The sequence below is a fragment of the Vibrio sp. 2-1-2a genome (assembly GCF_032648565.1).
Classification (GTDB): Bacteria; Pseudomonadota; Gammaproteobacteria; order Enterobacterales; family Vibrionaceae; genus Vibrio; species Vibrio diabolicus.
This window is the reverse complement of sequence record NZ_WBOH01000007.1, coordinates 57,672-153,938: the sequence shown is the minus strand read 5'-3', so window position 1 is coordinate 153,938 and position 96,267 is coordinate 57,672. Positions and strand designations below refer to the sequence as shown.

Sequence of the window (96,267 nt, the reverse complement as noted above, 5' to 3'; positions counted from 1 at the left end):
GATGTCAGTTGTCAGGGCAGCAAAAGTTTCCAAAATACCCATGGCGATTTCTAACGCCCAATCATCACCCTGAGCAACTGCCGCGTCCATCGCGGCCACCAGTTTATCAGGATAGTCCGATGTGCGATTATGAAACGACTGGATGACATCTACTAACATGTAAGACAGCTCACCCGCTTTAGTAGCGCTCTGTCTCATCAAAGAAATCGGAAAGTTCGCCAATGCGTCTAAACTTGGCCTGTCACGCACAATTGCCGATATAAAATACATATCAATCCATCTATTAGGATTTATGCACCCCGTTTTTAAAATACCTTCCCCGTCCCACTTTACTTCAGGATAGTCGAGAATCTTGATAGTTAATTCATCATTGGGATTCCTAGCAAGTCGATGATAACAAGCGCCCATTAGAGAAGTTTCGTAAAGACGTAATGTACAAATTTGTTCGTCTTCATGCGAGGTTTGAAACCAGGTATACCAGCGAACCTGGTCAATGGCGAAATCACCAAGACTGACCAGGTTTTCCCGCCGGATTTTAAGGCCTTCTTTTCTTTTATCTAATATTTTATTGATAAATTCTTTCTCAGAAGAAACCCCACTTTCACTCAACTCAGGGTTTGCTTTGCGTTCTACAACTTTACTTTGCATTTTAAATTAGTCCTTTAGAATTAATTTTAAACTCTGCCACTTTTAGTTTTACATCCTATGCATCCCCGTTCTCTGGAATGCATGCTTGAGTATGTATATCGAATAGGTACGCCGGATAAAGCTGCATCTTAGATTTGCTTGCTGTTATTTTTCAGTCCTTCTTTTTTCAGACATTAGGTTGGTGATTTCTGCAATGTATTCCGTTGTCCCTTACTGATATACCATATTTCCAATCTTACGGCTGCCCAGCGGGCCGCTATCCCCTTTGGCCTCAACAATTATAATTTCACCTGGTGGAGACTCTTCCACATCGTAAACCATATCAAACTCGCCCGGCTTCGAAATTGAGGTTCCAATATCTTTGGGATAAAGCAGCTTAGCATTAGGACGCTTACTCCGGACAAAGTCATCTGCGGCCAACTCACCAATTTCTGCAGATTGCCGATTAATCTTGGCGATTTGAACGTTATTATACTGAATTGCTAACTAAAGGGGTTTATCGAGTGATCTTCCCTGCTTTTACTTCTTCTAGCCAACGTCCTTCGACGAGATAGGGAGGAAGCCAACCAGTTTCAACTGATAAACGGTTGCCTTTGTCGTACCACATGCAAGCCATGCCAAGAAGAGGGAAGTTAATAAAAGTGCGGATGCCTGTCCTATCTGGTCCTAATTCTCGAAGATGATATTTTTCTTGGAATTGTAGGTTTTTGACTAGCACTTCCTCAAAGTCATAACCAATGTTAGTAGTGAGCGCTGCGAAGGTCTCTAGGATCCCCATCGCAATTTCCGACGCCCAGTTATCCCCTTGAGCTACCGCTGCGTCCATTGCTGCGACGAGTTTATCAGGATAATCCGATGTGCGATTGTGGAACGACTGAATGACGTCTACTAGCATATAAGACAGCTCACCCGCTTTGGTAGAGCTCTGTCTCATCAAAGAAATCGGAAAGTTCGCCAATACATCCATGCTGGGTTTATCACGCACAATCACCGAAGTAAAATAAGCATCTAGCCACATTGAAGGACAAATGAAGCCTGTTTTTAAAATACCTTCACCATCCCATGTTACTTCTGGACAATCGGGTAATTTTAAACGTTGAGGCTCATTTGGATTCAGCACTAACTGATGATAAAAAGATCTCATCACAGATGCTTCGTAGAGACAAAGAGTTCCGATTTGCTCATTTGGTATAGATTGAGGTAACCATGTATACCACCTTACTATCTCTTCATAGGAATCGACCATATCCACAAGGTTTTCTCTTCTAATCAAGAGTCTTCGTTTTCTTTTATCTAAATCATCGTTTATCTCTTCCACCAATTCTAATTCATGCTCCTGATTTAATTTAGGGTTAGCCTTTCGCTCAATTTGCATAATCACGTTGCAAGACCTCGCTTCCATTTTCCTTGGTTAATTGAGAACTCCTTGACTCGCACTTTAGCAACCTTTTTGTTGATTGGAGTTTGCACATGTAAATATCTGATCGGGATACCATCGTACATTGCCTTTTTAATTTGATTTCCTGCTCGTCTTTCCTTCGTCCCCATTGCATTAACTTTGTTATTGCTGCCGCATACTCAGTTTTCCCTTGTTGATATGCTTCGTTTCCTATTTTTCTGCTACCTAACTGACTTCCACCACCCTTAGCCTCAACAATGATAGTTTCACCTGGTGGTGGCTCTTCCACCTAGTAAACCATATCAAAATCGCCCGGCTTCGAAATTGAGGTTCCAATATCTTTGGGACGAAGCAGCTTAGCATTAGGACGTTTACTCCGAACAAAGTCATCCGCGACCAACTCACCAATTTTTGCAGACTGCTGGTTAATATTACCAATTCGAGCGTTATATCCCTCTTCGCCATATCGGGCGTCCAATGCCTCTGGACGCTCTTTCAAGCATTCATCAATTTTTGCTTTGTTTCTTTCTGTTAGCTCATCATCACTCGTATTGAGTTCAGACTTTTTTATACTATGCCAGCATTGGCTACCCCAAACCTGTTGGGTCAATCCACTGGATATGGTGGACTGCATATTGGTAATGCCACCAATGATGGAGCGTTCAACAAACAACAAGCTCCCCACCTCAAACATAAAAGCCACCCCATAAGAGATGGCTTATATATTGATTTGCTAAAGGAGTTTATCGAGTGTTCTTCCCTGCTTTTACATCTTCTAGCCAACGCCCCTCGACGAGATAAGGAGGAAGCCAACCGGTTTTAATAGATAAACGGTTGCCTTTGTCGTACCACATACAGGCCATGCCAAGAAGAGGGAAAGATATGAAAGTTTCTATAGAAATCAAGTCCTCTGGTTTATCAAGCCTCATTTGGTATTGCTCTTGGAACTGTAGGTTCTTAACTAATACCTCTTCAAAGTCATAACCGATGTCAGTTGTCAGGGCAGCAAAAGTTTCCAAAATACCCATGGCGATTTCTAACGCCCAATCATCACCCTGAGCAACTGCCGCGTCCATCGCGGCCACCAGTTTATCAGGATAGTCCGATGTGCGATTATGAAACGACTGGATGACATCTACTAACATGTAAGACAGCTCACCCGCTTTAGTAGCGCTCTGTCTCATCAAAGAAATCGGAAAGTTCGCCAATGCGTCTAAACTTGGCCTGTCACGCACAATTGCCGATATAAAATACATATCAATCCATCTATTAGGATTTATGCACCCCGTTTTTAAAATACCTTCCCCGTCCCACTTTACTTCAGGATAGTCGAGAATCTTGATAGTTAATTCATCATTGGGATTCCTAGCAAGTCGATGATAACAAGCGCCCATTAGAGAAGTTTCGTAAAGACGTAATGTACAAATTTGTTCGTCTTCATGCGAGGTTTGAAACCAGGTATACCAGCGAACCTGGTCAATGGCGAAATCACCAAGACTGACCAGGTTTTCCCGCCGGATTTTAAGGCCTTCTTTTCTTTTATCTAATATTTTATTGATAAATTCTTTCTCAGAAGAAACCCCACTTTGACTCAACTCAGGGGTTGCTTTGCGTTCTACAACTTTACTTTGCATTTTAAATTAGCCCTTTAGAATTAATTTTAAACTCTGCCACTTTTAGTTTTACATCCGATGCATCCCCGTTCTCTTGAATGCTTGCTTGAGTATGTATATATCGAATAGGTATGCCGGATAAAGCTGCATCTTGGATTTGTCTTGCTGTTATTTTTCAGTCGTCCCTTCCTTTTTTCAGACATTAGGTTGGTGATTTCTGCAGTGTATTCCGTTGTCCCTTGCTGATATGCCATATTTCCAATTTTTCTGCTACCCAGCGGGCTGCTACCCCCTTTAGCCTCAACAATGATAATTTCACCTGGTGGTGGCTCTTCCACCTCGTAGACCATATCAAAGTCGCCCGGCTTCGAAATTGAGGTTCCAATATCTTTGGGATGAAGCAGCTTAGCATTAGGACGTTTACTCCGGACAAAGTCATCCGCGGCCAACTCACCTATCTTTGCAGACTGTTGGTTAATATTACCAATTTGAGCGTTTTATCCCTCTTCGCCATATCGAGCGTCCATTGCCTCTTGACGCTCTTTCAAGCATTCATCAATTTTTGCTTTGTTTTTTTCTGTTAGCTCATAATCACTCGTATTGAGTTCAGAGTTTTTTATACTATGCCAGCATTGGCAGCCCCAAACCTGTTGGGTCAATCCACTGGATATGGTGGATTGCATATTGGTAATGCCACCAATGATGGAGCGTTCAACAAACAACAAGCTCCCCACCTCAAACATATAAGCCACCTCATGAGAGGTGGCTTATATACTGAATGGCTAACTAAAGGAGTTTATCGAGTGATCTTCCCTGCTTTTACATCTTCTAGCCAACGCCCCTCGACGAGATAAGGAGGAAGCCAACCGGTTTCAATAGATAAACGGTTGCCTTTGTCGTACCACATACAGGCCATGCCAAGAAGAGGGAAGTTAATAAAAGTTCGGATGCCTATCCTGTCGGGTCCTAATTCTCGAAGATGATATTTCTCTTGAAACTGTAGGTTTTTAACGAGCACTTCCTCAAAATCATAACCAATATTAGTAGTGAGCGCTGCGAAGGTTTCTAGGATCCCCATCGCAATTTCCAACGCCCAGTTATCTCCTTGAGCTACCGCTGCGTCCATTGCTGCAACCAGCTTATCAGGATAGTCCGATGTGCGGTTGTGGAACGACTGAATGACGTCTACTAGCATATAAGACAGCTCACCCGCTTTGGTAGAGCTCTGTCTCATCAAAGAAATCGGAAAGTTCGCCAATATGTCCATACTAGGTTTATCACGCACAATCACCGAAGTAAAATAAGCATCCAACCATCGATTAGGGTGTAAACATCCAGTTTTCAAAATACCTTCGCCTTTCCATGTCACTTCTGGATAATCAGGTAATTTAACGCTTTGAGGTTCGCTTGGTTTAATGGCAAGTTGATGGTAAAAAGCACGCATCAATGACGCCTCATAAAGGCAAAGTGTTCCGATTTGTTCAGTTTCTATTGAAGATGGAAAGCAAGTATACCACCTCACTTGTTCTGAAACGTCGTCGCTAAGAGCGACTAAGTTCTCTCTACGGATTGCTATTAGCTCTTTGCGCTCATCTAAATCTTCATTGATATACATTTGGTATTCAGCGACATCATTTGGTGTCAATTGAGGTTCCGCCTTTCTCTCTATGCTAACTTTCTTTTTATTATCAGACATCTAATCAAATCCTAACTCTACGTTAAATTCTTTTACATTAACTGAAGAAACCTCTCCAGCATCAGAAATAGCTGCTGTGGTGTGAATATATCTAACAGGAATTTTTTTTCTCAATGCTTTATTTATACTTCTGGCCGCTTTCCATTCGGTTGTATCTTTGTCCTTTTGAGCCATTAAATCAGTAATTGCAGTTGCATATTCAGTTGTCCCTTGCTGATATGCCATATTTCCGAGCTTACGGCTACCCAGCGGGCTGCTCCCCCCTTTGGCCTCAACAATGATAATTTCACCTGGTGGTGGCTCCTCCACCTCATAAACCATGTCAAAGTCGCCCGGCTTCGAGATTGAGGTTCCAATATCTTTAGGATGAAGCAACTTAGCATTAGGACGTTTACTTCGAACAAAGTCATCCGCAGCCAACTCACCGATTTTTGCAGATTGCTGATTAATCTTGGCGATTTGCGCGTTATATCCTTCTTCGTCAGTTCGAGCCTCCATAGCCTCTTGACGCTCTTTCAAATATTCATCAATTTTTGCTTTGTTTTTTTCTGTTAGCTCATAATCACTCATATTGAGTTCTGAGTTTTCTTTATACTCTGCTTTATTCAGCACAAGATCTTCAGTGAAGATCGTGCAACCTTTCTCCCCACCAACTTTCTCAGAGTCAAAAACATGCGCATTGACAAACTCCTCAATCCCAACAACATACTGCACTTCGTGTCTGGTGCCATCTGAATGATTAATATGACGATAAAAAGTAATCTCGTTTCTCTCGCAATCGATATGGTCTAAATCGTATTCATATCGGATATGATTTTTAGCTTTTGGGGAACGTTATTTGCGCCTGATACTCTGCCAGCATTTGCTGTAAGCATTTTAACCCTTCTTCACAGAGGAAACCTGTTGGGTCAATCCACTAGGTGGGGTTGATTGAATATCGGTAAACATATAAGCCACCTCGTGAAAGGTGGCTTATATACTGAATTTCTAACTAAATGATAATTTATCGAGTGATCTTCCCTGCTTTTACTTCTTCTAGCCAACGCCCCTCGACGAGATAAGGAGGAAGCCAACCGGTTTCAATAGATAAACGGTTGCCTTTGTCGTACCACATACAAGCCATGCCAAGCAGAGGGAAGTTAATAAAAGTTCGGATGCCTATCCTATCTGGTCCTAATTCTCTAAGATGATATTTCTCTTGAAACTGTAGGTTTTTAACGAGCACTTCCTCAAAATCATAACCAATGTCAGTAGTGAGCGCTGCGAAGGTTTCTAGGAGCCCCATCGCAATTTCCAACGCCCAGTTATCCCCTTGAGCTACCGCTGCGTCCATTGCTGCAACCAGCTTATCAGGGTAATCCGATGTGCGGTTGTGGAATGACTGAATTACATCCACTAACATGTAAGAAAGCTCACCTGCCTTAGTGGCGCTTTGCTTCATTAGAGAAATCGGAAAGTTCGCCAACAGGTCCATACTGGGTTTGTCACGCACAATCACCGAAGTGAAATAAGCATCAAGCCATCGGTTAGGGTGTAAACACCCCGTTTTTAAAATACCTTCACCTTTCCAGATTACTTCCGGGTATCCAGGTAATTGAATACTTTGAGGCTCGTCAGGTCTCATGGCGAGCTGATGATAAAAGGCACGCATTAATGATGCTTCATATAGACATAGTGTGCCGATTCTCTCATCATCATCTAATGGAGGTAACCATGTATACAAACGGAGTTGATAAGAAATACCATCGCTCAAGTAAACCAAGTTTTCTCGTTTTATAGATATGCGCCTTTTCCTTTTGTCTAAGCTCTCTTTTATCTCTTCTCGATAAGCTTCTCTTTCAAAATCACTTAGTTCAACATGAGCTACTCGTTCAACCTTTTTTACCTTTGAGTTATCAACCATTTCTGAACTCTCCTATATCTATATCAAACTCTTTTGCTATGAACTTGGAAACCTTACCACTAGAAGATATTTCTGCTTGCGTATGTACATAACGTATTGGTATACCATCTTGAATAGCAGAGTTAATGCTATTAGCAACTGCCTTTTCTGTAGTCCCATATTTCTTACTGTCCATCAAAGATACTATTTCTGTCGCATATTCAGTGGTCCCTTGCTGATATGCCATATTTCCGATCTTACGGCTACCCAGCGAACTGCTGCCACCTTTAGCCTCAACAATTATAATTTCACCAGGTGGTGGCTCTTCCACCTTGTAAACCATATCAAAGTCGCCCGGCTTCGAAATTGAAGTTCCAATATCTTTGGGATGAATTAGCTTAGCATTAGGACATTTACTCCGAACAAAATCATCCGCCGCCAATTCACCAATTTTTGCCGATTGTTTATTGATTTTACCTATTTGCGCGTTATATCCATCTTGACCAGTCCGAGCGTCCATTGCCTTTTGACGTTCCACTAAACACTCTTCAATCTTCTCTTTACACTCTTCAGAGAGTTTGTATTTATCATTATCGTTGAATTTTGAGTTCTCTTTGTAATCCGCTTCATTAAGCACTAGCTCCTCGGTTAAGATAGTACAACTTTCATCTCCACCGACTTTCTCTGAGTCAAAAACATGCGCATTGACAAACTCCTCAATCCCAACAACATACTGCACTTCGTGCCTGCTGCCATCTGAATGATTAATATGACGATAAAAAGTAATCTCGTTTCTTTCGCAATCAATATGGTCTAAATCGTATTCATATCGAATATGATTTTTACCATTGGGTTTTCGGATTTTGACTTGAGAGCGAACGCCATCTTCTCCGACAGATGACTCTTTTGCTGCCTCTAAAATCTGATCGCAAACCTCTTGGGGAACGTTGTTTTGCGCCTGATACTCAGCCAGCATTTGTTGCAAGCGTTTTAGCCCTTCTTCACACAAGAAGCCTGTTGGGTCAATCCACTGGATAGGATTGACTGCATATTGGTAATGATTAATGCCACCAGCAATAGATATCGGATCTTGTTGGATAAAACGTCCTAGCTTAGGGTCGTAATACCGAGCGAGGTTGTAATGTAAGTTGGTTTCTCGATCGAAGTACTGCCCTTGAAAACGCAATGGATTTGCTACATTTTCAATATGTACATGAGCAAAACCGTGAGCATCGTAACTTGCACTCCATACAACATTCCCTTCGCAATCGATTAGTCGCTCTGGTTTACCAACTTGATCGCACTGGTACCAATAAATAACGTCATTTTCTAGCAGTGCCACTGGCGTGTAGGTTTCAGGTTGATATAGGTACCAGCGGAAAGCACCTGAAGAGCGTTCACCAATTAAACGTTCACCTTCCCACAGGAACTCCGTAACGCCTTGTTGTGTAATTTTCTTCGTTCTGCGCCCTAATGCATCATATTCATATTGACTGATGCCATCGTCGGTGTGAACTTCAATGAGCTGATTTAACGCATCAAATACGCGAGTCTGAACGTGTCCTTGCCCCTCACGTTTTGTCTGATTTCCTTGCGCGTCATATTTGAACCGGACATCATCGTGCACTTCAATACGATCAGCGAATACCTCTGAAGATGGCAAAGTAGGATTGCCAAAACTATCGTATTCAAACTTAGTCACTTCTCCGGAAGCATTGACTCGTTTCAGTTGCCCTAAGGTATCGTACTGATAGTGCGTTGCTCCTGCCGTATTATCAATGATTGATGAAATGCGGTTTTGTGCGTTGTAAACGTACTTTTTCTCTCTATCTGGCCAATGTTGTTCAACCAAACGACCAACACCATCATAAATGATGCGCTCATTAAAATGTGCCGTTTTAATTTGGGAAACTCGTCCCATTTCATCGTAATGAAATTTGATTTGAGGTAAATCTAGGTTTCCAAACCGAATCGCTGAAAAACGCCCATATCGATCATAGGAGAAGTTCAGCTCCGTATTATCCGGCAGTACCTGAGATACGCGTTGGCCAACTATGTTAAACTCCTGCGCTATCTCAAACTGACCTTGAATGCGCTTTGTTAAATGCCCGAATGAAGAGTATTGGTATTGCAATGTGTGATGGCGATTGGATCCGAAAGTAAGTCGCCCACCAAGCGTATAATTGAAGTGGTTCTCTACAATACTGCTACCATTTCCTGCTTTGACGTGCTTGAGATAACCCGCAGCGTCATAGCGATACAGCACCGTCCTATCGGCGACTTGCTTACGATGGATCCGCCCCATATGATCATAATCAAATTGGCTTTGTAGATTATCAAACCCGACAGTTCCTGACAGCTGGCCTTCATCGTCATACAGGAATTCGAACTCTAAGCCGTCACTCCGAACTAATTTAGTCAGGTTACGTTGTTGATCGTATTCGTAAGAAATATGGCTGCCATCGGGAAAGATGACTGCTTCTTGTTGCGCGAGTGCTCCCCACTGATAAGAGGTAATGCCTGCCGGCGTTCGAATCTGAGCAACACGGCTGTGCTCATCGTAAGAATATTCTTCGCTATAACCGACTTTGTCTTCGTCGTTAAAATAACGAACTGATGTACGCCTGCCAAATTGATCATAAGCGAGTTGAGCAATACACCCATCGGGATAAGCGACGCCATTCACTAGATCTTCTTCGTTGTAGCTGTAACGAAGTAATGTACCGTCTATTTCATTCGCGATAAGTCTTTGTTGTTCATCCCACCACCACTGACTTTTATTACCATCTTCAGACTCTTTTTTGACGACTTGACCGTGTTTATCGTAATCATATTCCGTGACACAGCCAAACTGATCGGTATCCCAAACTCTTTGACCGAGGCTATTGTAGTAAGCCTTCTCGATATCCCCATCAGGTGAAACCGTTTTAACTAACTTACCTAAGCCGTCATAACCATATTGAATTTCTTTTCCAGAGGAATGAAACTTAGAGACTAATTGACCATGCTGATTATATTGATAATTGACCGTTGACTGATCAGGATAGATAGCTTGTGCTTTTCGTCCTAGTTCATCATATTGCCATCGCCAAGTTTTACCTGTGGGGCTTATTTTCTCGAGTAAGTTACCCTGCTCATCATGCAAGAAAGACCATTGATGATCTAAAGAGTCAGAATAAGAAGAGTGATTTCCTTGATAATGGAAGCGATAGTCATAAATTCCTGCGTCCCCAACGTTTCTGATGCATTTCGCTTTTGCACCTTCGCCATCCCATTCAAAATAATGAGTAAAGCCAGTTGGTCGTACACGCTTAACAATTAAATGGCCGCGGTATTGATACTGTTCCTTTAAGCCCAAATGATTAGTTGCACTGACCAAATCATCGTGCTCATCATAGGTATAAGTTGTCAGAACTTTTTGGGACTTTGCATTAAGCAGTTCAACAAGGCGTCCTTGCTTATCATATTGACATTCAAGAACCGGACGCTTGTTATATGCGATCTCGATCAATCGATGGTTTCGAGAATACTGCAATTGAAACGTTGAAAACGTGCCATTTCTAACTTGTTTAACAAGCCAGCGATCATCTTTTTGCTCAAACCGATATTGATGCCCATTCGCGAGCGTCACGATCCGAGTTGCTGAATTTAGGAAATAACAGCTCGCACCAGCGTATATCTGGTAACTTGTTGCTCCAATATCTACTGGCTCAAATTCTGTGATATCTGCCTTATCGTCAACAAACTCCCAAGCGATAACGTTGTCTTTCTCGTCCGTCTTCTCGTGCAATTCAAACTGAAATGCATGTCGCCAACCAAAGCCCATTCCATGATTTACATCCGACTGCGATGAGCGGTAAGTACGCTGCCAAGTAGTACCTTGTTGTAGCTCGATATCATAGAGTTCGAGAATTTCTTCACCCGTCACAAGTGATACAGGATCACCGGCTTTCTCATGTTTTTCGCTGCTTTGTTGCTGAGGCTTGGCGGATGCGGAACTTCTGCCACTCTTTTTATTCGACTTCCCCTTTCCCTTCGATGGTTTTGCATTGACCGTATTTTGAGTCGGTGGAGGCGTAACCGCTGACGAGAGTGCGTAGTTTTCTCCGGTCGGTACAATTCGAGCGACATGCAAGTCACCGTTCACCAAAGCATTGGCAAACGTTGAATTATAGTGTTGGGAAGTAAGCTCACCGTCAGGTATGTTTGGCTTGAATTGACCAATCGAATAGAACAAGTCTTCGACAGAGCGAAGGTCAAGCTCACCAAAGCTCTCAAGAAACTCTATTGCCTCTTGTTTGGTCACGAATGTTTTAGGTTCGCCGCTAGTAAGTAACTGACCAGAGAAGTGATAGCTTTCGCCAAAGCGATTCGTGATAGGAATGACGAATTGAGGGATCATAGCCGTAACGTGTTTGTCCTTTTCTTTCCTTGCCGCATCATTTAATGCTCGTTTCGCTCTTTTTATTTGTGAGAGCAAGATGCCTTAATCAAACATCCTCCGATAGAGATTCCTCTGTATGCGTAGACTGAATGTATTGATGGCAATTTTCACGTATGCAACTCTTTGAATTTCTGAGCGCAGCGTACTTTAACGGGACGATGAATCCTGAGTAAATGAACAATAGCGTGAGTGAGACTAATGTCTCATCGCGACGCGATTTTTTTACATGTTTCTTACTTAACTATGATTTTCTGCCCAGTTACGTAAATTCACTCAATAAGTTGCATCAAGTATCACCTGTGGGACTCAGCGCTTCATATTTGAGACATGACAGCAACAAAAAAACCGCCTATTACGGCGGTTTTGCTTAAAGAATACTGATTAAAGGTTTGGACCTGTCGATGGTCTGTGTGGTTGGTTATTGCGCAGTTGCTGCATCCCTTGAAACATTCGCATAAACCACACCAAGATGGCTAATGCAGCAAACACCATCCCTATCCAAGGAATAAAGTAAGCGATGGTTTCAAGCAAAGTACTATGCAACCAATAATCACTCACGCCAACGAGTACACCGTTAGAAGTCGCGACGGTGACGATCAACACAACAAAAAACGTCAGGTAGAGAAAGAAGGTACGAATTAAACCGTAGTAATGAGAAATCACTACGTCGCTGTCTTCTCCCTTATCTAATCGGTAACCCGCATAGATAATTGCGATAACGCCTGAGATCAGAAACGTAAACGGGGTCAGACAGCTCAGGATGTACGCAACCCAAATCCCGTTATGAGGTTTGTTCATTCGCTTTCGCTCCTTTTGCTTCCGTTTGTGCCGTATCTGTTTCGCCCATCGCTTCTTTGGATTTCACTTCTTCATACCAAAGATCGTGATGCTCTTTCGCCCATGTTTCATCAACTTCACCTGTAACCATGCCTTCTAGCGCACCTTCCATACCGAATAGACCAATATAGATGTGGAAGATAAAGCCACAGATTAGAATCAGTGCCGAAATCGCGTGAACTAAGTTAGAAAGCTCCATGTCACGGCGAGTTTGGCCAAAGATAGGAAAATCTAGAACTAAGCCACTCACTGCCGCGATAGCACCAAAGAAGATCAATAACCAATAGATTGCCTTCTCGCCACCGTTTGAGAAACCAGCTGACGGATGTGTGCCTTTGTGTTTACCAACCATACCGCCCATTTTCATGAACCAACGAACATCAGTCATGTTTGGAATCGACTTGCGCCACCATTTAAAGAGCACGAGCATCAGCAAAATGAAGAACAATGGTCCCATGTAATTGTGGTACTGCTTCGCCAACATCACGATAAAGCCCCAGAACTCAGTAGGAACGTACGGTTTTAAGAAGTGCTTACCGTAAACCAGCATCAAACCACTGAATGCCAACGTTAAGAATGTAAACGCCATACTCCAGTGAAGCGCGCGGTCTAAACGAGACCAACGCTTCATCTTTTTACCAGTACGCGGCTTGCTAAGCATTAAAGGGCCAACGAGTACGTAAGCCATGATTACCATTGCAATACTGCCGAAAATCGCGACAGCACCAGCTGGAGACATCCACTTCTCTTTTAGAATGTACCAAGTCTCACCAGGTTTACTGATCAATACGCCATGTTCTGGCGATTGAGACGTGGTGTAGCCTTCTTGCCCCTCTCTGACTTCGCGCCAATAGTCTGCCCCGGCGAGTTGCGTGATCTCCTGTTGAATAACTTTAGAAGATTGTTCCTCTGCTGAAGCAGGCATTGCGAAAGTCAGCAGCAATGTCGTCATCATTGACAGCATTGCTAGAGACGCACGTTTAAGCGTGTTTAACATGTGCCTCTCCTTACTTAGCTTTTCGTCGCATCGTAAGAAAGATCGTTTCCGTCTGTCCAACCTGCGTTTTTCGCGCCGCGTTCTACCACACGTTGACGGAAAATGTCAGAGACTTTCTCTGCGTCACCCGCAAGCAGCGCTTTGGTTGAACAAAGCGATGCACACATTGGTAACTTGCCTTCTGCGATACGGTTCGCACCGTATTTTTGGCGCTCTTCCTCAGAGCCAGGCTCTGTTTCTGGGCCGCCCGCACAGAAAGTACATTTATCCATTTTGCCACGTTCACCAAACGCTTCTTGTTTAGGGAACTGAGGTGCGCCAAACGGACAAGCAAACAAACAGTAACCACAACCGATACACAGATCTTTATTGTGAAGAACGATCCCGTCTTCGGTATGTTCAAAACAGTCTGCTGGACAAACTGCCATACAAGGCGCATCGGTACAGTGCATACAAGCAACAGAGATGGAGTTTTCACCAGCTTCACCGTCGTTCAGTGTTACCACGCGGCGACGTTGAATGCCCCATTCAAGAGCATCGTCGTTTTCGTTCTTACATGCAGTAACACAGCCGTTACACTCGATACAGCGTTTGGTGTCACATAGAAATTTCATTCGTGCCATTGTCAGACTCCTTACGCTTTACGAATGTTACATAGGGTTACTTTGGTTTCCTGCATCAAGGTAACCGGGTCGTAACCGTAAGTGGTTGCCGTGTTGGCCGATTCGCCAACAACGTAAGGCTGTGTACCTTCTGGGTATTTAGGACGTAGGTCTTCACCTTCGAACTTACCGCCAAAGTGGAACGGAATGAACGCCAAGCCAGGTTTCACACGGCGTGTTACCATCGCTTTCACCTTGATTCGTCCCTTCTCTGCACCTTCAACCCAAACATCATCACCATCTCTGAAACCAAGGTCGTTCGCGTCTTTCGGGTTCACTTCGACAAACATTTCTTGTTGAAGCTCGGCAAGCCATGGATTTGAACGCGTCTCTTCACCGCCACCTTCGTATTCAACCAGACGACCAGAAGTCAGAACGATTGGGTACTCGCCAGATTTGTCTTGCTCTTGAATGGATTTATACAACGTAGGAACACGGAAGATCGCATCTTTGTCGTCCCAAGTTGGGTAGTCCGTTACAAGGTCACGACGTGGTGTGTACAGTGGTTCACGATGCAGTGGTACGCGGTCTGGGAACGTCCAAACAATCGCACGCGCTTTCGCGTTACCAAATGGGATACAACCGTGCTTGATCGCGACACGCTGAATACCGCCAGAAAGGTCAGTCTTCCAGTTTTTACCCTCTGCTGCCGCTTTCTCTTCAGCCGTTAGGTCGTCCCACCAACCAAGTTGTTTCAACAACTTGTCAGTGAATTCTGGGTAACCGTCTTTGATTTCACAGCCTTTCGAGTAACTGTCTTCTGCAAGAAGGCTCTTGCCTTCAAATTCCACACCAAAGCGCGTACGGAAGTTACCACCACCTTCTGCAACCGTCTTAGACGTATCGTACAGAATGTGTGTACCTGGGTGTTTCATTTCCGGTGTACCCCAACATGGCCAAGGTAGACCGTAGGTTTCACCGTTTACAGGGCCACCTTCCGCTTCCAATGTGGTTTTGTGGAACGTATGCCAGTTTTGTTGGTGCGCTTTCAAACGCTCTGGGCTTTGGCCTGTGTAACCAATCGTCCACATGCCTTTGTTGAATTCACGCGTTAGGTCTTCAATCACCGGCTGGTTGTTTTCAACACGGATGTTTTTGAACAGAAGATCGGAATAGCCCAGTTTCTTCGAAAGCAAGTACATGATTTCATGGTCTGGTTTTGATTCGAACAAAGGTTCAATCACCTGATCACGCCATTGTAGAGAGCGGTTAGAAGCGGTAACACTGCCGTATGTTTCAAACTGTGTTGTTGCAGGAAGCAGGTAAACGCCGTCGGTACGGTCGTTCATTACCGCAGCAACCGTTGGGTATGGGTCCACAATCACCATCATGTCCAACTTCTGCATCGCTTTTTTCATCTCAACACCACGTGTTTGAGAGTTCACTGCGTGTCCCCAGTAGAACATTGCACGGATGTTTTCGCGTTGACGAATGTTGTCTTTGTTTTCCAATACACCATCAACCCAACGAGATACTGGGATACCTGCACTGTGCATTGGTTTCTGACCGCTATAAGCGTTGTCATCGAAACGACCTTTAATCCATTCGTAATCGATTTCCCACACTTTTGACCAGTGACGCCAAGCACCTTCAGAAAGGCCGTAGTAGCCCGGTAGCGTGTCAGAAAGTACGCCAAGGTCGGTTGCGCCTTGTACGTTATCGTGACCACGGAAGATGTTTGCGCCGCCGCCTGATTTACCAATGTTACCAAGCGCTAGCTCAAGCACACAGTAAGCACGTGTGTTGTTGTTACCAGTAGTATGCTGAGTACCACCCATACACCAAACAATACAGCCTGGGCGATTTTCAGAAAGCAGTTTTGCTGTTTGGTAAACGTCTTCTTCGCCTACGCCTGTTACACGCTCAACTTCTGCTGGCGTCCACTTCGCCACTTCAGCACGGATTTCATCCATACCGAATACACGTTGACGGATGAACTCTTTATCTTCCCATTGGTTTTCGAAGATGTGCCACAACACACCCCAAATGAATGCAACGTCAGAACCAGGACGAAGTGATACATAGTGATCCGATTTTGCTGCCGTACGTGTACGACGAGGATCCGCTACGACGATCTTACAGTTGTTCTTCTCTTTTGCGATCAGAATGTGCTGCATCGCTACTGGGTGTGCTTCAGCTGGGTTTGAACCAATGAACAGCATCGACTTACAGTTGTGCATGTCATTGAAAGAGTTGGTCATCGCACCGTAACCCCAAGTGTTTGCTACGCCCGCCACGGTTGTTGAGTGACAAATACGCGCTTGGTGGTCAACGTTGTTAGTGCCCCAAAGTGATGCCATTTTGCGGAACAAGTACGCTTGTTCGTTGCTGTGCTTTGCGCTTCCCAAGAAGTAAACCGAATCAGGGCCAGACTCTTTGCGGATGTCCATCACCTTGTTACCGATTTCTTCGATCGCTTGATCCCAAGAAAGCTTTTTCCACTTACCGTTTTCAAGCTTCATTGGGTATTTAAGACGGCGCTCTCCGTGACCATGTTCACGCAGTGCTGCGCCTTTTGCACAGTGACCACCGGCGTTAAATGGGTGGTCGAATGCAGGCTCTTGACCCGTCCAAACACCATTTTGAACTTCTGCGTAAATACCACAACCCACTGAACAGTGAGAACAGATAGTACGTTTTACTTCTGTTTTCGCTTCTGGATCGACTGATTTTGCTTGCGCTTTTTTCATCATTCCCGGTGCGAATAGACTAGCACCAACCACTGCGCCACCAGCGGCAAGCGAAGTGTTTTTCATGAATGCACGACGAGATACGCCAAGCTGGTTCGTTTCTTTGCTCACACTGTCGGAGCGTTTGACAAGTTTCATCCGTTATCTCCTAAAGTGTATTGTAGTAATCGCGAATGTGTTGAGTTTCACGATACCCTTTCTTCTTCACGTCTTTTTCAGAAGGCTCAACCGTTTCTGAAGCAACGGCCACTTTCGTGGTTCCCGCAACAACAGCACCAGCAACGGCAGCGGTTGTGAAGCCTTTTAGGAGATCCCTACGGCTTGTGTTTATTTCTTTATTATCTTTCATCATTGCTTCCTTACCTTACGGTAGATCTTTGGAGACTCATGCCTCTCTATCGATATGACCAAGTACTGCTCGATTACTCGTAATCAGTGACGTTTTTCACATCAATTTTTAATTTGTTCTTACTGCTTTTGGTGTTCACGCTAAAGCGCACTTGCTCTAACGTTAAAAACGCATCGCAAAGCTGTGCAGCTGGCTTGTAGAAGTTCACGCTTTCTGCGTTCTCTAGTTGGCGCGTAAAAGATTGGAACCAAGGGGCGATGTGTTTGTTAAACACCGCTTGTTGAAGTTCTTCCTCTTCACCCGTCAGCATTGCCATCACTTCGCACAGTGCAGAAATATGGTCTTCAGGCTCTTTCACGTTCTCTTCTCGTTCGATGCCTAAAAGATCCAAATCGCGACGAATTTCCGCTAACGGTTTTTCCATCATCGAGCCAGTGCGATGCCAAGACCCGAATGGCACAACTTCACCACGTCCAATGCCAATAAACAGATCTTGATATTCTTCTTCTAACGCTTCTCGCTGCGCTTCGTTCGCGGCTTGTTGCAGTGCGAGCCAAGCTTTTTGCATCGCGCTCTCAGACGGTTCAATTTCTAGCGATTTCAGGAACGCCAGCATTTCATCACTTGGCGCACTACGAAAAAGTGCGGATAAAACGAGATAAATGTCTGTTCTCAGTGTTTGTTCTTGTTGTGTATCCACTGCGAGCTCCTAGTATTTCAATTGATTCATTGGATCTGCAGCCATCGATTCAAACATGTCGATCACACGACAGTCTTCACACATGGCGATGCGATTAATGGCAGCTTCATCAGAGAAATGAGAATGACCACGAAGCTTGTTTTGCAGCATGTCGATCATCGATTGCGGAGCAAAAGGCTTGTGACAGCGAATGCACTCGGCAGCCTTTTCTTCATGAATCACAACCGCTTTCTGGCGTTCTTCTTTCACCCAGTTCATACGAGGAGTAAGCGTCAGCACTTTCTCTGGACACGCTTTCTCGCACAGCCCACATTGAATGCAGTCTTGCTCGACGAATTTAAGCGACGGAGATTGGCCGTCCGTATGCAATGCACGTGTTGGACACACCGCCACACAGCTCATGCACAACGTGCAATCTTTATTTTCACAAGAGACTGTGCCGTAAGGTGCGTTCGCTGGAAGCTCAACAATGTTCTCAACTGGAATACGCGATGCTGACAACGCATCCAACGCCGTAAATAGACGCTGACGTTTGTTACCTTGCAAATCACCTAATGCCAAATCAAAAGACTCGGTACAAAGTGTCGGAGCACCTTCACGTAGTGACTCTAGATACAGAATGTCGATGGTTTCTTTGGCGATACCAAGTTGGTCGAGCAGCTCTTGAGCAATACCTACTTCGCTATTAAGCACACGAATAATGGTTTGAGGCATAAAACGCGAAGCAGCAAACAGCACCTGAGTGGCACCGTTCACAAGCGCGGCAAACCAAGTATCTATACCAACCGAAGGCAGTTCTTCCACCACAATTGGAATCACATTATCTGGCAATGCTTTTAGTGCCATCACGTTGTAGCTCTCGTGGCGAGAACTACAAATCAATACGATAGGATCTAAACCACCCGCTTGCTCATAGTTGGCTAGCGTACGTTCAATAAACTTTTGTGTATCTTCGGGGTTTGGCAATGCGTAATGAATCGCTTCTGTCGGACACGCTGTAGCACAAGTACCCACGCCTTGGCACAGGTATGGGTTGATCTCGATTCGATGGCCCGTTTTGTCGCTGCCTTCACTTGATAGTGCCCCTGCCGGACAAGCATCCACACAACGTTCGCAACCTTTTACGCCACGAGAGCTGTGTGCACATAGATCGGTATCTAAACGGAAGAATTTCGGTTTATCGAATGTCCCCATCAAGGTTGGAATTTCTTCCAACGCCTCAGCCAGTTTCGGATAGCCACGACCAACTGGGTAGTAGCCCGGTACTGGTACTTCTTCCGACATGCAGCTGTTTAGGCAAAGATCGAGTACGATATCGAAACAATCGCTATTGATCGCGACCTTGGCAAGATTGTTGGTCGAACCATGATTTTCAATCAGAACTTCAAACGTACCTAAGAACCCTGAAACCTGAACCGAATTGGCGTAGTAAAGCTCGGGATTTGTTCCCTTTTCGCCATCGGTAGAAAGCAGCGTTAGGCTGTTCATTTGCGACAATTGCGCTGCCGCACTTTCGATGATTGCCGTTGGACCCACAATCAAAGTATTACCGCCGCTTTCATAGCTTACGGTTGGTGGAATAAGATTGGTCAACTCTACGGTATTTTCGAAAGCGTACAGCCTCGCTTTACCGTTATTGGAAGTTGCTTGTTCTAATAATTGTTTCAGCATTGCTCAATTCCATTTATGAACATGGATAGTCTTTTCCATCTCTTAGTGTAGTTAGCGCCGGAGATTCTGCTGATTAACTTATCAATGAGCATTCTTATTCCGCCATCTATAGGCGATGAATACTACGCAGTGGGTCCGTACTAACTTCAACCAGATTGGTATTGAGCAACAAATAGCAAATGTCATGCCAATAAAATATAAATTAAAATTCAATCACTTAGATATTTTGCCGACAAATAGTAGGGATAAAAAAACCGGTTGAGACATTTTGTCCCAGCCGGTTCATTGAGTGTTTAGTCAAAATGTACCTATTCTTTGTGTGGTATATTTTGTCTCACCTCGTTAGGCGGTGATTCCTCAGCAAAAGTATCACTTTCACCGGACACTGTATTTATATACAGTTCATTTTCATCTTGGGTAATTCCGGCACTTTTTTCGGCGTTTGGTTCTGTGTCTTCAACCACTTCAGATGCGATATCGTCAGCGTTAAGTTCAGATCCTTGCGTCGTTTCAACGTCTGGTTCTTCTTCCACTTTTTCTTTAACCCAATCACGCAGCGTCTCTGCGACGTCTTTAGAAAGTGACTTTAAGTTACTGTAATCATCATCGTAATCGTCTAGGCCATCACGCACGTTAAATTCTTCGGACAAGAACATTTTGCGCAGCGCGGCTTTCTTAACGCTTTCTGAAGCTTCAGAAACCAGCAGTTGCGCCACAGACATTTCTTCGGGCTTTTCAGTCTCTACACTCGCGGTAATGTCTGGAGCCTGACTAACCTCATTGACGTTCAAAGCGTCTGAGCTTTCGTCAGCGTTTGAAAGCGCTGTGACACTATCTTCGGATTGCTCCGTCTCTGCTATCGGCGTTATCTCTTCATCATGTTGGGAAGATTCTTCTAATTTACGTTTCGACCAACGGCTTAAAAAACTAGTTGCCATTTGCTCTGCCCGCTCCTTTGCGTTTCTTACGTCTTACTTCTAACAGCTCACCGTGGCGACCGATAAAGGCTTCCATCCAAGCCTGAACGGCTAACGGCATATCGTTGGATAGTACAAGGTTGTCGCCATCCATATATTGCGCCGCGACAGATTGTGAAGCCGTTAGTAGCTGTATCGCTGGTTTTTCACCAGACTCGACGTTATCCATCACTAAAAAAAGTTTAGGTTGCTGAGAGCTTAAGTTAAAGCGGTAGTCTGTACGCTCGTCTTTGTGCAATTGCAACAGACAAACATCTGGAGTCTCTTCCGTCGGATTTAGCGCAAATCCCGTCAACTGCCATTGGGTTGTCACCCAAATCCCTGTACTGATCTCATGCTCAACAAGCTCTACGCCAATTGGCCATGCGTCTTCAGTCTTCTCGTAATTGTTCTCGAAATCTTTCTTATCCGACATAACTCACCCAGTTTTTCTATTTTGGTCTGAAAACTCACAGGACATTTTGACCTTGGCTTTCATCCATTTCATCGCTACAAAGCAATAACCGCGCCAAATCAATCCTATACACAGCGCTATACTCAAGTACCAAAGTAGTTGAAACTCAAATTTATTGATGTGTCATTACTGCGATATCGCAGTTTTAATGCATTGTTGACATAAAACCTCGCAATTTTTATGGGAACCGCTATTTTGGAACGAGATTTGCTTTGCTAACCACTTAGCAAGCTAAATGCGTAGCAACCTAACGCTCTTAATCACTAGGACACGACTGTGCTGAAACCAAATATTATTAAAACCAGTGAAAATCCCCTGCAAACCATTGAAGTCGATGTGTACGACGAGTACGGCGAAAAGCTCACAAAGCAAATCGCTTGCGAGCGTCCTCTTACGGTCATGCTGAACTGGAAAGAAGTGGTCACGCTCATGACGCTAGGTTCGCGTCCAGAAGCGCTAGTATTGGGTTATTTAAAAAACCAAAGCTTCCTGTCCGATCCAGCCGCAATTGAATCCGTCATTATTGACTGGGAAACGCATTCCGCAGCGGTGATTACTAAAGAAAATACCGAACATTTAGAAGGCGCTCTGAAAAGGAAAACCGTCACATCTGGCTGTGGTCAAGGCACCATGTATGGCAATGTGATGAAACAACTTGAGAACTACCAAGTGCCTCAAGTTCCGCTTAAACAATCAGAAATTTATTCTGCGCTGGAAGCGTTAACTCATTACAACGACACCTACAAAAAAGCGGGCGCAGTACACGGCTGTGCGGTTTGCAAAGGGAATGAGGTGTTGTCATTTGTGGAAGATGTCGGCCGCCACAATGCTGTGGATACGCTTGCAGGTGAGATGTGGCTCAAAGAAGAAACAGGTGAAGATAAAATTTTCTACACAACTGGTCGCCTTACTTCAGAGATGGTGATTAAAGTGGCTCAAATGGGCATTCCTGTTCTGCTTTCTCGCTCTGGCGTTACTCAAATGGGGTTAGATCTTGCGAAACAATTTGGTATTACGACCATTGCGCGTGCGAAAGGTTTACGCTTCCAAGTATTTACCGGAGCCGACAAAATTGAGTTTGATGTGAAAGGCGAAAGTGCATCTCGTTAACGAGAAAATAATACAAAACCGTCGATTCGTGTAAACTTATAACAATTGGGATAAGTAAATCATCACGTTATGAAGGCTTAATTAAACGATATAAGTCAGAAATAGCAACATGTGTTGTAGCAATGCAACGCTTGCTTTAATTGATGCTAACTACAGCTCATTCACAAAGGATGTGAACTATGGACAATGACCAACTGTGGAATTTTTTGCTCACGCCCAGTGGCATCATGCTCTCAATGATCATTACATTTGGTGTCGTCGGCATATATGCGTATATAACCGGTCAGTTTAAGGATTAAGACCAATATAAAAAGCCTCGCTAAATAGCGAGGCTTTTGCTTTTTAAACACTTCGCGAGTAATTACGCGTCAACGCCACGAGATTTTAGGAACTCAGAGTACGTGCCTTTGAAGTCCGTGATCTTGCCATCGCGAATTTCGATAATACGAGTTGCTAGCGAGTCTACGAATACACGGTCGTGAGATACGAAGAACAACGTGCCTTTGTATTGCTCAAGCGCGGTGTTCAAAGATTCAATCGATTCCATGTCCATGTGGTTGGTTGGTTCGTCCATTAGCAGCATGTTTGGCTTGTGCATCATCAGCTTACCAAGCAACATACGACCTTGCTCACCACCAGACAGTACTTTTACTGACTTCTTAATGTCGTCTTGACCAAACAGCATACGACCAAGGAAACCACGAACGACTTGCTCGTCATCACCTTCTTGACGCCATTGACCCATCCAATCCGTTAGGTTCATGTCTTCTGCAAAGTCATGCGCGTGGTCTTGCGCGTAGTAACCGATATTTGAGTTTTCAGACCATTTGTACTCACCTGCACGCGGTTCAAGCACACCAGCAAGCGTGTTTAGAAGTGTTGTTTTACCCACACCGTTCTCACCGATGATCGCAACGCGCTCACCCACTTCAAAAATTGCATTGAAGTCTGAGAACAAGTCCTCTTCGAAACCTTGGCTTAGGTTTTCAACAATCAGAGCGTTACGGAACAGCTCTTTCGACTGTTCGAAACGAATGAATGGGTTTTGACGGCTAGACGCTTTAACTTCATCCAGTTTGATCTTGTCGATTTGCTTCGCACGAGATGTCGCTTGTTTTGCTTTCGATGCGTTTGCTGAGAAACGTGCAACGAACGTTTGTAGCTCAGCAATTTGTGCTTTCTTCTTCGCGTTGTCGTTTAATAGACGTTCACGAGCTTGAGAAGCTGCTGTCATGTACTCATCATAGTTACCTGGGTAAATGCGCAGTTCACCGTAATCCAAGTCAGCCATGTGCGTACATACTGAGTTTAGGAAGTGGCGGTCGTGCGAGATGATGATCATGGTGCAGTTACGCGCATTTAGCGTGTCTTCCAACCAACGAATCGTATCCATGTCCAAGTTGTTGGTAGGTTCGTCAAGCAGCATAACGTCTGGGTCTGCGAATAGAACTTGCGCTAGAAGCACACGAAGTTTCCAGCCCGGCGCCACTTCGCTCATTAGGCCGAAGTGCTGCTCCATTGGAATACCCACCGCAAGAAGAAGCTCGCCCGCTTTGGCTTCTGCCATGTAGCCGTCCATTTCCGCAAACTGAACTTCTAGATCAGCCACTTTCATGCCGTCTTCTTCACTCATTTCAGCAAGTGAGTAGATGCGGTCACGCTCTTTCTTCACTTCCCATAGCTCTTTATGACCCATGATAACGGTATCGATCACCGTAAATTCTTCGTAAGCGAACTGGTCCTGGTTCAGTTTTGCAACGCGCTCGTTTGGATCGTAACTCACGTTACCGCTGGTTTGCTCAAGCTCGCCGCTGAGGATCTTCATAAAGGTTGATTTACCACAACCGTTAGCTCCAATTAAGCCGTAGCGATTACCTTCGCCGAACTTAACTGAAATGTTTTCGAATAGCGGCTTAGCGCCGAATTGTTGAGTAATATTCGCTGTGGAGATCAAAACCTTTACCTTAGCAATTGGGGTGTATTTAGAAAAACCGGGCAACGGTACTTGTTCATGCTACATACTGCAAGTGTTGTTTTTATTAATTCATCGCTAGTGAAACCATCGCAGTGCTTCTTCAAAGCAAAAAGCTCAAGTACAAATGCGTCATTGAATACAAAAAAGAGCCAGTATTATAACTGGCTCTTTCTTCCGTAATGCTTACAACAAGTGACTAAGCGATATTCGTCACCTCTAGGATCAGCTCGGCTTTTTTAGGTAAATAAATACTGAATTTACTGCCCTTTCCCCATTCCGACTCGGCTTTTAGCTCACCACCCGTTTGGCTGAGGATACTTTGAGAGACCGACAGCCCTAACCCTGTGCCTTCTCGCTTCGTCGTGTAAAATGGTGAGAAGATTCGATTCAAGTTTTCTGGCTTAATACCGCAGCCCTCGTCAATAACATGAATCGCGGCTCCTTTCACTTCTCCCTCTTCAATCCAGTCTTCACTGACTACTGTTAAAGTGCCTTTGCCGTTCATTGCGTGAATGGCGTTCATTTGCAGGTTAACTAAGATTTGTAGCAAATGATGGCGGTTTATCTCAACTGACGTATGTGCTTGTAGATCAGTCACAAACTCGACGTCGCGTTTCTTGGTGCCCGTTTTAACCAAGGTGATGCTTTCATCAATTATAGGATTGACATGTTGCCAAGTGATTTCATCTTGAACACCGCCCTGGCGACTGTATTGCAATAAACTGCGCGTGATATTGCGAATACGATCGATTTGCGCGTGAATAGCATCAATCTCTTCTTGTACTCGACTTGCATCGTCACCCAACTCAAAGTGGATCAACTCCACGTTGCCAAGGATCACGGCGGTTGGGTTATTAATTTCGTGAGCAATCCCCGCGGTGAGTTCTCCCAGTGCTGCCAGTTTTTCATGAACAACGAGTTTGTCGCGAGTTTGGTTGAGCAGTTGAATATGCAGCTCTAAATCTTGGGTTTTTTCTCTAAGGCTTGCTGTGCGCTCTTGAACTTTGCATTCAAGTTGTGCTGCGGAGTTCTTCAGTTCAATTTTGCGCTCTTCTAGCGCGTCTAACATATCATCAAACTGTCTGGCTAACTGCGCAAGTTCATGATCTGCATCTAAGCCCAATGGACCAATCCGTTTTTCTTTTCCTTGTTGGACCTGCTTAACTACTTTATGAATGCGTTCGATCGGCCGAAACAGATCATAAGAACCGCGATATACCATCACGCCGGAAACCAGCAATAACATAATGGTAATCAAGCTAATTTCGGCAATGTTGGTCATGTAGGCTTTTACGAATGGCCACATTAGGTAACCGGTATAAAGCATACCAATGACGTTGTCGTATTGGTCTTTGATCGGTTGATACGCCGTAATATACCAAGCGTCATACACATAGGCTCGGTCAACCCACTGCTCACCTTTTGAAAGTACTTGGTTATACACTTCTGCGCTCACGCGAGTGCCTATGGCGCGCCCTAGCCTATGCTCGCTGTCTAGAGGAACGTTGGTGCTTACACGCAAATCATCAAGAAATACGGTCAATGTGCCAACCGGACGAAGGCGATCATTATCGCTGAGATAGATTAAGTCGCGAATTTGATCTACCAATACAGTGCTGTTATTGAGAAGCAAACCACCATCAAGAAAGCCGATCAAATCATTCGTTTGGCTATGTACAGGAATCACGGTTCGACTGACTAACCCACGCGCTTCCATGCCACCATCGGCAAGAATAGGCACTTCCGCTCGTTTAGCAAGTTCAGGATCGAGGCGTTCGAGTTCTTCTTTATTGAGTACATCAAAAAACGATTCTCGCTTAGTGAGATCCATAAAGCGGAATTTGTTTTCCATCGAGTTGACGCGTTGGAAAGAGAGAAAATCTAAAGCATATCTTTTCTTCTGCTCAGTGACCCACTTTTGCAGCTCATCTTGCGGTATCCCTTGATTGATGCGAATACGAAAATCGTATGAGTCAGCAAACGCACGTACGTAATTCGATTGCTTTTGCTGTAACAACGTTACGCTGTTATTCGCAACACCAAGACGTTCAGAAACATCCAGCAGTGCATTTTGCCACGTATAATGGATGGACCAATAAATGGTAATCCCGATCAGGGCTATCAAAGTCAGAAAGATAGGTGCGGAGGTTAAAAATAATAAGCGATAACGCACCATGGTTTTAAAACGGTGCGTCCATTTCGACAATCCTTTGTGCTGCGGGCCGTTAGTCGGCATATTCCTCATCCTCAGAATCCCATTCTTTATACTTACGTTCTAAGGTCTTACGCGCAACGCCTAAGTCACGAGCAGCGGCTGATTTGTTGCCTTCGTGCAAATTAACGACCTGTTTTATATGCGCTTTTTCGACTTCTTTCAGAGTCCAGTTGTTTGGATACCCCTCACCGGTGAACTCTCTACCTTCTTTAAATGTCGGTAGTTCAGCAGAGTGAGAAACAGTAATCGACACATTAGGCAATGAGTGTCCACCGTTTAGCTCCCGCCAATAATGCGCAGGCGGTTTGCCAAGCAAAATGCATCGCTCAATCAAGTTTTTCAGTTCACGAATATTGCCTGGCCAATCGTACTCACTCATGGCTTCCATGTCCTCGTGCGCCCATTTTGGCGCAGGCATACCAAGCTCCCGCGTCAGCATATTGCTGAAAAATGGCACGAGCTCAAACAAATCGGTTTTACGCTCTCGCAGCGGACACACTTCGATTTTGAGCACATTCAAACGGTAATACAGGTCACTGCGGAAGTTTCCTTGGTTGACCTCTTCTTGCAGATTACGGTTAGTTGCCGCCACGATACGGACATCAATGCTGATTTCTTTTTCTGAACCAACAGGACGGATAGTTCGCTGTTCCAAAACTCGTAACAGCGACGCTTGCATTGCAAGTGGCATTTCCCCAATTTCGTCAAGAAATAAGGTGCCACCGTTCGCAACACGGAACAAACCTTCACGAGATTTTTTCGCACCGGTAAACGCCCCCGATGTATGACCAAATAACTCACTTTCAAGTAGCTCTGGCGCAATGGCGCCACAGTTGATTGGCACAAATGGGCCCGTTCGCCCACTCGCTTGGTGAATACCTCGCGCAACCAGCTCTTTACCCGTACCCGACTCACCTTCCACCAAAACAGAAGCACGCGACGGTGCAAACTGGTTAATAAGCTGCTTAAGCTGACGCGTTTTTTCTGAACCACCGATGATCTCGGAGGTATTGTGACGTTGGTAATCGCGCTTCATGGCGTACTGCATGCGCTCGTTCAAGCGACGATCCATGCAGCGGCTGACCGCTTTTAGCATTTGTTCTAGGTTGAAGGGCTTGAGGATAAAGTCGGAAGCACCAAGTTGAAGTGCGCGAATAGCAATCTCTAAATCCGCATAGCCCGTCATGAAGATCACATCGGCACGTTTGTCGTCATCTTCAAACGCTTCTTCCCACTCAATCCCAGAGCGCCCCGGCAGATTAATATCCAGTAAAATCAGATCATAATGTCGAGAATTACGCAGTTGCTCTGCTTCTTCGATGCTGCCAGCAGTGTCGACATGTGAGAAAAGCTTCCCCAATGCCTTTTTCAAAATGGCTTGCATGCCCAATTCATCATCAACGACCAGTACGGAAAAGGCGTTATATTGTTGGTTTGTACTAATATGGGATTGAGTAGACATATTTACCCCAGATGGCTTCGGATGGGACAGAGTGTACCAAGTTTAAACAGAGATACCCTACAAAAAGTGCGACATTTTGTACCAACGCAAACTTTTGTGCAAATAACCCCATGATTTAGTGCATAAATCGAGCACTTTTCGCTTGTAAAAGGTTGGCATCTTGTTTGCTATAAGGTGGCTACAGGGCGTATTCAAGTGATCTCAGGATGTTGGTGTTTGTCATTCCAACACCCTAAGACAACTTGCACTTTGAACTAATCGCTCTCGCCCAAGAGGCCTCTCCCAATACATCGGGAGAAAAGCCAAAGAATCATTGGAAAGGAACACATAAAAATGAAAAAAATTGCGCTAACTCTGGCTGCGACGTCAATCACGCTTGTAAGTTACTCTGCGTTTTCCGCTCAAGATGGCGAGCACGTTCGCCTAGCAACCACTACCAGTACTTACCATTCAGGGTTACTTGATTACCTGCTTCCACAATTTGAGAAAGACACGGGCTACAAAGTCGATGTTATCGCTGCGGGTACTGGCAAGGCCTTAAAAATGGGCGAAAACGGTGACGTAGATTTGGTGATGACACACGCACCAAAAGCCGAAGGCACATTCGTTGAGAAAGGCTACGGCGTTCTACCTCGTAAACTGATGTATAACGACTTTGTAATTGTTGGCCCGAAAGCTGACCCAGCAAAAATCAAAAATGACGAAGGCGTGTTAGATGTATTCAAAGAGATCGCGAACAAAAACGCAACGTTCATCTCTCGCGGCGATGATTCTGGTACGCACAAAAAAGAAATGGGCTTTTGGGCTCAAACTAAAATCGAACCGAACTTTGGTGGCTACCGTAGCGTAGGTCAAGGTATGGGCCCAACTCTAAACATGGCGTCTGAAATGCAAGGCTACACCATGACGGACCGCGGCACATGGCTGGCTTACCAAAACAAATTGGATCTAGAAATTCTGTTCCAAGGCGATGAAAAACTGTTTAACCCGTACCAAGTTATTCTTGTTAATCCTGAGCGTTACCCAACAATCAACTACCAAGGCGCGAAAGCATTCAGTGATTGGTTGGTGAACCCTCGCGGACAGGAACTTATCAATGGTTTCCGCCTAAACGGTAAACAACTGTTTGTTGCGAATGCTGAGAGCAAATAACGCAATATGAATCTTGCTGATACAACACTGGAAGCGCTTCGCTTACTGGTGAATTTTGATGCAGACCTATGGGAGATCGTTGCGGTCTCCTTTAGTGTTTCTATCACGGCAATATCTTTAGTGGTATTGCCGGCTATTTTGATGTCCTTTGTACTGGCGTATACCGACTTTCGCGGTAAATGGTTTTTGCTGTCGATCGTGAATACGCTGCAAGCGGTTCCTACCGTCGTGATTGGCCTGTTGCTGTATATGTTGCTATCACGCGCTGGCCCTTGGGGAGACTGGCAAATGCTGTTCACTCAGAAGGCGATGATTTTCGGCCAAATGGTGATCTGCTTCCCTGTTTTGGTATCGATGATGCATGGTGCACTGCAATCTAGCGACCGTCGCGCTGTGGAAACTGCCATCACGCTAGGCGTCTCCATTCCGCGCGTGGCAGCTACGATGATTTGGGAAACCCGCTTTCCTCTACTCGCAGCTATCATTGCAGGGTTCTCACGTATCGTGACCGAGGTGGGCTGCTCAATGATGGTAGGCGGAAACATTATGGGCGTAACGCGCAATATTCCGACCGCTATCGCAATGGAAAGCAGCAAAGGTGCTTTTGCGCAAGGAGTTGCATTAGGAATTGTATTACTATCTTTAGCGTTGGCACTAAACTTCTTCTTATCAAGTATGAGAGGCAAAGGCTACCTCAGAACATAGAACATGAAGCAAACAAACGACTCACCATTAACCCCATGTAGAGGCGCATTATGACTATAAAAATCACCGCCGAACAGTTATCCATGCGCTTTAAAGAGCGTGTGCTTTTCCACATCCCTGAGTTAGCCATCGGCCCAAATGATGCCATTTATCTCAAGGGTGACAATGGTGTGGGCAAAACTACCCTACTCAAAATCCTTGCTGGCTTGCTCAAACCCTCTACTGGCGATGTTGTTGCGCCAAAAGATACGTGGCTGAAAAGACTGACGCGTCGCAATGGTCGTGTCGATGTGATTTATCTCCATCAATCCCCTTACCTTTTTGACGGCACTGTATATGAAAACGTAGTCTATGGAGTGAAATATCAACAAGACACGCAAAAAGATAAGCGAGCTCAAGTTATTCACGCGCTGCGCATGGTAGGTTTAGAAACCTTAGCGGACGAACATATTTCCGTGTTGTCCGGCGGTGAAAAACAGCGCGTTGCCATGGCAAGGGCTTGGATCTTAAAACCGTCGATTTTATTGATGGATGAGCCAAGTGCGTCTTTAGACCAAGAATCCATTGAACGATTGGTGGTGATGGCGAAAGATCTTTTGGATCGTGGTTCCAGTATTGTGGTGACAAGCCATCAAACCAACGCACTGACCGACTTATGTAAAAAACAGTGGTGGATTAAAGACAAGACTTTGATAGAGTCTCCTCTGTTGTATGTCATACCAAAAGAAACATCCCAAGAGAATGCATATGCTTCAACCAACACAAACTAGTTGGGTCATTTTGGCTGGTGGCCAAGCCAGCCGTATGGGTGGAAAAGATAAAGGTCTGATTGAATTAAATCAGAAGCCACTCATCGAACACGTTATTGAACGTTTATCTCCACAAACACCACGCATTTTAATTAATGCCAACCGAAACCAAGATGCGTACAGCAAATTTGGTTTCGTATTTAGTGATCAATTCAAAGATTTCCCTGGACCTATGGGCGGTATTCACGCGGGTTTGATGCATGCTGAAACTGACTGGGTTGGATTTGTACCTTGCGATAGCCCACAAATTAACACCGACCTTGTCGAGCGTTTCTGCCAAGCCGCCAAAGAAGACAGCGATATTTTGGTCGCTCATGATGGTGACCATCAGCAACCTGTTTTCACGCTCTACCACAAGCGCGTACTGCCAAAACTCACCGCATTTTTAGAACGTGGCGACCGCAAAATCATTCTGCTCTACAAAGAGTGCAACACCAGTTACGTTGACTTTAGCGACTCACCAAACTGTTTCGTCAACTTGAACACTCCGGAAGAACTGGCGCAATTTGGACAATTAGAATCATGAAACACACGCTAAATATTCCTATTCTTGGTTTTGCAGCTTATTCAGGCACAGGCAAAACCACGCTACTTGAAGCGCTATTGCCAAAGCTGACTGAAGCAGGTTTACGCATTGGCATGCTAAAACATGCTCATCACAACTTCGATGTCGATAAACCAGGTAAAGACAGCTACCGTTTACGCAAAGCTGGCGCGTCTCAAATGCTGATTGCTTCTCGCAACCGTTTTGCGTTAATGACAGAAACGCCAGAGGCCGAAGCAGAGTTTGAATACCTCTTGACACGTTTTGATGAAGACAAGCTTGATGTGGTTTTAGTTGAAGGCTGTAAAAACATCGCGTTTCCTAAAATTGAATTGCATCGTGAAGAAGTGGGTAAACCTTGGCTTTATCCAAACGATGAAAACATCATTGCTATCGCTTCCGACAGTGCTGAGTTAGATTCTGAACTGCCACAAATGAACATCAATGATCTTGAAGCGATTGCTCAGTTCGTTATTCAGTATGTTCAAGAAGCGAAAGCGCCAAAAAACAAAGAGAAAGAAGCCGCATGTTGCGACACTCTTTCTCCGGCTTTCCTTTCTGTGGTTCAAGGCCAAGAAAAAATCCTTTCTTTGGTGAACACGGTTTCGGAAATAGAAGCATGCAAGATTGAAAACGCCTATGGCCGCGTTCTCGCGGAACATATCATTTCACCAGTAAACGTGCCGCAGTACACCAACTCTGCGATGGACGGTTATGCCATCCGCAGTGATGATGTAGACCGCGATAGCTACCAAGTGATTGCTGAAGTGATGGCGGGCCATGCTTACGATCAGCCTCTGGAAGTTGGTCAAGCGGTGAAGATCATGACTGGCGCACCAACACCACGTAACGGCGACACAGTGGTCATGCGTGAGCAAGCCTCTCAAAGAGGTGACAAGGTCACCTTTAACGGTGCGAATATCAAAGCAGGCCAAAACGTTCGTCAAGCAGGTGAAGATCTCGCTATCGGCAGTGACGTCTTTACCGCTGGCACTCGCCTAGCGTCTCCAGAAATGGGCATGATCGCTTCGCTTGGTTTTGGTGAAGCGAATGTGTTCCGCAAATTGAAAGTTGCCGTGTTCTCCACCGGTGACGAAGTACAAGCGCCGGGAACAGAGCAAAAAGCGAATTCTATCTACGATTCCAACCGTTTTACCATCATGGGCATGCTTGAAAAGCTCGGCTGCGAGATCTTGGATTTCGGTATTCTGGAAGACAACGAACAGTTAATGATTGAAGCGTTGGAAAACGCATCGGCGCAAGCGGACGTGGTTATGACTTCTGGTGGCGTATCCGTCGGTGATGCGGATTACATCAAACTTGCCTTGGATAAACTTGGTCAAATCGATTTTTGGCGAATCAATATGCGTCCGGGACGTCCACTCGCGTTTGGTCAAATCAACAACAAGCCGTTCTTTGGTCTGCCGGGCAACCCTGTTGCCGTGATGGTCTCTTTCATTAACTTTGTCGAGCCTGCACTGCGTAAGATGCAAGGCGAACAAGGCTGGAAGCCTCTGAAAGTGAACGCCATCGCGACTGAGAATCTTCGCTCTCGACAAGGTCGTACCGAGTTTAGTCGAGGAATCTATGAACTGGATGACACTGGCCGTTTAACCGTTCGTACAACAGGCAAGCAAGGCTCTGGCATTTTGCGCTCAATGAGTGAGGCGAACTGTTTGATCGAAATCTCCCCAGCTATTGATACAGTAAAAGCGGGAGAAAGCGTGACAATTATCCCACTTCAAGGCAGAATCTAGCCCAAACTAGAAATTCAAAGGTCAGCGAGTCTGGCCTTTTTGTTTAATACAGAAACCTTTTCAGAGAGACAGCTATGGCTCGCACCATTCTTTACACTTACAAAGACCAAGACAAAGAACTGACGTTCTCATACCAGCAGCACCGCAACATTCAAGAAGCGGTTGCAGAAGCAGAAGGTATCGATATCACTGAGTTCCTAAAGATGGAGCAACAAATCGAGGCAGTGTCTGACACTAAAGCGGTGCGCAACTACCGCGATAACTACTTCAGAAAATTAGGCTTTAGTAAAATCACCCTAGCTCAAAAAGAAAACCTAGGCGTAGGCAAAAAGAACAAATAAGCTTAGCTGCAAACAAAAAACTCGCGATTCGTCGCGAGTTTTTTTATACATGCTATTTTTGTTCGTGCTCATACCCGAGCATACCGAAATTACTTGGGTATATGAGTTACTTCGATATATAAGTAAAAAGCCCCGTTTTACCTTGATGGTCTAAACGGGGCTTTAAATTTTTTCTTACTTTATCGAGTAAGGTTTCAGTCACTACTTGATGTTTAGGAACGCAGCGCCACGTACACCACCTGAATCACCGTGTTTTGCTTTGATGATCTTCGGACACTTCGCGACAGAAAGCAGGTACTTAGGAATACGCTTTGGCATCTCTTCGTAAATCAATTCGAAGTTGGAAAGACCACCACCCAGCACAACAACATGTGGGTCAGTCGCTGTAAAGATGTTTGCAAAACAGATAGCCAGCAACTCCATAAAACGCTCAACGTGCTCAACAGCTTTCGCCTCACCTTCTGCGTGCGCTTTAATGATGTCGATCGCTTTCTTCTCTTCACCGTAGTAATGGGCATAAAGAAGTTCGAAGCCTCGGCCAGAAAGGTAACTGTCTAAACAACCTTTTTTGTCACAACCACAGCCCAATAGAGGTGCGTTTTCGCCTAAGTGGAACCAAGCATCGATAGGTAAACGAGTATGGCCCACCTCACCTGCTACGTGGTTACGACCAGAGAAAACTTTACCATCGTAGATAAAACCGCCACCAAAACCAGTACCTAGGATCAAACCAAGTACAGAAGGCTCATCTTGAAGCTCTTCGTCCCATGCTTCTGATAGTGCAAAACAGTTCGCATCGTTTTCAATCTTTACGCTGCGACCGATTTTCGCTTCAAGATCCGCGCGCAGTGGTTTGCCTTTCGCCGCTGGAACGTTAACCGTTAATACCGTTGCATCGTCTGCGTCTTCCATGCCTGGTAGGCCAAGACCAATCGTACCTTCGCAGCCAAACTCTGCATCGTATTTGTTAACCAATTCCGCAATGGTATCAACCAGCAGCTCGTAGTTGTCTGTTGGTGTAGGTACACGTTCCGTCGCTACACGCTCAAGCTTCTCGTTAAATGCACCAAATTCAATTTTAGTGCCACCGACATCAAAGCCGTAATACATGTATTTCTCTCCTAAAAAATGCTTAAACGACTCCAAAAATGGCTGGAGTCAAAAGTATAAACTAGTGGCATTATCCATATCTGTACGCCTGCAAACCGTGACCGAATGCAGATTTATCCCCTCATCGCAGCCAGTTGAACAACATGCCATCAACAAAAGTTCATTCCTTAGAGTCAGCTCTCGGTTTTCACCCACTCTTTGAAACGTTTTAAATGCGGTCGGTTGGGATCGTTTTTGACTCGGGTCTTGGTCAACATGTAGGTTTCTCTAAAGGCTTCAAACCACAACTGAAGGCATTCCGATGCTTTATTCTCACCGGCTTGTTTCAAAACTAACGTCGCGACTTCGGCGGTTGAAAGATGCTGCTCATTCTCGGAGCGGCGCATAATGTATTCAGACAGAGATTCTGGCTCAATAGAAAGCACTGGCAAAGATTTAAGAAAGTCAGAACGACGAAATATCTTTCGTGCCTCACGCCAGCTACCATCAATAAAGATCAGCAACCATTTTTTGTTCTGAGCCTCTTCGTTTACTAATCGCGCAGGCTCCAGATCTTCAATTAAACGAGATGGGTCATCCACATAGTCTGCAGGAAATACAATCACTGGTTGGTAGTTGTCATCATGTAGTAGCTCCAGCATCTCCTCAGACGGTTCTGTTCGGTTCCATTGATACACGTAAGTCTCTTGAATCGTATCCGCAATTAGACGACCGGTATTACTTGGCTTAAATACTTCGTTTTCAGAAACAATCAACATACATGCAATATTAGCCTTGATGTTTGGCTGAAGATCGCACAAACAGTGTTGCTCAGAAACCTGGCAATATTGGCAACGAACCACTTTACATCCACGCGCGTTGAAAGGCTTGGTTGAGATAGATTGTCGGTACTGATATAAACGGTGGAAAGCGTGAATTCTCATGGTAAGTAATGCCAAGTAAAAAGTAGAGCGCGATTCTACTGACATTATGGTTTCGCCTCAAGATAAGCCCTTCAAAGCACCTTACTGTTTGTTGAAATAATTTCACTCTTATCTCGGTCATAGATAAAGTAATAAATAAGGAAATGACAGTGACAGAAACGACGTTTCAAGATCCCTCGTGGATAAGATTAGGCTTTTTTCTCGGCGTATTATTACTTTGTGCCCTTTGGGAAAACAAACTGCCGAGAAAAACACTTACCGCTTCACGTGGGTTTCGCTGGGTCAATAACTTATCACTGGTTGCTGTGAATAGCTTGATTGTTGCGTTAGTCATGCCTATCGCGGCCTTTCAAGCTGCAATTATCGCTCAGGAGCAACAATGGGGACTATTTAATTTGCTCTCCCTGCCCGCTTGGTTAAACATTTTCCTAACCGTCATTTTGCTTGATTTCGTCATTTACGCTCAGCATGTTGTCTTTCATCATGTAAAACCGCTGTGGAAGATTCACCGAATGCATCATGCCGATCTCGACATTGATGTCACTACTGGCGCACGTTTTCATCCCATCGAAATCATCATCTCGATGGGTGTCAAAATTGCCACCGTATTTATCTTAGGCGTTTCTCCTATCGCTATCGTGGTATTCGAAATAGTGCTCAATGCCAGTGCGATGTTTAATCACAGTAATGCAAAACTGGCTTTATCAGCGGATCAGAAACTGCGAAACGTCATAGTGACGCCAGACATGCATCGCGTTCATCATTCCGTGATAGCAAAAGAAACCAACTCGAATTTCGGTTTCTTCCTTTCTGTTTGGGACCGACTTTTTGGGACATATCGAGCTCAGCCTGAACTTGGCCATGATGATGTCGTAATTGGTATACCGGAAATTAGGAATGAAGCAGAACAACGATTAGACAAGCTGTTAACGCAACCTTTTCGCTATAACCGAAGAAGACGCAACAGTTGAAGAAAAGTTTTTGTGGATGAAGTGCGTAAACAAAGCGAATAGACTAAACCTAAACACCAACCAGTTAAACACCACTTCATCCTTACGATGCTAGCTAATGGATTCACTCTCCGTTAGTTGACGTTTTTTGTTTAATTGAGTAATACCAACAAATAAACCAACCACACCAAGCACCGTGCACACCAAAGCATTAGTATTCATTGCTTGTTGTGCTTCTATTGAGCTGTATAGAAAAGCCAGACTGAAGAAAGTGGTACCAAAGCTTAAACCTGTCAGTACGCTGAAACCAGCGAAACTGGCCAAGTCTTTAAAATCGTTCATAACGAATCCCTGTTTACTATCCTTAATTGAGTGATGAAAAGTGAAAGTTAACGAAATATCTGGCGTGATTGTCGATGTTTACGCGCGTTCCATAACCAGATAGATACGCCGAATGAAAAACCTAAAAAGAGTGTTTTCATTTGAAGTGCGGCATTGTTGTCCAATATTTCTAATGCATAGTGAGCGTGCGAGCTAAAAATAACATTGGTCGTCAGAATCAATAGCATAAGTACTAATCCGGAACGACGGTGCTTCACCAACAGATACACCGCTAGTAAGTCTAACAGCCCCAATGCGCTCCAATAAATATTCAACCAGCGTGGCGCAAAATCATAAGGCAAAAAACCGTTAGCAATGTTGTCATAAAGATGAACCACACCGCCAACTGTCATAAAAAGGCATAAGAGAAACACGACGAATTTATCCATTATCGTTTCCTTATCTGAATGAATGCGCAAAGCATATAGAAGTCAGTTAAACATTTGTAATCTCATAGCCATTTTTGAGATCGACAGTGCCTTTAAACAGTACGTGAGGCGTGCGAAAGAAATTTATTCTCTCCTGATAGAAGCATAGTGTTAGCTTTGGCATTTCGCTCAAATACACCAATGTTAGAACAGAAGTCTCATTCAAACCGCTCCTTGGTCTATCAGTTTTCGAACTTTTTCCAGCGCGTTCTGAAAAACGGTATGCGCTTGTGAGGAAATATCGCTCCCTATATGGTGCCAAAAGAACACAAAATCATGTCCGCCATCGTCTTGCGTATGAAACGTCCATGAATCCGCTAGGTCAGCACACTCGCACAAAACAAAGTGCCATACTTGATTTTGAAAGCCACTGTTCCATGAGCATAAATACCGAGCGGAGATAACGTGCGTAATCCCAGATTCTTCAGCAAGCTCCCGCTTTGCAGCCGTGATGTAACTTTCATCAAACGTCTCAATAGTGCCCTTGACGAGCTGAATACCCGCCAATGGATGTTTAAAAAGTAGGAGCTCTTGGTTTTGCTTACGCAGAACGACGGGACAAACTTTATCGATCACAAAACCACTCCTCGTTGTTTAAGCAGAAAGCTTTGGCTTGTTCTGGATATAAAGGAATCGCATGAAGTTGCTCTACACGCACCCACTTTAAATGGTACTGATTAACATCTGATTTTCTGATTTGCTCTGGCCCAGCCCCCAGTTTCACTTTTGAGTTCCCGACATAAGAGAGAAAATAGGTTTCTAAGCGCCCTTGATTTTCGAGTTCAAAAGCCTTCTCAACCCAATTGAGTTTCAATGAGGTTTCTTCCAGCGCTTCTCTTTTCGCGGCTTCAACAGGCTGCTCTCCTACCTCAACACTGCCACCGGGGAAAACCCAATAGTGTCTATCGTTTTGAAAACGCTGAATAAGCAAAAGTTCTTGCTGATGATTAACCAGTATAAGGCTAGCTCTTTGTAATAATTGCATGATTCATTCCTTTGAATTCGGACAAAATTCTAGTCATCTTGTTTCACCGAGATACCATTAACACCACGTAGTGATAACTCAGCCCTTAAGAAATGAGCAAGATGCGATATAACTCACTTTTGCGATTTGAATAGCAATGAGAGGATGAGTAGAAGCAACAAAAAAGCAGAACCGAAGTTCTGCTTTTAGAAGATGAAAACATGTCACTTATGCGGACTGATGTAGCTCGTATTTATGCAACATCGCTTGTTGATGCCCTGCAATTTCTGCCACTTGTTCAGAGCTCTCTACCATGGATTCAAGTTGTAACTTTGTACGCTCTCCAAGCTCGGAAATATTATTGATGGATTGAGACACGTCCGCCGTCGCACGTTCTTGTTCTTCTGTAGCAACTGAGATTTGCTCAACACGTTCTTGAATGTGTTTAACCGCAAGGTTGATATCCGAGAATGTTGATTTCACTTCATTGCTGGACTGCAGCGCATGGGCCATTTCTTCTCTTGAATCACTTACCGCTTGGCGAGAACGCTCTGCTGCGGTAATAAGCTCACTCATCATTGCTCGGATGTTCGTTGTTTGTTGAGAAGTATCACTTGCTAGTTTGCGGACTTCATCCGCGACAACTGCAAACCCACGCCCTTGTTCACCAGCTCGAGCGGCTTCTATTGCTGCGTTGAGAGCAAGCAAGTTTGTGTTGTCAGCAATACCACTGATCATGTCGACCATTTCACGAATCTGCTTAACACGCTGGTCTAGTTCTAACATAGATTGCTCATTCATATCCAAAGAGCTTTCAAGTGATTCCAAACGTTCACGGTTTTGTTCTACAACTTGAACGCCTTTTTCAGTGTGCTGGGTAGCAAGCATCGAGTCCTGTGACGAGGCATTTGTCACTGTTGCTATTTCACGAATGGAGGCTTCAAGTTGCGTAATGGTCGTGATCATGCTCGCCAACGCTTCATTTTGTGTCGTCAACCCATCGCTCGTTTGTTCAGCTGCACTGTGGCTTACTTCAGCCGTCTGATAAAGCATTTCACAATTGCGCGTCACCGTTTGAATGGAATCGTGTGTGGAATCGATCACTTGATTCAACTTTCGTGCTACTTCTTTCAGCTCATAAGGGCCGACCTCATCTGCATTGTAACGAAAGTCATGCTCGGTAAGTGCTGAAAGACGCGTTAGTACATTCCTTAACCCTCGGTTTGTCCATGACTTGAGGCTAAACCAAGTAACCAGAATAATGAAAGAAATCACGCACGCCGCAAACACGAGCACAACGCTCACCGACTCAATGGTCTCATTGACCACCCGCTCTTTTTCATCAATCAACTGACCAGCAGCTTGTGATATTTGATCAAGCAACCGCATGGTTTCATCCGCAAGAATCGAAGCCTGTTTAAACTCTGAACGTTGCAGTTCCCCTTGTTCTAGTTTGGCGAGGATCAAACGCAGCACGCCCTTTTCACTAAAGCCTTGCTTCACCATCTCGTACGGTGCCGTTAGGCTTGCGTATTCGCTTACTTCTGGATGTAAAGACTGGAAATCTTCATAGGCGAGATTAATACCTGCAATACGGTTACGCATTTCTCGGTATTCTTTTTCGGCTTTGCTCAGCTCAGAATGCATCATCATTACTAAGAACGTGCTTTCCATTGAGCTCGCTGAAGCAATAAATCGGTTGGCGGCATCACTCGATTCAGGATTTTCGGCACTAAGAAACGAGCTGATTCGATTCATTTCCGGGCCGATAGAGCTGAGCCCATAGCGGAACCCACCAACTCCTGCATCAATATCCATTTGAATTTTTATCACTGAAGATTGTTTCAGTAAAATGGACTGCGTGATGTTATGTAAACGCGCTAAATTTGTATCTAACTCCTCAGAGAGTTGCTCAGCAACACCGGAAGCTTCTCCAACCAAACTTTTACTTTGAGTCGCAAGTGAATCGATTTGCTCTTTTATTAGAGGCAACTCTTTTGGCTCAGTAATTTGCATACCATGGTTGAGTAGCTTAACCATCTCCAATACATTCCTGGTTAACTTTGCGTTCGCCATCGCGATTGGTAACGCTTTTTGCGACAAGTCTTCAAATTGCTCTCCTACCTGTTCCATTCCTTTGAAACTTGAGACAGAAAGGGCTATAACAAGAGCTATGATAGTTAAAAATGTTGCACTAACAGCCTGAATCAGTGAAAGTGATGTGCGTGAGCGTTTTCGCTTTGCCATAATCAGTTTTTATTCTTTCTTAAGGTTGAATCGGTTTTGCAGTGATTCCGTCACATTTGTGAGACAAAACCGTGATTTGCAGCCCATACTATGGATTGGTTATGACACTAATATTTCAGTTGTGAGTCGTAGAGATGACAGGTGGTGATTTGCGTCGAGTATATTTTCCTTTGATAATCAGTGTGCTACTAAGCGCCTGCTCTTCTGGGCCTGAACCTAGCGAGCAAGTGCAAGTGACAACACCTACAAATCAGTTATTGGACAATAACCCTGACTTGTTCCAGTTTTATACAGAATGGCATGGCACACCTTATCGCTTAGGCGGCACACAAAAATCTGGTATTGATTGCTCGGCATTTGTGCAAAAAGCCTTTGTCGAGGCTTATCAACTATCGTTACCCAGGACAACGAGACAACAATCGAAACAAGGTGTGGAATTAAATTGGACGGACGCCAAACAAGGAGATTTGGTGTTTTTTAAGACAAGACGGACGACCTATCATGTAGGGATTTACTTGGGTAACAAGCAGTTCATGCATGCGTCAACGTCTAAAGGTGTGATCATTTCAAGAATCGACAACCCATACTGGGCATCTAAGTTTTGGCAAGTAAGAAGAGTTACAATGTAACTCTTCTTACTTTTAGAATTGGAGATGACTGGTATCAAACAATATCAATCGTAAGTAGCAACGGCAGTATCGAATAGGTTTTTAACCAAAGCGATGTATTCATCAAGGAACGTGATCTGTTCATTAGTCGCTTTTTTATGCCATACACCAGCCAATATCTCACCAAGATCTTCAACAACCGCATCCGCCTCTTTTAGTAATTTGAAGCGTACGCTTGAGTGAAGCTCTGGGTTTTGCTCAAAGATCGCCATGATGTTTGAAGCCACCATATCGGTGACGACATCTTCGATGCTTTCGGATCCAGTGTCGCCAATTTCAGTCGTGAAAATATCTAGATTTAGCGACAAGTGCTCGATAAGAGCGAGATATCCATCGGTTTCTAAAACCACTGTTTTTCTCCGTTTATTGCAAGCCTTCGAAGCTGAAAGCGGAATAGTTTCAATAGTAAGACATGCCGAGAAAATTTCATTAACTTATTTCATATTAACAAACATTCACGAACCAACTGGATGTTTTTCAAACAATTGCGCTTTGCCTCACTGCGTTCGGATACAGGGTTTCTTCAAACCTTTTTGTATTTCAGTCATTTTCATGCAAACAAGTTTGGTTACGACCGTTTTCTTTTGCACGATACAACGCAGCATCGGCACTCTTTAACCATTGAGTGTGAGTTTCAAAATAAGGTTTATACTCGCAGACACCAATACTTATCGTGTAATTAATCAAAAAATCTTCCACTTTCACGATCTCTTGCTCAATTCTTTTACGTAAACGCTCCGCGAAATAGCAAGCTTGTTCTTGATTCGTATGAGGAAGCAATACCGTAAACTCTTCTCCGCCAAAACGACCGCACACATCACTGCTTCTTGCTGTCTTTCTTAATAACGAGGAAGTACGACGAATGACTTCATCTCCCGTCGGGTGACCATAGGTATCATTCACTTTTTTAAAGTGGTCGATATCAAATATTACTAATGAGCATGGTCCGTCGATAACTTTTAGGTGAGCAAACTCTTCTTTCAACGATTGCTCCCAATAAGCACGATTAAATAAACCTGTTAAACCATCTTTGCGACTGATTTCAGACAAATGTTGATTTGTTTCTTTCAAATGAATGCGATTTCTTGCCGTTTCAGAGACATCATTCACTTGAATAGCAATGTGGCTGACCTCTCCTGAGAGCCCGATTAACGGGGTGATTACGATGTCTTGATACATGAAATCACTGCTGTTTGAAACCGGAGAAAAATTGTTGAATTTAAAAAGGTACGGTCGGTTTTCCCAGCTAGAGAAGGAACGAGTTTCCAGATCGGCGGCGGTTTTTATCTTGGTTTCTAGCCAAGTTTTTGGCAGCTCTTCAAAATGATCAAATAAACATTGGCCAAGGATTTCTTGTGACAGAACGCCACTGTATGACTGCATAAAACTGTTCCACACACAGACCTTATACTCTTGATCCAACACGATAAGCCCTGAATCCATCGTATCGAGAATTTGTGTGACCCAATGAAAGTCTGCTATGTCCAGCGTAATATCGGACATTAGATTAGCTCCATGATTTCATAAATAATTTCTACGGATGGTTTATCAATTAAAAACAGTACCTCACACTCAAAATCAAGCGCTTCTGCCATGTAGGTGTATTCGATAGTAAACAGCTCACCTAATTCACCCTGCTCTTCACAGTAAGGCGTTAACGTATCCACAATGCCTGGCTGACGAAGTGAGAATTGCTTGTCGAGCTGATCCCCTAACGATGTGAGAAATGACGAAACCAGTAAGTTCGAGATATTCAAAATGATTTCATTATGAGGTGTAAACTCAAGCAGGTAGCCTAACTTCTCGCCAATTTGATTGATGTCTCTACCACGTAAACACACCAGAGCTTCACCATGAATACCGCCACCAACAAACCTCTGCGCAACCGCGACGGAGCCATCACGCCCAACAACGTCAACAAGCGTCATATGAAGTTCGCCGTAGGATAACGGACCAACATGTGGAACAGGAAGTTGGATGAACTCGTGTAAGTGGTCTGCCATAATCGCAGCCCCTTTACCAAGGGCAATGTTTGCAATCTCGCGGAATTTGGCTAATGAGGAGAACTCCTCGCAAATCTGGCTTTTAGGATCAATCGAATGGCTAGGCTTGAACGCATAGTGCAGCCCCAATTGTTCATAGAGCGGTATCACCTGCTCTTCTGTCAGAGGCTTAGCGATAAAAGCTTGAGCACCTAGCTCTATGCAGCGCTGTTTTGCCTCTTGTTGAACATCTCCAGAAATAATGACGATTTTAGTCTGGTAGTGACTAACAGGTAATGACTCGAGGACTTCAAAACCGTCCATGATCGGCATCGTTAAATCGAGAAACAAAATATCGATATTTTGCTCCGCAAGAATATTTAGCGCCTCATACCCATCTTGAGCTTCGATCAGGTGCAATGATGTATCTTGTACGATGGAGCGCGCAATGAGCTTTCTTGCAACCGCTGAGTCATCACATATCAGTATTTTCATGCCACCAATGGAACTAACGTCAAAAAAATAATAATACCTGTTGTATACGCTCATCTCCATATGCTATGCCGACAAATCAGAGGCTTATAAGCGATTTGATTCACATTTATACAAATTGACTACACTGAGAGGAAGGTTTCTTTACGAAGTATGCTCAACGTAGCGCCAACACCTTGCTTTTTATCCTAAACTGTTGGTGGTCAAATAGATTCGCGAGGTTTTGTATGTGGCAAGCAATATCGCAACAGCTTTCTGATACTTTATTATTCGAGTACCAGATCACGGAAAAAGTAAGACTGTCTGGTGGGGATATCAGTGAAAGCTACATGATCAATGACGGCGAACAGCGCTATTTCGTGAAAATTAACGATCGCGAGTTTTTGTCTAAGTTTGAAGTTGAGGCAGAAAGTCTGCATCTTTTGCGCGAGACATCTACCCTATTTGTTCCAGAGGTTGTATTGGTTGGTAAAACCAAAAACGCCTCATTCCTAATTCTTAACTACCTTCCAACAAAGCCATTAGAAGATGGCCCAAACAGCTTTAAATTAGGACAGCAATTAGCTCACCTTCATCAATGGGGCGAGCAAAAGGAATTTGGTTTTGATACGGATAACTATCTCGGATCCACTCTACAACCCAATAAGTGGCACAAGAAGTGGTGTGTCTTCTTTGCTGAACAACGCATAGGATGGCAATTACAACTTCTTAAAGAAAAAGGCGTCACTTTAGTTGATATCGACGACTTTATAGATGTCGTAAAACAACTGCTAGCAAACCATGCTCCAGAGCCTTCCTTGCTGCATGGCGATTTATGGAATGGGAATGCGGCTCTCACAGCATGTGGCCCTATCTGTTACGACCCCGCCTGCTACTGGGGTGACAGGGAGTGTGATATTGCGATGACTGAGCTGTTTGGTGGATTTCAGCCGGAATTTTATCAAGGTTATGAATCTGTTATGCCACTTTCTGCTGGTTATCAAGAGCGTAAAGATATCTATAACCTTTACCATGTTCTCAACCATTGCAATTTATTTGGCGGCCATTACTTGGAGCAAGCTCAACAAGTTATTAATAAAATTATTTCTTATTAATTTGGAAGCCACTGCATATTTCAAGATGTAAAAGCTCGAGGCACATCACTACAGAAAATGACCCTAAGCTCAAGGTTGAGTTTGGGGTCAAGTTTTATACTTATTTCGACTCAATTAGCAACAACTCCACCTAATATCAAAGGAGACTTAACTTTGGATTGTGCCTATTTTCCTTGTAGGCAAAGTAAGTGAAGGGCTGTACTTCCTTAAAGAATAGAGTGTTTAAAAGCCCTGCGATATTAGGAGTTGTTGTATGAAAAATTATACCGAAAGGCATGTCAAATGCCCCCATTGTGGACATTCAATCGGCATTACACTAGATGCAAGTAATGGTGACCAAGAGTTTTATGATGATTGCCCAGCTTGTTGCCATGCCATTCACTTAAATATGCGAGTAGATGAGCTGCAAGATAAAGTCGAACTGTTTATCGATGACAATTACGAATAACAACTCGAGCGTGTAAGCGTTGGAAACACAAAGTCACTTGAATTAAAAAGGAGCGCTTGGCTCCTTTTTATCATTCTAAAGCTGTTTTGCTGTGAGAACTCGCTCAACAGTATCAACTATGGCTTGAGTCTGAGGGTCAAACTCAATATTAACGCGGTCCCCTACTTGTCTTACTCCAAAGAGTGTTCGTTGCAAGGTTTCTGGAATTAGGTGTACTGAAAAACGACACGCTTCAACCTCACCAATCGTCAAAGAACAACCATCCAAGCCGATATAACCTTTCGCTAATACATATTTCATTGATTCTTGCGGCAGTTGGAACCAAATCGTGCGGTTATTAGGCGTATCGATGATCTCGACAATGTCAGCCATCAAACTAATATGGCCAGACATGCTGTGTCCGCCAATTTCATCACCAAACTTGGCAGCTCGCTCAATGTTTACGCTGTCACCTTCAACTAGCTCGCCTAAGTTGGTGAGAGCCAATGTCGCTTGCATTAAATCAAAGCTGATAAGGTTGTCATTAATATTGGTCACGGTCAGGCAGCAGCCATTGTGAGCGACAGATGCCCCTATTTCTAATCCTTTACAAAGCTCATCGCTTAACTCGACAACGTGCGTTTGAAAGCGTTCTTTTTTATCAATTTTAACGACCTTCGCCGTACCCTGAACTATTCCTGTAAACATTCTTTTTACCTATTGATTTCATACAAGCTGCAATCGATGACAGAGCCTGAAGCACAGCACTGTGTATCGAGATAAAACCTGTAGATTATAGAGCAACGACCTATTGAAAAATGGAGCCTTGTTCTCATACATGCTTCTTACATTAACATGATTTATTACAGCTCTCAGTATTAGCGTATCCTGAGCTTAGCGAGCATTAAGTTAGTGTTATCCACTATTCGCAACCTAACTATGGAATATAAACATACAATTGTTTATCATTTGCGCGGAGTTTCTCCGAGGCATTTTTTCACCTTATCGTGACTAAAATCAACCATCAGATCAGTTCACCACATCTTTTGTCCTCGAGCGCTCTCATTCTTTCAACTTATTGTTCCGCTCTGGAGTATTTTTCGTGCATCGCTATAAAGAAGAAGCATCAAGTCTCATCAAATTGGCGACCCCGGTATTGATCGCATCTGTTGCTCAAACTGGTATGGGGTTTGTTGATACCGTTATGGCCGGAGGCGTTAGTGCCACCGACATGGCTGCGGTTTCTGTCGCTTCAAGTATTTGGCTTCCATCCATTTTATTTGGTGTGGGTTTGTTAATGGCGTTAGTCCCTGTTGTCGCACAGTTAAATGGCTCTGGTCGTCGAGTAAAAATCCCGTTTGAAATTCAACAAGGCGTCGTTTTGGCATTGTTGATCAGTGTGCCGATTATTGCAGTGCTGCTTCAAACCCAATTTATTCTCGGATTTATGGATGTTGAAACGCTGATGGCAGAAAAAACAGTGGGGTACATTCATGCTGTTATCTTAGCAGTCCCTGCCTTCTTGCTTTTTCAAACGCTTAGAAGCTTTACGGATGGTATGTCATTGACGAAACCAGCAATGGTCATTGGCTTTATCGGTTTACTGCTCAACATTCCCCTAAACTGGATTTTCGTGTATGGCAAGTTTGGAGCACCTGAATTAGGCGGTATTGGCTGTGGTGTCGCAACCACGATTGTTTACTGGGTCATGTTTGCCCTACTATTGCTTTATGTAATGACATCAGATCGACTTAAAAGCATCAACTTATTTGGTGAATGGCATCGACCACAATGGAAAGCGCAAGTTCGTCTGTTTAGGCTCGGCTTTCCTGTTGCAGCAGCGCTGTTTTTTGAAGTGACACTATTTGCTGTCGTTGCACTATTGGTCTCACCACTAGGACCAATCATCGTTGCTGCGCATCAGGTTGCGATTAACTTCTCGTCGCTAGTATTTATGCTTCCAATGAGTATCGGTGCGGCAGTGAGTATTCGTGTCGGACACCGACTTGGCGAAGAAAACGTTGATGGCGCTCGCGTTGCTTCACGAGTGGGCATCATGGTTGGTCTAGGTCTATCTGTTCTTACAGCGATATTAACCGTATTGTCTCGTGAATGGATTGCCGAACTTTACACTAGCAACCCAGAAGTCATCACTCTAGCGATGCAACTGCTCGTATTTGCTGCTGTTTATCAATGTACGGACGCAGTTCAGGTAATCGCGGCAGGTGCACTACGTGGCTATAAAGATATGCGAGCCATCTTCAACCGTACGTTTATCGCCTACTGGATTCTTGGTTTACCAATGGGTTACGTCCTTGGCCGCACAGACTGGATCGTCGAGCCAATGGGAGCGCAAGGTTTCTGGCTAGGCTTTATCATCGGCCTTTCTTCTGCCGCACTTATGTTAGGGGTAAGAATGCGCTGGATGCACCGCCAAGAACCAGAGGTGCAATTGAACTTTTCAGTTCAGTGATAATAAGAAAAAGCCAGCACACGCTGGCTTTTTTGATCGAATAATAACGCTGTTGAGTATACTTATAGCAAGCTTGTGAGCCACTTGAGTCTGCTCTCTGGGTGACGAATACGAAGTTATAAAAAGGATATTTGTGCGGTCTATTTTATTGTTCTTAGTCTTGTTTCTTAACGGTTGCGATAGCTGGTTCAACCCAGAAAACGCCATGTTTGACAAGTATCACCAACGTGTCGCCAATGTGTTGGACGCTCCTACTCTTCCAATCGAATCGCAACCTACTGTGACCATACCTGCAAAACGTGACTTATTCGAGCCACTTCCAAGGCTATCGATTGGTTTACTAGAAAGCTACCAATTACGCCAGTGTGGATTATTCAATCTACTTGCCGAGAAAAACTCGCAACTTGGTAAGGTGCAGGATGCCTTTCATGATTTTGATTACCAAACTTCACTGTTACGAGTCATGAATCGATGTCTATCCGAATTTCAGCTCAGCGATGAAGAACGTACCACATTAACAGAGCTTTATTCGACTAAGTGGCAACATTTAGACATTCATCTCGACAACTTACTACTCGCGAGTGATGCAATGCAAAAGCAGCTAACGGCGTCGGATTGGCTATCTCAAGAAACACCAAATGATGTTGCACGTATTAACGACGTCTATCGCCTTTTCAGTGAAATGTACGGCTTACCTCATCGCGCCATTTCACGTCTGCCCGATATTGAGATTGTGCAGTATCAAGAAGAGTTAGAGAAATCTCGTTTAATCGGACGACTTTACTATTCGATGATAAACGCTTCTCACTGGCTAAAAGCTACGACTCAGTTACTTGAACAACATCAGAATAATGTGTTGTGCGGGCCAAACCGAGACGTGACCCAGTTCCGCTACCTAAGAAATGTCTTCCAATCTATTTACGTTGAAGAAGTGCAACCTTACTTAGCCTATTTAGACAGTACCTATCAGCAACTTCATGATGGTGCCACCTTGATAGAAAATCGTATGCAACTTCATGGTCATCAATATGGCATAAAAGAAGCACACAAAACCTTTAGACAAGAAACCCTAAACCACGTTCAGTTTTGGCAGGGTCTCTTCAAGCGGTGCGGCGTAACCGTTGGCAATTAGTAAGTGCAGAGCGTTCTATTCCTTCAGCCTCTCACGCAAGAATCGGGCAAAACGTGGCTTACCGGTATGAGTAAAACCGTTGTACCTGAACGTGATGGTTGAACCTATTTTCGGAGGCTGACGACGCACTTCATCGGTAAACCCACTACCAATGTAAAACTCTGTACCATCTGGTAAGCGAACTAACATCGCCCCCATCATACCCAATAAACGCCCCGTGCCTGGCTTATAGCCCACGACTAGCGCTTCATCATCCGCGTATCGTTTCAGTTTAAGTAAATCACTACCACGTCCAGCTTGATAACGGCTTGATACCTTACGTAGCATCACCCCTTCACCATCGGATATTGAAATCTTATCCAATTGCGCAAACAGGTGAGCTTCATTTTGGATCGCTCGGTGTTCGACATATTTGATATGAGGTTGGTCTACTTCGAGCACTAAGTCTTTGATGTTGTAATAACGCTTCCGGTAATCACCAGCAGAATACGGCATATCAAAGATCATAAAATCAATGTTTCGCCAAGCTGACTCCACAGGCGTTTTATCCAAAACCGTTTGTTGTACGAGATGAAAATTGCCTCGTCCCGCCCATAGCTCACCATCTAACGGATAGTCAGGTAGTGAATCTATAAACCAATCTGGAGCGTAGATTCGGTTACCATTTCTCGTCACGAGATGTTGTCCTGTCCAATAGGCGCGAATGCCGTCGAGTTTTTCGCTATACCAGTATTCAGATACATCGATACCATCTTGATAGCTTTGCGCAAGAGAAACTGGAGGCGTGAGAGAAGTATCAGCTTGAAGCTGTGAAGACGCTGTCATAACAGCCAGCGCGATTAATGTCATTTTTAATGGCATAAGAAGACCTTGTACAAAAAAGCGCCTTTATTGAACCGTAACTCCTCTCGATGACCTATTTGTTACTAGTCATTCTTCGACTCAGAACAATCAACTTAAGTAATGATTTGCAAGGACAATCATAAACTTTAGACAGATTTTGCATTTAATATTTACACATTGTTCACAATAAGATGGGTGAGTCTCAAATCAAGTCGCAATCTAATCTCGATGAGACTCTTGCTTTAGCACTCGATATTAATTCGACCTCTCTCCTGAACAAGCCGTTTGTCTATGCGTTTTTGATTCTCAAATTGAGAACCTATTCCTTCTCAATTTGAATGACACCACCAAAAAATCATAACTATCTGATTTTATACGCATTTAAATCTGGCACGTTACCTGCTCTATATCCAAGTAGAGAAAACAAACGGAGATAGAGTCATGGAATTACGCAAACTAGAAATTAATCAAGACAAATTAGCCATTGAGTTTTTTGGTGACTTAGACGCAAGTGGCTGTCGACAAGCACAACATCACATTGATGAAGTAATTCACGACAATCATCACAAAGAAGTCGAAATTAACCTACAGCACGTCCAATTTCTTGATTCTTCAGGGATTGGTGCCATTGTTTACTTATATAAGCGTCTAGTTGAACGTGAAAGAAGCATGAGTATTGAAAACGTATCAGGCCAACCTTTAGAAATCATGAGCTTGCTTCGTATTAACCATGCTATTCCCGTTAACTCAAAAGGACACTAAAAATACCGGTTTAAACGGAGGTTGGCATGGTAAATCTTATACGACGATATGTAGTAAGCGGTCTTGTTGTCGGCATGTTTGGTTGTTCGTCGTTTGACTACCCAGACCACGGAAAAGGTGGCTTGGCGGAAAACTATCAAGATATTTCAATTGAAAATTATCAGTTTTCCCCAGTCATGCCCGATGAGCCGTTAGGTCCAGAGCATGGGTTGAGGTTTGATTGGCAACTCACCAAGCTACACCTAGACGCGTTGATTCAAGAAGGCGCACGCTGGTGCTTTCCTGCAGCAGTAGTGCAAGCGCTTGAGAAGCAAAACAGGATCGCACGTGAGCTAGAAGGCGGACTTCTACTCGATGCTGCTAACGATCTGGTGATTCAGCGTCGACGTTTAAACCAACTTGAACAGCAACTCGACTATGTATTAAGCCAAACCACTTGTACGCCACCCGATGATATTGAAGCATTGCGTAGCGATTTGAACGTCGTCGCTGAAATTTATGCACTCCTCAATATTGATAATCAATTTGCTGTCGATTCAGCAGAAATTAATCCAAAGTACATGGGACATTTGGCAGAAGCTGCCTACATTTTACGTGACCACCCTAACCTAACTCTTGTGGTGACTGGGCATGCCGATGTCACTGGCTCACCAGATTACAACCAGAAACTCGCTCAAGCGCGTGCAGAACAAGTGAAGCGTTACCTGACTGTATTCGGCATCACTTCAGAACGCGTAACCACCAAATCTGTGGGAGATAGCCTGCCGCTTTACGAGGGTGAAACACCTGCCGTGCGTTTAACCAATCGCCGCGTAAGCATCGAGGTTATTAGCCCTAATTCAGATAGCGATACCTCAGTAAATCGCAATCTATCTGTAGGAGGTGCGCTATGAACACGATGAAACCATTTATCACCTTCGTTCTTTTGTGCTTGGTCGCTTGGGTACCTACTTCGTCAGCAGATGGAAACAATACTGTTAAGGTTGGCGATTTAATTCAGATTAACCTACCTGGAGAAGCGTCTTTAAATAAAGGGTTTCAAGTCGATCGCCGTGGGCGTATTAACTTACCGGAAGTCGGCCCTGTATTTGTTGCTGGATATAATGAACAACAGCTCCAAGACGTGATTATCGAAACGCTAAAAACCGTGTATCGTGACGTAAACAACGCTCGAGTCTTTATCAAACAACAACAGTTATTAGTGTCAGTCCAAGGCTACGTGGTCAAACCCGGGGAATATACCTTACCTTCAGGTTCCAACATTCAAATGTTTGTATACGAAGCTGGCGGCCTTCGCGCTGGTGCTCAGCTCGATAAAATGATCGTTAAACGCGGCGACAAAAACATCGAGTTTGACTACAAACGTTTCCTTGATACTGGTGATAATAGCCAGCTCCCGAAATTGGAATCGCTGGACGTACTGTTTGTTCCAGCATCTCCACTCGTTGGGAATATTGAGCAAGAATTTGATGCAGCAAAACTCGCGAACTCAGGCGATAGCGCAGACTCCGCTCGTGCCATCAAAGTCTTTGGTGAAGTTAATGCTCCCGGCTCATTCTCTTACAAACCGAACACCACGCTCGTTGATGTCGTGATGAGAGCTGGCGGCGTAACACGATATGCTAGTGTTGAGCAAATTCGCGTGATCACAAATAACAACCCAACCATGTTTAATCTAAAAAAGTATCTGGATACGGGTGATCAAAGCTTACTACCAGAAATCCTACCGGGTGCCACCATCTTTGTTCCAAAACAGGAAGAAGAAATCAAAGCGGGTGCAAATGTGGTTTATGTCATGGGTGAAGTTGCCCACCCTGGCGCGTATGAAGGAAAGCAAGACGCTAGCTTCATGGATATTCTCGCCAATGCAGGCGGGCCTACTCGCTATGCAGAATCTCGCCAAATTCGTGTCATAAAAGCCGATGGTAAGGTCATCAAATTCGACCTAACCGCGCATACAGAGGGGCTGTCTTCGGTTAGACCACCGAATGTCGGACCTGGCGACGCGATTTTCGTCCCTGAGAAAACCGATTTCAACGAGAAGTCATGGCTAAAAGTGGCGCCAAGTCGAGCGGTCGCTGTGATGGGAGAAGTCGTGCGCCCGGGACGTATTGAATGGTCAGACGAAATGGATTTAATTGATCTGCTTGCGCATGTTGGCGGCCCAACACGTAGAGCTGACACCACCAAAATTGAAGTCGCCAATAATGGTCAAATGACACAGTTCGATTTAGATCAATACATTTTAGATGGCTCACCAACATCGAATCTGCCCCGAGTTTCTGCTGGCACGGTAGTAAGAGTCCATGCATTACCTGACGATCCATCAGACAACAAATCGCAATGGGTAAGCCAGAGCTCTGATGCCTCGATATATGTTTTCGGTCAAATCAATGCCCCAGGCCGCTATCGCTTTACCGAAGAGATGCACTTTCTGGATATTTTATCTGCCGCCGATGGACCAACAATGGATGCCGATATTCACAATATTCGTGTGACGCACCGTGGCCTAGGCTATGCCAAAGTGAGTAAATTGAATTTGTCGATGTACTTTGAAACGGGCGATGAGTCTATTCTGCCCCACGTTCGTCCCGGCGATACCATTTACATTCCGGAAAAAAACAAAAACTGGTTGGATCGCTCCAAAGAATCCACCGTGCGTGTATTAGGTGAAGTAAGAGACCCTGGGCGCTATGTATTTAATGACAACATGACGGTACTTGACTTGCTGGCCGAAGCAGGAGGCCCGACAAACAATGCGTATCTTGAAAAAATCAGTGTGGTCAACATGTCTTGCTGTCAGGGCCAAGCTCGAACATTTGATTTGGTGAACTTTAGCAAAACCGCCAACATTTATGATTTACCAGTCATCCGTGCAGGCGACACCATTTATATTCCACATAAAGACGAAAGCTTTGCTGAAAAAGCGAGAGCCGGGTTAAGAGATATTCTACAAATCACCACAACCATCGTGTTAATAGGAGCGTTGTAATGACTATTCCTGCCACTCACGCTGAGATTGAGCAAATTTATCTTCAGAGTGAACAGAAAGGCCACAAAACGATTTGTGTTGTGGGTTGTAAGTCTGAAGACGGCGTCACTTCCGTGGCTTCATCTCTAGCAGAGCGTCTGGTTTTAGCTGGGCACAATACTTTGTATGTGGATCTTAACCTGTTCAAGCCCGCTTATCGCACCATTCACGAGTTTGATGATGCCGAAAAAGTTGGCCACCTGATCACAAGAGAAAATACGCATCAAACCTTAGTCGGTCTCCCTGCTCCATCTCTCGCCAGCACTCAATTGGCGTACCGAGACCCGACAATGCTGAAGCGCAATATTGCAGAGTGGTTAACGCAATACGAGCGCGTCGTGATAGACACATCTCCACTTCTGAGTGTCAACCGAAGCAATATTGCCCCTCAAGTGATTGCGGGCGTATGTGATGCCACCTTATTAGTCGCACATTATGGCTCTACGACGGCAACCCAACTCGAACAAGCCAAAAAACTACTTGATGCTAGCGATGCGAATTTGATTGGTTCCGTGCTGAATATGAAGCATACACCTAGCCTGAAAGATGAGTTGATCCGACAAGTTTCCAAGCTACGCTTTTTACCCAAAAAGTGGAAAGAAAAGATATCTCAACAAATTAAGAAAAGTGAACTGTTTATGTTATAGGGAGCGCCAATATGACTGCAAATAACACACCGACTATCGAACAGGAATTGGTGGATGAACACATTCTCCAGCAAATGATCAAAGATACGTGCGCCGAAATCATCCCTACGCTGATTGAACACTATATTGAAGAGTCACGAGAGCGCATGGAGAAAATAGAGCAAGCATTAAGCGCGAAAGACCTCCAAACATTAGAGTTCGAAGTTCATACACTCGGCAGCTCTGCCCTTGCTTTAGGTAACCGAACGCTTTCCAGACAAGCAAGAATGATTGAGAAATATTGTGTGGAAGGGAAAACACTAGAAGCATTGGCTCTCTGTGAGTCTCTTTCCCAACTGGCAATTGAATCGTTTGACGCGCTAGAAAAGCGAAAAGATCAAGGGTTCGAGTAACCGTTTCAATAATAAATTATCTTATGAATCATCGCACTTATTAAAGTGCGATGCCGATATCATCTAAGACATTTACAATTTAACTTAATCAATTAAAAAGTATGGATTTTTCGCAAATTTCCCACCTTGTGCTAATACTTAGATAACGCTTTTCTCAAATTGAGAATATTCAGCACTAGAGAGCACTAAGCCATATAACTCGCTCATCACGCTAAATACAAATAATAGTGCTGACAAAAATCATAAAAATGAAACGAACTACGTTGGGATAGGACTATGAGACCAAGGGTGTTACTGGTAGAAGACTCTACTTCACTAGCCATACTTTATAAGCAGTATGTCAAAGACGAACCTTATGACATTTTTCATGTCGAAACAGGTCGCGAAGCAATTCAATTTATTGAAAGAAGCAAACCTCAGCTCATCATTCTCGATTTGAAACTGCCCGATATGTCTGGTGAAGACGTGTTGGATTGGATCAACCAGAATGACATTCCTACCTCCGTTATTATTGCTACAGCGCACGGCAGCGTAGACTTAGCCGTTAACCTAATTCAAAAAGGTGCGGAAGATTTCTTAGAAAAACCTATTAACGCCGATCGCCTAAAAACTTCTGTTGCATTACACCTCAAACGCGCCAAATTGGAAGATTTAGTAGAAAACATTCAGTCCAAGTTTGATCGCCATAACTATCACGGATTTATCGGTTCAAGTCTCCCAATGCAGGCGGTATATAAAACTATTGATGCCGTTGCTCCAACATCTGCCAGTGTCTTTATTGTGGGTGAAAGCGGCACAGGTAAAGAAGTCTGTGCTGAAGCCGTGCACCGTCAGAGCGACCGTAAAGACAAGCCTTTTATTGCTATTAACTGCGGGGCTATCCCACGAGATTTAATGGAAAGTGAGATTTTTGGCCACGTTAAAGGCGCATTTACCGGGGCCACAACAGACCGAAAAGGTGCTGCGACGCTGGCTCACGGTGGGACGCTTTTTCTCGATGAACTGTGTGAAATGGAACTTGAGATGCAAAAGAAGTTGCTCCGTTTTCTTCAAACAGGAACCTACACACCGCTTGGTGGCACTCGAGAGATGAAGGTGGATGTCCGAATCATTTGTGCCACCAACCGAGATCCATTAACAGAAGTGGAAGAAGGTCGTTTTCGTGAAGATTTGTATTACCGCGTACACGTAATACCTATCGATATGCCCCCCCTACGTGAGCGAGGAAGTGACATCGTCACGTTGGCCAAGCACTTTTTGACCACTTATGCTAAACAGGACAAAAAGAAATTCTCAACAATCGACAGCGAAGCTCAACATATCATCAAGCACTACGAATGGCCGGGTAATGTAAGGCAATTGCAAAACATCATACGTAACATTGTGGTGCTTAATAATGACGAAAAAGTCACGCTGAATCACCTACCAGCTCAACTGACTAGAAAGTCTAAAACAGCGAGAACATCCACTCCCGCACATGTAACTCAAGAGCCAGCAAACCCTACAACAATAACATCCCAACCTGTGTATGTTGAGGAACAGTTGGCCCCCGCTAGAGAACCGTCAATACCGACACCGGAACCTAACATACAATCCTCAGCGGCTGCCTCTCCGTACTTTAACTCTGATGGAACCATTCGCCCTATGTGGCAAGTGGAACGCGAGGCGATTCAAAACGCAATCGCATACTGTGATGGCAACGTTCTCAATGCCGCCGTAATGCTGGAGCTAAGCCCATCTACGGTTTACCGAAAAAAACAAGCGTGGGAAGCGGATGAAATTAATCTCGAACAATCTTGAGAAACCTGCCGTTGGTGAAATTTGGATTTTTCTTGATAGCCGCCTGTTTGGCGGTATCGAAAGTCACGTCATAGAGCTTGCCCGTGGATTAATGACATTTGGGCACAAAGCACGTGTTGTCTTAACGACTGAGTACTCGCCACCAGCACAGATTGTAGAAAAAGCAGAAGAATCTACCATCCCTGTGAGTTACTTGAACCATTTGTCTGATGAGCCACATAAGGCATTAAAGATCAAACACCTAACAAGCGCAGTCGCCAATCACCAACCATCGGTCATTCACTCCCACGGTTACAAAGCGTCAATCTTAGCGCGCTGTGCCAAGCTACTCACGCGCACATTTCCTCGCTTGATTTCAACTTATCATGCAGGAGAATCATCCTCGGGCAAACTGTGGCTCTATGATTGGCTTGATAGAAGTTCAGGCTACCTCTCTAACCACTGCTTTTCTGTCAGCCCAAGCATTCAGCGTAAAGTCATTTTCCCTTCGGAACTGCTGAATAACTTTGTGTCGATTCCCGATCGTAATCTCAACTATCAAGAAATCGCTTTCGTCGGCCGATTGAGCCAAGAAAAAGGGGCTGACCAATTTATCGAAATAGCTAAGCTCTGCCCAACACTGCATTTTAGTGTTTACGGTGATGGACCAGAAAGAGAATCACTCCCCCACATTGCCCCTTCAAATGTGACATTTTTCGGTCATCAAACTGAAATGGAGACCGTTTGGAAAAACATTGGCGTGCTGGTAATTTCTTCTCGCTATGAAGGCCTGCCTATGGCGGCGCTTGAAGCAATGGCTAGAGGAATAGTCGTGATGAGCCTACGCGTGGGTCGCTTGCCCGATATTATCCAAACTGGCGAAAATGGCTTTATTGTCGATGACGTCCCATCTCTCGCTCAATGCCTTAAACATTGGATGTCTCTTGATGAAGCGCAGCAATCTCTCATTCGTCAAAACGCTCGGCAGACCATTATTGATGATTTCTCGGCGCAAAGCGTTATTCCTGTATTGCTACGAAAATATCAAATTGAAACGGAGCAATAAGCCATATTGGTTCTCAATATGAGAATATTGCTTCTCCCCTTAAGTCCAAGCACAAATATCTAATAATATTCAAACACATAAACTAATGGCATATTTTGGCATCTCTGTTGCAACTCAGCAGTTAACACAAGTTAATGATGAGACAGAGGTGACTTATGATTACTCCAAAACGCATTCTATATGTTCATTATGGTGATAACTGGATTCGCGGCAGTGAAGTGGTACTTCTGGATCTCATCTCAGGGATTGACCGTGATAAGTTTGAGCCATTCGTGTGGTCAAATTGCCAGCCACTAATCGATAAGTGTCAATCGCTCGGAATTGAAGCGGAACATTCTGTTTTCAATCTCGTTGGTGGCTGGAGTGTACCTCGCTGGGATATTAGCGGATGGAATAGCCTTATCAAACAGGGCTCAGCACTGATCGAAAAACACAATATCGACTTGGTACACGTTAATAGCGGTGGTCCTTGTCAATGGATGTGTTTGGCTGCACGCATGAATCACATCCCGCTTGTCACCCAACTTCATTGTCACTATACATTGCGAGATCGCTTCTCTCTTGGGCTACACCTCTCCCCAAAATTGATTTGCGTTAGTAAAGATGTCGGTCGTGAAATTATTCAGGATGGTTACCCAGAAGACCAGCTTTATGTTGTGCACAACGGTGTATCGCTTCTGGACTCTGATACGCCCATTGATATCAAGGCTCACCTCGGAATACCTCCACAAGCGTTTACCTTTCTCTCGGTAGGTTCGTTGATTAAAAGAAAAGGATTCGACCGCCTTATTCACGCTATGCGCATGCACAATTACCATCACGATAATCCTCATCTTGTTATCGTTGGCGATGGCGAGGAAAGAGAAACATTGCAACAACTTGCTTCGGATCTCGGTATCCAAGACAGAGTCCACTTTGTCGGGGAAAAAAGCAATGCTGGTGCATGGATGTCTGGGAATGCAGACGCTTTTATTAGCGGCGCCTATGAAGAGGCCTTTGGTCTCGTGCTCGGGGAAGCGGCTTTAGCTCAACTGCCTATCGTGGCTCCTAAAACAGGAGGCATCCCTGAGTTGTTCGAGCACAATCACTCTGCACTACTGTACCAGAATCGCGGAATGGCAAGCTTATTAAACGCTATCCAACAAGTCATGCAAGATGCAGCGCTAAGAAACAAGCTAGCTGAAAACGCCTATCTTCATGCTAGCCAAAACCTCACGACTGCAGCATCCATAAGCGCCATTGAAGGTATTTATGAAGGTGAGCTTGAGAACAACAGTATTACACCAATGCCAATGACTCACTGCATGAAGCCTCTTTCACGCTGGTTGAGCATCAATTGAGGAGGCCAGTCATGAAACGTGTATTAATGTTCGACGCAATCCCAATGCAAGGTGGTTCTAAAATTGCGAATGCAGAACTCCTCAAACAGTGCGATAAACTGAACGTAATTGGTTATCTGCTGACCACGAATCCAGAGCATTGGGAGTCACTACTTAGCGATACGCCTCGTGTGCAGATTATCAAAATCAAACCATCACCACTGAGCTCCACTCATGGCCTCACTTACTGGTTAATGAACGCGTATTACTTTATCCAACTGATTTTTGCGTGCATGAAACTACCAAAGATAGATAGCTTTTTAGGTTTATCTTGCCCAAGTAATGATATGCCTTTGTACTTACTAAGATTAATCAGCAAAAAGCCTGTGGTACAAATGGTTCATGGTCCAATTGGTCGTTCAAGATCTTCCGGCTACTGCTTGGTAAAAGCATCCGCAATTTATTACTTGGCAAACACCCGAGAATCGATGCTAGAGGCCTTACAGGTTTACCTCAAAACCGAGAAGCCAGCCACTGAACGCTATTGGTGTGGTTTGAATGCTTCTACGTTTGTTAACGGACTATCGAGAGACCGCTGGCCAAAACAAGCAAATCCGATTTCAAACCGCGTCTTCTGGGCGGCCAGCTTACTAAAATGGAAGAACATCGATCTTTTTCTTGATGCTTTAACACTTGATAAGACAAAAGAGATCAAATCTACCGTGTGTTACATCAAACCAAGTGTGGCAGGTGTGGAATATTCAACACCAGACTTCACCACAAAAGGTGTTGAATGGCATGAGTGCCCAGATAACCTAGATGACCTACGCTCTCAGTGTGGTGTGTTTGTTTCCACCAGTGTTAACGAACCTTTTGGGTTATCCATTTTAGAAGCTCTCGCAGCAGGCATGTGCATCGTCATCCCACATGATGATAGCTACTGGGATCGCGTATTAACGCACGGCCGCAATTGCATCAAGTACACACCAAACAATGTGGCGTCGTTACATAACGCAATTCGCCTTTTGAATGAGTCTCCATGGATGAAAGTGACAATGGGTATCGAAGCACTCAACGTTTCTCAACTTTATACGGCCGAACGTTGTTATCTGCCAATCGCTCAGCACCTTGCAGCAGAATCCGCACCGAATGGCGATTGTAAACTCAAAACACCGCGATACATCAAAGGATATGACCATGTCTAAAGCAATGACCAATATGTCGCTGTTCGCTATCGCGTTAGTGATAAACAAAAGCATCAGCTTAATCATGCTGCCTGTATTGCCCCACTTTCTCTCACCAGAACAAATGGGCAAGCTTGAACTGCTTACCACCTTTGGCGTTGTCACAACCTTATTCGTCAGTTTCGCTTTGCATGAAGCGCTGTATCGATTCGTCGGGGTTGAGAAGGATCAAAATACGCGCACAAGCCTACTAAACCAGCTGTACTCACTTGCTTTATTCATCGCTGGCATAGTGGCTTTATGCCTACTCGCTATCATTATGCTCGCGCCTATTCCTGCTCCTTTTACGCGAGTCGAGTTTGCTATTGTTATGTTTGCTATCGTTCTAGAAGGCAGTATCGCAATCGGCACAGCTTGGTTGAGAACACAGGACGACAAAGCAAGAACCCTACTTAACGTCATGGTGACTACCACTGTTTTTCAGGTTATTTTCATCATCACGGCGCTGTCTGTTCACCCACATGTTATTTCTGTTTTATGGGGTGGCTTGTTGGCTGCTATTACTCAGTTTGTCTGGCTGCACATCATTAACCGCTACAGCATGACTCTGCCAAATCTGACAGTGGCGAAACAATACCTAAATTACTGTCTTCCAATGATGATGGCTGGATTGGTTGCGTTTTGTCTCAATGGCGCTGAACGCTGGTTCATCGGCGCGAACGCCTCACTTGCGACCTTAGGGATTTACGCAATAGCCGTAAAATTTGCGGTTGGCATGTGTATTTTAGTTCAGCCATTTGGCATGTGGTGGATGCCACGTCGATTTAATTACCTAGAAGGTCGTAAGAGTACAGAAGCTGTGCGCATCACTCATCTAGGCATGATTTACATTACCGGTTTAAGTGTTGCAGTCGGCACATTAGCAATGGTGATGATCACTTACCTGTTACCAGAAACCTATCATGAGGCGGTACTGTTCAGCTTGTTCTTACTGCCTATCGCTATGCTAAAAGAGTGGAGCGAGCTCATTAATATTTCCATTTTGTACAAGCGTCGTACTCGCTGGTTACTGGGTATTAATGTCGTCTCAGCATGCGTTGCAATTGCTTTGCTGTTTGGCCTATCGTCCCTGGGTATCTATGGAGTTTTCATTGCGCTTTATTACGCTCAACTGTGTAAGCTTGGCCTTACTTATGTGGTAGGCCAACAATGCATGCCGTTGCCTTTTCACCTAAGTCTGATGGTTTTATTGCAGATTATCTCCGGTGTGGCACTGTTCCTGCTTCACTCTTCACAATCAATAGGCATCGCCATCGCAATTTGCATTTTGACATGCACTTTGCTGGCAGGGATAGCCACTCGCTATATGAGTAAAGAGACGCTAAATGCGCTCACTCGATACATGGTGAAATGGCGTGGACAGGTGAAGAGATACTCGTTATGACTGAAACCAAGGTGAGAAGAAAACAGTCCATCGCAGCGCTGACGATTACCGTCTGTATCGGCCTGCTTTGGATTGTTATGCCTCACCCTATTTTGATTGTCGCACTATGTTTCGCCCCGCTGGCTTTACTGTTCGTTCTCAACCAAACGTTTTGGCTTGTCACGCTGTTCGTTATTTTTTCATTCTTTCGTATTCATGAAGCGTTTCCCGTTATCTATAACTTTAAGATCCCATTGCTACTATCATTGGGGGCACTGGCCGCACTTGCTTTCCACCTTTTGATAAGTCGCCAGCTTACGGCTTTTTGGCACCCTTCATTAAAATGGTTGTGCATATTTTGGGGGCTGGTGATCATCGGCATCGTCTTCGCCTCCAGTCGTGACATTGCCATTACAGTTTTCAAAAATACCTATTGGAAAATCATCATTATGACATTGGCGATCACCTGGCTTATTACCAAGCCTGCTCAGTTAGCACAAATGTCGAAAGCGATAATTTTCGCCGGATTGTTGATTGGTTTAGTCGCATTACAAAACGCAGCGAATGGCATTGATTTAGTGGAAGGGACGCGCGTATCGATTGGACGCTCCATAGGTTCAGTACTCGGCGATCCGAACGACTTGGCGCTGGTATTAATGTTTCCCCTCGCCTTTACCGTTAGTCAGTTGATGGAGAAACGTTCACCTAAGCATCTCCGGCTCTTCGCACTTGTTACCTGTTTGGTATTGTTTTTTGCGATTATTGAGACACAAAGCCGCGGGGGCTTGTTAGGCTCTCTATCGGTATTTGCGTACTTTGCCTTTAAGCATATCAAAAGCAAAACGTTAGTCTTAGTACTAGGCGTCGTCGCAGCCATCGTACTCTACGCATTTGCTGGTATCTCAGGGCGAGAATCTGGTGGCGCAGCCGAGGATGGTATAGATGCCTCTGCGATGGGACGACTTTACGCGTGGGAAGCCGCATTTAAAATGGCTCTCCACCATCCGTTAACTGGGGTTGGGCTTGATAATTTCTACTTCAATTACTATTTCTATAGCCCTCACTGGGATGGCATCAATCACGCCGTACACAGTACTTGGTTTGGCGTATTAGCAGAAACGGGGTTTGTTGGACTCGCCGTGTTCATTACATTGATTGTGTCATTGATTCGAACCTCTTTGCATTCTATTTCACTACTGACGCCAACATCAGATTACACCCTCTCTGTTGGAGCAAACGCAGTCTTAAGTGGGCTTATCGGGACCATCGTATCAGGTACTTTCCTCACTCAAGGTTTCACTTGGCCAATTTACATTCTGGCAGCATTAACGGTTGTCGTTAGCCGAATCGTTCAAAGTGATTGTCAAAATGAGAAACCCTAATTTCAAATACCAACAGAAAGTCCAATTACCTGTTTTATAAGAAGTAAATCCTTGGCACGTATTGTGATTACTCTCTAGATTAGTAATCAAATAACGAAGACTCAAGGAGAGCCACATGACAGATATCGTAGTATTTGGAGAAGATTTTGGCGGGCTACCCTCCTCCACTCAACACATTGTCAAACGACTAGCAACGAGCCACCGCATCCTTTGGGTTAACTCAATTGGTCTGCGTCAACCTAGGCTGACTGCTAAAGACATGCAACGTGCGTTAAACAAGCTCGCTCGTGTGTTTAATAACGCTGGATCGCATAAGCCAACGTTAGAGTCTGAAATAAACCCAAATATTCACACCATTAACCTACTCACTATTCCTGCTCCAAGTTCTGCGCTGGCAAGAAAAGTAGCGGCTAAGATGATGAAATACCAGCTCAATAAACAGTTACACGCTCTTGGTTTTGATAAGCCTATATTTTGGACATCGCTCCCGACGGCCGCAGATGTTTGTGCGGAAATGAATTCACGTGGGCTAATTTACTATTGTGGCGATGACTTTAGCGCTTTAGCTGGTGTTGACCACGACACGGTTGCCAAGCATGAACGTACACTGGTTAACGCGGCTGATGTGATTTTTACAGCAAGTGACAAACTCGCCACTCAATTTCCATCTGGTAAAACCGTCACTTTGCCTCACGGTGTCGACTTTAGTCTGTTTTCTGAGCCAGCACCTAAGGCTGAAGATTTTCCTAATGATGGTCGCAAAGTGCTGGGCTTTTATGGCAGTTTGTCTGAATGGTTAGACTACGACTTAATTGCCCAAGTCGCAGACCAAGCGCCTGACTGGGATCTCGTGTTCATCGGCCCTAACGAGTTCAGTGATAATCCGCTTCCACAAAGAAGCAACATATACTACCTGGGCCCGAGATCGCATCACACTCTGCCACGTTACTCTCAACACTGGGATGCCAGTTGGTTGCCCTTTGTTGATAACGCTCAAATCAAGGCATGTAATCCGCTTAAACTTCTTGAGTACTTGGCAACAGGAACCCCTGTTATCAGCACACCCTTTCCCGCATTAATGCCCTACAAACATATGCTCCATGTGGTTCAAGATGTCGAAGACGTGCGTGCCAGTCTCGATCACCTCCTACCGCCACCGACAGATTCAAAGTCATTTGTTCAACAGCAAAGCTGGGAAGCAAGAGCCAACCAAGTTGATAAATTAGTGAGGGCGCTATGAACGATTTAAGAGAAAACCTCAGTGTACTGTTACATGGTGCTTGGAGACGTCGCTACATGATCGTTATTCCTATGCTTGTATTGCCTGTGCTGGGTTTCATCGTAAGTAAACTGGTTCCGACGACTTATGTCGCTCATACAAGTATGCTTATCCAAGAGACAGCCAAAATGAACCCATTCCTTCAAGATCTTGCCGTCTCAACCATGCTGAAAGATCGATTGAGCGCACTCAGTACCTTGCTAAAAAGCCGACATGTTTTGTACTCAGTTGCCAAAGAACAAGCGCTGATTAGTGACGACATGAGTGCTAAAGAGCAAGAGTTCATCATTAAAGATCTCGCGTCGCGTTTGTCTGTTCAGCAGCTTGGTAAGGACTTCATTCAAATCCAACTACGAAGTGGCAAACCGAATGGCATGGAGTCGATGTTACTCTCCGTCAGCGAACATTTTGTCGAACAGCTTTTAGCTCCTGAACGATCTTCAATTAAAGATTCAAGTCACTTTTTAACCATCCATATTAATAAACGCAGAGAAGAGCTGGATAAAGCAGAGCAAGCGTTCGCGGAATACAAGAATACTTACTCTCACGCGACGCCTGAAATGCAAGCACAAAGCCTGACTCGTCTGGCAAGCCTTAAACAAACCTTGGCAGAAAAAGAAGCGGAGCTTGCTGGTGTTACCCGAAGCCTAGGTAGTTTGGACCAACAACTTTCTAAAACCAACCCGGTTATCGGTAAGCTTGAAGAACAAATCATCGACATTCGTAGTGAGCTCACCTTGCTTCGCGCCAAGTACACTGAGGCGCATAGCATGGTTCAAGGCAAGCTACGAGAGTTAAACCGCTTGGAGCAAGAGCGCTCAGTACTATTAAACTCTAAACAACCGGAATTAAACAGCGCCCAACTTTGGGATATCGCAAGCAATACCACCGTAAACAGTCTTGGAGAAGCTCAGCCTCTTCTGGTCTCTCAGCTTCACCAACTGCAAATTATGCGCGGACGCTTTGAAGCCCTCACAGAAGAAACCAATAGCTTACGAACAATGATTCAAGAGTTAGAAAGTAATGCACATCGATTTGGTAGCACAGCAACAGAAATTAACCGCCTAGCTCGTGATGTCGCGGTAAAAAGAGAGATGTATGATGACCTTGTAGAGCGTTATGAAATGGCTCAATTAACTGGTTCACTTGGCGTATTTGAAGAGAATAAACGCGTGAAAATCATTGATGAACCTTTCACACCAACCATTCCGTCTAACTTACCTAGTTTTGTGTTTGTCATTTTAGGGTTTATCGGTGGTGCGGGTTTGGGCATTGGATTAGCGACGATACTTGAGTTAGCAGATAACTCTATCCGCTCTAAAAGAGCATTAGAAAAGCATCTTGGCGTTCCTGTGATCACCACTCTACCTAAAATGGTATACGGAAGCTAACAGCCGTTAACACTCTATTACAAGCACTCGGTCAGCGAGTGCTTTTCTTTTTGTGCTTATTCTAACTCTGCATAAGGTTTCCACTAATATGAATCTCAAATTGAGAATAAACATCGCCCCTCATATGCATTGCCATTAACCTCATGTTTTTAAACACTTATTTTTTTGGCACGCAGTCTGCAATTCCTGAATAAACAAAGAACTCAACGAGGGTTTGAGAATGGAATTCAGACAAAAGCAAAATAGCACTCAACGCAATAAAAAAGTGATATTACACGTCGTGCAGCACTTAGCTCCTGGCGGTTTGGAAACGCTCGTATTAGAGATGCTTCGTTTTGCGCAACCGAATCATTCCGTGTTTGTCGTAAGTTTAGAGGGAAGCAAAGCGCAAGCACTGCAATGCTGGTCAAAACTCTCGGCCTACCAAGGCCAACTGCACTTTCTCAATAAGAAACCTGGATTCAGCGGAAAAACCATCAGTACGCTGACTTCCATGCTCAAAGGACTTAAGCCTGATGTGGTCCACACTCACCATATCGGTCCACTATTATATGGTGGGATTGCGGCACGCTTAGCGCAGGTGCCAGTAATTATCCATACTGAGCACGACGCCTGGCATCTGAATAACAGAAAGTCAGCTCGACTTCAGTCCCTACTGTTAAAAATGATTCGTCCACATGTGGTTGCCGATGCGAACTTTGTCGCCGAACAAATCCAGACAAAACTGAATTACCGCAAAGTCTGCACCATACATAATGGAATCGATTGCCAGAAATTTCAAAGCGGTAATCAAGCAAGCAAGAGAAACTTGTTTGGGCTTCCAGCCAACAAAACCGTAATTGGAGTAGCTGGACGTTTAGAAGCAGTTAAAGGCCATAAAGTGCTTATCGAAGCCTTCTCTCATCTTACGCCAAACACACACCTAGCCATTGCTGGAGATGGTTCTCAGAGAGCTCAATTGGAAGCACAAGTTAGAACGTTAAAACTTGAGGATCGCGTTACCTTTTTAGGCTTGGTCGACGATATGCCCAGCTTTTACCAAAGCCTCGATTTATTTTGTTTACCGTCGCTTCAAGAGGGTTTCCCCCTCTCAACACTAGAAGCTCAAGCATGTGACATTCCTTGTGTCGCAACCGATGTTGGTGGCGTGAAAGAGACGCTCTGCCCGATTAACAGCACATTGGTTGAAGCCAACCGTGTGTTCTCTTTGGCGGAAGCTTTGTCGCTGCAATTGAAATCAACCCATGGTTCTCCTCGAACTTTTATTCTCAAACATTTTGATATCAGAGACATGGTGAGTCGCTACTCACGTTTGGCCAAGGAGGCTAGCTATGAATGATTTACTTTGGATTACAGGTTTTGGTTTATCCGCATTTTTGATTGTCTATCATCATGTTGGTTATCCATTACTACTTAAATGGCTTCCTTTAAAACAGCACAAAATCACAGCACCATTTGTAGAGCGAGCTTACAAAGCCTCTCAAACAGACAGTCAGTTACCATCTATTACTGTCATCGTGCCCGCCTACAATGAAGAACAATGGATAGCAGAAAAAATCCGCAACCTTGCGAGCTTAGATTACCCAAGAGATAAATTGAAAGTGGTGATCGCATGTGATGGCTGCACAGATAACACAGCCGAGATTGCTCAAGCGACGATTCAAGAAGCAATCTGCTCCGACACACTGTTCATCATTAATGACCACCAAGTCAATCGCGGTAAAGTTGCCCTACTCAACGAAGAAATGCGTCATGTTAACTCAGACATTACCGCATTGAGTGATACATCGGCATTGATTTCTTGCGATTCTCTGTTGCTAGCTAGTCAGCATTATCAAAATGAGAAGGTTGGAGTGGTTAACGCGACATATCAAATAATGAGTACCGATAACCAAGGTGAAGCAGCGTACTGGCAATACCAGTCTCGAGTGAAGCACCAAGAATCCTTGCTGGGTTCAACGATTGGTTCTCACGGTGCGTTTTATACATTCAGAACCCACCTATTTGAACCACTTGAAGTCAGCACCATCAATGACGATTTTATTCTCCCTATGAGAATCGTTTTGCGAGGCTATAACGCTATCTACGAACCTAACATGCTAGCTCTTGAACTCGAACAAAGCTCAGACGACGCAGACTTCAAGCGACGCCTAAGAATTTCAGCGGGTAACATGCAGCAGCTCATGCAATTAAAGAAATTACTGCTACCTCGCTATCGTGGCACTGCCTTTGCATTTCTATCGGGAAAGGTTCTGCGCTTAGCAACACCCTATTTGATGATTGTTTGCTTGGTTTGTTCACTACTACTGGCACACAACCCGCTTTTTCAAGTAATGCTGCTCGCTCAAGCCTGTGTTTATGGTATCGCACTTGTCACTTACTTGGTGCCTGCACTTAACACAGTCAAGCCTTTTAAACTGATTAGCTACATCGTCATTGGTCATCTCGCCAATTTCATCGGCGGTATGAAGTATTTGCTAGGAATGGAAAATGGACGTTGGAAACGCGTCAACCAATAAGGAAAGCATCATGAAAAACTCACGCTACGATTCAAATGTATGCCACGCGAAAAGAACGTTTGATGTACTGGTTGCAATGTTTATTTTGCTCGTCACTGCACCACTATTCCCATTTATCGCGCTAGCTATAAAAATCACATCAAAAGGCCCAGTGATCTATCGTCAACTGCGTGTTGGGCGCTGTACACCAGAAAAAATGGATCTTTTTCAAATCATGAAATTTCGCACCATGTATATTGATGCGGAGCAACGCTCCGGTGCAGTTTGGGCAACCGAGAATGATCCTCGAATCACACCAGTAGGACGTTTTTTACGTAAGACGCGTTTGGATGAGTTACCACAGCTGTTTAATGTGTTGAGAGGTGAAATGTCGATGATCGGGCCACGTCCAGAGCGCCCTGCTTTCTACCAAAAGTTGGAAGATGAAATCCCTTATTTTGTAGAACGCACGTATGGCGTATTACCAGGAATTACAGGCTTAGCGCAAGTTAACCAAGGCTATGATGCTTGCATTGAAGATGTACGACGTAAAGTTGGTTTTGACCACAGTTACGCACTAAGCTTAGGTTCGTTCTACTCTTGGATTTCAATGGATCTTTCAATCATGAGCAAAACATTCGTTGTGATGATTGACGGACGAGGCCAGTAGTTTCTCGACTCTGGTAACGGTCACTCTTGCCACTGGCGTCGCATCTTTTCGATGGTCGCTGGTGGCACATCATGAATACTTTGATACGCGCCGCGACACACCTTAACTTCCACCTCAATGCGCTTCTTCACGCAGTAGTCCAAGTAACGCTTCATCTCCCAGTGACGAACAAACGTATTACTCACAATCACGACTTTCCCTTTGTTCAACCACTTTCGAGTTTGCTGAAAACACCATTCATGCGCTTGGGGTAACTCAGTTGGATTAAAGTGATAATCACCTTCATCATTTTCAAAATACATGTCAGCTTCAAAATGCTTAGCACCAAGCTCTATCGCCAATTGCTTTGCTAAGGTTGTTTTACCTGAACCTGGAAGTCCACGAATAAGAATGAGTTTAGCCAGTGACATAATGCTGTTAAATGAGGTGGGAATAAGCCCAAACTGTAACGGAATTATTGAAAAAGAAAAGTAGAAATAAAAAATGCCGAGCGCATTAGGCTCGGCATTTAAATTCAATAGTGGATAGTGTTTATTTGTAAGCTGACAGTTCGGTTCTTAACCCTTTAACCAAGCTTACACACATCAACAACAGAACAAAGGTAAACGGTAATCCCGTTGCAACCACACCGGACTGCAATGCTTGCAAGGCTTCTTTGCCACCAACCCAAAGCATAACGGCTGCAATTGCACCTTCAATACAAGCCCAGAAAATACGCTGTGGAATTGGTGCATCAATCTTACCACCCGCAGTGATACTATCGATAACCAGTGAGCCAGAGTCTGATGATGTAATAAAGAACACCAGAATCAGCACGATAGAAAGCATTGAAATCACTGAGCTATACGGAAGCGCATCGTAAACATGGAACAGAGTCAGTGAAATATCAGTTAGACCATTTGCACCTAGCTCCCCCACTTTATTCACCACTTGGTCAAGCGCGATACCACCGAATACAGACATCCAAATCAAGGTAACGACAGTAGGAATAACGATCACTGCGAACAGGAATTCTCGAACCGTACGACCTTTAGACACACGCGCGATAAACATACCAACAAACGGTGACCAAGATACCCACCAAGCCCAGTAGAATACCGTCCAGCCGTGCATCCAAGTTTCATCTTCACGACCGTGAGGGTTGCTCAACGGAATAATATTTTCAATGTAAGCCATTGTTGTGTCGCGTAGCGAACCCCACGCCGTATCAAACGTGATAAAGGTAATGAAAATAAGCAGGGCAAACGCAACCACCATATTGACGTTACTCAGTAGCTTAACACCACCATCAATACCACGAATTACTGATAGCACCGCGATAAAGGTAACAAAGGTGATCACAATCATTTGTGTACCAATGCCGCCTTCTAGACCAAAGACATGGTTAATACCACTGGTCGCCTGCTGAGCACCGAGACCCAGCGACGTTGCAAGACCAAACAGCGTGGATAAAACGGCAAGAATGTCGATAACATGTCCTAACCAACCCCATGCTCGGTCACCAAAAATTGGATAAAACGCCGCGCGCAATGAAAGCGGTAAACCTTTGTTAAAAGCAAAAAACGCAAGTGCTAGTGCAACGAGTGCGTAAATACTCCAACCATGCACACCCCAGTGGAACATGGTTGCACCCATCGCGAGAGATTTCGCTTCTTCTGTGTATGGCACTGCGTTCAGTGGCATTCCCCACCAATCAGTGAAGTACGCAGTCGGCTCCGCCACACTCCAGAACAGAAGGCCAATACCCATACCAGCTGCAAAGAGCATCGACAACCAAGAAACGGTTGAGTGATCCGGCGTTGCTTCTTTGCCACCTAAGCGGATTTTACCCAGCGGAGAAAAAAGAAGAGCAACAGCGAATAATAAGAAGAAGTTTGTCGACCACATAAAGAACGCATCAAACTGTTCTATAATTCCGTTTTTCAGACCGTTTAATACATCACGAGCAGTGGTTGGCTCAACAAGAAGAAGTGAAATTAGACAGAAAACAACGAGACCCGCACTGATGCCAAAAACGGGGTTATGTATGTCGAATCCCCACTTTTGAACGTTGTCCTGTCCAACCTGATAGTCTGTTGTGTCGATACTATATTTTTTAAATGCATTATCCATAAATACAAATTTAACGTGAATTTGAAACGCCCCTCAGGTGAGAAGAACTCCAATACCGCCCTCCATTAATTTGAACTCTAAAGTTTTAAAGCGGGGCGAAGTTTAGCAGTAATCACATATTTTTGCAAAAAATCGCCATTTATTGCATTTTTGGCTCAGTTAAACGCAGATGAGAACAAAGTAATATCAACACAAAAATTATGAGGTCTAACGATTGATTTTATCGTAATTTGATCGTTCGAAAAGCACTGGAAATACTTGCGCTCTGTGGCTTTATCATTGATGGGCGCGTAAATTGAGATAAGTAACACTGACTTGGTTTCAAAGATAGCGATGAAACCAAGTCAGTAACGTTTTCATAGAGACTGATTATTATAGGAAATGGAAGGTAATATTCCCCGTCACACTACTCACGGTGTCACTATCGCTGTCAATATCCACGCCAAACGCTTGATAGCTTGCCCCAATAGAAACATTATCGAGCAAGAAGTATTCGGCACCGACACCATACATGTAGGAGACACCATCATCTTTATCTAAATTTCTCAGTCCGCCGTCATAATCAACGTTGAATGCATTGATGCCACCTTTGGCATAGACATGAAGCGGCCCAAAGTCGATGCTTGGTTTCGCTGCTAAATAGAATGAATCAAAATCAGCACTACCCCTGCTGCCACTCAGTGATAAATCCACTTTGCCGTGGTTAAAGTAACCTGCCTCAATGCCAATGAATGGCAAAATACCAGTACCTACATGAATACCGTAGGTTGTATCGTTTTCGCTATCGATATCAGACTGACCGATTTGACCGCCAGCGTAAATCCATGAGTCAGCCATTGCTGATGTTGAGCACAACGTTAGAGCTAATAACGAGAGTGTTTTTTTCATACTATCCCTTCCTGAGCGATTCCTAAGCGAAACATTACGCAAATATGCGCATTTAATCGCCACTATATATTGGAAAGCATGAGCATTTTAAGATCCAAAAGTGAATAATTTATGTTCAACTTTTGTTTTGTGACTTCCAGACAAAAAAACACCGACATAAAGTCGGTGTTTTTCATATGGGTGTTAGAAAGCTAGACGCTTATAGGAAATGCAGTGTTGCGTTAACAGAGAACGTGCCGATATCGTCTTTACCCGCCGTGTAGTTCATGTAGCTAGCACCAACAGACATCGGACCAAAAATGAAGTACTCAGCACCTACACCGTACATTAGATCCAAATCGTCATCGTCTTTGCCGCCTTTCACTTCTTTGTCCCACTGGTGGAAGCCACCTTTTGCATACACATGCAGTGGACCAAAGTCGATGCTTGGCTTAAGTGCTGCGTAGTAAGACGTTAGCTTAGTGTCTTGACCATTTACGTTAAATTCACCGTGTTGCGTCACACCTGCTTCAATACCAATGATAGGTAGGATGCCTGTACCAACGTGAACAGAGTATGATGTATCCGTCTCACCTTTGTAGTCAGACTGACCTACTGTTGCACCACCGTAAATCCAAGAATCTGCCATTGCCGCAGAAGATGCGCCAAGTAGCGCCACTGCTAATAGAGTTTTTTTCATCATCTACCTTTACTCTTTATTATTCCCACGTCTGCATAACTCAGTCGTTGGTACTACAAATAAAGGGAGGCGAACCATTGCCTCCCAGAACTAAAAAATTACGCTTATTGAGTTACTAGCAATTAGTGTACCAGTAACCTCATACGCGATAATTACAAATCTGACGCTATTTTACTGGTTGATTAGCAAGCATCAATCGCGTTTTTGACTCGTTTATCAGAAACAGGATAAGGAGTGCCTAATTGTTGAGCAAAGTAACTCACGCGAAGCTCTTCAATCATCCAACGCACTTCCTTTACGTTTTCAGGAATGGCCACACCTTTCGGGATCTTGTTCAGCAACTCTTTATAGTCTTGAGTCACAGATTCAATCTTCAGCATGTGTAAACGATCTTTGTTTGGATCGATTGGCAACTTCTCCATACGACGCTCTATCGCACGCATGTAGCGAAGAATATCCGGCAAGCGTTTCCAGCCACATTCCGTCGCAAAACCTTTGAAGATCAAGCCTTCAATTTGTGCTTTGATATCCGACAGAGCAAACGCCATTGTGAAGTCGATTTTGCCTTTTAGCTTCTTATTGATGCTGAACGCCGTTGTCAGAATAGTCTCAACCTGTTTCGCGATCTCTACGACGGTATCACCCAGTTCAGCACGAACGTGTTCTTTCAACGCTTCGAACTTCTCTGGCTCCCAAACTAAGCCACCCTGCTCTTCAATAAGCTTATCGACACCACAGGCGATACAGTCATCGATCAGATCAAGCACTTTGCCGTAAGGGTTAAAATACAAACCCAACTTCGATTTGTTCGGTAAGTTAGCGTGCAAGTATTTAATTGGCGACGGTACGTTCAATAAAATTAGGCGACGCTGGCCAGCACGCATTGCGGTGATCTGCTCAAATTCGGTTTCGTAGAGTTTGATTTCAACGCTGTCTTTGCTATCAACAAGTGCTGGATACGCTTTTACATCGTAGCCACCACGTTTTTGTTGATACACTTTCGGCAATTCACCGAAGCTCCACGTATGCAGACCTTGCTGTTCAATATCGTCATCCGCCACTTTGGAAAGCGTTTCTTGAACTTTGTCTTTCAAGCTCTCTTTCAATTCGTGAAGGTCTTTATGTTCCTTCAGTTTACGATTTCGATGATCAACCGCTCGGAACGTGACTTTCAAGTGCTCAGGCACTTGTTCCAAGTTCCAGTCTTCACGCAATACTTCTACACCCGTCATGCGGCGCAGTTCTTTTTCTAGCGAGTCTAGCAGCGGTGCTTCCATTGGTGTTACGCGTGCTAAGAATGCATCGGCATAGTTTGGCGCAGGCACAAAGTTCTTACGAATCGTCTTCGGCAGCGATTTAATCAAACTAACAATAAGCTCATGACGCAAACCCGGGATCTGCCAGTCAAAGCTCGCTGGTTCAACTTGGTTTAAAATCGGCAACGGCAAATGCACTGTGACACCGTCACTATCATCGCCCGGTTCAAATTGGTAACTCAACTTGAGCTTCAAACCATTTTGATGCCAGAAGTTCGGGTAATCCAAATCGGTGACATGACTAGCATCGCCCTTGAACAGCATCTCTTTTTCAAAGTTCAGCAGTTCAGGATCTTCTTTCGATGCTTTTTTCCACCACGTATCGAAATGTTTACCAGACACCACTTCGGTACCAACACGTTGGTCATAGAAATCAAACAGCTCATCATCATCCACCAAAATGTCACGACGACGAGATTTGTGTTCAAGCTCTTCCACTTCTTGCAGAAGCTTACGGTTTTGTTTAAAGAACGCGTGTTTGGTTTCCCACTCGCCTTCCACCAGCGCACTACGAATAAAGATTTCGCGGCTAACGGTCGGATCGATACTGCCGTAGTTCACCAAACGTTTCGGTACGATTGGCACGCCGTAAAGCATGACTTTTTCGTGCGCCATCACCGCCGCGCGTTTCTTCGACCAATGCGGTTCGCTGTAACTGCGCTTGATAAGGTGTTTGGCTAATGGCTCAATCCACTCCGGCTGAATCTTGGCAATGATACGGCCCCAAAGTTTCGAGGTTTCCACCAACTCGGCTGACATTATCCACTTAGGTTGTTTCTTAAATAGACCCGATGCAGGGAAGATATGGAAACGAGCATTGCGCGCGCCTTGATATTCATTCTTTTCTTGGTCTTTCATACCGATGTGCGACAGCAAACCAACCAAGATCGCACTGTGTACACCATGGTAAGAAGCAGGCTCATCGTTAAGTTTGAATTCCATTTCACGCATCGACTGATGAATTTGGAAGTACACGTCTTGCCACTCGCGAATGCGCAAGTAGTTCAAATAGTCTTGCTTACACTGTTTGCGGAACTGATTGCTAGACAGAGCTTTTTGCTGCTTTTGGATGTATTCCCACAAATTCACAAATGTCAGGAAGTCCGACTCTTCATGGAAGAAACGACGATGTTTATCGTCTGACGATTGTTGTTTGTCTGAAGGACGCTCGCGTGGATCTTGAATCGACAAGGCCGCTGCAATGATCATCACTTCTTTAAGCGCACCATATTTTGGCGCTTCCAATACCATACGCGCCAAGCGCGGATCGATTGGCAAACGCGCTAATTGGCGGCCAATGGAAGTCAGGCGTTTTTTCGGGTCTTTTACCTCAGAGTTAATCGCACCAAGCTCTTCCAGCAAACGTACGCCGTCTTGGATATTACGTTTATCTGGTGCTTCCACAAATGGGAAAGCTTGAATGTCGCCCAAGCCAAGTGCCGTCATCTGTAAGATAACCGATGCTAGGTTGGTACGCAGGATCTCGGGATCGGTAAACTCTGGGCGCGACTCAAAATCTTCCTCTGAGTACAGACGGATACAGATACCCTCTTCCACACGACCACAACGACCTTTACGTTGGTTCGCACTCGCCTGAGAAACCGGCTCAATTGGAAGACGCTGAACCTTAGTTCGGTAACTGTAGCGGCTAATGCGCGCCGTGCCCGGGTCGATAACATACTTGATGCCCGGAACGGTTAGCGAGGTTTCTGCCACGTTGGTTGCCAGTACAATTCGGCGACCAGCATGAGGTTGGAAAATCTTGTTCTGCTCGCCCGCCGACAAACGCGCGTAAAGCGGCACAATTTCGGTGCTCTTCAGATTGCGTTTAGACAGTGCATCTGCGGTATCACGAATTTCACGCTCACCGTTCATGAAGATCAGGATGTCACCTAAACCTTCATCGCACAATTCGTCTACCGCTTCAAAGATGCCTTCAAGTTGGTCACGATCATTGTCGTCATCACCGCTTAATGGGCGGTAACGAGTTTCTACTGGGTAAGTACGACCTGACACTTCAATAATTGGTGCATTATTGAAGTGTTTTGAGAAGCGCTCTGGGTCGATGGTTGCCGACGTGATAATTACTTTCAAATCAGGACGACGTGGTAGCAACTCCTTTAAGTAACCCAAGATGAAATCGATATTAAGGCTGCGCTCGTGCGCTTCATCAATAATGATGGTGTCGTATTGATTCAAGAAACGGTCGTGCTGAATCTCAGCCAGCAAGATACCGTCCGTCATCAATTTGATTTGGGTATTTTCAGAGATCTGATCGTTGAATCGAACCTTGTAACCAACAAACTCACCCAACTTAGTTTCCATCTCTTCGGCAATACGGTTCGCAACCGAACGCGCCGCAAGACGACGAGGCTGAGTATGGCCAATCAAACCGTACTTACCGCGACCAAGCTCAGCGCAGATTTTTGGCAGCTGAGTGGTTTTACCAGAACCGGTTTCACCCGCGACGATAACCACTTGGTTTTCTTCAATCGCTTTAGCGATGTCGTCACGCTTTTGGCTGACGGGCAGAATTTCTGGGTATTCAATCGTTGGTTTGTAGTTGCTGCGTTGTTCCGCAACCATCATCGATTTAGCAATGTCGAGTGCAATTTCATCAAACACAGCATTACGTGCTGCATCTTTCTTAATTTTGCTCGCACCAGAAATGCGTTTACTTAAACGGAAGCGGTCACGCATCATGCACTGGCTTAACGCTTTGCGTAGAGACGCCGCGCTATTCACTTGAGCCTGAGGTGCTTTATCTTGTTTCGCTGTCGCCTTTTGCACACCATTTGACGGTGTCGCTTGCTCTTTAGCGGGATTCTTTTTTGGGGGCTGTGACGAAGTCAAAGCGTTTCCTATTCTTTTCATTACAAAAACTGCGCGGATTGTATCACACAAGATCTGCAACAAGATAACCGAAACCACATTCAAATTTTTCGAACATGTTCAGCGAATCCCTATACTTTTTAACCAACGTGCCTCGCTTATAATGGCTCCCATAGTCAAAAGCACTTATTTAAGGAATAACCATTATGTCTCGTGTACTAGCTCTAAAATCAAGCATCCTTGGCGATTACTCTCAATCAAACAAACTGGTTGAAGACTTCATCAAAAATGTAGACCAAGACAAGCTAACTGTCCGTGATTTGGCTGCAAACCCATTACCAGTTTTGGACTTCGCCGTTGCCACTGCACTTCGCGCAACGGAAGATCTTTCACAAGAACAACAAGCGGTTGTCGAACTGTCGGATACCCTTATTGAAGAAGTAAAAGCCGCAGACACTTTGGTTATTGCCGCACCAATGTATAACTTTACAATTCCAACTCAGCTTAAAAACTGGATTGATTTGATTGCTCGTGCTGGCGTGACATTCAAATACACTGAAAACGGCGTTCAAGGCCTGATCGAAGGTAAGAAAGCGATTGTCATCACGACTCGCGGTGGTATCCATAAAGATTCACCAACAGACAACGTCACACCATACCTGCGTACCGTGCTAGGTTTCGTTGGTATCACTGATGTGGAATTTGTTTATGCGGAAGCGCTAAACATGGGTGAAGATTTCGCTGCGAAAGGCATTTCTGAAGCGCAGAGCCAACTTGCAGCGATAGCGTAAATTGGCCAAGCTAGATAGAAGAATGTAAATAACAAGGGATTGGTTCGCGCCAATCCCTTGTCGATCAAAATACCCTAATCGTGTTTAGAAATTATCTTATTTCTCCCAGAGCGATTCACTTTCTCTAAGTTGTGTAGCGCTTCGTGATAGAGCTTTTCCAAAGACTGCTCGGCTTCGTTTATCATATTCTCAATCATCGCATCAAACGCGACATCACTCGGAATTTCGAGATCGTCTCCAACGTCAACCTCAAGAGAATTGACGTACAACACTAACCATTCATCACCCTCTAAATGTCCTTCCCCGTGGACGACAAAAAAGCGCTTGGCAAATTCATCGTTGGTACAGTTTATCGCCTCAATTTGAATATTGAATGAGGAGTCGATACTCATGGTGCTCATGCCATCCGATTCATCAGATGCATCACAAACAGCCTTAACTTTGGCACGATACACGAAGGTTCGCGTTGAAAGCAGCATTGTATTATTCATCATTACTCATAATGGGCGATAAAGAAGTCAGTTGCAAATCCGACCTATATGCATCTTACGATACTCTAAAACTCGAACTGGAAGTAAATGGTATTGTAGTTGCTCCCGCCTTTAATGCGCCCAAACTGGGACGCACTTTCGAAAATTGCTGAGCGGTGATGCAATGAATAACCCACCCACATATTTTCCCAGTTTTTTTGGTTGAATAAGTCACCTATATTTACATCAAACGAGAAGTCTAAGTAGTTCAGTAGCTTACTTGGTGTATAACCCTTGTCTTCCATTTCGGTTCCTTCGGTGTAGGTAATGTTGTCGACGTATGACATACCTTCCGCAACACCAAATCGCCAAGTCGTTGGCCAATTAACGGTATAATAAGCCTTAATCGCCATCACGTATTCTGTGCTCGCGGACTGAACACTTGACGACCAGTGATGAACCAAACCTGGCGTTAAATAAATATCAAGAGGAAAACCAAACAACTCGTCCGTTAGCGGGTGCCCATAAAACAGTGAAGTAAGTTGATTGTTGTATGGGTCTTTTTCTCTCTCAAAGCTAAATATTTCACCAATATTTGAAGGCGTCGCCCAACCATGCGCGATACGTAGGTATGGTTTATTGCTCAGTGCTGATTTCGGAGCTTTGCCTTTATCGTTGAAAAAGCCAAAACCGACAAACACTTCACCTTGATATCGGTCTTCTACAAGCTGGCTGTTGTAGGCATTATCATCTAAGCGAGTGACACTCGTTTCCCCCAATAAATACAAGTTGGAAGTCACATGATAACGCGCTTTGATGCCGAGGTTGGCGTCAAGTCCTGCTCCAATTCTTTCCCCAGTAACATCTTTAAACGCATAATATTCACTGTTGAAGTCAGCGTCTTTGTATCGAATCGTGATAGATGGCTCTAACTCCCAATCACCAAACGCATAATTAGCGGCAAGGCGATAATTAGAGTGAAACTGGAGTTCATCGTCCGTCATTAATTCTACTTCTGCGCGCCAGTTGTCGTTAATGCTATAACGAACTTGACCACCGAAGTCGACTCTGTCCCCTTCATTGGCATTTTGTAGCGACATGGGAATATCAACAAATCTCAATCGCATAATCGCACTCGCGCGCCAGTCAGAATCACTCTCGTCATACAGAAAAACGCCGCCTTCAATGCCATTGATATACAAATGCTCGTTTTCAAAGAACATCATTGGTACAAATGTACTCACCGTCGAGTCATTATCGGCGGTATAAAACGGGATCGATGCAGTGCGATACATCGCTGCAATTCCCCACGTTTGCTCTTCTACACCATACGCAGAAGAAGCCATCGCAGCTAAAGGCAAAGTGAGTGTTGTTAGAATTAATCTCTTCATGAGTTCGAAAAATGTTGGTTGAGAAGCAGGCAAACATCAATGATTTGCCATTTAAAGCTTATGTTCTTCTGATGATAGCCGTTACAATGACAAATGTTGTCATCCTCGTGACAGTTTGAGTCCCAAGATTATATTAATATTGCACGACTAGATGAGCTTATTTGTGAATATTTTACTATCGTAACAAGCTCTTAAAACTCTAGCTTAGTTCTAAATCAAACATAATGAAGTAAAAAGTGAAAGCATCAGAACTCATCTCTACCTTGAATCATTTACCCGCAGACACGGACCCAGACATTGTGATGGGAGAAGCATGGCTGCCTGAAAGGTTGATAGGGACTCAACTTGAGGGTGACATGTTATTTTTGCACTTTGATAATGCTCCAGAAGATGGTCAGGGAGACGAAGAGGGACGCGGCTTCGTCGAGCACGAAATAGATCTAATCAGAACGCGACTTCAGCAGATTTTGGATGAAGACAGTGATAACGCGTCAAAAGCCGATGCTATGCTAGGTTTATTCCTTATGGGACATGAACTTAGCAGTTCACAAGTTATCGAAATATTAGAAGAAGAAGCTGACACATAAGGAGCCGTTTTGCCAGCATTGATGAATACGACTGAAACATCTTCACTTCCTCTTATCGTTGCAGGTCCGATTTTGCGCAAAGTGACCGCAACTGAAATCAATATTTGGCTGGTCACCACCCAACGCTTGGAGGGTATGGTGCAAATTACGGATGAAAACGCCTCCGTCCTTCATCAAGCCCCCTTAAGTGAGCAAAAAGAACAGCTTCAAATCGGTCTCAATGCGTGGTGCTGTTTGTTGCAATTAAAGGGCGAGTTTCCGCCCCATCAAACGTTACGCTATCAAATACAAACGCAACACGGCTCCGTAACGGAACTGCTTCCTCATCTGACTTATGAACGAGATAACAGCCCAAATTTGGGCGTTGAGTTCCTAATTAGCGAAAAAGCAGATTATGTTCTGCATGGCTCGTGCCGGAATCCTCACCACTTCAGTAAAGATACATTGGTCGCTGCGGATCATAAAATCGCATCTCAAACCATCGAAGAAAGACCAGATATGCTCATCATGAGTGGTGACCAAATCTACGCAGACCATGTTGCAGGCCCTACTCTGGACGCCATCGAACAAGTCATTGCCCTACTCGGTTTACCGGGCGAAGAATTCAAGCAAGCGCCGATAAAAAATACCAATGCCCTCTACCAGCACTCAGCTTGTTATTATGGTCGGGACAAATTGTTGCCTCATTATGTGAATGATGGCAGTTTACTGAGTACGTTTTTCCCGCGCAGAGGGACGCCAATATTCAGCGCCAAAGAGTGTGAAAACCATCTAATAAGCTTTGCCGAATGCTTTGCAATGTACTTATTGGTTTGGTCTCCGACCTTATGGAAGCTTATTCGGACAGATCGCTTATTAGAAAACGAATTTACTGTCGGCGGAGCAACTCTCGACCCCAAATGGCAACAGCAATGGCGCGAAGAAAAAGCTCAAATAGATAAATTCGTCTCAGGTCTAGATAATGTTCAACGCCTACTTGCTCACATTCCAACCTACATGATCTTTGATGATCACGATGTCACCGACGATTGGAACCTTACCATAGGCTGGGAACAAGCCGCGTACAGCAACGCCTTTGCGAAACGTATTATCGGGAACAGCCTGATTGCCTACTGGCTCTGCCAAGGGTGGGGAAACGCGCCAGAAAAATTCAATGATGAGTTTATGAGTATCGCTCAACGCTTTTTCAACGAGCGTTCCTCACAAACTCAAGATGCATTTATTCAATATTTGTATCGCTTTGAGAATTGGCATTACACCATTCCGACGACGCCAAAAGTTGTCGTGCTAGATACGCGAACCAGACGCTGGCGTTCTGAGTCTAAAATGAACAAGCCCTCTGGGTTAATGGACTGGGAAGCAATGATTGAGTTCCACCAAGAACTTGTTCATCAAGACAAAGTTATCATTGTTTCTGCCGCGCCAATGTTCGGAGTGAAATTTATCGAAGCACTGCAGCGAGTAGTAACGATGCTTGGTAAACCATTAATGGTCGATGCTGAAAACTGGATGGCACACCCCGGAAGTGCGAATACGCTTATTAGTATTTTTACACATACTAAGACGCCGACCAATTTCGTTATTCTCTCTGGCGACGTGCACTACTCTTTTGCATACGACATTAAACTTCGCTACCGAAAAAATAGTCCGAATATCTATCAAATCACCTGTAGCGGGATTAAAAATCAGTTCCCAACCCAATTGCTCAATATTTGTGATGGTCTAGATAGACTGCTATATAGCCCTCGTTCGCCTTTAAACTGGTTTACAAAACGTAAGCGGCTAAAGATCTACAAACGCGCACCAAGTACGCACAATTTTTATCGCTTAGTTAACCACAGCGCCATTGGTGAGCTACGTCTTGATGACGAAGGAAAGCCGAGCCAAATTAGCATTCTAACGAGCGATGGTGAAGAGGTACATTTTCCACCAACTCGTGCAGAAGGCTAAATCTCGCTCCCAAAATGACTTGCCCTTTCTTGAAGGCAAGTCATTTTGACTGAACTTAAAAGTACGAGGGATTTGGGTAGATGAGCAAAACTCTTAACTGTCAACGGCGTGCTAAATTTGATACCACACCTTGAGATCTACCGTATTTATGACCATGTTAACCAAATAAACAATAGCTCGGTGTTCAATATGTTTAACTCTCTTACCTCATTATTTAAACAGCTCATTGAAGGCTCTGATTTAAGTCAAACCAACACACTCTCCCCTAATATGGCTATCGCGTGTTTGCTGTGTGAAGTATCTGGCGCAGACCATAGTGTCGATGATAAAGAGCAAGAAACAAAGCGTTCATTATTGATGAAGCTTCTGTCATTAAATGAAGAAGAATCAAATGCTTTGTTAGATCAAGCGCAACAGAAAATAAAAGACTCCGCGTCTCTGTACGATTTTACTTCTCAACTGAGAGAATTGACTCAAGAAACACGCTACAACTTAATCAAAAGCATGTGGGAAGTGGCGTATGCCGATGGCGAAATTGATCCACTAGAAGATGCAGTGATCCGCAAAACAGCAGAACTACTCTACGTTGATCACAGTGAGTTCATTCGAGCAAAGTTGCAATCTCAGTAAGGAAACAAGGTAAACATGTAAGTCGCGCAAGCTATTTCAAGTCTACCGTGAAATGATGGCGAAGATTGAGTTCTATAGCCACAAAAAAACGCGCATTACGCGCGTTTTTCGATAAGCCAACGACATTGTTATTAAAATACTGGTCAAGATATGAATGTGTTTGACGAACTCAACACTAAACAGATTCCATGACAAAACGACAATGGTTGAATGACGATTTGATTACAAGTTTGCCTATCTATAGCGGACCATTAAAGCATAGTCAGAGCGAGCTTAGCTAAATTGTACGCATCCACATAACCAGAATGTTGGCGCCCTTCCCAATCAATGCCTTTTGCTTCTTGAGCGGCTCGGTGACCAATACGCTTATCCTTAAGACGATTTTGAATGCGATAAAGCGTCGCTAAGTTGATAAACTCCGTAAATGGCGCTTCAATACCTTTTTGCTTACACTCTTCAAGCAGGATGAGGTCATCTCGGCCCCATGATGCATAAATCTTGTTACGACCACCGAAGTTCTTAACCATGGATTTAAGCACTTCTTCTAATGGGCGTCCTTGTTTTTCAATTTTACGTGGCGTAATACCTGTTAGCTCGGCACAAAACAGCGAAACTTCATCATGTTCAGGTTTTACGTAGTATTGAGCTCGCTTGACTATCTCGCCTCTAGACAAATCTATTTCAGCCAACCCAACTTCGATAATTTCACCCGTGCTGCCGACGCCATTTTCGTTCCAGCAACACATTTCTAAATCGAAGCATACAATACGGTTATGGTTCATAGTTTGTCTTGATTCCTAACATAAAATTTTAAAGCGTGGGATTCTACCGTAACACGGTGTAAAACTCGAATTTGCGCGCCCATTTAATCGCCAATCGACACATTGTTACGACCGTTTTTTTTACTCAAATAAAGTTGATTATCCATTTTGTGATACAAGCTTTCAGGATCTTCATCTTTATGGACAGCCGCGCCGATACTTAACGTGCAAATGATTGAAGCATCGCCATAGTCAAAAGCCGTACTTGCCACGATGCTCCGCAACTTTTCCAGATAAGCTTCCAGTGCTTCTTTATCAATGACTTTAGAAATAATACAGAACTCATCACCACCAGCACGATAAAATCGGTCTCCAGGTTTTAGATTCGCACTGACTAGCTTAGTCACATGCTGCAATGCTTCATCTCCCCCTAAATGACCATGCTTGTCATTGATAACTTTGAAGTGGTCGATATCAAAACCAACCAATGCGAAGCTAACACCTTTGTTTATCTGGCTAAGCAAATGATCGTTAAACGCTCGGCGATTGAGTAACTGAGTTAGAGGGTCACGCTCAGCCATCCTTTTTAATTCGACGGTTTTAAGCTCTAACATAACCGCCAAGCGCTCTTTTTCTCGTGACTGTAAATTCACAATCCAACTAATCAAGAAGGCGATTACCAACCCGGCTAATGTCGTGCCCGCTAAAATAGAACGCTCCCAAGCAGAGACGGCATCAGAAAGTTTAAAATCAATCCGCCACTCACGATTAGGCAGTTGAATGGTACGGCTTATAACTGTTCCTCGAATGTTGTCCCAGTTTGAACTTTGGAAGAGAACGGGATCATCTGCTGCGTCAAAGCCTAGGTCTTCTACGCGCACCGACATATCTAGCTCGGTCGCGGTTTTCGTGATCAAATCCTCAAAGTAAACCGTACTTCGAATCACCCCTGTCACTACACCTAATAAATGTTGGTTCTCGAAGTCAAACACGGGATGGAACACTAGCAGCCCAGTTTTAGGAATGGACTTGTCATAGCCATCTTGCAGTAAGCGAACTTTATCCGAGACATTCGCTCGCCCATTTGTGGATATATCATCCAAGATGAGATCGAAGCGTTTACGTGAAAAATAGAAACCTAGTAGAGAAAGGTTTTCTGGTGTTCTTGGATAAATATCCGATGCGATAAAAATTGGCTCTTTGTGTTCAAAAATGTACCCGTAGGTTTTGGGGCCATCTTTAGGAACGGTAAACGGTTGGAAATCAGGAAATGTTTGACGGGTCTTTAAAATATGCTCATCAAGGTCTTCGAATTCGACTTTTTGCATCCATTGAAGTCCAATTAAACTTCGCGAGCTATTGATTACTTGTTCCGCATACATTGGGAACGAAGACCAATAGGTGCGTTCAATCGCATGAAAAAAGTTTGCACCTGCACCAATGAACTTTAAATCATTTTCGACGTTCGCTTTCAGTGATTCTGCTTGTCGGTCAGCTAAAGTATCAAACGTCGTCTGCGTATACCGTTGCTGCATCGTATAAGCAGCACCGACCACACCAGCAGTGACACACAACGTCGCTGCAAAAGCTAGAATAGAGTCTGAATGTCGTTTGATAACGCTCTTGTGAGCGGTGCTTTGTGTCATATCGTAATTTTGATACTTCCGTAAGTTAAACTTCGGGATCTATTGAAATACTGCGTTAGCAACGCACAAACATCAAGCAACAACCTATGCTGGGCAGTCCGATCGTCGATTTTTCACGCTGTTCGTACGGTATAGTCACGAATTATTACAGCCTTAAGCCTTGAATATGCTACCATCCGTCATCATTTTAATGTCTAAACTTGGTGCAAGATCGCAAAGACGATCGTTTTAGTGAACACATATGAGCCAATACTGAGCACCAATAATCAATAGAAAGAGAAAAAACGTCATGAACATTGATTTGAACCTAATTCCTCAAACGTTCGATATGCTTCACGCTGGCCTAACCGCATCGAGCGTTTTGCTTCTTTTAGTCGCGGTCTCTCGCAAATCAAAAGTGGTTGAGAAAGTCGTAGAAAAACCGGTCGAGAAAATCGTCGAAGTTGAGAAGCCAGTTGAGAAGATCGTCGAAGTAGAAAAAGTCGTTGAAGTTGAGAAAGTCGTAGAAAAAGTGGTGGAAGTTGAATCGAAACTTGCAACAGCATCAACGGACTCTGCAATGCAGCTGCTTTCTATCATGCAGCAAGAAGCTCGTCTGATCGACTTCCTACAAGAAGACCTAACGTCATTCTCTGATGAAGAAGTCGGCGCAGCAGCTCGCGTAATTCATACTGGTGGCCAGAAAGTATTGAACGATTACGTAACACTTGCGCACGTTCGCAACGAAGACGAAGAAACTCGTATTACGGTTGAAGAAGGCTTCAACCCACAAGAAATCCGCCTTACTGGCAACGTGACAGGCAGCGCGCCATTCCAAGGCACGTTAGTGCACAAAGGCTGGAAGGCAACATCGATGAACCTTCCTAAGCTGGCTGAAAACTACGATGCATCTGTGATTGCTCCAGCCGAGGTTGAGCTGTAATGGAACACATGAACCAAGAAAACCATTCTCAAGAAGCGTCTGTTGAAATTCAACAGACGCCTAAATTCAGTGTTGGTATCGACTTAGGTACAACACACTGTGTCATGTCTTTTGTTGATACGCACGACGAAGACACTCGCGTAGAAGTAATGCCTATCCCGCAGCTGACTGCGCCGGGTACGGTAGAGACTCGTAGCCAATTAGGCTCTTTCCTATACCAACCACACGAACACGAAATGAACCCGCAATCACGCGTTCTTCCGTGGTCGAGCGAGCCAAAAGCTCTGGTTGGTGCTATCGCGCGTAACCTAGGTTCAAAAACACCAATTCGTCTTGTTGCAAGTGCGAAATCTTGGCTTTGCCACGGTGGTGTAAACCGTCGTGACGCATTCCTACCAGCGGGTAGCCCAGAAGAAGTGGAAAAAGTATCCCCTCTTCGCGCAACCGAGCTATACCTTGAGCACTTAAAAGATGCTTGGAATCACGCAAACCCAAATCACAATCTTGCCGATCAAGACGTTACCATTACGGTTCCTGCTTCTTTTGATCCTGCTGCCCGTGATCTAACTGCAGAAGCTGCACGCAACGTTGGTTTTGTGCACCTAACGCTTCTAGAAGAGCCACAAGCTGCACTTTACAACTGGATTGATAACAGCAACGACAAATGGCGCGACGAAGTTGAAGTTGGTGACATCGTGCTTGTGGTCGATATCGGGGGTGGTACAACTGACCTTTCTTTGGTTGAAGTAACTGAAGACGACGGCAACCTAACTTTGAACCGCATCGCGGTAGGTGAACATATCCTACTTGGCGGTGACAACATGGACCTTGCACTTGCGTACCGCTTGAAGATGAAGCTAGCGCAAGAAGGCAAAGAGCTACAGCCGTGGCAAGTTCAGGCGATGACGCACGCATGTCGTGACGCGAAAGAAGCGCTATTGAACGACAGCGAACTTCAGTCAGTACCAATCGTGGTACCAAGCCGCGGTTCTAAACTGCTTGGCGCAACGTTGAAGACAGAACTGACTCAAGAAGAAGTACAACAAACATTGGTTGACGGCTTCTTCCCTCAAGTTGCGATTACGGACCACCCTGTTCAACGTAACCGTGGCGCACTAACACAAATGGGTCTGCCTTACGCACAAGATGCGGGTATTACTCGTCACATTGCAGCGTTCTTGTCTAAGCAAGCACACGCGCAAAGCGGTGGTGAATCAGCGCAAGCTCAAGATTTCAACCCATTTGCAAACATGCCAGGTATGCCTGGCGCGGATGCAGCGCAATCGGCTGACTTCATCAAGCCAACAGCAATCCTATTCAACGGTGGTGTGCTGAAATCAAAACTTCTAGCCACTCGTCTAGAAGACACGATCAACGAATGGCTAATTGAAGCAGACGCAGAAATGGCGAAACGCCTAACAGGTGTGGATCTAGACCTTGCGGTTGCTAGCGGTGCGGCTTACTACGGCTCTGTGCGTCGTGGTCAAGGCGTTCGTATCCGCGGCGGTATTGCTTCGGCGTACTACGTGGGTATCGAAAGTGCGATGCCTGCGATTCCGGGCATGGCACCTCCAATGGAAGCACTGTGTGTAGCACCATTTGGTATGGAAGAAGGCTCAAGCGTTGACGTACCAAGCCAAGAGTTTGGTTTGATCATCGGCCAGCCAGTTAACTTCCAATTCTTCGGCTCAACCGTTCGTCGTGACGACCTAGCAGGTACTCACCTTGACTACTGGGCACCAGAAGAGCTTGAAGAGCTACCAGAAATCCAAGTAACGCTGCCTGTATCAGAAGGTCGTCGTGAAGGTGAAGTGGTTCCAGTTACCCTAGCTTCTCGCGTAACAGAGCTTGGTACGCTTTACTTAGAAGCCATTGCCGCTGATAACGGGCAAAAATGGCATGTTGAGTTCGATGTGCGCGAAGACGCGAAAAGTGACTCAAACGAAGAACAATAATTAGAAGTCAAACGGCATCCAATCGGGTGCCGTTTTTAAATACACGAAGGTTTGGTTTGTATGGCATCTCCTCGTTTCCTTGTTGGTATTGACCTCGGCACCACAAACACTGTGGTGGCCTACTGTGAAATCACCGACAACCTTGAACAATCCGAAGTATCCCTATTTGACATCGACCAACTGATTGGTCCGGGCGAAGTCGTTCGTAAACCACTTCTGCCCTCTTTCCGCTATCATCCAGCTGTAGGTCAAATCTCCTCTTCTGACCTCACTCTTCCTTGGGACAACGAACCTGTTGCTGGCGACATTAACAATGTCATCGTTGGTGAATGGGCTCGTGAATTAGGCGCGAAGGTGGAAGGACGTCAGGTATCCAGTGCAAAAAGCTGGCTATCGCACCAAGCAGTGGATCGTAGCTCAGACATTCTTCCTTGGGCTGGTGCGCAAGACGTGGATAAAGTTTCACCCGTCATTGCCAGCGCAAGCTACCTCAACCACATTCGTCAAGCATGGAACTACCGTCATCCTAGCAACAAGCTAGAAGACCAAGATGTGGTTGTGACCGTTCCAGCATCGTTCGATGAAACCGCTCGTAAGCTCACGCTTGAAGCCGCTGAGTTGGCAGGTTTAAAGAAAATCGTCCTGCTCGAAGAGCCACAAGCCGTATGTTACGACTGGTACGCACGCCATCAGAAAACCGCAGCTGATGAACTCAAAGAGTTACCGCTGATTCTGGTGTGCGATGTGGGCGGTGGTACCACCGACTTAAGCTTGATTGAAGCAAGTTTCTCTTCTCAAGATGAGCTAGCCCTTGATCGTATTGGCGTTGGTGAACACTTAATGCTAGGGGGCGATAACCTCGACTTAGCGTTAGCGCACCTTGCTGAAAGCCGCCTTTCTCAGAATAAAGGGGAACAAAGTAAGAAACTCACTGCAGCAAGCCTGACTAAGCTGATTCAGCAAACGCGTAAAGCGAAAGAGAACCTGCTTTCAGCGAGCGCACCTGACGAAGTGAAGATCACCATGTTAGGTAGCGGCTCTAAGCTACTTGGGGGCACAAAGAGCATTTCTCTAAGCAAACAAGAAGTGCACCAAATCGCATTAGATGGCTTCTTCCCGCTTTCTGATTTCAGTGACGTACCAGACAAACGCCGCAGCGCGGTTGTCGAGTTTGGCCTTCCATACGTTGCTGACCCAGCGGTGAGCAAGCACGTTGCCGAGTTCTTAACTCAGCACCAGCAAGTCGCTCGTGCCGCTCTTGGCATTGAAGACGATAAACAAAACGCGATTCCAGTTGGCGTGTTGTTGAACGGAGGCGTGTTTAACAGTGATCTGGTGACTGAACGTGTCACCGCCCTACTTTCTGACTGGCGCGGTGCACCAGTTACGGTATTAGATAACCCACATCCAGATTGGTCTGTTGCATTAGGTGCTGTAGCATTTGGTAAAGCACGTCGTGGCGCACAACTGAAAATTGGTGGTGGTGTAGCGCGTTCTTACTTCTTGCATCTTCAAGAAAAAAACAAAATGGGTAAAGCCCTCTGTTTACTTGCAAAAGGAACAGAAGAAGGCCATGAGATCCGTTTAAGCGGTCGTCGTTTCTCGCTCACTCTTGGAGAGCCAGTCCGCTTTAACCTGCTGACTTCTACCCACGATACCTTAACCAATAACACCGCCATTCAAAATGGCGTGATGGTTGATGTTGACCCAGACTTGTTTGCTCCGCTACCGCCTTATATCACCACCCTTGAAGGTGAAGGTGCCGAACTGCAAGCCAACCAGAAAGAGCGCGTAGAAGTACAACTGGCGTGTCAGTTGACCGAAGTCGGCACACTTAAGATGGAATGTGTCAGCGCAGAAGACGACAACAAACGTTGGGAGCTGGAATTCGAAGTCCGTAACAAGCAAACCGACGACAGTGAACAAGTTAAGCTTCACCCTAAACTGAACGAATGTAAGGAGCTGATCGCTCGCCTTTACAGCGGTAATAAGAAAAGCGCAGAAGGCAAAGAGATCAAAACCTTAGCCAAAGATCTTGAGAAGAAGCTCGGCAAACGTGACGAATGGGACTTCACCACACTCCGTCAACTTTTCGATACTTTTGCACAAGGTCGTAAGCGTCGTCGTCGCTCTGAACAACATGAGAAAAACTGGCTTCGTTTGGCTGGCTTTGCACTGCGTCCGGGCTTTGGCGATCCAACAGACTCTTGGCGTATTGAGCAAGTTTGGGGACTGTATCAACAAAATATTCAGTTCAAAAACCATCAAGGCTGGACAGACTGGTGGGTATTCTGGCGACGTATCGCGGGCGGTCTAAGCCAAGAACAACAAGAAACCATTTTGGCAGACATCGCAAAATATCTGCATCCCGGGGCGATGAAAAACCCACAATCCGCCAAAGCGGCACAAGACATGGGTTACGAATCCATGGTGCGTCTTTCAGCCTCTCTAGAGCATCTAGAAGTGGAAGATAAAGTTCTTTTGGCAACGTGGTTCTTGAGTAAAGCGATCAACCAAAACCAGTTTGAACAAGCGCACTGGTGGGCGATGGGACGTTTGGCTTCTCGCATACCACTTTATGGCAGCCAGCACAACGTCATTCCTCGTGAACAAGCAGAACAGTGGTTGCCTAAGTTGTTAGAGCAGAACTGGCAGAAAGAGCCAATGATCGCGTTCGCAGCCGTAATGATTTGTCGTAAGACGGGTGACCGCCTGTTTGATATTTCTGACGATTACCGAGAGCAAGTTCTAACGAAGCTGAAACAAAGTAAAGTGCCCGAATCTTGGGTATCACTAGTTAAAGAAGTGAAAGAGCTTTCAGAAAGCGAATCAAAACGCGTCTTCGGTGATGCTTTACCAAGCGGTTTAACGCTGGTTCATCATTAAATCCACTCTACACAAGAAGACGAGTTAGACGTACAAAGCCCTTCCGACGAAGGGCTTTGTTGTATCGCGTTCTTTTGGTTTTGATCATGTTCAACGCACTAATTCATTTCTGTCGTAATCACTACATCGCGCGTTTCGTTATCCATATCACTAATACCGACCACCGACACTTCTCTGTCCGATAGAGTTTCAATTAAGCTGTCTTCTAATCCGCCATCAGCCAGCCAAGTATAAAATTTATCCGCGATACGCTCCGAACCTTCCCCGACAAACGTTAATGTGACCTTCTTCATTTGTGACACTCCATCAATTTACGATTCAGCCACTTAAGCGTAGTATGTTTCGCAAATATCGACATAAACTAGGACTAACTTCTTTTATGAGTATCGAAAAATTTGACGCGATTTATCAACGTGCTGCTGAGCGAAAAGGCGGAGAAGATCAGCTTGAAGCGCTATTGTCTCACCCATTAAGTAAAGAGGAATTAGCAGCGATTCCCGATGACCGTTGGCTCGCCGCTTTTTCGATGAAGGTGTTCCAAAGTGGGATTTCGTGGAGCGTGGTTCGCAACAAGTGGCCGAACTTCGAAGAAGTGTTCTTCGGATTTAAGATTGAGCCGTTGTTGATGCTGTCAGACGAGCAATGGGAAACCAAAGCGACCGACAAACGCATCATTCGCCACCTCACTAAAGTCATGTCGATTCCGGCCAACGCTCGCATGATCCATGAAGCAAGAATCGAATATGGCTCGTTCAGTAACATGATTGCTGAATGGCCTCGGGAAAAGATCACGGATCTATGGGGCTACTTGAAGAAGCATGGTAGTCGTTTGGGTGGAAATACAGGCCCTTACACTTTACGCCAAATGGGCGTGGACACTTTTATTCTGTCTAACGATGTCGAAGCTTATTTACGCAACTGCAAGATCATTGAAGGCGGCAAAGACACGAAAAAGTCCTTGGACTCTGCTAATAAAGCCTTTATTCAGTGGCAGCAAGAAAGTGGAAGAAGCTTGACCGAAATCAGTCAAATTATCGCGTTTAGTACTGGTGACAACCGAATTTAAACAAGCACTTTGTAGCTCTGGGGGCGAAATTCCGGCCCCCCTATAACGCATGATATTTGCACGAATCACTCTACTTTAGCTCTTGCTGATATTACTACTTTCTCGATTCCTCCAAAAAATCCCTTCTTAAAGTGGCAAAATCCCCCTTCAAATCACAAAAAGTTATCATATCGACAAATTATTTTTCTTGTTCAATATTTTTATTTATCAAATATTTAATTACAAGTGCCCAGTTTTTAGGCACTAAATATTGATGACGCTCAATTGCATTGCGCTGACAAACTGACTAGGATACACGCCCTTCCTGAGTGAACTATCAGAAACTTGATCGAGGAATTTATTCAAATTTCTCAACACTTCGTGAGCACTCACAACAATTGCACTCACTTTATAGATTTAAGGATCAACAGATCCGTTAATACAAATTCGACAGCGCAATAGAGTGCTGACTAGAACAACCATGACGCGATGTCACATGAGTGACTATTTTCGTGGTTTTGTGCTGGAAGTTATTTATTACATCAAGGCTGGTTAAAAGGATGAGCCCCTTGAACGCATTTACTGGAGGACAAGAAATGCCAAAAGGTCTAATGCTGACTGACTTAGCCATCGCTGGCTTACTATTAATTGCAGCAAAAGTAATTCGTGTACATATGCCTTTACTACAACGCATGTACATTCCATCTGCTGTATTGGCTGGGTTATTTGGTCTTATTTTTGGCCCAGCTCTGCTTAACGTATTACCTTGGACAGATACCTTTACCGCAAACGCAAGCCTCTTAACTGCTGCACTTTTTTCTGCGTTGGGTTTAGCAACAGATGTCCCGTCACCAAAAGTGGTTGCTCAACGAGCAGGCTCATTGTGGGCGTTTAACCAAATTGCATCCGTGTCGCAATGGCTGTTTGCAGCAATGTTTGGTTTAGTACTTACCACCTTCTTTTGGCCTGAGATTAATCCTGGGTTTGGCGTAACCATGTCCGCTGGATTCATGGGCGGACATGGTTCAGCATCTGTAGTCGGTGAAATCTTCACGGGACTTGGTTGGGAAGATGGCTTCACGCTCGGTTTAACGTTCGCCACAGTTGGGATCTTTATTTCAATCTCTGTGGGCATGTTAATGCTTCAGTTTGCGTTGAAAATGGGCTGGATTCGTAGCTTTACGACATTCGACAGCATGGACGAACACGAACGCAAAGGCTTAGTGAAACCTGACGATCAAGAACCTGTGATGAAAGATACGATGTCATCATTGTCAGTCGATTCTTTCGCGATTCACGCGGCGCTGGTTGTAGTGGTAACGGCTTTCTCTTATGTAGCAGCCAACTACTTATCTTCTTTCCACGATAAGGTACAAATTCCGACTTTCGTTACTGGCTTTCTGGGCGGTATGTTAGTTCGAATCATCGCTAAGCAAACCAAGGCATCTCATTACCTATGTGACGGCGCATTCAAACACGCAGCGGGTATTAGTACGGATTACCTGATCATCTTTGGTATTTCAGCGATTAAGATCACGGTTCTAGCGCAGTATTTAATGCCAATGGTAGTGCTCGCAATTGGTGGTATCGCGTTCACGCTATGGCTTATCTTTTGGGTTGCACCTCGCATCATGGGAGATGACTGGTTTGAGAAAGGCATTTTCTCTTGGGGATGGTTAACAGGTACAGTCGCTATGGGTATCGCGTTATTACGCATTGTCGACCCCAAAATGCGCAGTAAAGTGTTAGACGACTATGCTATCGCTTATGTTCCAGGCTCAATTACGGACATTTTCATCATCTCGCTTATGCCAATCGCAATGTATAACGGCATGCACTGGCAAGCGTTAGGTGTTGGTCTAACCTATATCGCCGTTGTCTTATTTATTTGGCGATTTGTGTTTAAGCGCAGCGGTCAAGCCGTCGCAAACTAGTCTTAATTGCTCATTTCGGGAGGTATTTTATCCTCCCGAATTTAACTCTCTTCTCTTATTCGATAGCCGCCTCCCAACAGCATGCAAAAAAATAAGCAACTTGTTTTATATTTAAGATCTGCAAGCTTGGTCACCCCTTCCCATCCTTTTTTAATACTTGACCTACGCATTTTTATATCAAAATAGCCGCCAAACTATTCATGACTCATGGAGAAAAGGCAGTGCATCGCTCTCAAGGATTTACCCTCATTGAACTCATTGTGTGCATCATTATCCTTGGTGTCGTTAGTGTTATTGCCCTTCCTAAATTTCTTGGTCTGCAAAAAGATGCCCGAGTGGCAGTACTATATGGCGCGAGGGAAGCGCTCATGACTGCAAACAACTTTGTGTACACTAAAGCCGTTATTCAATCTCAAGAGACGATAGATGGCGGCAAACAATATAACATTGATCTAGATAATGACGGCAATAACGACCTAATTGGTTACTTTGGATTCATTAAGAATGTCATTCCCGCAAAAGAGCTGGCAGGTTTCGACCCTCAACTCACTATCAATACTTGGTACGGGGTAGACAGCCCGGACGAACCCTATTTCCTTATCGGCTTTGCAAACAAACCTGTTGGTCCAGACCATATGTGTTATGTCGAAGTTTACTACCCAGAAACTCCAGGAGGCCAAGTCAGCTACAAAATACAAACTGACGACTGCTAGTTCCCCCTAGTGAGTGAAAGTAACAGTTGCACTTTTGGTGCTTTCATCGCTTTTAGCAGAATACTGGCCCTAAAACCCATTATTAACAACTATTTCACATAATGTTGTTTCATTGTTAGCTTGCAGCGAGAAAACAAGTAATTAGCGACCGCACGCGCCCGTAATCGAAACAATCTATCGTTTTTCCGACCGCCAATAATTTGTGCTTGTAAACTCATCATTTCGCTCAATAATAGTTCTATAACAAATTCAATAATTTAAAGCGGGAGGCGTGATGAGAATATTCTGGCAGTTACGTTGGTATTTCCAACAAAAGTGGAAGCATTATGTCGGATCGATTTTGCTTTTCGCTGTGATATCAACTCTACAACTTGTTCCTCCTAAAGCGGTCGGTATCATCGTTGATGGGGTCGTAGATAACACGTTAGATACAAATACGCTGATTCTGTGGCTCTTGGGACTCACTGCACTGATCTTTGCCATTTATGGATGCCGTATCTTATGGCGAATTTGGCTTTTCGGCGCAAGCTGGGAACTCGGAACCATTCTACGTAATCGTCTCTATAGGCACTTATCGACACAACCACCCCGATTTTTCGAACGTTATAAGACCGGTGATCTGATGGCGCGTGGTACTAATGATGTACGTAACATCGTAATGACAGCCGGCGAAGGGGTTTTAACGGCAGCCGATTCCTTGATCACGGGTATTGCAGTTTTAATCATCATGGTAACGCAAGTTAGCTGGAAGCTCACCGTTATGGCACTTCTTCCAATGCCGTTTCTTGCAATCATCATCTTTTTTATTGTCCGTATACTGCATCAACGTTTCCGCATTGCTCAGGAAGCCTTTTCTACCATGTCAGACATGACGCAAGAGTCACTTAACGGCGTGCGAATGTTGCGAGCTTTTGGGTTAGAGAATCAAGAACAACAGCGCTTTGAAGATGTAGTCGATGATACCGGTCAGAAAAATATCGCCGTCGCTAGAGTCGACGCGAGATTTGATCCAGCTATCCAACTCACCATCGGCCTCTCTTTCCTTCTCAGTGTCGCTGCTGGTGCTTACCTTGTCGATAAGGGAGAGATCACGCTTGGTGATCTAACAGCCTTTACGATGTATTTAGGGTTAATGATATGGCCTATGCTGGCCTTCGCTTTCTTATTTAATATTTTAGAGCGAGGCTCCGCAGCATGGAATCGCCTACAAGAGATCTTTGATGAAACACCAGAGATTGTCAGTGGAAATAAACCATTAGAAGATAAACCACTGCCATTAAAAATTGATATCGATGCTTTCCACTGGTCCAGTGATTTACCACCAGCTTTAGCCGAAATAAAAATCGAACTTGAACCCGGTAAAATGTTGGGAGTAGCTGGCCCTGTCGGAAGCGGAAAATCAACCCTGCTAACGTTGCTTTTGCGTCAGCACGACCTAACAAACGGTTCAATTACATTCGGGGATGTTGAGATTAAAGATGCCCTACTTCCTCAATGGCGCAACCGCTTTGCCGTGGTGAATCAAAGCCCGTTTCTATTTTCAAAATCTATCTTTGACAATATTGCCTTAGGCAACCCTAACGCGGGAAAGGAAGAAGTCTATAGAGCAGCAAAGTTAGCCTGTATTCATGATGATATAGAGAAGTTTCCTGAAGGCTATCAAACTGAAGTTGGCGAGAAAGGCATTACACTCTCCGGCGGGCAAAAACAACGTATTGCGATAGCACGCGCTATGCTGTTGAATGCCCAAGTGTTGTTTTTGGACGATGCACTTTCCGCTGTTGATGGACGGACCGAACATCAAATCCTTAAGAATTTGGAAACGCACTACCGTGATCAAGCCCTAATCGTTATTGCGCACCGCCTCACCGCATTGGAAGCAGCAGACGAGATCATTGTATTGAATCACGGACACATTACTGAACGTGGGCAACATAGCGCTTTATTAGCGCATAAAGGCTGGTACGCCGAAATGTTCGAGTACCAAAAACTAGAACAGGCGATGGAGGAATAATGAATGAAGCAGACCAGTACGTTTAAACGGTTAATGTCTTACCCATTATCTCAACCAAAGCCAATGATTAAAGGACTCGCCTTGCTGTTTATTGCAGCGTTAGCCAGCGCCGGCGGCCCTTGGTTAATTCAATATTTCATTGATGAGCACATCGCTAAAGGTGACTATTCACAAAATATTCTGATTTCGCTAGCAGTAGGTTATATCGCTCTTCAGATCGTATCGGCAACATTCCAGTATTTTCAGTCATTGCAATTTAGCATTGTCGCGGCTAACACGATCAAAGCGATTCGTAAGCAAGTATTTTCTGGCGTGATTAAGCAGCCGTTATCTGCGTTTGATTACACTCCTGCTGGAAAATTGGTATCGCGAATCACCAACGATACGGAATCTCTACAGCAATTTTATGAGCTCTTGATCGCGACCGTGGTGAAAAACGTGGTCATGATTGTCGTAATGCTTGGCGTTATGTTTTTCATGAGCTGGAAACTCACACTTGTTGTGCTTGTATTGCTACCGATCGTCATCGGCTTTATGTACTTGTTTAAGCAGCTAAGTACAGAAAGCTACCGAAAGATGCGTGACCTATTGACTGATATAAATGCGAATCTGAGTGAATCCATTCAAGGGATGAGTGTCATTCAATTAATGCAACAAGAAGAGCGTTTTAATAAACAGTTCAACGAGCTAACCGCAGAGCATTTGGTGGCATCTAAACG

The 96,267-nt window shown here is 44.5% G+C and carries 83 protein-coding genes and 3 pseudogenes (1 of these 86 cut by a window edge); 41 read left to right on the top strand and 45 right to left on the bottom strand.

Annotated elements, in window-relative coordinates; all coding sequences use genetic code 11:
• The 20 genes and pseudogenes from F7Y48_RS18890 to F7Y48_RS18800 form a co-directional block, all read right to left on the bottom strand.
• A partial coding sequence (locus F7Y48_RS18890; RefSeq protein ID WP_316685251.1) for an immunity 49 family protein occupies nucleotides 1-648 on the bottom strand: 648 nt, incomplete at its 3' end.
• A gap of 55 nt (nucleotides 649-703) precedes the next feature.
• A pseudogene (locus tag F7Y48_RS23625) lies at nucleotides 704-1,116 on the bottom strand (hypothetical protein); the annotation flags it as partial.
• 28 nt (nucleotides 1,117-1,144) lie between these two features.
• Nucleotides 1,145-2,023 (bottom strand): immunity 49 family protein, encoded by an 879-nt coding sequence (locus F7Y48_RS18885; protein ID WP_256951845.1) that lies wholly within the window; start codon nucleotides 2,021-2,023, stop codon nucleotides 1,145-1,147.
• Nucleotides 2,013-2,336, bottom strand: coding sequence for a hypothetical protein (locus F7Y48_RS18880; RefSeq protein ID WP_104969454.1), 324 nt, complete (start codon nucleotides 2,334-2,336; stop codon nucleotides 2,013-2,015). The genes F7Y48_RS18885 and F7Y48_RS18880 overlap by 11 nt, the downstream gene beginning before the upstream one ends.
• Complete coding sequence (locus F7Y48_RS18875; protein WP_316685250.1) at nucleotides 2,337-2,741, bottom strand: hypothetical protein; 405 nt, start codon at nucleotides 2,739-2,741, stop codon at nucleotides 2,337-2,339. It lies immediately after the preceding gene.
• A gap of 49 nt (nucleotides 2,742-2,790) precedes the next feature.
• Nucleotides 2,791-3,681, bottom strand: coding sequence for an immunity 49 family protein (locus F7Y48_RS18870; RefSeq protein ID WP_316685249.1), 891 nt, complete (start codon nucleotides 3,679-3,681; stop codon nucleotides 2,791-2,793).
• Nucleotide 3,682: 1 nt separating this feature from the next.
• Nucleotides 3,683-4,277, bottom strand: a pseudogene (locus tag F7Y48_RS23620) (type IV secretion protein Rhs); the annotation flags it as partial.
• 179 nt (nucleotides 4,278-4,456) lie between these two features.
• Entirely contained in the window at nucleotides 4,457-5,356 is a 900-nt protein-coding gene (locus tag F7Y48_RS18860; RefSeq protein WP_031851770.1) for an immunity 49 family protein, read from the bottom strand.
• Nucleotides 5,357-6,314: pseudogene (locus tag F7Y48_RS18855) on the bottom strand (type IV secretion protein Rhs); the annotation flags it as partial.
• A 45-nt stretch (nucleotides 6,315-6,359) separates the two neighbouring features.
• Entirely contained in the window at nucleotides 6,360-7,259 is a 900-nt protein-coding gene (locus tag F7Y48_RS18850; protein ID WP_104979179.1) for an immunity 49 family protein, read from the bottom strand.
• Nucleotides 7,252-11,640, bottom strand: a complete 4,389-nt coding sequence (locus F7Y48_RS18845; RefSeq protein WP_316685248.1) for an RHS repeat-associated core domain-containing protein — start codon at nucleotides 11,638-11,640, stop codon at nucleotides 7,252-7,254. The genes F7Y48_RS18850 and F7Y48_RS18845 overlap by 8 nt, the downstream gene beginning before the upstream one ends.
• Nucleotides 11,641-12,063: 423 nt before the next feature.
• Nucleotides 12,064-12,480, bottom strand: coding sequence for a hypothetical protein (locus F7Y48_RS18840; RefSeq protein WP_005396167.1), 417 nt, complete (start codon nucleotides 12,478-12,480; stop codon nucleotides 12,064-12,066).
• Nucleotides 12,464-13,516, bottom strand: coding sequence for a formate dehydrogenase subunit gamma (locus tag F7Y48_RS18835; RefSeq protein WP_316685247.1), 1,053 nt, complete (start codon nucleotides 13,514-13,516; stop codon nucleotides 12,464-12,466). The genes F7Y48_RS18840 and F7Y48_RS18835 overlap by 17 nt, the downstream gene beginning before the upstream one ends.
• A 14-nt stretch (nucleotides 13,517-13,530) precedes the next feature.
• Nucleotides 13,531-14,139, bottom strand: coding sequence for a formate dehydrogenase FDH3 subunit beta (gene fdh3B / locus F7Y48_RS18830; protein WP_005377536.1), 609 nt, complete (start codon nucleotides 14,137-14,139; stop codon nucleotides 13,531-13,533).
• Nucleotides 14,140-14,150: 11 nt separating this feature from the next.
• The gene (locus F7Y48_RS18825; RefSeq protein WP_316685246.1) at nucleotides 14,151-17,006 is read right to left on the bottom strand and encodes a formate dehydrogenase subunit alpha; all 2,856 of its coding nucleotides are present in this window, start codon (nucleotides 17,004-17,006) and stop codon (nucleotides 14,151-14,153) included.
• Nucleotides 17,007-17,016: 10 nt separating this feature from the next.
• Nucleotides 17,017-17,217 (bottom strand): twin-arginine translocation signal domain-containing protein, encoded by a 201-nt coding sequence (locus tag F7Y48_RS18820; RefSeq protein ID WP_316685245.1) that lies wholly within the window; start codon nucleotides 17,215-17,217, stop codon nucleotides 17,017-17,019.
• 73 nt (nucleotides 17,218-17,290) lie between these two features.
• On the bottom strand, nucleotides 17,291-17,917 hold the full coding sequence (locus tag F7Y48_RS18815) for a molecular chaperone (RefSeq protein WP_104971687.1): 627 nt from the start codon (nucleotides 17,915-17,917) through the stop codon (nucleotides 17,291-17,293).
• 9 nt (nucleotides 17,918-17,926) lie between these two features.
• Nucleotides 17,927-19,588: a 4Fe-4S dicluster domain-containing protein gene (locus F7Y48_RS18810; RefSeq protein ID WP_020903769.1), complete on the bottom strand. Its 1,662-nt coding sequence runs from the start codon at nucleotides 19,586-19,588 to the stop codon at nucleotides 17,927-17,929.
• Between the two features lie 308 nt (nucleotides 19,589-19,896).
• Nucleotides 19,897-20,526 (bottom strand): DUF3306 domain-containing protein, encoded by a 630-nt coding sequence (locus F7Y48_RS18805; protein ID WP_316685244.1) that lies wholly within the window; start codon nucleotides 20,524-20,526, stop codon nucleotides 19,897-19,899.
• A complete protein-coding gene (locus tag F7Y48_RS18800; RefSeq protein WP_005396177.1) occupies nucleotides 20,516-20,980 on the bottom strand; it encodes a DUF3305 domain-containing protein in 465 nt (154 codons plus the stop codon). The genes F7Y48_RS18805 and F7Y48_RS18800 overlap by 11 nt, the downstream gene beginning before the upstream one ends.
• A gap of 315 nt (nucleotides 20,981-21,295) precedes the next feature.
• On the opposite strand from F7Y48_RS18800, the gene F7Y48_RS18795 reads away from it, so the two are divergent.
• A complete protein-coding gene (locus F7Y48_RS18795) occupies nucleotides 21,296-22,129 on the top strand; it encodes a formate dehydrogenase accessory sulfurtransferase FdhD (RefSeq protein ID WP_258507345.1) in 834 nt (277 codons plus the stop codon).
• A gap of 361 nt (nucleotides 22,130-22,490) precedes the next feature.
• Here F7Y48_RS18795 and F7Y48_RS18790 read toward each other — a convergent pair whose 3' ends face one another.
• The 3 genes from F7Y48_RS18790 to F7Y48_RS18780 all read right to left on the bottom strand — a co-directional run bounded on the left by F7Y48_RS18790 (nucleotide 22,491) and on the right by F7Y48_RS18780 (nucleotide 27,781).
• Entirely contained in the window at nucleotides 22,491-24,083 is a 1,593-nt protein-coding gene (locus tag F7Y48_RS18790) for an ABC-F family ATPase (protein ID WP_012841837.1), read from the bottom strand.
• Nucleotides 24,084-24,300: 217 nt separating this feature from the next.
• A complete protein-coding gene (locus F7Y48_RS18785; protein ID WP_199803935.1) occupies nucleotides 24,301-26,340 on the bottom strand; it encodes a cache domain-containing protein in 2,040 nt (679 codons plus the stop codon).
• Nucleotides 26,330-27,781, bottom strand: a complete 1,452-nt coding sequence (locus F7Y48_RS18780; RefSeq protein ID WP_005396186.1) for a sigma-54-dependent transcriptional regulator — start codon at nucleotides 27,779-27,781, stop codon at nucleotides 26,330-26,332. The genes F7Y48_RS18785 and F7Y48_RS18780 overlap by 11 nt, the downstream gene beginning before the upstream one ends.
• Before the next feature lie 333 nt (nucleotides 27,782-28,114).
• Between F7Y48_RS18780 and F7Y48_RS18775 the strand changes: the two genes are divergently transcribed.
• From F7Y48_RS18775 to F7Y48_RS18750, 6 genes are all read left to right on the top strand, one after another.
• Entirely contained in the window at nucleotides 28,115-28,933 is an 819-nt protein-coding gene (locus F7Y48_RS18775; protein ID WP_005396187.1) for a substrate-binding domain-containing protein, read from the top strand.
• A 6-nt stretch (nucleotides 28,934-28,939) separates the two neighbouring features.
• Nucleotides 28,940-29,638, top strand: a complete 699-nt coding sequence (locus tag F7Y48_RS18770) for an ABC transporter permease (RefSeq protein ID WP_005396188.1) — start codon at nucleotides 28,940-28,942, stop codon at nucleotides 29,636-29,638.
• A 50-nt stretch (nucleotides 29,639-29,688) separates the two neighbouring features.
• Entirely contained in the window at nucleotides 29,689-30,408 is a 720-nt protein-coding gene (locus F7Y48_RS18765; RefSeq protein ID WP_029815075.1) for an energy-coupling factor ABC transporter ATP-binding protein, read from the top strand.
• Nucleotides 30,386-30,973 carry a molybdenum cofactor guanylyltransferase MobA gene (mobA, locus tag F7Y48_RS18760; protein WP_025534433.1) on the top strand — a complete coding sequence of 196 codons (588 nt, stop codon included), beginning with the start codon at nucleotides 30,386-30,388 and terminating at the stop codon, nucleotides 30,971-30,973. Before F7Y48_RS18765 ends, mobA begins: the two co-directional genes overlap by 23 nt.
• Nucleotides 30,970-32,748 (top strand): bifunctional molybdopterin-guanine dinucleotide biosynthesis adaptor protein MobB/molybdopterin molybdotransferase MoeA, encoded by a 1,779-nt coding sequence (locus F7Y48_RS18755; protein WP_316685242.1) that lies wholly within the window; start codon nucleotides 30,970-30,972, stop codon nucleotides 32,746-32,748. Before mobA ends, F7Y48_RS18755 begins: the two co-directional genes overlap by 4 nt.
• A gap of 74 nt (nucleotides 32,749-32,822) precedes the next feature.
• Nucleotides 32,823-33,089 carry a DUF2960 domain-containing protein gene (locus F7Y48_RS18750; protein ID WP_005377584.1) on the top strand — a complete coding sequence of 89 codons (267 nt, stop codon included), beginning with the start codon at nucleotides 32,823-32,825 and terminating at the stop codon, nucleotides 33,087-33,089.
• 201 nt (nucleotides 33,090-33,290) lie between these two features.
• Here the strand turns inward: F7Y48_RS18750 and nagK are convergent, their stop codons facing one another.
• Together nagK and F7Y48_RS18740 are read right to left on the bottom strand one after the other, a co-directional pair.
• The gene (nagK, locus tag F7Y48_RS18745) at nucleotides 33,291-34,199 is read right to left on the bottom strand and encodes an N-acetylglucosamine kinase (RefSeq protein WP_005495063.1); all 909 of its coding nucleotides are present in this window, start codon (nucleotides 34,197-34,199) and stop codon (nucleotides 33,291-33,293) included.
• 173 nt (nucleotides 34,200-34,372) lie between these two features.
• Nucleotides 34,373-35,122, bottom strand: a complete 750-nt coding sequence (locus F7Y48_RS18740) for a tRNA-uridine aminocarboxypropyltransferase (protein ID WP_258507402.1) — start codon at nucleotides 35,120-35,122, stop codon at nucleotides 34,373-34,375.
• A 149-nt stretch (nucleotides 35,123-35,271) separates the two neighbouring features.
• Here F7Y48_RS18740 and F7Y48_RS18735 point away from each other — a divergent pair, with 149 nt between their 5' ends.
• Nucleotides 35,272-36,093, top strand: coding sequence for a sterol desaturase family protein (locus F7Y48_RS18735; protein WP_167426585.1), 822 nt, complete (start codon nucleotides 35,272-35,274; stop codon nucleotides 36,091-36,093).
• A gap of 90 nt (nucleotides 36,094-36,183) precedes the next feature.
• Here F7Y48_RS18735 and F7Y48_RS18730 read toward each other — a convergent pair whose 3' ends face one another.
• From F7Y48_RS18730 to F7Y48_RS18710, 5 genes are all read right to left on the bottom strand, one after another.
• A complete protein-coding gene (locus F7Y48_RS18730) occupies nucleotides 36,184-36,414 on the bottom strand; it encodes a hypothetical protein (RefSeq protein ID WP_005396201.1) in 231 nt (76 codons plus the stop codon).
• 47 nt (nucleotides 36,415-36,461) lie between these two features.
• Nucleotides 36,462-36,842 carry a hypothetical protein gene (locus F7Y48_RS18725; RefSeq protein WP_054867073.1) on the bottom strand — a complete coding sequence of 127 codons (381 nt, stop codon included), beginning with the start codon at nucleotides 36,840-36,842 and terminating at the stop codon, nucleotides 36,462-36,464.
• A 201-nt stretch (nucleotides 36,843-37,043) separates the two neighbouring features.
• Nucleotides 37,044-37,457 (bottom strand): NUDIX hydrolase, encoded by a 414-nt coding sequence (locus F7Y48_RS18720; RefSeq protein ID WP_258507340.1) that lies wholly within the window; start codon nucleotides 37,455-37,457, stop codon nucleotides 37,044-37,046.
• Nucleotides 37,447-37,866 carry an NUDIX domain-containing protein gene (locus tag F7Y48_RS18715; RefSeq protein ID WP_069524617.1) on the bottom strand — a complete coding sequence of 140 codons (420 nt, stop codon included), beginning with the start codon at nucleotides 37,864-37,866 and terminating at the stop codon, nucleotides 37,447-37,449. Before F7Y48_RS18715 ends, F7Y48_RS18720 begins: the two co-directional genes overlap by 11 nt.
• A 207-nt stretch (nucleotides 37,867-38,073) precedes the next feature.
• Nucleotides 38,074-40,092 (bottom strand): methyl-accepting chemotaxis protein, encoded by a 2,019-nt coding sequence (locus tag F7Y48_RS18710; protein WP_316685241.1) that lies wholly within the window; start codon nucleotides 40,090-40,092, stop codon nucleotides 38,074-38,076.
• A gap of 134 nt (nucleotides 40,093-40,226) precedes the next feature.
• On the opposite strand from F7Y48_RS18710, the gene F7Y48_RS18705 reads away from it, so the two are divergent.
• A complete protein-coding gene (locus F7Y48_RS18705; RefSeq protein ID WP_005396208.1) occupies nucleotides 40,227-40,721 on the top strand; it encodes an NlpC/P60 family protein in 495 nt (164 codons plus the stop codon).
• Between the two features lie 44 nt (nucleotides 40,722-40,765).
• Here the strand turns inward: F7Y48_RS18705 and F7Y48_RS18700 are convergent, their stop codons facing one another.
• The 3 genes from F7Y48_RS18700 to F7Y48_RS18690 all read right to left on the bottom strand — a co-directional run bounded on the left by F7Y48_RS18700 (nucleotide 40,766) and on the right by F7Y48_RS18690 (nucleotide 43,237).
• Complete coding sequence (locus F7Y48_RS18700) at nucleotides 40,766-41,110, bottom strand: DUF3802 family protein (RefSeq protein WP_005396212.1); 345 nt, start codon at nucleotides 41,108-41,110, stop codon at nucleotides 40,766-40,768.
• Between the two features lie 190 nt (nucleotides 41,111-41,300).
• Nucleotides 41,301-42,263: a GGDEF domain-containing protein gene (locus tag F7Y48_RS18695; RefSeq protein ID WP_005396213.1), complete on the bottom strand. Its 963-nt coding sequence runs from the start codon at nucleotides 42,261-42,263 to the stop codon at nucleotides 41,301-41,303.
• Complete coding sequence (locus tag F7Y48_RS18690; RefSeq protein WP_005396215.1) at nucleotides 42,263-43,237, bottom strand: response regulator; 975 nt, start codon at nucleotides 43,235-43,237, stop codon at nucleotides 42,263-42,265. The genes F7Y48_RS18695 and F7Y48_RS18690 overlap by 1 nt, the downstream gene beginning before the upstream one ends.
• Nucleotides 43,238-43,461: 224 nt before the next feature.
• Here F7Y48_RS18690 and F7Y48_RS18685 point away from each other — a divergent pair, with 224 nt between their 5' ends.
• Both F7Y48_RS18685 and F7Y48_RS18680 read left to right on the top strand, forming a co-directional pair.
• The gene (locus tag F7Y48_RS18685) at nucleotides 43,462-44,328 is read left to right on the top strand and encodes a fructosamine kinase family protein (RefSeq protein ID WP_005396217.1); all 867 of its coding nucleotides are present in this window, start codon (nucleotides 43,462-43,464) and stop codon (nucleotides 44,326-44,328) included.
• A 253-nt stretch (nucleotides 44,329-44,581) separates the two neighbouring features.
• A complete protein-coding gene (locus F7Y48_RS18680) occupies nucleotides 44,582-44,776 on the top strand; it encodes a CPXCG motif-containing cysteine-rich protein (RefSeq protein WP_005396219.1) in 195 nt (64 codons plus the stop codon).
• A gap of 75 nt (nucleotides 44,777-44,851) precedes the next feature.
• Here the strand turns inward: F7Y48_RS18680 and F7Y48_RS18675 are convergent, their stop codons facing one another.
• The gene (locus F7Y48_RS18675; protein ID WP_109168358.1) at nucleotides 44,852-45,463 is read right to left on the bottom strand and encodes a riboflavin synthase subunit alpha; all 612 of its coding nucleotides are present in this window, start codon (nucleotides 45,461-45,463) and stop codon (nucleotides 44,852-44,854) included.
• Nucleotides 45,464-45,857: 394 nt separating this feature from the next.
• On the opposite strand from F7Y48_RS18675, the gene F7Y48_RS18670 reads away from it, so the two are divergent.
• Both F7Y48_RS18670 and F7Y48_RS18665 read left to right on the top strand, forming a co-directional pair.
• Nucleotides 45,858-47,228: an MATE family efflux transporter gene (locus tag F7Y48_RS18670; RefSeq protein ID WP_065646737.1), complete on the top strand. Its 1,371-nt coding sequence runs from the start codon at nucleotides 45,858-45,860 to the stop codon at nucleotides 47,226-47,228.
• Between the two features lie 133 nt (nucleotides 47,229-47,361).
• A complete protein-coding gene (locus F7Y48_RS18665) occupies nucleotides 47,362-48,360 on the top strand; it encodes a DUF3080 domain-containing protein (RefSeq protein WP_316685238.1) in 999 nt (332 codons plus the stop codon).
• Nucleotides 48,361-48,375: 15 nt separating this feature from the next.
• Here the strand turns inward: F7Y48_RS18665 and F7Y48_RS18660 are convergent, their stop codons facing one another.
• Nucleotides 48,376-49,221 (bottom strand): DNA ligase, encoded by an 846-nt coding sequence (locus tag F7Y48_RS18660; RefSeq protein ID WP_145474038.1) that lies wholly within the window; start codon nucleotides 49,219-49,221, stop codon nucleotides 48,376-48,378.
• A gap of 423 nt (nucleotides 49,222-49,644) precedes the next feature.
• On the opposite strand from F7Y48_RS18660, the gene F7Y48_RS18655 reads away from it, so the two are divergent.
• From F7Y48_RS18655 to F7Y48_RS18580, 16 genes are all read left to right on the top strand, one after another.
• Nucleotides 49,645-49,965 (top strand): STAS domain-containing protein, encoded by a 321-nt coding sequence (locus tag F7Y48_RS18655; protein ID WP_005394270.1) that lies wholly within the window; start codon nucleotides 49,645-49,647, stop codon nucleotides 49,963-49,965.
• Between the two features lie 26 nt (nucleotides 49,966-49,991).
• Nucleotides 49,992-50,858, top strand: coding sequence for an OmpA family protein (locus F7Y48_RS18650; RefSeq protein WP_046875254.1), 867 nt, complete (start codon nucleotides 49,992-49,994; stop codon nucleotides 50,856-50,858).
• Entirely contained in the window at nucleotides 50,855-52,957 is a 2,103-nt protein-coding gene (locus F7Y48_RS18645; RefSeq protein WP_316685237.1) for an SLBB domain-containing protein, read from the top strand. Before F7Y48_RS18650 ends, F7Y48_RS18645 begins: the two co-directional genes overlap by 4 nt.
• On the top strand, nucleotides 52,957-53,643 hold the full coding sequence (locus F7Y48_RS18640; protein ID WP_053807396.1) for an AAA family ATPase: 687 nt from the start codon (nucleotides 52,957-52,959) through the stop codon (nucleotides 53,641-53,643). Before F7Y48_RS18645 ends, F7Y48_RS18640 begins: the two co-directional genes overlap by 1 nt.
• 11 nt (nucleotides 53,644-53,654) lie before the next feature.
• Complete coding sequence (locus F7Y48_RS18635) at nucleotides 53,655-54,035, top strand: Hpt domain-containing protein (protein ID WP_012841848.1); 381 nt, start codon at nucleotides 53,655-53,657, stop codon at nucleotides 54,033-54,035.
• Between the two features lie 276 nt (nucleotides 54,036-54,311).
• Nucleotides 54,312-55,835, top strand: a complete 1,524-nt coding sequence (locus F7Y48_RS18630) for a sigma-54-dependent transcriptional regulator (protein WP_150918671.1) — start codon at nucleotides 54,312-54,314, stop codon at nucleotides 55,833-55,835.
• Entirely contained in the window at nucleotides 55,810-56,880 is a 1,071-nt protein-coding gene (locus F7Y48_RS18625) for a glycosyltransferase family 4 protein (RefSeq protein ID WP_109168362.1), read from the top strand. Before F7Y48_RS18630 ends, F7Y48_RS18625 begins: the two co-directional genes overlap by 26 nt.
• Before the next feature lie 155 nt (nucleotides 56,881-57,035).
• Entirely contained in the window at nucleotides 57,036-58,220 is a 1,185-nt protein-coding gene (locus F7Y48_RS18620) for a glycosyltransferase (protein WP_109168363.1), read from the top strand.
• Between the two features lie 11 nt (nucleotides 58,221-58,231).
• Complete coding sequence (locus F7Y48_RS18615) at nucleotides 58,232-59,404, top strand: glycosyltransferase family 4 protein (RefSeq protein ID WP_253652169.1); 1,173 nt, start codon at nucleotides 58,232-58,234, stop codon at nucleotides 59,402-59,404.
• Nucleotides 59,397-60,827 (top strand): lipopolysaccharide biosynthesis protein, encoded by a 1,431-nt coding sequence (locus tag F7Y48_RS18610; protein ID WP_048626366.1) that lies wholly within the window; start codon nucleotides 59,397-59,399, stop codon nucleotides 60,825-60,827. The genes F7Y48_RS18615 and F7Y48_RS18610 overlap by 8 nt, the downstream gene beginning before the upstream one ends.
• Nucleotides 60,824-62,188, top strand: coding sequence for an O-antigen ligase family protein (locus F7Y48_RS18605; RefSeq protein WP_316685236.1), 1,365 nt, complete (start codon nucleotides 60,824-60,826; stop codon nucleotides 62,186-62,188). Before F7Y48_RS18610 ends, F7Y48_RS18605 begins: the two co-directional genes overlap by 4 nt.
• Before the next feature lie 115 nt (nucleotides 62,189-62,303).
• Complete coding sequence (locus tag F7Y48_RS18600) at nucleotides 62,304-63,428, top strand: glycosyltransferase (protein ID WP_258507316.1); 1,125 nt, start codon at nucleotides 62,304-62,306, stop codon at nucleotides 63,426-63,428.
• The gene (locus F7Y48_RS18595) at nucleotides 63,425-64,858 is read left to right on the top strand and encodes a GumC family protein (protein ID WP_258507313.1); all 1,434 of its coding nucleotides are present in this window, start codon (nucleotides 63,425-63,427) and stop codon (nucleotides 64,856-64,858) included. Before F7Y48_RS18600 ends, F7Y48_RS18595 begins: the two co-directional genes overlap by 4 nt.
• A gap of 220 nt (nucleotides 64,859-65,078) precedes the next feature.
• Nucleotides 65,079-66,197 (top strand): glycosyltransferase, encoded by a 1,119-nt coding sequence (locus F7Y48_RS18590; protein WP_258507310.1) that lies wholly within the window; start codon nucleotides 65,079-65,081, stop codon nucleotides 66,195-66,197.
• Nucleotides 66,190-67,377 carry a glycosyltransferase family 2 protein gene (locus tag F7Y48_RS18585; RefSeq protein ID WP_258507307.1) on the top strand — a complete coding sequence of 396 codons (1,188 nt, stop codon included), beginning with the start codon at nucleotides 66,190-66,192 and terminating at the stop codon, nucleotides 67,375-67,377. Before F7Y48_RS18590 ends, F7Y48_RS18585 begins: the two co-directional genes overlap by 8 nt.
• A 10-nt stretch (nucleotides 67,378-67,387) precedes the next feature.
• Nucleotides 67,388-68,026, top strand: coding sequence for a sugar transferase (locus F7Y48_RS18580; RefSeq protein ID WP_005394228.1), 639 nt, complete (start codon nucleotides 67,388-67,390; stop codon nucleotides 68,024-68,026).
• Between the two features lie 20 nt (nucleotides 68,027-68,046).
• Here the strand turns inward: F7Y48_RS18580 and F7Y48_RS18575 are convergent, their stop codons facing one another.
• The 5 genes from F7Y48_RS18575 to hrpA all read right to left on the bottom strand — a co-directional run bounded on the left by F7Y48_RS18575 (nucleotide 68,047) and on the right by hrpA (nucleotide 75,874).
• Nucleotides 68,047-68,436, bottom strand: a complete 390-nt coding sequence (locus tag F7Y48_RS18575; RefSeq protein ID WP_005394226.1) for an ATP-binding protein — start codon at nucleotides 68,434-68,436, stop codon at nucleotides 68,047-68,049.
• 121 nt (nucleotides 68,437-68,557) lie between these two features.
• Nucleotides 68,558-70,138, bottom strand: coding sequence for a BCCT family transporter (locus tag F7Y48_RS18570; protein ID WP_005394224.1), 1,581 nt, complete (start codon nucleotides 70,136-70,138; stop codon nucleotides 68,558-68,560).
• A 372-nt stretch (nucleotides 70,139-70,510) separates the two neighbouring features.
• The gene (locus tag F7Y48_RS18565; protein ID WP_005394222.1) at nucleotides 70,511-71,026 is read right to left on the bottom strand and encodes an outer membrane beta-barrel protein; all 516 of its coding nucleotides are present in this window, start codon (nucleotides 71,024-71,026) and stop codon (nucleotides 70,511-70,513) included.
• A gap of 199 nt (nucleotides 71,027-71,225) precedes the next feature.
• A complete protein-coding gene (locus tag F7Y48_RS18560; protein ID WP_005394221.1) occupies nucleotides 71,226-71,705 on the bottom strand; it encodes an outer membrane beta-barrel protein in 480 nt (159 codons plus the stop codon).
• Nucleotides 71,706-71,887: 182 nt separating this feature from the next.
• Entirely contained in the window at nucleotides 71,888-75,874 is a 3,987-nt protein-coding gene (gene hrpA / locus F7Y48_RS18555; protein WP_316685235.1) for an ATP-dependent RNA helicase HrpA, read from the bottom strand.
• Nucleotides 75,875-76,059: 185 nt separating this feature from the next.
• Between hrpA and F7Y48_RS18550 the strand changes: the two genes are divergently transcribed.
• Nucleotides 76,060-76,644, top strand: coding sequence for an FMN-dependent NADH-azoreductase (locus tag F7Y48_RS18550; protein WP_046875241.1), 585 nt, complete (start codon nucleotides 76,060-76,062; stop codon nucleotides 76,642-76,644).
• Between the two features lie 74 nt (nucleotides 76,645-76,718).
• Here the strand turns inward: F7Y48_RS18550 and F7Y48_RS18545 are convergent, their stop codons facing one another.
• Nucleotides 76,719-77,135 carry a hypothetical protein gene (locus tag F7Y48_RS18545; protein ID WP_240497970.1) on the bottom strand — a complete coding sequence of 139 codons (417 nt, stop codon included), beginning with the start codon at nucleotides 77,133-77,135 and terminating at the stop codon, nucleotides 76,719-76,721.
• A 65-nt stretch (nucleotides 77,136-77,200) separates the two neighbouring features.
• Nucleotides 77,201-78,505, bottom strand: coding sequence for a MipA/OmpV family protein (locus tag F7Y48_RS18540; RefSeq protein WP_316685233.1), 1,305 nt, complete (start codon nucleotides 78,503-78,505; stop codon nucleotides 77,201-77,203).
• Nucleotides 78,506-78,741: 236 nt separating this feature from the next.
• Here F7Y48_RS18540 and F7Y48_RS18535 point away from each other — a divergent pair, with 236 nt between their 5' ends.
• The 3 genes from F7Y48_RS18535 (at nucleotide 78,742) to F7Y48_RS18525 (ending at nucleotide 81,672) form a co-directional block, all read left to right on the top strand.
• The gene (locus tag F7Y48_RS18535) at nucleotides 78,742-79,092 is read left to right on the top strand and encodes a hypothetical protein (protein WP_074191431.1); all 351 of its coding nucleotides are present in this window, start codon (nucleotides 78,742-78,744) and stop codon (nucleotides 79,090-79,092) included.
• 9 nt (nucleotides 79,093-79,101) lie between these two features.
• On the top strand, nucleotides 79,102-81,042 hold the full coding sequence (locus F7Y48_RS18530) for an alkaline phosphatase D family protein (protein ID WP_316685232.1): 1,941 nt from the start codon (nucleotides 79,102-79,104) through the stop codon (nucleotides 81,040-81,042).
• A gap of 189 nt (nucleotides 81,043-81,231) precedes the next feature.
• Nucleotides 81,232-81,672, top strand: a complete 441-nt coding sequence (locus F7Y48_RS18525; RefSeq protein ID WP_258616524.1) for a TerB family tellurite resistance protein — start codon at nucleotides 81,232-81,234, stop codon at nucleotides 81,670-81,672.
• Nucleotides 81,673-81,923: 251 nt separating this feature from the next.
• Here F7Y48_RS18525 and F7Y48_RS18520 read toward each other — a convergent pair whose 3' ends face one another.
• Nucleotides 81,924-82,454: a 3'-5' exonuclease gene (locus tag F7Y48_RS18520; protein WP_005394213.1), complete on the bottom strand. Its 531-nt coding sequence runs from the start codon at nucleotides 82,452-82,454 to the stop codon at nucleotides 81,924-81,926.
• Nucleotides 82,455-82,537: 83 nt separating this feature from the next.
• A complete protein-coding gene (locus F7Y48_RS18515; protein ID WP_316685231.1) occupies nucleotides 82,538-84,079 on the bottom strand; it encodes a sensor domain-containing diguanylate cyclase in 1,542 nt (513 codons plus the stop codon).
• 289 nt (nucleotides 84,080-84,368) lie between these two features.
• Here F7Y48_RS18515 and F7Y48_RS18510 point away from each other — a divergent pair, with 289 nt between their 5' ends.
• Genes F7Y48_RS18510 through F7Y48_RS18500 form a run of 3 tightly spaced genes read left to right on the top strand, consistent with a single transcriptional unit; the run spans nucleotide 84,369 to nucleotide 89,842 of the window.
• Complete coding sequence (locus F7Y48_RS18510; protein ID WP_005394205.1) at nucleotides 84,369-85,001, top strand: DUF2760 domain-containing protein; 633 nt, start codon at nucleotides 84,369-84,371, stop codon at nucleotides 84,999-85,001.
• Nucleotides 85,001-86,956 (top strand): Hsp70 family protein, encoded by a 1,956-nt coding sequence (locus F7Y48_RS18505; protein WP_316685230.1) that lies wholly within the window; start codon nucleotides 85,001-85,003, stop codon nucleotides 86,954-86,956. Before F7Y48_RS18510 ends, F7Y48_RS18505 begins: the two co-directional genes overlap by 1 nt.
• A gap of 60 nt (nucleotides 86,957-87,016) precedes the next feature.
• Nucleotides 87,017-89,842, top strand: a complete 2,826-nt coding sequence (locus tag F7Y48_RS18500; RefSeq protein WP_316685229.1) for an Hsp70 family protein — start codon at nucleotides 87,017-87,019, stop codon at nucleotides 89,840-89,842.
• A gap of 98 nt (nucleotides 89,843-89,940) precedes the next feature.
• Here F7Y48_RS18500 and F7Y48_RS18495 read toward each other — a convergent pair whose 3' ends face one another.
• Nucleotides 89,941-90,135, bottom strand: a complete 195-nt coding sequence (locus F7Y48_RS18495; protein WP_005394200.1) for a hypothetical protein — start codon at nucleotides 90,133-90,135, stop codon at nucleotides 89,941-89,943.
• A gap of 86 nt (nucleotides 90,136-90,221) precedes the next feature.
• On the opposite strand from F7Y48_RS18495, the gene F7Y48_RS18490 reads away from it, so the two are divergent.
• The 5 genes from F7Y48_RS18490 to F7Y48_RS18470 form a co-directional block, all read left to right on the top strand.
• Nucleotides 90,222-90,908 carry a DNA-3-methyladenine glycosylase I gene (locus tag F7Y48_RS18490; protein ID WP_012841859.1) on the top strand — a complete coding sequence of 229 codons (687 nt, stop codon included), beginning with the start codon at nucleotides 90,222-90,224 and terminating at the stop codon, nucleotides 90,906-90,908.
• A 575-nt stretch (nucleotides 90,909-91,483) separates the two neighbouring features.
• The gene (locus F7Y48_RS18485; protein ID WP_258507400.1) at nucleotides 91,484-92,821 is read left to right on the top strand and encodes a sodium/glutamate symporter; all 1,338 of its coding nucleotides are present in this window, start codon (nucleotides 91,484-91,486) and stop codon (nucleotides 92,819-92,821) included.
• Nucleotides 92,822-93,021: 200 nt separating this feature from the next.
• On the top strand, nucleotides 93,022-93,534 hold the full coding sequence (locus F7Y48_RS18480) for a prepilin-type N-terminal cleavage/methylation domain-containing protein (RefSeq protein WP_054867094.1): 513 nt from the start codon (nucleotides 93,022-93,024) through the stop codon (nucleotides 93,532-93,534).
• 274 nt (nucleotides 93,535-93,808) lie between these two features.
• Nucleotides 93,809-95,548 (top strand): ABC transporter transmembrane domain-containing protein, encoded by a 1,740-nt coding sequence (locus F7Y48_RS18475; protein WP_258507289.1) that lies wholly within the window; start codon nucleotides 93,809-93,811, stop codon nucleotides 95,546-95,548.
• Nucleotides 95,549-95,551: 3 nt separating this feature from the next.
• Nucleotides 95,552-96,267, top strand: partial view of an ABC transporter transmembrane domain-containing protein gene (locus F7Y48_RS18470; protein ID WP_258507287.1) — the 5' end (the start) only. It continues 1,060 nt past the right edge of the window; only the first 716 of its 1,776 coding nucleotides appear in the window; it begins with the start codon at nucleotides 95,552-95,554; its stop codon lies off the right edge, out of view.

Bases quoted from the DNA above. Each gene is read 5' to 3' on its own strand.
- F7Y48_RS18885 (WP_256951845.1), bottom strand. From the start codon at position 2,023: ATGCAAATTGAGCGAAAGGCTAACCCTAAATTAAATCAGGAGCATGAA.
- F7Y48_RS18875 (WP_316685250.1), bottom strand. From the start codon at position 2,741: ATGTTTGAGGTGGGGAGCTTGTTGTTTGTTGAACGCTCCATCATTGGT.
- F7Y48_RS18870 (WP_316685249.1), bottom strand. From the start codon at position 3,681: ATGCAAAGTAAAGTTGTAGAACGCAAAGCAACCCCTGAGTTGAGTCAA.
- F7Y48_RS18860 (WP_031851770.1), bottom strand. From the start codon at position 5,356: ATGTCTGATAATAAAAAGAAAGTTAGCATAGAGAGAAAGGCGGAACCT.
- F7Y48_RS18850 (WP_104979179.1), bottom strand. From the start codon at position 7,259: ATGGTTGATAACTCAAAGGTAAAAAAGGTTGAACGAGTAGCTCATGTT.
- F7Y48_RS18845 (WP_316685248.1), bottom strand. From the start codon at position 11,640: ATGATCCCTCAATTCGTCATTCCTATCACGAATCGCTTTGGCGAAAGC.
- F7Y48_RS18840 (WP_005396167.1), bottom strand. From the start codon at position 12,480: ATGAACAAACCTCATAACGGGATTTGGGTTGCGTACATCCTGAGCTGT.
- F7Y48_RS18835 (WP_316685247.1), bottom strand. From the start codon at position 13,516: ATGTTAAACACGCTTAAACGTGCGTCTCTAGCAATGCTGTCAATGATG.
- fdh3B (WP_005377536.1), bottom strand. From the start codon at position 14,139: ATGGCACGAATGAAATTTCTATGTGACACCAAACGCTGTATCGAGTGT.
- F7Y48_RS18825 (WP_316685246.1), bottom strand. From the start codon at position 17,006: ATGAAACTTGTCAAACGCTCCGACAGTGTGAGCAAAGAAACGAACCAG.
- F7Y48_RS18820 (WP_316685245.1), bottom strand. From the start codon at position 17,217: ATGAAAGATAATAAAGAAATAAACACAAGCCGTAGGGATCTCCTAAAA.
- F7Y48_RS18810 (WP_020903769.1), bottom strand. From the start codon at position 19,588: ATGCTGAAACAATTATTAGAACAAGCAACTTCCAATAACGGTAAAGCG.
- F7Y48_RS18805 (WP_316685244.1), bottom strand. From the start codon at position 20,526: ATGGCAACTAGTTTTTTAAGCCGTTGGTCGAAACGTAAATTAGAAGAA.
- F7Y48_RS18800 (WP_005396177.1), bottom strand. From the start codon at position 20,980: ATGTCGGATAAGAAAGATTTCGAGAACAATTACGAGAAGACTGAAGAC.
- F7Y48_RS18785 (WP_199803935.1), bottom strand. From the start codon at position 26,340: ATGCCGACTAACGGCCCGCAGCACAAAGGATTGTCGAAATGGACGCAC.
- F7Y48_RS18780 (WP_005396186.1), bottom strand. From the start codon at position 27,781: ATGTCTACTCAATCCCATATTAGTACAAACCAACAATATAACGCCTTT.
- F7Y48_RS18775 (WP_005396187.1), top strand. From the start codon at position 28,115: ATGAAAAAAATTGCGCTAACTCTGGCTGCGACGTCAATCACGCTTGTA.
- F7Y48_RS18770 (WP_005396188.1), top strand. From the start codon at position 28,940: ATGAATCTTGCTGATACAACACTGGAAGCGCTTCGCTTACTGGTGAAT.
- F7Y48_RS18765 (WP_029815075.1), top strand. From the start codon at position 29,689: ATGACTATAAAAATCACCGCCGAACAGTTATCCATGCGCTTTAAAGAG.
- mobA (WP_025534433.1), top strand. From the start codon at position 30,386: ATGCTTCAACCAACACAAACTAGTTGGGTCATTTTGGCTGGTGGCCAA.
- F7Y48_RS18755 (WP_316685242.1), top strand. From the start codon at position 30,970: ATGAAACACACGCTAAATATTCCTATTCTTGGTTTTGCAGCTTATTCA.
- F7Y48_RS18750 (WP_005377584.1), top strand. From the start codon at position 32,823: ATGGCTCGCACCATTCTTTACACTTACAAAGACCAAGACAAAGAACTG.
- nagK (WP_005495063.1), bottom strand. From the start codon at position 34,199: ATGTATTACGGCTTTGATGTCGGTGGCACTAAAATTGAATTTGGTGCA.
- F7Y48_RS18740 (WP_258507402.1), bottom strand. From the start codon at position 35,122: ATGAGAATTCACGCTTTCCACCGTTTATATCAGTACCGACAATCTATC.
- F7Y48_RS18730 (WP_005396201.1), bottom strand. From the start codon at position 36,414: ATGAACGATTTTAAAGACTTGGCCAGTTTCGCTGGTTTCAGCGTACTG.
- F7Y48_RS18725 (WP_054867073.1), bottom strand. From the start codon at position 36,842: ATGGATAAATTCGTCGTGTTTCTCTTATGCCTTTTTATGACAGTTGGC.
- F7Y48_RS18715 (WP_069524617.1), bottom strand. From the start codon at position 37,866: ATGCAATTATTACAAAGAGCTAGCCTTATACTGGTTAATCATCAGCAA.
- F7Y48_RS18710 (WP_316685241.1), bottom strand. From the start codon at position 40,092: ATGGCAAAGCGAAAACGCTCACGCACATCACTTTCACTGATTCAGGCT.
- F7Y48_RS18705 (WP_005396208.1), top strand. From the start codon at position 40,227: ATGACAGGTGGTGATTTGCGTCGAGTATATTTTCCTTTGATAATCAGT.
- F7Y48_RS18695 (WP_005396213.1), bottom strand. From the start codon at position 42,263: ATGTCCGATATTACGCTGGACATAGCAGACTTTCATTGGGTCACACAA.
- F7Y48_RS18690 (WP_005396215.1), bottom strand. From the start codon at position 43,237: ATGAAAATACTGATATGTGATGACTCAGCGGTTGCAAGAAAGCTCATT.
- F7Y48_RS18685 (WP_005396217.1), top strand. From the start codon at position 43,462: ATGTGGCAAGCAATATCGCAACAGCTTTCTGATACTTTATTATTCGAG.
- F7Y48_RS18680 (WP_005396219.1), top strand. From the start codon at position 44,582: ATGAAAAATTATACCGAAAGGCATGTCAAATGCCCCCATTGTGGACAT.
- F7Y48_RS18675 (WP_109168358.1), bottom strand. From the start codon at position 45,463: ATGTTTACAGGAATAGTTCAGGGTACGGCGAAGGTCGTTAAAATTGAT.
- F7Y48_RS18660 (WP_145474038.1), bottom strand. From the start codon at position 49,221: ATGCCATTAAAAATGACATTAATCGCGCTGGCTGTTATGACAGCGTCT.
- F7Y48_RS18655 (WP_005394270.1), top strand. From the start codon at position 49,645: ATGGAATTACGCAAACTAGAAATTAATCAAGACAAATTAGCCATTGAG.
- F7Y48_RS18650 (WP_046875254.1), top strand. From the start codon at position 49,992: ATGGTAAATCTTATACGACGATATGTAGTAAGCGGTCTTGTTGTCGGC.
- F7Y48_RS18645 (WP_316685237.1), top strand. From the start codon at position 50,855: ATGAACACGATGAAACCATTTATCACCTTCGTTCTTTTGTGCTTGGTC.
- F7Y48_RS18640 (WP_053807396.1), top strand. From the start codon at position 52,957: ATGACTATTCCTGCCACTCACGCTGAGATTGAGCAAATTTATCTTCAG.
- F7Y48_RS18635 (WP_012841848.1), top strand. From the start codon at position 53,655: ATGACTGCAAATAACACACCGACTATCGAACAGGAATTGGTGGATGAA.
- F7Y48_RS18630 (WP_150918671.1), top strand. From the start codon at position 54,312: ATGAGACCAAGGGTGTTACTGGTAGAAGACTCTACTTCACTAGCCATA.
- F7Y48_RS18625 (WP_109168362.1), top strand. From the start codon at position 55,810: ATGAAATTAATCTCGAACAATCTTGAGAAACCTGCCGTTGGTGAAATT.
- F7Y48_RS18620 (WP_109168363.1), top strand. From the start codon at position 57,036: ATGATTACTCCAAAACGCATTCTATATGTTCATTATGGTGATAACTGG.
- F7Y48_RS18615 (WP_253652169.1), top strand. From the start codon at position 58,232: ATGAAACGTGTATTAATGTTCGACGCAATCCCAATGCAAGGTGGTTCT.
- F7Y48_RS18610 (WP_048626366.1), top strand. From the start codon at position 59,397: ATGTCTAAAGCAATGACCAATATGTCGCTGTTCGCTATCGCGTTAGTG.
- F7Y48_RS18605 (WP_316685236.1), top strand. From the start codon at position 60,824: ATGACTGAAACCAAGGTGAGAAGAAAACAGTCCATCGCAGCGCTGACG.
- F7Y48_RS18600 (WP_258507316.1), top strand. From the start codon at position 62,304: ATGACAGATATCGTAGTATTTGGAGAAGATTTTGGCGGGCTACCCTCC.
- F7Y48_RS18595 (WP_258507313.1), top strand. From the start codon at position 63,425: ATGAACGATTTAAGAGAAAACCTCAGTGTACTGTTACATGGTGCTTGG.
- F7Y48_RS18590 (WP_258507310.1), top strand. From the start codon at position 65,079: ATGGAATTCAGACAAAAGCAAAATAGCACTCAACGCAATAAAAAAGTG.
- F7Y48_RS18585 (WP_258507307.1), top strand. From the start codon at position 66,190: ATGAATGATTTACTTTGGATTACAGGTTTTGGTTTATCCGCATTTTTG.
- F7Y48_RS18580 (WP_005394228.1), top strand. From the start codon at position 67,388: ATGAAAAACTCACGCTACGATTCAAATGTATGCCACGCGAAAAGAACG.
- F7Y48_RS18575 (WP_005394226.1), bottom strand. From the start codon at position 68,436: ATGTCACTGGCTAAACTCATTCTTATTCGTGGACTTCCAGGTTCAGGT.
- F7Y48_RS18570 (WP_005394224.1), bottom strand. From the start codon at position 70,138: ATGGATAATGCATTTAAAAAATATAGTATCGACACAACAGACTATCAG.
- F7Y48_RS18565 (WP_005394222.1), bottom strand. From the start codon at position 71,026: ATGAAAAAAACACTCTCGTTATTAGCTCTAACGTTGTGCTCAACATCA.
- F7Y48_RS18560 (WP_005394221.1), bottom strand. From the start codon at position 71,705: ATGAAAAAAACTCTATTAGCAGTGGCGCTACTTGGCGCATCTTCTGCG.
- F7Y48_RS18550 (WP_046875241.1), top strand. From the start codon at position 76,060: ATGTCTCGTGTACTAGCTCTAAAATCAAGCATCCTTGGCGATTACTCT.
- F7Y48_RS18545 (WP_240497970.1), bottom strand. From the start codon at position 77,135: ATGAATAATACAATGCTGCTTTCAACGCGAACCTTCGTGTATCGTGCC.
- F7Y48_RS18540 (WP_316685233.1), bottom strand. From the start codon at position 78,505: ATGAAGAGATTAATTCTAACAACACTCACTTTGCCTTTAGCTGCGATG.
- F7Y48_RS18525 (WP_258616524.1), top strand. From the start codon at position 81,232: ATGTTTAACTCTCTTACCTCATTATTTAAACAGCTCATTGAAGGCTCT.
- F7Y48_RS18520 (WP_005394213.1), bottom strand. From the start codon at position 82,454: ATGAACCATAACCGTATTGTATGCTTCGATTTAGAAATGTGTTGCTGG.
- F7Y48_RS18515 (WP_316685231.1), bottom strand. From the start codon at position 84,079: ATGACACAAAGCACCGCTCACAAGAGCGTTATCAAACGACATTCAGAC.
- F7Y48_RS18510 (WP_005394205.1), top strand. From the start codon at position 84,369: ATGAACATTGATTTGAACCTAATTCCTCAAACGTTCGATATGCTTCAC.
- F7Y48_RS18505 (WP_316685230.1), top strand. From the start codon at position 85,001: ATGGAACACATGAACCAAGAAAACCATTCTCAAGAAGCGTCTGTTGAA.
- F7Y48_RS18500 (WP_316685229.1), top strand. From the start codon at position 87,017: ATGGCATCTCCTCGTTTCCTTGTTGGTATTGACCTCGGCACCACAAAC.
- F7Y48_RS18495 (WP_005394200.1), bottom strand. From the start codon at position 90,135: ATGAAGAAGGTCACATTAACGTTTGTCGGGGAAGGTTCGGAGCGTATC.
- F7Y48_RS18490 (WP_012841859.1), top strand. From the start codon at position 90,222: ATGAGTATCGAAAAATTTGACGCGATTTATCAACGTGCTGCTGAGCGA.
- F7Y48_RS18485 (WP_258507400.1), top strand. From the start codon at position 91,484: ATGCCAAAAGGTCTAATGCTGACTGACTTAGCCATCGCTGGCTTACTA.
- F7Y48_RS18480 (WP_054867094.1), top strand. From the start codon at position 93,022: ATGACTCATGGAGAAAAGGCAGTGCATCGCTCTCAAGGATTTACCCTC.
- F7Y48_RS18475 (WP_258507289.1), top strand. From the start codon at position 93,809: ATGAGAATATTCTGGCAGTTACGTTGGTATTTCCAACAAAAGTGGAAG.